Origin of the sequence: Pseudoalteromonas sp. T1lg21 (genome assembly GCF_002964625.1) — a bacterium.
Lineage (GTDB): Bacteria > Pseudomonadota > Gammaproteobacteria > Enterobacterales > Alteromonadaceae > Pseudoalteromonas > Pseudoalteromonas gelatinilytica.
In genome coordinates this window covers 57,672-173,014 of the sequence record NZ_PQBX01000041.1, presented here as the reverse complement: position 1 = coordinate 173,014, position 115,343 = coordinate 57,672, and the positions used below count along the sequence as shown (strand labels likewise).

Genomic DNA, 115,343 nt, shown 5'->3' with positions numbered 1-115,343 from the left:
ATTATTATATTGGTTAGATGAATGGATCAACCTGCCCCGCGATGCACAACAAAGCCAAGTCCCCTTTACCGGCGGTGATTTACTTGGTGATGTGTATGTGAAATACCATATCATCGATGCCAATAAGCCTCTGCTATTTACCTTCTCACCTGCCGGAACCAACTACCAAGAACATGATCTCACAGATGATTTTTCGCCTTGGGCTTATAAGCTCGCGAAAAAACAAGATGTGAATGTGATTGCCTTTCAGCATTTAGGTATTAGTAACTGGTTTAGACACCGCAACTTATTATTTTTTATTGAGCAATTAGCGCCGCTGATTGGTGGATTTAAAGAGCGCTTAGGATATGGTTTGAGCCGCGGTGGCTTTGCTGTAGGAGCCTTTGCCAATTTGTTGAAGCTTGATAAGGTCTTATTATTTCACCCTGTCAGCACAAAAAATAAAGACAAAGCGCCGTGGGATGACCGTTCTAGCACAGATATCGCGCAAAAGTTCGATTGGAATGGCGACTATCACGATTTAGATTTAGGCCAAGCAAAGGGTTATATTATTTACGACCCGACCAATCGCATTGACCGAGCTCATGCAAAACGCTACCCACAACTCACCCATTTACGGGTGTTTGGTATGGGCCACAGTGTTCATGCAACATATCTCAATAAGTTTGGTTTTTATAAAGATGTGGCCGTTGATTTTATTCGCCACCAGCAAGTCGATATTGCACAATTCCGCCAACAAACAAAAACGCTACGATTTAAAGAAGACTATTATCGTCGGCTCAATAAGGCCAACAAAACATCGCCACATCGCTTAGCGCTACTGAGCACCGCCCACACTATTTTAACTGAAGAAAAAGCGGAGCATCTGCAAGAGCAAAAAGATGCGATCGATGTGCAGCCACTGATTGATGTGGCCATCAAACATCAAGCTGCGCACCCCAAAGATGCGATTAAAATTTTAGAAGTCGCGCAGCAGCTATCGCCAGATGATCCCTTGATTGAGCATAAACTAAAGCAATTGAAGTAATTAGCAGCTTAAAGCTGTAAGGCTGCAATGAGTAAAAGATGCTAACTCTTAGGTTTCACTTTACGGTGTTTTTTAACCCGCCCGTGTTTGGGGATAATAGTTAAGTACATCACTAAAGCTAACCACGAAAAGAAGATGATCCCGATTAACCAAGCATTCTTTTCGTGGCCCTGAGTGCGTTTACTATTGAGCACAATGACCACAGGTAAAATGTAGGCACTCAAAACAATAATTAAAAACGCAACTTCATTCATAGATCATCATACCAACGCAGACCAATCAACTTCATCGCTCAAAACTCGTTCTGCAGCAATATAATGCAAAATATCGCCTTCACTTACTACATAATCCAGCGGCGGGTTTAGGTCCATATTTTTTGCACTCAAATTATGTGCTACACCGAGTAATATCGCATCGTGGCTGTATTTAAAGTGATGAAACAGCTTGCCAAATTCCATTGCTTGCACGCCTTTTGGAATAGGTAAACTAAACTGAGTATCACCATGAAGTGTTGATAACAACTCTTCTTGCACCCGGCTTGAACCTGGATCTTGCATCGAACGCACTAAGATTTCGGCTGATTTAGCACTGCTACATTCAACATTGTGACAGTGCTCATGCAGCATTTCGATTTTAGTTTCGTCAGTAAAGTGCGCACTAATGTGACAATGCTTATTTACTAACTTGCTGATACGCAATGCTGTTGTGAACGTTTGATCATCATCTTGACCATCAATAATAATTTTATCAGCGCGTTCAATCGCGATTCTTTTCAACTCATCGAGGTCAGTAAAGCTACTAAGACGAGCAAAATCAACCATTGGATTTGTTAAAAATGGGTGCTCCATTTGTTCAGTAACCGCCAATAGAATTCGACGATCTAAGCGTTTCTGATCAGCAAGAATATAGTCAACCATCTTCTTAGTTCGAGTATCGTGCCAACCAAAAATAATAATGTGATTGTTTATATGTGCGAAGCTTTTATCACCCGTCATAGCGCGCCTGATTAAGTAAGTTACTGTTTGCCCTGTTTTTCCCAACAGAACGCCAAATAGTGCTAAACCAAAAGGTATTTGCAGTAATGCAACAATCCAGCGGCCAAGCTCGGTGCTGGCACTAAAGTCGCCATAGCCAACCGTTGATGTTGTCACAACATAATAATATACGTAGGTACTTAGTGGTGTTAAAGCTTGCTCTCCTGCAAGCATAAGCAGCCACCATATAAGTAGCATATGCAAAAGCGTGGTAACGACCACAGCCTGCCAACTTACTTGATCAATATGACTGCGGATAAGTACCACTATACGATTTAATAAATAGTGCATGATCCTTGCGAATTATCGTGGAAGAAATTAACGATACGGTACTGGAATGCCAGCTCTTTGGCAACTGATGGAAAATTCCTAATGCATGTCGATGAAAAATAATAGTAGACTATACTATCTCTGTATTAGGTGTTTAGGGTGAAATATGTCAGGTGTTCTTGCTTCTGTTGATAAGCGTACGCAACTGGTCGGTGAAAACCGCTTAGAGCTTTTGCTATTTTACCTACACAGTCGTCACTTATTTGCACTCAATGTGTTTAAAGTTAAAGAAGTGGTAAAGCTGCCACATATTAGCAAAATTCCTCACGCGCATCCTAAAGTGTCGGGTGTGGTTGATATTCGCGGTGAATCAATTCCGGTGATTGATTTGCGCAAAGCGATTAACATGCCTGAAGCGAAGCACATCGAAGATACAAACCTCGTCATCACTGAATACAATCGCACCGTACAAGGCTTTTTAATTGGCAAGGTTGATCAGATCATTAATATGACTTGGTCAGACATTATGCCGCCGCCAACCGCAATTGGTAAAAATCACTACCTCACAGCCTTAACAAAAGTAAAACGCGATGGCCAAGAGCATTTGGTTGAAATAATCGATGTAGAAAAAGTACTTGCCGAAATCGTCGAGTACGAGGTTCACATTTCTGAAGATATTCTTGATAAAAGTATCGTAAACGAATTTGCAGGCCGCAAAATTCTTCATGCTGATGATTCACCAACGGCTCGTAAACAAGTAAGCGATACTTTATCGCAGCTTGGCATCGAGATTATTCCTGCTCGTAACGGACTTGAAGCACTCGAAATGCTAAAAAGCTGGGCTGATCAAGGCAGAGATGTTGAAAAAGAATTACTTATGGTGATCACCGATGCAGAAATGCCCGCAATGGATGGTTATCGTTTAACACACGAAATTCGCAACGACAGCCGCATGAAGAACCTACATATCGTGCTCAACACATCCTTGAGTGGTAGCTTTAACCAAGCTTTGGTCGAGAAGGTTGGCTGTAATGCGTTCTTATCTAAATTCCAGCCAATACTGTTAGTCGAAGAAGTTCAAGCCCGTTTAAAAGCCGTGCTTGAGCAAGATTCACAGTAAGCGTTTTTAGCATCCAGTTTTAAAACATACGCTAAAGCAACGGCGTCGCAATTTGCCAATCATCGTTATTCATGATTTATTGGCATTATCGATTCGACGACAACAATAAAAACTATGCTAAATCGCGTTGCTAAACCATTCACTAAACTAGTTGAGCGTTACCTACCCGACCCGTTTATATTTGTTATTTTGCTCACCTTACTGAGCTTCATCGTTGCAAGCCTCTTTACCCCATCAACACCCACACAAGTACTTGCCGCTTGGGGTGGAGGGTTTTGGAACCTATTACAATTTGCCATGCAAATGCTGCTGGTTCTGCTAACGGGCTATATGCTAGCAAGTACTCCCGTTATGCGCAGTATACTCAACAAATTGGCAACTCTCGCCAACAGCCCTGCTAAAGCAATCATTCTCGTGACCCTCGTATCTTTGCTAGCTAGCTGGCTAAATTGGGGTTTCGGTTTAGTGATTGGCGCTTTGTTCGCCAAAGCAATTGCGAAACAAACCCGCGTTGATTACCGTTTGTTAGTAGCCAGTGCCTATTCAGGCTTTATTGTTTGGCATGGTGGCTTAGCCGGTTCAGTGCCGCTGACCATCGCAACCGATGGCCATTTTGCACAGCAAAGCATTGGTATTATAGGCACCGAGGAGACAATTTTTTCTGCATTTAATATCGCCATTGTTGTGGGCTTATTTATTATTATGCCGCTTGTAAATCGCTATATGTTGCCAAGCGAGACAGACAGCGTTTATGTTGACCCCGCAAAGCTTGATGATGAAACTAAGCAAACAGCAACACCTACCCGCCCTGCCGAAATAATAGAGCATAGTCGTTTGCTAGGTATGGGAATAGGTGCCGTTGGCCTTGGCTATTTATTCTATTATTTTGTGCTCACCGGAGGTGGCCTAAATTTAAATAGCGTGATCGCGATTTTCTTATTTAGCGCAATTTTACTGCATCAAACACCGCATAATTTACTCAGTAGCTTACAGCAAGCAATTCCCAGTGGAGCTGGCATAGTGATTCAATTTCCGTTTTATGCAGGGATCATGGCTATCATGGTAAAAACGGGACTTGCTCAACAGATCTCTGAAGGATTTATTGCCATTGCAACAGCCGAAACGCTGCCTTTTTGGAGCTTTTTAAGTGCAGGGTTTGTGAATATCTTTGTGCCATCAGGCGGCGGTCAGTGGGCAGTGCAAGCGCCAATTGTCATTCCCGCAGCACAATCACTTGGTGCTGATATGCCACGTGTTGCTATGGCTGTCGCATGGGGTGATGCTTGGACCAACCTAATTCAGCCGTTCTGGGCACTCCCTGTTCTCGCCATTGCAGGCTTAAAAGCAAAAGACATCATGGGCTTTTGCTTAGTGCAACTAGTGATCACTGGCGTGTTTATATCTGTGATGCTGAGCTTTTATCCTTAATAGCCATATTAAGGTAAGTATTGAGTAGAGCTCATGATTAGTTTTGTAAATAGGCTAATCATGAGCTTAAAGTTATGCAATGCAATTACAGTAATTGAAATTGGTCAGCATCTAAGTGAGCAGGAAAAGCCTTTCTAAAGTCATCTAACGGTGATTTTTCTAAGCGCTTAATAATGATACCCGATTGGTTATCGTCAAGCGCAGCCAAAGTATCACCTTTAAAATCATAAACCGCGGTGCCACCACTGTGAGCAATATCATTACCATCTGCACCAATACGATTGACGCCCACGACATAACACACGTTTTCCATTGCGCGTGCTTTTAACAGGGTATCCCATACATGGCGACGTGCCGCCGGCCAATTGGCTACGTTGATCATCACATCGTAGTCATTGCAGTTTCGTTGGAATACAGGAAAGCGCAGGTCGTAACACACTTGCGGTAAAATGCGAAAATCATTGATTGTGAATATCTCGCGTTGCGTACCTGCTGCAACAAAATTACCTTCGTTACCTAAGCAGAATAAATGGCGTTTATCGTAATACTTTACTTCACCATTTGGCCAAACCCAATAAAATCGATTGGCCTTTTTGTCACCTTTTGCAACTAAAACAGAACCAGCAATCACGGCATTCTTTTGCTTCGCAGTGGCTTGTAACCAGCTAAGTACGTCGCCTTGTTCAGGCTCACTGCAATCTAGATTAATCGCAAAACCCGTGGCAAACGTTTCTGGCAAGACAATTAAATCGACCTGCTCGTTTAAGTTATTAAGCTGCTCAGAAAAATGCGTAAGATTAGCGTTTTTATCAAGCCAATGCAGTGATGACTGCACTAAAGCCAAGGTTAAAGTTGACATAAAATCTCCGCAGCACGTTTTAATGTGTCATCATTTTTTGCAAAACATAAACGAATCACTTTATCGCTGCTTGCACTGTTGTAAAACACACTGAGTGGCACAGCTGCAACCCCCGCTTGCTCGACCAACCAATGACAAAACTCAACATCATCAAGATCAGACACATCACTATAATCGAGTAGTAAGAAGTAAGTGCCTTCACTTGGTAATATTTTAAAACGGCTTTGCGCTAACGCTTCGCTGAGTAAATCACGTTTTTGTTGATAAAAATGACTTAGCTCATCAACATGATCAGGCTCTAACTCAAGCATATCGGCTAATGCATGCTGAGCAGGCGTAAAGCTTGAAAAAGTCACATATTGGTGAATTTTACGAAACTCCACCATGAGCTGAGCGGGTGCTACACAGTAACCCATCTTCCAACCAGTGCTGTGAAAGGTTTTACCAAAACTTGAAATCACAAAACTACGTGCAAATAATTCAGAGTCGGTCAGCGCACTTAAATGCAAAGCGCCATCAAAGGTAATGTGCTCATACACTTCATCACTGATCACATATAAATCATGCTCAGCAACAAGCGCTTTAAGGGCGTTAATATCTTCTGTTTTAAAGATTTTACCGCTTGGGTTATGTGGCGTGTTGATGATGATGACACGTGTTTTGTCTGTGATGACATCAGCTACGGCTTGCCAATCGATTTTATAATCTGGCGCATGCAAAGCGACATGAACTGAACGACCGCCAGCAAGCTCAATTGCCGGTTGGTAAGAGTCATACGCGGGGTCAAACACCACCACTTCGTCACCCTCTTTGACAAGTGCTTGAATCGCTACAAATAATGCCTCTGTTGCCCCTGACGTAACAGTAACTTGTTGCTCGTAATTTATGTTGTTATGGTATTTTCTCGCTATCAGAGCCGCTATTTGCTGTTGTAGCTTTGCAATACCACTTGAAGGCGCATATTGATTTACCCCCTCAAGTACATAATGATTGAGTTGTTTTTTTAGCAATTCAGGTGCATCAAACTCAGGAAAACCCTGAGATAAGTTAATAGCTTGATACTGATTTGCCAGAGCTGTCATTTGACTAAAAATGCTGGTGCCTAAATTCGGCAATTTACTTTCAAACACAGAGGTTCCTTAAAGATGGTTTTGCGCCCGAAGCGATGCTATCATTGCTTAAAACAGATGTATAGCCGTCTAAATAACTTTTAGAATGTCGAGGAATATATGCATAACAATACCGCTATTTCAGAACTAATTGAAGCTGGTAAATGGGTAAGCCAACGTGGCTGGGTCCCTGCTACTGGTGGTAACTTTTCAGCCCGCACTGCAAGCGGTTATGTCGTCACAGCAAGTGGCTTCGATAAAGGCCAACTCGGCACTCATGCGTTTATTGAGTTTGACCATGAAGGTAATCGCACTAAAGGCTCTGGTAATCCATCAGCTGAAACTGAGCTACATTTAAATATGTATAAGCTTATCCCATCAGCTAAATTTGTTTTGCATACCCATTCTGTTGCAGCAACTGTGTTATCGCGTGTGATCAAAGGTCACGCTATCAATTTACATGGCTACGAAATGCAAAAATCTTTAAGTGGTGTTAAATCGCATTTAGATACGCTAAGTATTCCTATTTTTGATAATGACCAAGACATTGACCGTTTAAGTTTATTGGTCAGTGATCATCACCTTCACACCCCTATCGAACATGCCGTATTAATTCGTGGTCATGGTTTATACGTGGTTGGTCGCGATATCAAAGAAGTACAGCGTCATTTAGAAGGCTTAGAGTTTTTGTTTAGCTGTGAACTTGAACGCTTAAAACTAGAAGGCATTCAAGCTGGAGTTCAAGCATGATCAAAGCAATTTTAACCGATATTGAAGGCACAATTACCCGCATTTCTTTTGTTAAAGACGTATTATTTCCTTACGCGGCAGGGCAATTACCTGAGTTTGTGAAGTCACATCAAAGTGACCCAGAAGTAGCAGCCCAAATAGAGGCTGTTAAGGCACATATAGAGCAACCAGAAGCCGATATCGACACGGTTATTAGCCATTTAATTCATTGGATTGAAACGGATCAAAAAATTACCCCACTTAAGCAGTTACAAGGGTTAATTTGGCAAACAGGCTACGAAAATGGTGATTTTACTGGCCACCTTTACCCTGATGCTTATGACTTTTTACAAGCCCAAAAACAAGCTGGTAAAAGTTTATATGTCTACTCTTCGGGCTCTGTGAAAGCGCAGCACCTGATTTTTGAGTTTTCTGATTATGGTGATGTTAGACCTTTATTTAGTGATTACTTCGACACCAAAGTTGGCGCAAAACAACAGCAGAGCTCTTATGAGAATATTATTGCAGCCTTGCCTTTTGAAGCTGCGGAAGTGCTGTTCTTAAGTGATGTGAAAGCAGAGCTTGATGCTGCCAAAGCTGCTGGTCTTGGCACTTTACACCTTGTTCGCGATGGCCAAGCAGTCAGCGACGCTCACCCATACATTAACGATTTCACAGCATTTAGTGCGGAGCTTTTAGCATGAGCCAATTAACTATTTTTAATGATAACAACGCAGACAACATACTGTTTCACAGTGAAGACTTAAGCGCGATTGCGAGTGAGCTGAATGCGGTTGGCGTTCGCTTTGAGCAGTGGCAAGCAACGGCACAGATTGACCAAGATACCAGCCATGACGCTATTTTAACTGCCTATACTAACGATATAGAGCGCCTTAAGGCTGAAGGGGGTTATCAAACAGTGGACGTTATTTCGCTTGCTAAAGGTAATCCAAATGCTAGCGAATTACGCAGCAAGTTCTTATTTGAGCATACACATAGCGAAGATGAAGTACGTTTTTTTGTGAAAGGCCAAGGTTTATTTTGCTTACACTTAGGCGATAAAGTGTATCAAGTGCTGTGCCAGCAAGGTGACCTTATTTCTGTTCCTGAGCTCACACCGCATTGGTTTGATATGGGCAGCGACCCTGAATTCACAGCAATTCGCTTATTTAATAATACCGAAGGTTGGGTGGCTAAAAGTACTGAGTCAACCATTGCAAACACCTTCCCACTGCTGGACTAACATGGAAAAGCTATTTTCTTACGGTACCTTACAGTATCCGCAGGTTCAGCTAGATACCTTCGGGCGCTTGCTCGAAGGTCAACCAGCTACATTAACCGGTTATGTTATTGGTGAAGTCGAGATCACCGACGAAGCTGTCCTTAAAAGTAGCGGCCAGCGTTTTCACCCAGCGTTAATCAAAACGGGCAAACAAAGTGATACGGTTAATGGCACAATTTATTTAATCACCGAACAAGAGCTTGCTCAGGCAGACGCTTACGAAGTGGATGATTATCAAAGAATTGCAGAAACATTTCAGTGTAGCAGCCAAGCTTGGCTATATGTTGCAAAAAACAGCCTTTAATTTACAAATACACAACAAAAAAACCCAAATCAAGAACAAAAGCTGTTATTATCTTCCCATCAAGATTATTACATTTTAGTTAAAGGACTAAACATGGGGTCGGCATTTTCACCCTTCCGCGATACCGTTATTTATGTGGGTGAGTGGCAATTTAACACTCAGCAGCAAACCATCAGCGATGGCACGCATACGCGCGAACTAGAACCTTTACTTTATAAACTCTTGTGCTTTTTCATTACCCATAATGATCGCATTATCACTCGCCAAGAATTGGTTGAAAACATTTGGCAACAAAGCTTCGTTGATGACAATGCCATCAACCGCGCCATCTCAGAATTAAGAAAAGTACTCAAGTCAGAAAAGCAGCCTGGGCAAACCATTAAAACCCATTACCGCAAAGGCTACAGTTTATTTATTGAAGTTAAGTTTCTTGATCACGCGGTGAGTACAGAGCCGCTAAAAACAGAAAATGTAATAACAGCAGATAAAGACGCTGAGACTCAAGTTAATACAGCCAACATTAGTCCAAAAAAAGATCATACTTCTCGCTGGCCGTGGCCTTTTGCAGCCTTAGTATTGAGTTTACTGCTTGCTGCTATTTGGTTGTTCTTACAACAACCTAAAGCCACTACTGAAGACCAAAGCGAAGCACCACTTTTAGACCTGCAAGTAGAAACGATTTCCTGGCATAAAGGCACACACTACCGCTTAATGCTCAATCAAGACAAAACAAAATTAGCCTACATACTGCAAAATGATATTGATGATAAGTACCTTTATGTTGTCGACTTAACAACTAAAAAAGAGTACCAAATTGCATCAGGGGATCTCTTTTTACAAGGCTGGTCTGACGATGGCGAGCGTCTATTCTATGGTTCATGTGAAGGAAGTGATTTCAACGATTGTATTGCTTGGCAAGCAAGCAACCTGTTATCGAATGAAGCTTTAATTAAGCCTAGAACCAATCAATTTATACGTAGCTTATCTCCAACCCAGTACATGGAGGTCGGCAATGTGGCAATTACAAGACGAAATAACTACCGTGGTTTAACTCACTTAAACGCCCTTTATGCTCAAGATTTAAAAACAGGTGAAGAAATTCGCATTACTTCACCAAATATCACAGGGACTGGCGACTACATTTTAACCACCATCAAAAACCCTAGTCGGATTATTTTCGAGCGCCATAATGTGGGTCAAGCAGAGATTTACATGGCAAATTTAGACGGCAGCTCACTTAAACTCTTAACGACGAACAACTACCGCTCTTGGGCTGCGACTTATGATGGGCAAACTAACTCGCTGGTTTGGTATAACCGCGGTAAATTGACGATCGAATCATTTTCGTTTGATACCATGAGCCGAGGACAACCTGTTAAAGCACCAGTAAAGCGAGCTAATTTCGCCTACCCCCTTAATAAACAAAGTGTTTTGATCAGCACTGATTTACACGACAATGATGGGGCCATATTTGACTTAAAATCAAAACAAATGAGCTATATTGCTACGGCAAATAAGCATGAGGATGATGTTGTCGCACTACCGAATAATGATGTCTACTTCGCTGATTTTGAATTCTATAAGCGCCAACATTGGCTGAGAAAAGATAACCAATATATAGATATAACCGACAAGCTTGGCGAAGATACGACCGTTATTACTGCAAATAGCGACAGCAGTCAGCTCGTAAGTTTTAATAAAACCACTCAGCAACTAAGCTTATTAAGTGCCAATGATTTTTCAGAAATTAAACACTGGACGCTACCAGGAAACAGCAAATTGGCAGCAATCAGAGGCAATAAAATTGCAGTGATTTATACAGAGCTTAGCAGCCAGCAAAACCAAATAATGATTTTGCACACCAATAGCGATCACGTTGTTAAAAGCACCATCGACACCCCTTTAGAAATTGCTTGGTATGATGATGATCAGCTAATCGTGCATTCTAAGTACGCAAAATACCTGCTACTAGACAGTGACAATAATACCTATAGTGAACTGGTGACCCCAGACAAACTTATCGAGCTAAAACCTTCGATTATCTCGATGGCAAGTAACCAGCACAGCTTGTACATCGCCACCGAAGCAGAAGTGTATAGCATCAACTTAGCAAAAATGAAGGATGTTGAACTTGCAGTTCAACTGCAGCATTTGCACTTTATTAGCCATCTCAATGCCAATAATGACAAGCTCGCTATTTCATTCTTAACAGCAAATACTCAAAACAGCATTGAGCTTTACACTAAAAAAAGTGCTGAGTAATTTCTACTTTAACTGCTTTAGGATACCTTGCTCGATATCGGATTGGTTATAAACGCCGCTATCGAGCACCCAGCCTGTGACTAGGCTCGCCGGTGTAACATCAAATGCCGGGTTATAAACCTTTGCGTTAGTCGGTGCCCACATCGCTTCACCAAAACTACCACTAACACCGCGCACTTCGTTGGGACTGCGTTGCTCAATTTCGATATCGACACCACACACCGTTTGTGTATCAAGCGTCGTAAGTGGCGCAACGACATAAAATGGAATGTTATGGAAATGCGCTAACACAGCGAGGTTATAAGTGCCGACTTTATTTGCAAAGTCACCGTTTGCAGCAATACGGTCTGCACCTACAAAGATTTTATCTACTTTGCCCGCAGCCATTAAACTGGCTGCCATGTTATCGCAAATCAAAGTATAAGGGATTTGCCAACGCTCAAGCTCAAAAGCTGTTAAGCGGCCGCCTTGCAGTAACGGTCGTGTCTCATCAACCCAAACATGAATATCGCCATGGCGTTGCTGCGCTTTATAAATCACACCTAATGCAGTGCCTACACCAGCCGTTGCCAACGCACCTGTATTACAGTGCGTTAAAATGTTATCGCCTTTATCAACCAAGGCAGCACCACGTTCTGCCATGCTATCGCAAAGGGCAATATCTTCTTTAAATAACTGTTCAGCAGTCGCGACAACAGCAGCAACATAATCAGTCTCTGTCAGTGCTGTACGTAACTTGGCCATACAGTGCATTAGGTTAACGGCGGTTGGGCGGGTTGCTTCTAGTTCATCTATAGCAACCGCAAGTGCTGACTGACTCATGCCCTGCTCTGCTAAATGTGCAACCAATAAACTCGCTCCTAAGCCAATTAAAGGTGCGCCTCTAATTTTTAAGGTCAAGATCAGGTCTTTCATCGTTTCAACATCATTGCACACATGCCAATGCTGTTGATGTGGCAACAAATACTGGTCAAGCACAGTTAACGTACCTTGCTGATATTTAATACTGCTGGCGATGAGATCTTGCATACTGAATCCGAATTACTAATGAAAAACTAATTTAAGTGAATAGTTATTTTACATCAGTTTTGACAACTAACAAGCTAGATGTATGGACATCTAAACGGTTACAGGTATAGAATGCTTAAAGTTAATTGTATTACGAGATAAAGCTATGGCTAACTATACTGCCTTCACTGCAGAGCATGCTGTTGATTACATTAAAAAACTTATCGAAAATGAGTTAAGCTCAGTATTCGCTGCTGATGCAACACTGACTGCATACGAATTTGGTGATGGAAACTTAAACTTAGTTTTTCGGGTTGCTGATCAGCACAACAACAGTGTAATTTTAAAGCAGGCACTTCCTTACGCCCGTTGTGTAGGTGAGTCATGGCCGTTATCGTTAGACCGCGCACGCATTGAAGCCGAAGTATTGATTAATCATGGTCAGTTATGCCCTGAACATACTGTGGCAATACTGCATCACAATGTCGAGTTGGCGTTAACCGTATTAGAAGATTTAGGCGACCTACAAATTTTACGTGGCGCACAAATCAAGGCCGAGCAATTCCCATTACTGGCCAATCATGTTGCACTGTATTTAAGCCGTACAGGCTTTTATAACTCAGACTTTTATTTATCTGCTGAAGATAAAAAAGCCAAAGTCAGTCAATTTATTAACCCTGATTTATGTAAGATCACGGAAGACTTATTCTTTACCGATCCGTACATTGAGCATGAGCGCAATAATTTCCCTGCAGAGCTTACTGAGCACGTCGAAAGTATTCGTAATAATGATGCTTTAAAACTAGCCGCAGCGAAATTAAAAGCTAAATTCTTATCATGCCCGCAAACTTTATTGCATGGCGATATGCATAGTGGCAGCATTTTTGTTGATAGCAAAACCACTAAAATGATCGACCCAGAGTTCGGCTTTTTTGGCCCTGTTGGCTTCGATATCGGCTCATTTATGGGTAATTTGTTACTAAATTACTGTGCCCAAAATGGACGTATTGCCGAACAAGCAAAGCGCCGTCAGTATCAAACTCATTTATTAACCTGCTTACAAGACTGTTACAGCCAATTTGAACAACATTGGTTAAACCTAGCAAGCAGCGAAGCAACTGATATTAGCTTTGCAAACCGCGCCTTTATCGAAGATTACTTACAACACGTATTGCGTGATGCAATTGGTTACTGTGGCGCTGAACTTATTCGCCGTACTATTGGTTTAGCCCATGTTGCTGATATCGATGGAATTGAAGATGAACAAGCGCGTTTAGCAGTACAACAACAAACACTCGTACTTGGCGAACAACTGATGCTCAATGCCACAAGCTGTAACAATAAAGACGAGTTCTTTTCTTTATTAATCAGTTTATTAAATTAACTAGCAAAAAGTAAAAAGGCGCTCAATGCGCCTTTTAATTATTCAACTCAACTAGATTATTTATTGTAGTGTTCATACATTTTATCGAGCGGCTCTGATAAACCATTCTCCTGTACTACACGCACATGCTGGCGAGCTAACTCACGGGCACTTGATACACCACACGAGTGAGCAATCAGCCCTGCACCATAGTGAATAAACTTATTATAATTAGCGACACGCTGTGCCTTATCGGTCACATCTAAGCCTCGTTGTAAGCGTTCATTGTGAGTCGTAATACCGGTCGGACAGGTATCTTTATTACACTGCAGAGCCTGAATACAACCTAGCGAAAACATATGACCGCGCGCCGAAACAATAAAATCAGCCCCAAGTGCCAATGCCCAAGCCACTTTTGACGGTACGATTAGCTTACCCGATGCAATCACTTTCACTCGCTCTCTGAGACCATGTTTTTTTAGCAGATCGACAACCAAAGGCAAGCTCTCTCGAAGCGGTAAACCAACTGAATCCATCAAGGGTTGAGGAGCTGCGCCCGTACCGCCGTCGGCACTATCAATAGTGATGAAATCAGGCGCTGATTCAATGCCTCGGTTATTAATTTCACTGAACAAGGTTTCGAGCCAAGTGTATTCACCAATCACCGCTTTAAAACCGGTTGGTTTACCTGTGGTACTGCGTACCGTTTCAATCATATCGAGTAAATCTGCTGGGCATTTAATCTCTGGGTGACCATTTGGACTAATCGAGTCATGCCCTTCAGGAATGCCCCGGATCTTTGCAATTTCAGCAGTCACTTTACGCCCTGGTAACATCCCCCCTTTACCGGGTTTGGCACCTTGACTCATTTTAATTTCGAACATTTTAACTTGTTCATGCTCAGCAATTGCTTTGAGTTTTTCGATGCTTAATTTGCCGTGCTCATCTCGTACACCATATTTTGCCGTGCCAATCTGAAACACAATATCTGCACCACCTTCAAGGTGATAAGGACTGAGCCCACCTTCGCCTGTATTCATCCAACAGCCTGCTAACTTTGCACCTCGCGATAACGCACGAACAGCAGGCTTAGATAAGGCACCAAAGCTCATACCAGAAATATTAAATAACGAGTTTGTTGTATAAGGAGTTTGGCAATAAGGCCCTAACGTGACTTCACTAGGGTCAAGTGCATCTTCATCTAAGGTTGGAAACGCACAGTTCATAAACATCACAGTGCCCGTTGCCTCAAGACTTTGTGTTGAGCCAAAGGCCGTAGTACGGTCAACATTTTTCGCAGCACGATAAACCCAGCTTCGATCAGCACGGTTAAATGGCAACTCTTCTCTATCCATTGCAAAGAAGTATTGACGGAAGAATTCACCTTGGCGCTCAAAGAAATAACGAAATCGGCCGATCACCGGGTAATTACGGCGAATCGCCTGTTTAGACTGCGTCACATCACTAATGTAAAAGCACACAATCACCAGCAAACCTATGCCGAGTGCAAAAATAAATAAGCTGGCAAAAACATCGATACTAAAAATTATAAAATCACTCATCCAAGGCCCCTTTGTGAAATGACATCCTTCAAAGCATATAAGGTGTTTATATTACGTGCAATAAACAAAAAAGGCGTGATGTAAATCACGCCTTTCTCATCTGCTATGCTGCTCGTTTTGCTAGCTCAGCTTTAATATAAAGTTGAATTTGCTCTTCAAGCACCGACATTGGCACTGAGCCATGACGTAATATTTGGTGGTGGAATTCGCGAATATCAAAGTCTTGGCCAAGCGCTTGCTCAGCTTCATGGCGTAAACGTTTAATCGTTAGCTCACCAATTTTGTATGACAACGCTTGTGCAGGCCATGAAATATAACGGTCGGTTTCAGTCTTCACGTTATGTAATGAAAGCGCGGTGTTTTCGCTCATAAATTTCATTGCGCGTTCGCGACTCCAGCCATACATATGCATACCTGTATCAACCACTAAACGCGCGGCACGCCACATTTCATAAGTTAATCGTCCAAAATCACTGTATGGGTCTTGGTAAAAGCCCGCTTCGATACCTAAAAATTCCGAATATAAGCCCCAACCTTCGCCAAATGCCGACAAATATGCATTGCGGCGATAGCTTGGTAATGACTCAAGTTCAGCATTAAGTGAAATTTGTAAATGATGACCAGGTACAGCTTCGTGTAGCGTTAATGCTTCAAGAACATATAACGGACGCTTATCGAGCGCATAGGTATTAACCCAGTAATAACCCGCTTGATCATCACGACGAGACCCTGAGTAACGACCGGTTGTATATTTAGGGGCAATACTCTCAGGCACTGGCGCAACACCGTACGGCATTCTCGGTAAGGTATGGAATAATTTAGGTAACTGCGCATCCATTTTTTTGGCGATGTAAGACGCTTCTTTTAGCAAATCTTTCGGTGTTTTTGCGTAAAATTGCGGATCAGTACGTAAAAAGTGGACAAAATCAGCAAACGAGCCTTCAAAACCTACTTTCTCAATAATTTTTTCCATTTCTGCACGAATACGCGCGACTTCTTGTAAACCCAGCTCATGGATTTCTTTCGGCGTCATATCAGTAGTGGTGTAATACTTGGCGCGATTTTCATAAAACGCCTTACCATTTGGTGTACTTGAAATGCCAATGTCAGTACGTGCACCCGGTTGATATTCGTTATTAAAGAAAGTTAAGTAACCTTGATAAGCCGGAATAACCTGTTCTTTAATAATGGTTTGTGCTTGCTTTTGTAATGCAGCAAATTCGCTATCACTCAAACCTGCCGTGTTATTTAAGAATGGTTTGTAAAATTCAGACTGGGTAGCATCATCAACAATATAAGCCGTAATAGAGTCTTGATAGCCTTCTAACACAGCCTTTGGTTGGGTTAAACCCACTTCAAGACCTTTGCGCATCCAGCCGATATTTTGCGAGAAATAGCGGGGAATTTGCTGCAATTTAGCAAGGTATAACTGGTAGTCTTGCGGTTTTGTGTAATCAGAGCTAGAAACCATAAACGACAAGCTAGAATGAAACCCATACTCAGATGTCAGTGGCATATAGTGCGTATTGAAGACATATTCATCGACACTATTTTGCACTTGGCCACGCAAAATAGTCAGGTTAATGCGGTTTTCTTCAGATAACTTATCACGGTCTATAGCATCTAGCTCAGCAAGTAATTCAGTATTCTTCTTGTATTTTTGCTCTAAAAATTCAGCCGATAGATTTTCTAATAAATACCCATCTACGCCATTTTCTTTGCCATATGGGCTGATGCTTTGGCGATAATTAACAATATTTTCGGCTACTTGAGTAAATTGCTGATCAGCATCAATATTTGTTACCTGACAAGCGCTTAAAGTACACGCTAAAGCAACCGCAATAACAGAGCGGTTTAAAGTTCGCGACAGTGTTTGTTTCATAGCATTCTTTTTAGTTTTAATCAGTATCGCTAAAGTAGCGCAGCACTGGCTAAAACCCAAGCAAATGCGACCAAGCTCAGGTTAAATGCGCTTAAATTAGCAGCGCTGTGTAAACAACAGTGAGCAAGCTTTAAACAATTTTTAATTACACTTGTTAAAGTTGTTGAGAAAATCAGCTAATAGACACAAACGAAACAAATTTAAGTTCCAAAGTTAGCGATTTTGCTTTTAAATAGGTTGATTACAGATTACTGTAGACTCAGTATTTATGCTTGGAAGCAAATACACCTTACGGAAGAGATTATTAATTGGTTGATATGCGTATTTAGTGGTATTGAAAAATGATGTTCCATGATTCCATGGCTATTGCTCAAGAAAAAATGACAAAGGTATGTATCTTTTTAGAACATCACGCATTACCGCCGTCACCACTAAACTATCAGGTTGTTTATACCTACGTCAGCCAATCTAATCCAAAACTTAACGCCGCTATTGACCGTGCAGTCGCACAAAGAAAAACCATCGATTGTGTTTATGTAGAACAGTTGTATTTCGATTTTATGGAACAAGGCCATAAAATGAAAACGGCGATTGTTCGCAATGTTGACTCGGTTATAAATACCCTTTCGCGTAATGCCAGCAATAACGAACAAAACATTGTGCGCTTTGCCGAACAAATTACCGATTGTGTGCATTCAATTGATGAAAACAACATTGAGCAAACGCGCCACGCATTAAAAATGCTCAGTAAACAGTCTGAAGTGCTGCTCAATCAACATCGTCAATTTAAGCAAGAAATAGCAAAGGCAAAAGCACTTCAAGAAAAAACCCAAAAACAACTCACCCAATTACGTAAGCAACATATCACCGACCAGCAAACTGGCTTATACAAACGCCATTACTTAAATCAACAAACCCAACTCTGGGTTGGTCAAAATAAAGCGGTTTGTGCGATTTCTATTCATATTGAGAACTTAAACCATTTTATTGAAAACTATGGCGATGTGATTGGTGAGGTGATTTTAAATAAAGTCGCGAAGCAAGTGCAAAAGTACGTGCGTGAAAGCGGTTTACCTGGGCGTACAAGTAAAGATGAGTTTACCATTTTACTTGCTGATATAGAGCCTGAAACGGCGAACTTAATTGCCGAAAAAGTACGAAATGGTGTCGAAAAGCTACGTTTTGTCAGCTCCAAAAATGGCACTAAACTCCCCGCGATTACCCTAGCTCTAGGGATCGCGAAACATGAAGGTGATGGCGACTTTAACAGTTTAGCCCGAAAAGCATCTTTAGCAGCAGCAAAAGCAAAGTCACTAGGGCAAAGTAGTTTTATTGCCGGCCAATAAAGTTTAAAACTGCGCTAAGTCATGAAAAGCCACGCTAATCTGATGATTTAGTTATAATCAAATTGCACCCCACAGCTACAATCAAGTACACTAGTCTTTATTGCCACGATAGAGATTAATCATGAACGAGAATCAAGAAAAGACCACGCATTTTGGCTATAAAACCGTTGCTGAAAACGACAAAGCATCAATGGTTGCAGATGTATTCCACTCAGTCGCTGCAAAGTATGACGTAATGAATGATCTAATGTCGTTCGGTATTCATCGTTTATGGAAACGCCAAACTATTGCAAGTTCTGGTGTTCGTAAAGGTCACTATGTATTAGACCTTGCTGGCGGTACAGGTGATTTGACCGCTAAATTTAGTCAGTTAGTTGGTGAAACGGGTCAAGTTATCTTAGGCGATATCAACTCTTCAATGCTGAAAGTTGGCCGCGAGAAACTGCGTAATCTTGGTCGTGTTGGCAATATTGAATATGTACAAATGAATGCTGAAGCATTGCCATTTCCTGACAACAGCTTTGATTTAATTACGATTGCCTTTGGTCTTCGTAACGTGACCGATAAAGATAAAGCACTTCGCTCAATGTATCGTATTCTTAAGCCGGGCGGCCGCTTACTGGTGCTTGAGTTCTCGAAACCAGAACACGAAGCGCTAAGCAAAGCCTACGACTTCTATTCATTCAATATCTTACCTAAGATGGGTCAGTTAGTGGCAAATGACAGCGAGTCTTACCAATACCTTGCTGAATCAATCCGTATGCATCCAGACCAAGAAACATTGAAAGGGATGATGGAAGATGCCGGTTTTGAACAAACGAGCTATCAAAATCTAACTGGCGGTATTGTTGCCCTTCACCGTGGTTTTAAATACTAGAAATTCTGTAAAGTAAGTAGGTAACGCGATGTTAGCAAACGCTCTGTTATCACTCGTCGAACGAATCATTAATCAATTGCTGCCGCTAGACCCCCAGTTAAAGGGCAAGCTTGCAGCAATTGCTGATAAACAGCTGCTGATTGAAGTTCGTGATTGGCAACAATCCATTTTGTGCGTTTACAGCGACGAGCAAATTCACTTATACAGCACGCAAGAGCGCAGGTTTGACTGCATGATCAGCGCCGATATTAACACCTTGTTGGCCCTTAAAGATCCATCAATGCTGACGCAACTCATTCGCCAAGATAAGCTTGACCTACAAGGCGATTTAAATCTTGCGCAAGGTTTTAGCAATGCGTTTGCAGAGCTTGATATTGATTGGCCTGAACATTTTTCGCGTTATATTGGTGATGCGCCAGCCCAGCAGTTATGGCTTTCTTTCCAAGCTCTAAAACGTCGTGGTTCACAAACAAAAAGTAAGTTAGAAAATACCCTAACAACACTTTGCCAAGATGAGCTATCAGTGACTATTCACCCACTAGAACTTGCTGAATTTAAACAGCAAAATCGCCAATTAAAAAGCCAAGTATCTCAGTTAGAGATGCGAATTAACGCGCTGTTACAGTCTCGCTAATGCGCTAAGGAACTTGTGTGTCGTCTGCTCGCCTTTATTACATCACTAAAACACTCCTGAGCTATGGCTTAGACGAATTAATTCCACGTAAGCGAGTGCCTTGGTTTGCAAAGCTTGCCCGTGGCAGCTTATTTTGGTTACGTAATCAACATAAAGATAAACCTGCAGGTATGCGCTTGCGACTTGCTTTGCAAGAGCTTGGCCCGGTGTGGATCAAGTTTGGCCAAATGCTATCGACACGCCGTGATTTACTGCCGCATGATGTCGCATTAGAACTTGCCTTATTGCAAGATCAGGTTGAGCCTTTTGAAGGTGAACTTGCTCAGCAGCTTATTGAAAAAGCGCTTGGCATTAATGATATCAGTGAGTTGTTTAGTGATTTTTCGCAAACACCTTTGGCATCAGCATCGATTGCACAAGTTCACACGGCAACCTTAATTGATGAACATGGCACACCTCAAGATGTGGTGATTAAAGTCATTCGCCCTAACATTAAAGAGCAAATTGATGCCGACTTAATGCTAATGCAAAAAGTCGCACGCTTAGTGGCTAAGTTGTTAAAAGAAGCAAAACGTTTACGCCCAATTGAGGTAGTAAACGAGTACAAAAAAACCTTGCTGGATGAGCTCGACTTAATGCGTGAAGGGGCGAATGCGATTCAGCTACGCCGTAACTTTGAAGATTCAGACTCTCTCTACATTCCTTTTGTTTACAGTGATTATAGCCGCAGTAATGTATTAGTAATGGAGCGTATTTACGGTATTCCAGTATCTGATACCGACGCATTGCTGGCACAAAATACCAATATGCAGCTGCTGGCTGAACGCGGGGTCGAAGTGTTTTTCACACAAGTTTTCCGTGATAGTTTTTTCCATGCAGATATGCACCCGGGTAATATCTTCGTGTCTCGCGAAAACCCGCATAATCCAAAATACATCGGCATCGATTGCGGCATTGTCGGCACCCTTAATCGTGAAGACAAACGCTATTTAGCAGAGAACTTTATTGCCTTCTTCAACCGTGATTACCGCCAAGTCGCACAACTACACGTAGATTCTGGCTGGGTGCCAGCCGATACCAGTATTGAAGAGTTTGAGTTTGCGATTCGTACTGTGTGCGAACCCATTTTCAATAAACCGCTTGCCGAAATCTCGTTTGGCCATGTGTTAGTAAACCTGTTTAATACGGCTCGTCGCTTTAATATGCAAGTTCAACCGCAATTAGTGTTACTGCAAAAGACGCTGTTGTATGTTGAAGGCCTTGGCAGACAACTGTATCCGCAGCTTGATTTATGGAAAACCGCTAAACCTTTTCTAGAAGATTGGGTCAAAGAACAAGTTGGTCCGCTTGCAGTAATGAAAAAAATGTATGCGAACTTGCCATTTTGGGCAGAAAAAATGCCTGAATTACCTGATTTAATTTATCAAAACTTAAAACGTCAGCAACAACCTGTACAATTGCCAGCGCCGCAATCAGCTAAACCTTTGTTACTTAGCATCTTTGCTGGTAGCTGTTTGATTGTTTCAGGCTTATGTTATTTACAGCATGACTTAGTCGCCAGTGCAATTACGGCAGGCTTTGCTGTCGTGGGCTTTATCGCAGCATGGCGCAGCGCATAAACTAAGTGCTATTTATGTTTTGGTGAGTATAATCGAGACAAGTCTATTCAATAAATTTGATAAAAAACGGAGTAACCCATGGGTTTTGGTGGTATCAGTATTTGGCAATTAATCATTATTTTGGCAATCATCGTTTTGTTATTTGGCACAAAAAAACTTCGTGGCATCGGCGGTGATTTAGGTAGCGCGGTAAAAGGCTTTAAAAAAGCCGTGTCTGACGATGACCAAACTAGCGCTAAAAGCGAGCAAATAGAACAAGCTTCTAACACGCAAAGCAAAGAAACCGTAGAGAAAAGCAAAGACGACCATAAGGCTTAATCAACATGGGGATGTGGGAACTTGTTGTCGTACTGATCGTGGGTCTGATTGTATTAGGCCCGGAGCGCTTGCCTGTGGCAATTCGCACAGTGAGCCGCTGGGTAAAAACATTAAAGTCAGTCGCCAACTCAGTGAAAGCTGAAGTGAACGAAGAACTCCGTATCCATGAGCTTCATGAAAATTTAAAAAAAGCAGAGCAACAAAACTTGCAAGAACTCTCGCCTGAGTTGCAAGACTCTGTAAACGAACTTCATAAGGCTGCTCAGTCAGTCACCCACAGTTACAAGAAAGACACGCCTGAAAAAGCAGAAATTAATAATAATGACGAAAAAAAGTGAATTTAAACTCTGCTTTTGTGGTCAATAACAACGATGATGAATAGTAAATTATGACCGAGCAAGCTCACACAGGCTTTGTTGGCCACTTAATTGAGTTACGAAACAGACTCATGAAAGCTTTGTTAAGCATTTTGCTAATATTTATCAGCTTGGTGTATTTTGCCAACGATATTTATAGCTTTGTTGCAGCTCCACTTATTGCAAACTTGCCTAGCACAGCCACCATGATCGCAACGGATGTCACAGCACCCTTTTTTGCGCCGTTTAAACTCACCTTATTTGTGGCGTTATTTGCTGCTATTCCTATGATACTGCATCAAGTTTGGAGCTTTATTGCACCTGGCTTGTATCAACATGAAAAGCGTATGCTGATGCCTATTTTGGCCTCTAGTATCTTGCTATTTTATAGTGGTATCGCATTTTGCTACTTTGTGGTGTTACCGATTATTTTAGGGTTTTTCACCAACACTGGCCCTGATATGATGACATTAGCACCAGATATTAGTAGCTACTTAAGTTTTGCTTTAAAACTGTTTTTTGCTTTTGGTATTGCGTTTGAAATACCTGTTGCCATCATGCTGTTATGCTGGAGTGGCGCAACAACAACGAAAAGTTTAAAAGAAAAACGACCTTATATCGTGGTAGGTGTATTCGTGGTTGCCATGTTCTTAACACCTCCTGATGTACTGTCACAAACATTACTAGCATTACCCATGCTGTTATTATTTGAATTAGGCTTAATTTTGGCTGCATTTTATACCGCCAAACCTCAACAGGAATCAGAGGAATAAATGAAAAAACAACTCATTCCATTCGTTGCACTGTTAACGATTACTGGCACTGCGCAAGCAAACGAAGTTAACTTACAAGCACTACAAGCCTGTACTTTTGTTGAAAATGATTTTAACCGTTTACTTTGTTACGACAACGTCATGGCGGGTAAATCACTTTCTAAACCGGCTACAAAACAACAAATTGAACAACCTGCGGCAAGCTCTGAAGCGCCAGTTGCAGTTGCAGCAGCACCTGTTACGGCAGCAGCAAGCACACAAATTGTAAAAACAAAAAATGAAGACTTTGGTTTAGAGCACAAAGAAGTTGCGAAAGTAAATGATGACCAGATTAGCGCTATCGTTAAAAGCGTTGAAAAAGCGCCATACGGAGAACTTATTATCGAGCTTGAAAATGGCCAGCAATGGCGTCAAGTTGGTTCTGATAGACTTAAGCTAAAAGTTAATGACACTGTTATTATTGAACGTGGAATCTTCAATTCTTTCTTGCTAAAAATTGAAGGCCAAAATCGTATGATTCGCGTTAAGCGTACTAACTAATGAGCATTTCGCTGGTTGATGCTGGCGTCAACTTAAGCAATCATCAATTTGATGATATTCATGGAGCTGTGTTACAACGTGCCGCTGAGGCAAATGTAACACAGATGCTTCTTATTGGCTGCGATCTGCAAACTAGCCAAGCCTCTCTTAAGCTCGCCAAACAGTTTAAGCAATTTTGCACTGCGGGGGTTCACCCTCATGATGCAAAAACCGCAGATGACCACCTTGAAGAACACTTAACAGCACTAAGCCAAAATCATGAAGTAGTTGCTATTGGTGAATGTGGCCTCGATTACAACCGTGATTTTTCTCCTCGTGATGTACAGCGCAGTATTTTCAGACGCCAACTGCAGCTTGCTGAGCAGCTTAATATGCCAGTGTACTTGCATGAACGAGATGCTAGTGAAGACATGTTGGCCATCTTGAGTGACTTCAAAGTACGAGGTGTATTGCACTGTTTTACGGGGGATGAAAAAGCGCTGCAAAGCTACCTCGCAATGGGGCTTTATATCGGTGTTACTGGCTGGGTATGCGATGAACGCCGCGGTGAGCAACTGCAAGCCTTGGTGCCAGCAATCCCTTTGAATCGCTTGTTAATTGAGACCGATGCGCCCTTTTTAATGCCAAGAAATATTCGACCAAGACCGAAGTCTCGTCGCAACGAACCTCAGAACCTTCCTTATGTATGTCAGCAAATTGCTGATTTAAAAGGCTGTGAATTTACTGAAGTGGCAAAACAAACTACACTAAACTTTCAGCAATTATTTTCCATAAAGGGTTAAGATGAAGCGCCTATGGTCACTATGTGGCGTACTCTTCGTTGTTTTATTTACTCCTTACTTACTCGCTAACCCTGTTGTTGTTAGCTCACAATTTAAGTCTCAACATACGTTACATGTTGAGTACACGCTTGATCCTATTACTCAACAACAAGCCTTTAGCAATACAAATGTAGTTTGGCAGGCAAGCAAAGGTGAAACCCTAAACCTAGGTATGACTTTAAAGCCTCTGTGGCTCAAGCTATCGATAAAAAACACCTCTTTAGATGATGTACCGCTGATATTATCGATAGATAACCCTTTGCTCGATGAAGTGAGTGTCTTTCATCTACAAGGTGGGCATGTGTTATTTAACACAAAAATAGGTGATGCAGTCCCATTAGCCAATCGACAAATTAAAAATGAATCGCTGTTAGTTTCATTAAGCATTCCAAAAGCTAGCCATTCAGAGGTTTATCTCAAAGTTAAAAACAACGGCGGCTTAAGAGTGCCTCTCAGTCTTTGGAAACCCTCAGAATACCTAAAACATAAAAGTAAATTTAACTTATTGTACGGTTTATTAGTCGGCTTTATTTTATCGCTGGCACTCACTAACTTAGTGCTTTATGGTTTTTCTAGACGCCGCTATTTCGCCTACACAGGGTTATTACTTACCTTGCTTTGGCTGTCGTTAGCGTATCTTTATGGCTTTGGTTATCGCTACCTGCAACCGAGCGGCTCATCCTTTCAACAGTTGACTATTCCGACTCTATTCTTTATCTGTGGTGCGTTATTTGTGCCATTGCAAGGGTATATATTCGGCTTTGCCAAATCTCGCTTAAATCGTTTTCAGTATTGGTTAGCCTGGGTCGTGGTGCTTGTCACCGTAATAATGTGGTTCTTACCAATTCATATTGCAATTACACTGTGCTTGTTAAGTTTACCTGTGGTGCTCATCATTTTTGCAGGCATTGCTATCAAACAGTTTAATCGTGAATACAAACAACCTTGTAGCGCTTTTCTAATCGCCCTATTCGCATTTTTCTGCGCCATTATTTACAGTGCACTTGGGGTGTTTAACCCGTTTAATTTAAATATCGGCGTGCTTTCACTCACCTTCATTTGCTTTTTGGTTTGTAGCTTAAGTTTAAGCTATGCCGTTATAAAACTATTTTTGATGCAGCGCGATGCCGAAGTTGCAGCGCAACAAAATGCATTAGCGGAAAGCAAAGCAAAAGATACCTTAATGCGCGAGCGGCTTGAACTGCAAGAACAGGCGCGCCAAGACCTTGAAGCGAATATCGAGGAGCGTACCTTTGAGTTACAAGTGACATTACGCGAGCTTGAAGAGAAAAACCGTGAGCTTGAACAACTCAATATGGAAGACGCGCTGACAAAAACCAAGAACCGCCGTTACTTCGATAAAAAACTCCTGATGGATATTCGTCGCTCGCGACGTGAACAAACACCTTTAGCCATCATCATGTTAGATATTGACCATTTCAAAGCAATTAATGACACCTATGGTCATTTAACCGGTGATCAAACCATTCAATCTGCCGCCGATGTCATTAAACAACACCTGAAACGCCCGCTCGATGAAGTGGCGCGCTATGGCGGCGAAGAGTTTGTGGTGCTGTTGCCAAATACACCACTGGCAGGTGCATTAGAAATTGCCGAACAAATACGCAAAGCCGCAGAAAATACTGATATAATAGTTGCCGGAACAACGATTAAATTTACTTTGAGTGCAGGTGTTTACAGCGCAATTGCTGAAGACATTAATAACCCAAGTTTATTCACTGACTATGCCGACAAAGCCTTATATCATGCCAAGCAAACGGGTCGAAATCGCGTAGTGAGTTATCCTCTACCAGACTAGGAGTATACAAAGCATGGCCCAATCAGGACTCGACCTTTTCCCTTATACACGTATGCGCCGCATGCGTCGTGATGACTTCTCTCGTCGCCTAATGGCTGAAAACCAACTAACCGTTAATGACCTTATTTTTCCTGTATTTGTGTTAGAAGGTAAAAACCGCCGCGAAGCCATTGAGTCTATGCCAGGCATTGACCGTCTTTCTATTGATTTACTACTTGAAGAAGCAAAAGAACTCGTTGAATTAGGTGTGCCAGCAGTGGCGATTTTCCCAGTAACACCGAGCGATAAAAAATCGTTGCTGGCTGAAGAAGCCTATAACCCAGATGCATTAGCACAACGCACTGTTCGTGCACTTAAAGAAGCTTTTCCAACCCTTGGTGTGATCACTGATGTGGCACTTGACCCGTTCACCGTGCATGGTCAAGACGGTATCATTGATGAAGATGGCTATGTGATTAATGATGTCACAACTGAAATCTTAGTAAAACAAGCACTGTCGCATGCCGAAGCGGGTGCTGATGTAGTTGCACCTTCAGACATGATGGATGGACGCATTGGTGCTATTCGTGAAGCACTTGAAGCCGAAGGTCATATCCACACTCGTATTATGGCTTACTCTGCAAAATACGCTTCAAGCTACTATGGCCCATTCCGTGATGCGGTAGGCTCTGCAGGTAACTTAAAAGGTGCCGATAAAAAGACCTATCAAATGGATCCAGCCAACTCAGATGAAGCTATTCGTGAAGTTGCCCTTGATCTGCAAGAAGGCGCAGACATGGTTATGGTAAAACCTGGTATGCCATATTTAGATGTTGTACGTCGCGTAAAAGATGAGTTTGGTGTACCAACATTTGCATACCAAGTGAGCGGTGAATATGCCATGCATAAAGCGGCCATTGATAACGGTTGGCTTGCAGAAGAAGCAATAATCATGGAGTCATTATTGGCATTTAAGCGTGCTGGCGCCGATGGCATCCTGACATATTTTGCAAAACAAGCAGCAATTTGGTTAAAAAATAACTAATCTAAAGCAAATGTTCTAAAAATTGGTAATTATTCCGATTTTATTAACATTTTGTATTTAATTTGTCATAGATTTTTCTTAAAGTACTGTGTCCCATATTGGGACTTTTATAATACATACACGGGAAAAATAATGATAAATACAAAATTAACGCCGCTCGCGCTTGTGATTGCAAGCTTGAGCGCGCCTGCTTCTGCCAACCTAATCATCTCTGAATACGTTGAAGGAAGCTCTAACAATAAAGCGGTAGAGCTTTATAACACGTCTGGTGCTGATCTATCGCTTGACGGTTACACCATCTCTTTATACTCAAATGGTAATGGCGACCTTGCTGCGCCAAACAACACCTTAGCGCTAACCGGTACACTTGCTGCAAATGCAACTTACGTTATTGTTAACGCAGGATCTGCAGATGAACTAAAAGCAAAAGGCAACACCGAATCAACTATCACTTATTTCAACGGTGATGACGCATTAGTACTAACTAAAGACGGTGCAATCGTTGATAGCTTTGGTCAACTTGGTGTTGATCCGGGTTCAGCATGGGATGAAGGCGGTGTTTCTACACAAAATAAAACGCTTCGCCGTAAAGCAACTGTGACTGCAGGTCGTACAGATGCAACATCAGCATTCAACCCAAGCGATGAGTGGGAACAATTCGACCAAGACGATTTCAGCAATATTGGTTTATACGGTGATAGCACAGAGCCAACACCTGAACCAGATCCAGTGACACCGCTTGAGTGTGGCGCAACAAAAACGTTAATTAGCGCAATTCAAGGTGAAGGCGGTGACAGCCCGCTCATTAACACTGAAGTTGAAGTTGAAGGTATTGTTACAGCTGACTTCCAAGGTGATGATCAACTAAAAGGCTTCTTCATTAGCTCACTTGCTGCTGATGTTGATACAAACCCACTTACTTCTGAAGGTGTATTCGTTTATTTCGCAGATACTGATGTTGCTGTAGGTGACCACGTACGTATTAAAGGTAGCGTGGCAGAATACTACAGCGCAACACAACTAGGCGATGTTAGCCAAGTTGAGATCTGTGCAACCGGCTTATCGACAGATGCAACCGCTATCACTTTACCAGTTACTGACGTTGCAGACCTTGAAGCCTATGAAGGTATGTTAGTAACCATCGCGCAACCTTTAGTAGTTAATAATAACTACGGTCTTGGCCGCTATGGTGAAGTTGACTTAGGTACTGAGCGTTTATACCAAGGTACTCAAGTGGCACTACCAGGTGATGCAGCGAATGCGATTGAAACTGAAAACCTTAAAAAACAAATCTTAATCGACGATGGTTCAACAAAACAAAACCTTGATCCAATTGCCTACCCAGGAACGGGGCTTGATGCCTATAACACATTACGTTTAGGCGACACTGTAAATACGATTACTGGTGTAATGGGTTACAGCTTTGACCGTTACCGCATTCACCCAACAGTGAAGCCTGAATTCACAGCAACTAACCCTCGTACAGATGCTCCAGAGCTTAACGAAGAAGCTGATCTACGTGTAGCGAGCTTTAACGTATTAAACTACTTTAATGGCGACGGCCAAGGTGCAGGCTTCCCAACTAGCCGTGGTGCAGACAGCGAAGAAGAGTTTATCCGTCAGCAAGCTAAAATTGTCAGCGCAATTACAGCTATCAATGCAGATGTTATTGGCTTAATGGAAATCGAAAACGATGGTTTCGGTGAAAATAGCGCCATTGCAAGCCTAGTAAAAGCACTGAATGACGAAGATGCAGAAAACACCTACGCATTTGTTGATTTTGGTGTTGATAAGATTGGTACTGATGAAATTACAACAGCACTTATTTATCGCTCAAATAAAGTATCTGAAGTGGGTAAAGCAGCTCATACAACTGTAGAACCTTTTGATTACAGCAATCGTCCACCTATTGCGCAAAGCTTCCAATCTCTTGAGAGCGAAGAAATCTTCACAGTTGCAGTTGCACACTTAAAATCAAAAGGCGGCTGTGGCAGCGCTGAAGGCAACAATGCTGACTTAGGCGATGGCCAAGCATGTTGGAATGAAATCCGTGTTGCGGGTGCAAATGCATACGCAGATTGGTTAGCAACTTACCCAACTGAAGTTGAAGATGAAGATATCATCCTAGTGGGTGATATGAACTCTTATGCAATGGAAGATCCTATCCGTGCATTTGCAGATAAAGGTCTTAAAAGTGCAGTAGCTGAACTAGACGGCGACACACAAGGTTACTCTTATAGCTTCTCTGGTCGCATTGGTAGCCTTGACCACGCACTAGTATCAGAATCTATGCTAGGAAAAGTTGTTGCTGCAACAGATTGGCACATCAATGCTGACGAACCAATCAGCTTAGATTACAACCTAGAGTTTAAGTCTGATACACAGCAAGCTAGCCTGTATGCAGACAACGCATACCGCGCATCTGATCACGACCCTGTGATTGTTGATATTCAATCTGCAGAGCCTATTCCTGCAGAGCAAGCGCCAGTAATTGAAGCAAGTCAATCATTCGAAATCGTAGAAAACAGTGAAATTGGCGCAGTGATTGGTCAACTTGTATTCTCTGATGGCGACGCTGATTACACGCCAGTAGTAAGCTTTAGCATTGAAGGTGAGCATGCTGATGTTATTGCAATCAGTGCAGCAGGTGAAATCACAGTAGCTAAAGCACTCGACTTTGAAGAAGAAGACAAGCTTACGCTGATGATCCGTGCAGAAGATAGCGCAGGCAACTTATCAGAAGCACAACTGCTATACATCAACATCACTAACGATGAAGCTGATGATGTAACTGAAGAAGTTGAAGAAGATGAAACAGAAGAAGAGTCAAAAGATGATGATTCTGGTTCATTTGCTTGGTTAAGCTTACTTGCTTTACCATTTGCACTACGTCGTCGTATGAAAAAATAAACGACGCTGTATATAAATAAGGCCGCTTTCGCGGCCTTTTTTATTTCTGTTCACATAATTTAGCATTATTGAGGCTTGCTAGTATTAGGCTTTACATTGCAGATTAGGCTTTATGGCACAACCTGCTTTTGACTTATAGAGCTTAGCAATGTCACTCTGTTGCTGCTCATCTACCTGCCAGTTCATAAACTGATATGACTTGCCATTCTGCAAGTTGATTTTAAATACGGTGATGAATGCCACTTGGTTAAACTCAACAGCCAGGATGTCTTCAGCATTGATATAACGCTTACCAAATCCGCGCGAATAACAAATACCCGCTTTATAGCAGTGTAAAAAGCGTACTTGTAAGAAGTTTAATACGGTAATAAATAAAAGGGCTGGCAGCATCAACATCAAGAGCGGAGCGCCCAGCAAAGTAACGCTTAATGCAACAAGAATAGCCAATGCTATCTTGCTTCCCTGTAGAGTCCAATTGGGACTTAACTTAATCGTTTTCATGAAAATGTTTCTTTAGTTGTAATATTTAATAAGCAGACGTTTAATACAAAATGATTAAAAATCATTTAATCTGCGATTCTACACAGGGTAAAAAAGGTACACAAGGTACAAAAAAGCACTTTTTTACTAGAACAAAAGAATTAATACACAACTAATTAATAGTAATGTACTTTTTCTTAAAATGAATTTTGTATTAAAATCGTACAATTTTCACTCAGCAATACCAATGCATTACACACCACTCTTCAACAACAACAAAAGTGTGAGATTGCTTTAGGTACATTAATAATAAAAGGCTGAATGGCAGGTTAATTTATAAAGATATGAAATGATTAATTTGTAACCGAAAATACTTAGCATGAAATTTAGATAATAAAAAACCCGCAACAAGTGCGGGTTTTTTTAAAGAAGTTAAAAGGCTAATTACTTAGCAGCTTTTTTCTCTTTTTCTGCAGCGATTACAGTTTCAGCTACGTTCTGTGGACATGGTGCGTAGTGTGAGAACTCCATAGAGAACTGACCACGACCAGACGTGATAGTACGTAAGTGACCGATGTAACCGAACATTTCTGAAAGTGGTACTTCACCCTTGATGCGAACGCCCATTGCGCCTGCTTCTTGGTCTTTGATCATACCACGACGACGGTTAAGGTCACCGATTACGTCACCCACGTTGTCTTCTGGAGTGAACACGTCAACTTTCATGATTGGCTCAAGAAGTTGTGCGCCCGCTTTAGGGATAGACTGACGGAAAGCGCCTTTAGCAGCGATTTCGAACGCGATTGCTGATGAGTCAACTGCGTGGAATGCACCGTCAACTAATTCAACTTCAACGTCTAACACTGGGAAGCCAGCTAGAACACCTTCTTGCATCATTGATGCGAAGCCTTTCTCAACTGCAGGCCAGAATTCCTTAGGAACGTTACCACCAACAACTGAAGACGTGAATGTGAAACCTGAGTTAGGCTCACCTGGCTTGATGCGGTAATCGATCTTACCGAATTGACCAGAACCACCAGATTGTTTCTTGTGCGTGTAGCTATCTTCGATTTCTTTCGTGATAGTTTCACGGTAAGCAACCTGAGGTTGACCAACGATTAGGTCTACGCCGTAAGTACGCTTAAGGATATCTACTTTGATATCTAAGTGTAGCTCACCCATACCTTTAAGGATGGTTTCGCCTGAATCTTCGTCAGTTTCAACTTGGAATGAAGGATCTTCTGCAACCATCTTACCGATCGCGATACCCATCTTCTCGTTACCGCCTTTGTCTTTAGGAGCAACAGCGATTGAGATAACTGGATCAGGGAAGATCATCGCTTCAAGTGTACATTCGTGCTTAGGATCACATAGAGTGTGACCAGTTTGAACGTTCTTCATACCAACAACAGCGATAATGTCACCCGCTTGCGCTTCAGAGATCTCGTTACGGTCGTTAGCTTGCATCTCAACCATACGGCCGATACGCTCTGTTTTACCAGTTGCAGAGTTAAGTACTGTGTCACCTTTCTTCATACGACCTGAGTAGATACGGATGAACGTAAGTGCACCGAAACGGTCGTCCATGATTTTGAACGCTAACGCTTTAAGTGGCGCATCTGCATCAACAGTTGCAACTTCACCAGTCGCTTCACCTGTTTCAGGATCAGTTAGAGGTTGTGGATCAACTTCTGTAGGCGCAGGTAGGTAATCTACAACCGCGTCTAGTACTAATTGCATACCTTTGTTTTTGAATGCAGAACCACAGAAAGTTGGGAAGAAAGCAAGGTCACGAGTACCTTTACGGATACACGCTTTGATTTGCTCTAGTGAAGGAACTTCACCTTCCATGTACGCTTCCATTAGGTCGTCGTCTTGCTCAACAGCAGACTCAACTAGCATCTCATGGTATTCTTCAACTTTGTCAACCATGTCAGCTGGAACGTCTTGTACTGTGTAGTTTTCAGGAAGACCAGTCTCATCCCAAACGTATGCTTTTTTCTCAAGTACGTCTACAACACCACAGAATTGATCTTCGATACCGATTGGTAGAGTCATAACTAGTGGGTTAGCACCAAGTACTTTTTCAACTTGACCAACTACGCGGTAGAAGTCAGCACCCATACGGTCTAGTTTGTTTACGAAGATTACACGTGCAACTTCTGATTCGTTAGCGTAACGCCAGTTAGTTTCTGATTGTGGCTCAACACCACCAGAACCACAGAATACACCGATACCACCGTCTAGTACTTTAAGTGAACGGTATACTTCTACTGTGAAGTCAACGTGTCCCGGAGTATCGATAACGTTTAAGCGGTGGCCTTTCCACTCACAAGTTACAGCTGCTGATTGGATTGTAATACCGCGCTCAGCTTCTTGTTCCATGAAGTCAGTAGTAGACTCACCGTCGTGTACCTCACCAGTCTTATGAATTTTACCCGTAAGCTTAAGGATACGCTCAGTGGTGGTAGTTTTACCCGCGTCAACGTGGGCGAAAATACCAATATTTCTGTACTTCGATAAATCTGCCATTATTTTACTCTTAATAAAGTCGAAAAATTATTCGGCGGGAGTATAGCATTACTTAAAGCGAACATCACCATCGAAGTCGCTTAAAATGCAATCAATTTTATAAAATTTTTCTATGCTAAGGATAAGCGGCACTTTTTATGGTGCCGATTAATGAATTTATGTGACTAAAATCGTTAATTTAACGGTAATTTACCCGATAAATGATGCGATTAGCTGCTTGTCATTTTGTAACAGCGTTCAGGTCGGCCGATACTTCCGTAGCTTTGATCCGCACTGACTTGCTCTGCTTCAAGCAGATATTCAAGGTAACGACGGGCTGTTGAACGACTTACCCCCACCAAATCGCCCATTTGCTGAGCTGTAAAATTTGCACCTAAATTTGCTTTAAACGCTTTTAAGATCTTTTGCAAAGTCAGTTGATCCACCCCTTTTGGCAACCTGACCGGCGCTTTTAACTGCTCTTGCGATCCAAATAAGGTATCAACCATTGATTGGGTCACTTCATCGGCATCTGACAAGCATTGCTGCCTTGCTTCGAATCGCGCCAGCGCTTGATCCAACCGATTGAGCATTAACGGTTTCACTAAGAAATCACAGGCACCAAGCTGCATCGCTTTTTCCAGTGTTTCGACTTCTTTTGCTGCGGTTAACAGCATTACTTCGCTTTTCATTTCTTCGCGGCGTAATTCATTGAGTAAATCAAGGCCATTACCATCGGGTAAATGAATATCCAGCAAAATTAAATCAGCATTAATCGCCGATAACAGCGCTTTCGCGGTGGCAAGATTGCCAGCAATACCTACAACCTGATATTGCCCCTGACGCAGTGTTTGCCGTGCCCCTTGTTGGCCAGCAACGCCATGTGGAAGTAATAAGTATTGCGCCAACAACTGGGCTACTTCTACTTCGTCTTCAACAATGACAACCGAGTAAGTCATGTTCTTTACCTTTTATTTATAGGCTGATCGTTTTTATTATTTTGGAATGTAGACACTTAAACGTGCCCCCATCAGATCAGACTCACCTATTTCTAAACTACCACGACACGAATCTAAATTGGTTTTAACCAAATAAAGGCCGATACCATGCTCAGCCCCTGACTTAGAGCTGTATTGTGGTGTAAATACCACATCCTTGTCATCGCCTAAACCAAAACCGCTGTCTTCAACATCAAACAATAATGTTTTACTGGTTTCATCAACCGTAACACGAACCTTAGGGGTACGTGTATCGCTAGCTCGAATGGCAGCTTCAATTGCGTTATCAATCAAGTTGCCAAGTATCGAAACAACCCGTTCTAGCATATCTTTACGGGTGATCGATCCTAGTAAGCTGTCTGGATTAAGCTCAAGGATTACATTAAGTTCACGGGCTTTGTGATATTTACCAACCAATAAACCTGCTAGTACCGGATCTTGGATCCTTTCGAGTAAATGATGGATCTGCGCTTGCGAGCCTTTACTTTCTTGGCCAATTAACTCAATTGCCTGATCCGTTTGCCCCATTTGAATTAACGCACCAATTAAGTTTAGCTTGTTTGAGTAATCATGGGTTTGCACCCGCAATAGCTCAGCAAAAGCTTGTACTTTAGTTAATTGTTGCGATAAATATTCAAGCTCATCCGCAGGGCGCATACTCAGCAAAATACCATCAGCCTGACCTTGCACCTGCAATGCATACCGCGACAATACAATGCGTTTATCGGCGGCAAATAATTCAAAACCAACAATCGGACGCTGTTGGTTATGCATTAAAAATTCAGCATGTTCAGGAAGTAAATCTTCAAGTTTAAGTGGTTGATGGATACAGCTGATCGGTTTACCAAGGATTTCGCAAGCACGCTGGTTTAAGTTACGCACGTTACCCTCAGGGTCGAGGGCGATAATGCCGCTACGAACGGTATTCAAAATAGCATCTTGCTCAGAGAACAACCGTGCTATTTCGTCAGGCTGTAAACCAAAAATAGCATTACGTACCCGTTGACCGATATACACCGCAGCCAAAATACTTAAACCAACTAACAACAAGCCCCAAAGCATAATTTCAGCACTGCGAGCACGAATGAGCGGCTCAATTGATTGCACTAAAAAGCCAACCGAAACCAAGCCGATAACTTCGCCCTGCTCTGAAAGCACGGGGACTTTGCCACGGATAGATTCGCCCAAACTCCCTTTTGCAATCGATACATACCGCTCACCACGTAGCGCCGCTTTACTATCACCACCCACCATCGGCTTACCGAGCTTGTCAGAGTCGGGGTGAACAATGCGGCGAGTATTTCTATCGCCAATAACGATAAAGCTAGCTGCAGTGAGTTCACGAATATGCTCTATTTGCGTATTTAACTCATCAAGTCCTTGCTTGGTTTGCAATGCATATTGTACGTCATCCCGTGAGGCAATGCTGGTTGCGAGCGCAAGGGCTTTATCACCCATGTGGTTATGTAAGCTTTCTGCAGTGATCTGATACACCAAAGCGCCAAACAACACAGCTTGCAAAACACATAGACCGGTAACCCAAATGATGAGTCGCGTTTCTAAGCGCTTTGGTTTTTTAACCATATGCTGAAATGGGTTTAGCTTATTGGTGTATCTCATATCAGTGCCTTGTTCTACGCATGTTGCTCTGCTTGCGTAGCTGCTTTGTCTTTACGACGTTGGACAATATAGTCTTTCAGTGGGAACAACAACACTAAGATCGAAATCACAAAAATACTCAGTGTTAATGGGCGGTCCCATAAAAAGCTCAGCGAGCCATCTGAAATCATCATGGCACGGCGGAAATTTCGCTCAATCATATCACCGAGGATAAAGCCAAGTAATAAAGGCGCCATCGGGAACGCTAACAATCGAAGTACCAAGGCCACCAGCGCAAAGCCCACCATCATAAATAAATCAAAGGTGTTAAATGACACTAAATACACGCCAATTAAGCTGAAGAATAAAATCATCACTGTCAGCACAGATTTAGGCATTGCCAGCACTTTAGCGAAATACGGGATCAGCGGCAGATTCAAAATAAGCAGTACAATATTGCCAAAGTACATACTGACAATAACTGCCCAAAACACGCTTGGGTTTTCTTGCATTAACATAGGACCCGGCTGAATACCGTAGGCAATTAATGCACCTAACATAATCGCTGTCGTACCAGAGCCCGGAATACCTAAAGTCAGCAATGGTACAAATGAGCCAGTACAGGCTGCATTATTAGCCGACTCAGGTGCAGCTAAGCCACGCATTGAACCCTTACCAAATTTATCTTTCAGTCCTTTTGGAGCAAGATTACGCTCAGTAGCATAGGCCATAAAGCTGGCAATCGTTGCCCCTGCACCCGGTAAAACACCGACAATAAAACCAAGTAAAGATGAGCGGCCAACCACTGGAGCCATGTCTTTGACTTCTTCTTTAGTCAGTTTTGTTGAACCAATTTTTGGCGTATCAGGATCGTCCAGTTTTTTATCTGGCTCAGCTTCTGGGCGCGCCACATTAATCAGTGCCTCAGCCAACGCAAACGTTGCCATTGCCACTAATAAAAAGCTAATCCCATCTAATAAATCGGCTTGGCCAAAGGTAAAGCGCTCGGTACCTGAAGAGGGATCAATACCAACCGTTGCCAGCATTAAACCAAATACCGTCATCATCATGGCTTTTAAAAATTGCCCTTTATTAGAGAATGCAGCAATGGCCGTTAAGCCTAAAAACATCAGTACAACATAATCAGGCGATTGGAAACTTAATGACACTTTCGCTAATAATGGCGCCGCCACCATCAGTAAAATGGCGCCAATCGTCCCGCCTATAAAAGATGAATAAGCTGCAATCGCAAGGGCTTTACCTGCCTTACCCTGCTTTGCTAGCGGGTAACCATCAAACGATGACGCTACCGTACCCGCTACACCCGGCGCATTAATCAAAATAGAAGAAGTAGAGCCACCGAATATAGCTCCGTAGTAAACACCTGCCATTAAAATCATGCCCGAATCAGCACCGATGCTGTAAGTGATCGGGATCATCAACGCAATCGCAGTAATTGGCCCAAGGCCAGGTAGCATACCGATGAACGTGCCAACAAAGCAGCCAACAATCACATATAACAAGTTGTTCCAGTCGAGTACGGTCGACAAACCTAACATAATTCCATCAAGCATAACTTAACTCCACAGATTGCCAGGTACTAAGTAAATGCCCAGTACTTGTGTCATTAAAAACCAAAAAACCACGGCCACAGGTACAGAGGCAAACAACAACACCTTCTTACGGCGCTCACCCATAATAAAAAAGCCAGCAATTAAAAAGGCACTAGTGGCAATTAAAAAGCCGAACGGTTCAAGCATGGCGCTATAAGCAACCATCAACACCAACAGTGCAAAGGTACGTAGTAAGTTGCCCTTACTGAGTAGCTCTGCTTTTTCTGCTGGTGCTTGCTTTAATAAGTTGGCACCAATCGAGAGTACACACACCACAATACCGAATACCGCATACACTTTTGGTAAGGTTGCTGAAGTAACGCTTTCGTACTCTTCAAATGGCATAAGTGGAATTTGCCAAGCCACAAGGGCGTAGAGGGTAAAGAGGACCAAGAATAAACTTGGTCCAATTAGTTCACGGTTTAACATCGTCTAACCTTAGCCTCGGATAAAACCAAGTTCTTTCATTACAACGCGTAATTGCGCTTCTTGCTGCTCAAGCGATTTAATAAACGCTTCTTTTTCTTGAAATAGATTTAGCCAACCATTACGGGCACGAACCGCTTCCCACTCTGGGGTTTGCTGCAGCTTTCGTAGCTTTTCTGTGTACTCGGCAAGTTTGTCTGCTGGTAAATCTGGAGTTGCAAAAAAGCCGCGCCAGTTTACGAACTCCATGTCGTAACCTAGCGACTTTAAGGTTGGAATTGCTGGGTAATCTGGCAATGTCTCTGCTGAAGTCACCGCTAAAATTCGCGCTTGACCGCCATTCGCGACTTCGAGTGCTTCACTTAAGCCTGTTGAAAGTAAGTTGACCTCACCCGACAGTAAACCTGCTTTCGCTTTACCACCGGCATCATAAGGAATGTAACGTAAACGACGACCATCAAGCCCCGCCGCTTTCACTGCTTGTGCTGCTACTAAGTGATCCATGCTGCCACGCGCAGAACCACCCGCGACTTTTACAGAGCCTGGGTCTTTTTTCATGGCATCAATAACGTCTTGCCATGTTTTAAATGGCGAGTCATTACGCACAACAAACGCACCATAATCAGCAATCATGCTGGCAACTGGCGTTAAATCGCGATAGCTGTAAGGAATTTTGCCTGATAATGCGCGCAGAACGATAGGCGTTGAGTTAACCATCAACATATCGCCTTTTTTAGTGCCCGACTCAATCAAGTAAGCAATTGCACGGCCACCGCCACCACCCGACATATTCTGAAACGATGCATTGTCTTCAATGCCCGCTTTTACCATTGCTTCGCCGACACCACGTGCTGTGGTATCCCAACCGCCGCCTGGGCCACCCGGTACCAAAAAGTGTAAGTTTGCCAATGCCAGTGGGCTGGCTACTAATAATGAAGCTGCTAAAACAGATCTTTTTAATGATTTAAACATAGTCATAATGCACGACTCCTAAAATAAGTACTGCATACGAGCACTGATGCCCATACCTGAATCTTCATCACCAATCAGCGTAGAAGCACCGGCACCATCAACATCGCTGTAAATCAGGTTGCCCATAAATTTGATATCGCTGCTTAGGTAGTAAGATGTGCCTAATGTATAAGTGGTTACGTCGGTACCTTGCTGTTTGCTGCTGGCATTCATTTGTGACACACGGGCAACAAGCTCCCATGCATCTTTAATCCCTTTTGGTTGCACAAATAACGCTGAACCTGCTTTATAACGGCGCTGCTCACCGCCTAAGAAATAACTTGCCGAAACATGAAAGCCATCAAAACGTTCACCATCAAGTTCATTGCTACTATCTACCGTATCAAGGTAACGGCTAGCATATTCAGCCTCTAGAGTGAATGCATTCACTTGGTAGGCAAATTCAAGACCGCTTTGCGACATGCTATCAAGCGCTGAAGTTTCACCACCGACTGCGTAATCCACTAAGCGAACATTGGTTTCACGCACTTCACCACGGGCAAAACGAGCACTTAAATCATTGCCGCCCATATCACGATAAGAATGCCAAGCACCTAAATGGATCACATCACCCGGCGCTGCACTTGACCAGGTTAAGCGACCTGTTACAGCCAATGTTAGTTTGTCATTTTCGTCATGGCCTGAAGCACCAAACGCATCGTTTTTGTAAACACCCACCGCGTAACGTAAGCCTGAGTCTTTAAAGTATTGATAAGCCGAGATACCCCAGCGGAAGAAAGGCGAGAAGGTGTTAGCAAGGGTGCTACGCTCAATGGTATTAATGTGTTTAGAACTAGTTAGCGCATTGAGCGACATATCTTCACGGATTTTACCGGCTTTTACTTTTAAGCCGTTGTCGAATGCATAACGTACCCGCGCTAACACAATTTCAGCCGTGCCTTCAGCAAATTCGAGTAGTAGTTTGTGATCCCAGTTGCCATGTTCACTTTCAACATAAGTACGGATACGACGTGGGAAGAAGTCGCTGCCTCCTGCGCCATCATTGTCGGCATTGTAAGCACCGTCGAAATAGTTGTAATCAAGTTGCACGCGACCACCAAATTCTAGGTTAAAGCCGCTAGATGATTTTAATGAGTCCACTTCTTTTTGAAGTGCATCGAGTTGTTGCTGTAGTTGTTCAGTGTCGCTTTGTGCGAATACTGAGGTACTTGCTAGCGCCGCTGCAACGGCTAAAGCGAGCTGTGTGTTACTTGCTTTCATGAATTACTCCACACCAGATTATAATTATTTGTTGTCGTTGATCGGCCTACTGCAATCGGCGATCTGGTTTGGAGCATAGTGTTAACGATAGATTAACGAAATGTTTAGGGGGTAAGTTGCATTGATGGTGATAAATGGCTTTTTGTTCATAAAACTCATGAGCAAAAAGCACATTATTGGGGTTTAGTATAAAATCTAGGCAAATTAGCTGCTTAAAAGTCGCAAAACTAGCTAAAAGTCATCTCAGGAATGTCACCAGAGACAATCAGCTTGCCCTGCGTCTTAGCAATAATCTCATCAACCGAAACACCCGGGGCACGCTCTAATAAATGAAATGCACCGTCTTTAATTTCTAAAAGAGCCAAATCGGTGATCACTTTATTGATACAACCAACACCTGTTAACGGCAAACTACATTCGGTCAGCAGCTTTGATTCGCCATGCTTATTTGCATGGGTCATAGTACAAATAATGTTTTTAGCACCGGCTACTAAATCCATCGCACCACCCATGCCTTTAACCAACTTTTTCGGGATCATCCAACTGGCAATGTTGCCGTTTTGGTCCACTTCAAACGCACCCAGCACGGTTAAGTCAACGTGCCCACCGCGGATCATGGCAAAGCTTTCTGCGGAGCTAAATATAGCCGCCCCTTTTGCTGCGGTGACCGTTTCTTTACCGGCGTTGATCATATCAGCATCAACTTGGTCTGCACTTGGGTATGGCCCCATACCAAGTAAACCATTTTCTGATTGCAGCATCACTTCGATGCCATCAGGGACATAATTAGCGACCAAGGTTGGGATACCTATACCTAAGTTAACGTAGTAACCATCCTGTAGTTCCATCGCCACGCGTTTAGCGATTTGTTCTCGTGATAATGCCATCAGCGTGCTCCTTATTGATTCTCTTGCTTAGTGGTAACTTTCTCGATGCGTTTTTCAAATTCACCTTTAATCACCCGGTCAATATAGATACCCGGCGTGTGAATTTGGCTTGGCTCTAGCTCCCCTGGCTCAACAATTTCTTCAACTTCAAGAACCGTAATTTTGCCAGCGGTTGCTGCCATCGGGTTAAAGTTCATCGCCGTATGACGATAAATGCAGTTACCATAACGATCTGCTTTCCACGCTTTAACTATCGCAAAGTCGCCAGTAATGCTTGGCTCCAATAAATAGTCACGACCATTAATATTGCGGGTTTCTTTACCGTCAGCCACCGGAGTACCCACGCCAGTTGCGGTATAAAATGCAGGAATGCCCGCGCCGCCAGCTCGCATTTTTTCAGCTAAGGTGCCTTGTGGTGTGAGCTCTACTTCCAGTTCACCATTTAATAGTTGCTGCTCAAATAGCGCGTTTTCACCAACGTAAGAGGCAACCATCTTGCTGATTTGCTTATCTTCAAGTAGCACACCTAAACCAAAACCATCCACACCACAGTTATTCGATACCACGGTTAAATCTCGGGTGCCTTGACGTTTAATTTGCGCAATTAAGCCTTCAGGAATACCGCATAAACCAAAACCACCGGCTATCACTGTCATGCCATCTTCAAGGCCAGCCATCGCTTCGCTATAACTTGTAACTACTTTATCAAAACCTGCCATTGGCTCCTCCTATTGTGCAGTCCAACCGCCATCAATGGCGATTGCTTGGGCGGTAATATTGCGTGCTGCATCGGCCATTAAAAAACTAACGGTATGCAGGATCTCATCTAAGCCGATAAATGCTTTTTTCGGCATCGGTGCTAGCATAATCGTGTCGATCACTTGTTGCTCAGAAATGCCATGTTCTTTGGCTTGCGAGGCAATTTGTTGCTCAACAAGCGGCGTTTTTACATACGCGGGCACACGGTATTAATCGTGATATTGGCATCGCCAGTTTCAAGTGCCATGGTTTTAGCAAAGCCGATTAAGCCATGTTTTGCAGCGATATAAGCCGACTTATATTTAGATGCCACCATGGCATGGATTGAACCAATATTAATGATACGACCAAAATCTTGCTCACGCATGCGAGGGAGTACCGCCTTGGTCATCATCGCCGGGCCAACGAGCATAACTTGCTGTAAGAATTGCCATTTATCAGCAGGAAAATCTTCAAGCTTCGCAACGTGCTGAATACCCGCATTATTAATAAGTACATCAATTGGCTGATTAAGCTCAGTAAAAAATTGCTCTATTGCATCACTATCTGCCACATTAAGTGCATACCCTTCAGCGCTGCCGCCTTCTTCAACAATGCCTGCTGCCGCTTGTTGTGCTGCTTGCTGATTTAAATCAGTCACAATAATAGTGTGACCTTGCATCGCCAGTTGCTGGGCAACATAGAGACCAATACCACTGGCTGCACCGGTAATTAAAACTGTTTTGCTCATCGGGTTACTCCTCTAAAAACTCACTGATAAGCTGCGCTTTCGGGGCGATTGAGAAAAGACCATCAAGGTGTCCCCAGCCCCCTTCAATTTCTGAAATCTCAACGTCTTTACCTGCCGCTTTCATGGTGTCAAACACAGTACGCATGTTTTCAGGACGAAGCAGTAAGTCGTTCGTTGCAGGTAGCAATAATGTTTTGGCAGAGACATTTTTAAGTGCCGTTGTTAAATCGCTCTGCATACCAGCGGTAAATAATTGTGATGCCCGGACCAAATAAAGTACATGGTTTGCATCTTGCGTTTTCGCTCGTGCCATTGCGCGCTGAGCGAGTACTTGGTTTAACTTAGGCAAGGTGCGAATGTCTTTTAACGCACCTTCATCCAAAACGTTAAAGTCTGGGAAGCTCGCGTTGTAAATAATTGGATGCATCGCATCTTGCGTAATATTAAGCATGGTTGCCGCTAAACCATCTAATGGGCGCTCTTTGCCGTAGTAATTACCTTGCTGCCAGTTTTTATCTAGACGAATTGGTAGCGCCCATTTTTCAAGTGCAGCGACTGTCCATGCATCCATCGTTGCAGCGCCAATCACATGAATTAAGCGCTCAACTTTATCTGGGTAACGTGTTGCCCACTCAAGTGCTTGAAACGACCCCATTGATGCGCCCATCACAGCATGTAACTTTGTGATACCTAGGCTGTCGAGTAAACGCTTTTGCACATTCACAAAGTCAGTAATCGTAACCACAGGGAAATCCAAACCATAAGGTTTACCTGTTTTTGGATTAGTTGACGCAGGGCCTGTGGTGATGACATTCGGATCATGCCAGTTGGCATTCACTAAGGTATCTGAGCTAATCACATAATATTTATTCGTATCGATAGCTTTACCTGGGCCGATAATCGCATCCCAATAACCCGGTAGGGCATCATCTGCTTTATATTTACCTGCGGCATGAGAAGTACCAGAGAAGTAATGAGTGATTAAAATCACGTTATCTTTATTGGCGTTTAGTTTTCCGTAGCTTTCCCAGCCAATATCCACTTGCTCTAACGTCACACCAGACACGGTGGTAAAATCTTTTGTCGTAAAATGCTGCTTTTCCACCAGCATGGTGTCGGCTTTGTTTGCAGCGCCAAACGCGGTGCTACTAAATACAACCAGCCATAGCAAAATTATTAATTTGGTTTTCATTGCTGTTCCTTAAAAGAAAATAAAGAGTCCGAGTGCCAATGCGACACCGATAAGCGGAATGACCGCAGTCAGCGCTGCCATTGACCAATACGCTCGTTGATGCGTTTCTTTACAGATAGCGCGTATTGTTGTGACCACATAACCATTATGCGGCAAGGTATCGAGGGCTCCAGAGCTAATTGCCACTACACGGTGCAGTTGTTCAGGGTTTACTCCCATGTCTAAATAACCCGGTGCGACAAGCGGTAATGCAATGGCTTGCCCGCCAGAAGCAGAGCCTGTTAAGCCGGCAATCACACTAACCGCAACCGCAGCACCAAGTAGTTCATTACCCGGCATATGGGTCATCACATCGACAGCGGCGGTAAATGCTGGTGATACTTTCGCCACAGCGCCAAAACCAACCACGGCAGCGGTATTACCGATTGCCACTAAAGCGCCGGTCGTACCAACATTAATAGCGTTACCCATATCGTGAAAATGCTTGAAGTTAATAATCACAATACTCAATACGCCACCAAGCAAGGCAACAATCAGAGCCGTCTGCTGTAAAATATCGTGCAATGCAAATGACAGAACTAATACCACAATCAGTGGGATCACACCCGTGATTGGATGCGGACGTCGACGCTCAATAATCACAGGATCATCATCACGTGCTTCAAACGTTTCGCCGTTAGCAACGGCTTTTTTGATCATCTTGTTTAGCCAAAAATAACCTGCTGTCGCCATGAAAATAGCGACCACTAAGCTCACTTCCCATGCTGCATAAGGCGATGTGCCAAGGTGCTTAACCGGGATCCAGTTTTGAATTTCTGGCGAACCTGCCGAAGTCATGGTAAAGGTCACCGAACCAAATGCCAGCGTTGCTGGAATAAAGCGGCGCGGTAAGTTTGCATCTTTAAACAGACTTAATGCCATTGGATAAACAGAAAACGCAACGATAAAGACGCTCACGCCACCGTAGGTTAAAACTGCACAGGCAATCACAACCGCAAGAACGGCGTGCTTCATACCTAGTTTACCCACAATGTAGCTTGCAACACTGTCAGCAGCACCGGTGTCTTCCATAAACTTACCGAATAACGACCCCAGTAAGAACATAAAGAACCACGCACTTAAGAAGCCTGCAAAGCCATCCATATAGGCGTTAATAAAGTTTGTATCTGCCGATACAGGGAAAATGGCCATGCCACTACTAAGTGCAACTAATAGTGCACAGATTGGCGCAGCGATAAATAAATTTACCCCACGCAGCGTTAAAATGATCAGCAGTATTAAACCGCCTAACAGTCCTATCATGCTCAGCATAGACATTCCTATAATTATTGTTATTACACAGATGAGGTGACATCGGAATAATGCTTTCAGTCTTACCCTAAGCGTTCAAAAAATACATAACACTAAGGTACTATCTGCTTTAAAAATAGCTTAATTGCTTGATAAATAAAGGGCTGTGGCGGGTATAGCACTATGGTACTAATTCAATTTCTGCAACTATCTTCTACATTAACTGACAGGTGACACGGGCAAATCTTATTCAGTCTTCGGCAACATCAATGTGAGTGGCCATAAGACTAATGACAACAATAACAAGGAATACAACATGATAAAGCTTAACCCAAAAGTCGCGCCACTTACTCTGGCTGTATCACTTGCTTTGGCAGGTGTCAGTGCTCAAGCGGCAGAACAAGCCGAACCTGCAGCAAAAAAAGGTGAACTTGAACGTATTCAGGTAACAGCACGTAAAACTGTTGAAAACCTGCAAGAAGTGCCAGTCGCAGTCACTTCAATTGGTGCTGAAGAGTTGGCTGAAAATGGCATCGTCGTCATGACCGAAGTTCAACAGTTCTCGCCAAATACCACCTTGCAAGCAAGTCGTGGTACTAACTCTACAATTACTGCGTTTATTCGTGGTGTAGGTCAGCAAGATCCACTTTGGGGCTATGAGCCGGGTGTCGGTATCTATATTGATGATGTTTATCTTGCTCGCCCACAAGGTGCCGTGCTTGATCTGCTTGATGTGCAACAAATCGAAGTATTACGCGGCCCACAAGGGACGCTTTACGGTAAAAATACCATCGGTGGTGCCATTAAATACGTCACCAAAGAAATGAGCGGTGATGCCACGTTAAATATACAAGGCACTGTAGGTAGCTATAACCAAAAAGATTTAAAAATTACTGGCCAATTACCGATTGTTGACGAAAAACTTTACGTTGGGTTTGGTTTTGCAACGCTTAACCGTGATGGCTTTGGCGAGTTTTTAACGTCTTCTCTTGATAACCAAGACCGCGAAAACTACAACAAAGATGTAACCGCAGCACGCGTTACTCTCGAATACACACCGACTGATGACCTTTTCTTCCGCTTAGCGTGGGATAAAACAGAAGACAAATCAAACGCAAAAGGTGGTTACCGTTTACTACCAAGTATTCTTACTGATGCACCTGTTCCAGACAGCGTGTATGACTCATACACCAGCTTACCAACATGGAACAAAGTTGAACTTGAAGGTTACAGCCTAACTGCTCGCTGGGATATGACTGACAGCACTAGCATTAAATATGTCGGTTCAAGCCGTGAGAGCTACTCACCAACCAATATCGACTTTGATAACACGTCACTGCAAATTTTCGATGTACCTGCTATTTACGATGATGAGCAAACCACTCACGAATTACAGCTAAATCATCAAGGCGATAACTACAAACTGGTTTCGGGTCTTTACTACTATGATGGTGAATCTTGCGGTCAATTTGAGGCTATTCTAGGTATCTTAGGTCAAAGCCTAGGTGCACCAGGCCTAACTCGTGAAGTAAGCGGCTGTAGTAACTCAAACAGTAAAGCAGCGTATATCCAAAGCTCAATTGATTTAACCGATAAATGGTCAATGACACTCGGCGCGCGTTACACCAAAGACAAAAAAGAAGCACAGGTTAACAACGGCCTAATCTTTGACATTGTTTACCCTGAGTCAGGTTGGGTGCCAGGTTACACTCGCCCAGAAGGTCAGCTTGTACCAACGGTACTCGATGATGAAGAAGAATGGTCACGCTTCACACCACGTGCAGGTGTTGAATATCAGTATTCAAACGACATCATGTTCTTTGCAAGTTATGCGCAAGGCTTTAAGTCAGGTACTTTCAACCCACGTGCAACTACTGCAGAGCCAGCTGCAAAACCAGAAATCGTTGATTCATTCGAAATCGGTATGAAGAGTGAGTGGAACAATAACTTACGTGCAAACGTCACTTTATTCACCCTTGACCATAAAGACCGTCAATACATTTCAGTATTACCGGGCGACAGCGCAGCAGATCTAAACCAACGCTTAGGTAACATTGGTGAGTCAACATCAGATGGTATCGAGCTTGAACTAAACTATGTAGCATCAGAATCACTCAGCTTTGATGCGTCAGTGGGTTACATCGATAGTAGCTTTGATAACGTGATTGATTACGACCCAGTGACTGGTGAGCAATTTGATAAATCAGATCGCTTTAGTGTATCAAACACACCTGATTTAACCTTTAATCTGGGTGCAACGTACCGCATGTACACAGAAATGGGTGACTTTGTTGTCAATGGTAACTACTACTACCGTGGTGACTACGCGCTATTCGAAGAAGATAGTCTACTAACGCAAGATGCTTACGGTATCTTCAATATGGGTATTACTTGGTACAGCACAGATGGTCACTGGACTGCAGGTCTTTACGGTAAAAACTTAACGGACGAAGAGTACATGATTGGTGGTTACCAGTTCGTGGCACCTGATCCAACAGACCCAACAGATACCAGCAAATACACCCCAGGTTTAGGTGGTGATAATACGCTAATTGGTTACTACGGCGACCCTCGCACTGTAGCCTTCACTGTTGGTTACCGTTTCTAAAATAGAATCTAAATCCTTGTGTGAGAAAAGGTTTGTCTGAAACTTCCCCTCAGGCAAACCTTGTTTCAAAAGGCAAAATCACTTATAACATAACGCATTGGAGAATCGAGGGAATGTCTTTAGCTGTGAACACCATAATCGCCGATGATCACCCGTTATTTAGAAGTGCGCTGCGTCAAGCTGCCGCGACATCAGTGCCAGAAGAACATATTAAAGAAACCAGTGACATTGATGGTTTGTTTACACTGTTAAGCGCTCACCCTGAGATTGAACTGATATTTTTAGACCTCACCATCCCAGGTGCAAATGGCCTACAAGCCCTTTCGCAACTGCGTAACCACTACCCTGATATCTTAGTGATTATGGTCTCTGCCAATGAGACACCAGCCATAATCAAACAAGCTATGAGCCTTGGCGCTGCAGGCTACATTCCGAAGTCATCTTCTTTAGATGTCATCAGTGAAGCAATTAGTCATGTACTCAATGGCGACACTTGGTTACCACCTGAAGTAGATTTAACTGATGTGGTGATCAACGACGAACAAAGCGAATTTGCTCGTAACCTTGAAAAACTAACTCCGCAGCAATACCGTGTACTTGCAATGATTGCCGACGGCTTATTGAATAAACAAATCGCCTTCGAAATGTCGATTCAAGAAACCACAATCAAACAACATGTGTCAGCGATTTTACGTAAACTCAATGTCTATAACCGCACCCAAGCAGGCATTTTATTTAATCAACTTTCACAGGTTGGCAAAATCGAAGAAAGCTAATTTAAGCATTCACTCCCAGGTTTAAATTGAAATTCCCATAAATGGGAATTCTTACATCACGGAAAATCACAAAAGACTTAAAATTCATAAAGTTAAACTTTGGCATACTCCTCGCTTTAGTGCTCATCATTAAAAACAATCTAAGTAAAAAATAATAGATTCAAATGAACACTAAGGACAACATCGTGTACACAGCTTGCAAAAAACTTGGCAAAAAGTTAATCCTTCCAACGATTGCTCTTCTATCCACTTTGAGTACCTTTTCTGCACATGCAGATGAGCTCGACCAATGCCTGGTTGAGTTAATGCAAAGAAGGCATATTCCAGGACTACAACTCGCTGTTGTGCAAAATAATAAAATAACGAAAGTTGCCAGCTACGGAGTTGCAAATATAGAAGATAATATCGCCGTTGATGCCGACACTTTATTTGTGATTAATTCCGCAACTAAAGCCTTCGTTGGTGTCGCACTGATGCAACTTGTTGAGCAAAAGAAGTTAGACCTTAATGCACCTATTGGCACTTACCTACCAGAACTGCCAGCTCAGTGGCATGCTATAACAACAAGAGAATTAATGAGCCATACATCAGGTTTACCTGACATCATAAAAGATGAAATTGCTAATCTAATCTCAGATCAAGGGCCTGATGATGCATGGCAACAAGTACAAACTAAACCATTAGAATTCGAAACCGGCACCCGTTTTAAATATAACCAAACAAACTACGTCATTATCGGTCAGTTAATTAATAAGTTATCTGGGATGCCATTTCAGCAATTCATAGCAAAAAAACAATTACAACAAACTGAAATGAACAGAACACTTGAAGCGGGCTTTGGTAATCTCAATAACGTTGTCAAACATTCAGCTAGACGATACGAAAAGCATGGTAATGAGCTTATAAATTCAAGAGAAGCTATTTTCTCGCCAATGCTACAAACAGCCGCGGGCATGGCCTCAACAGCAACTGAGATAGCAAATTGGCTAGTGGCATTACAAACTAATCAGCTTATTAGTGCACAAAGTATTCAGCAAATGTGGACTCCGACTCGACTAAAAAATGGTCATACTCAAGGCTTTAATCAACGCGTAAATGGCTACAGTATTGGCTGGCCAGTTATGGGACGAGAAGAACACCCGGCATTAGCTGCAATAGGTGGTAACAGAGCCGGTATCTTTGTTTACCCAGAAGATAATATGTCGATAGTGATCTTAACCAACTTGATTGGCGCAATGCCATCGCAATTTGTAGATGAAATAGCAAGCTTTTATATTCCTGAAATGAAACAAGAAAATGGCTTTGGTTTAGCGAAAAATATTAAACCCTTATGGCAAGTTCTTGAAGTGCAAGGCTATGAAAATGCAATTACAGCTGCCGCTCAATTAACTAAAGATGAGCAAGTTCAATTTACTGAAAACGATATTAACTTATGGGGTTACTCGCTTATTAACCAAAATAAACTCAATGAAGCGTTAGCGATTTTTAAACTTAATACGCACCTTTACCCACATAGTTACAATACTTTTGATAGCTTAGCAGAGGCATACTGGTACCTCGGTGATCTAAAGCAAGCAACCGCCAATTATAACCATGTGTTAAAGCTTAAACCTGATAACGCACATGCTAAAAAGCAACTAGCTAAGCTTGCAAAGCTGATGGAGTAAACAACACATTATTGGTTATCCCACTTTTGATTGTATTAATCTCAGAAGTGGGAAAAACCATTTCCTCCACCAAATACAAAACCATTAAAATCAACGCCTTAACAATTGGCACAAAACTCGCCTTAGCTATTCCATGATTATTTAATTTTATCAGTATCATGGATTTAGACAGCACACTAAAACGCAAACCTCAGCAATCAAAAGCTAAAAAATGGCTTATGGCTGCAGCCATTGGCGTGTCGGCTCTTGGCGCTTTAATGGTGTATCAATGGGCTACACCCACCGTGGTTGCTGCAAGCCAACTGCAAATTGCAACCGTAGAACAAGCCGATTTTGTGGTGAAAATACGTGGCTTTGGCCGTTTAAAGCCAAAGTATCAACGTTATTTAACCAATACCGACACCGCAATGGTCGAAGCTATCCATGTATACCCCGGCACTATCGTTAAAAAAGACACGGTAATTTTAAGCCTCGTCAACCCACAGCAAGCGCAGCGTTTATCGGTCGCTCGGCTAGAACTTGCTCGCCAAAAAGCCAGTGTTAATGAGCAAAAAATTAATCAGCAAAGTGAGCTACTTGAGCGCCAAGCAAATCTCGCCATATTAAAAAGTGAGCTGCAAAGCGCAGAGCTTAGAGTCGATGCCGAAAGCAAACTGATCGAGCAAGGAATTGTTTCAAGCCTCGATTACAAACGAAGCATGCTAAACGTTGCACAGCTTACAGAGCGCGTAAGTATCGAGCAGCAACGCCTCGCTCAGCTCAAAGAAATGCACTTACAACGCAACAAAATACAGCAAGAACTATTAAGCCAATTTGAGCTTAATTATCAGGTTGAACAACAGGCTTTTGATCAGCTGCAAATAACAGCAGGCATCGATGGCATGCTGCAAGAATTGAATGTTGAACTTGGTCAAAACCTCGTGCCGGGTACCCGCCTTGCGGTGGTTGGCTCAAATAAAGCACTCAAAGCAGAGCTAAGCGTTAAGCAAGCTGATGCCGAAAAAGTGGCACTCAATATGGCAGCGAAAGTTAACACTTTTAGCCAAGCAGACCACGGTGAAGTTGATGCCAAAGTCACCCGAATTGACCCTATTGTTACCGATGGCCGAGTTATCATCGAACTTGATTTACAAGGCACACTGCCTGCCAATGCCCGCCCAGATTTGAGCATTGAAGGCTATGTAGTTTGCAACATTATTCCTGATGCGTTAACCATTAACGTGCCACAAAAAGCACAAGCTCACAGCGAAGCCACGCTGTTTAAACTTAATCCAAATACCCAGTTAGCAACGCCAACCAATATCGAATTTGGTACACTCAGTGACAATCAAATTCAACTTTTGAGCGGTGCCACCGTGGGCGAACAGCTGATCATTTCAGACCTTTCTAAATGGCAGCATTTGGCAACAATAAAAATCGAACAGGACAGTTTATGAAAACCAACACGCTTATCTCATTAAACAAAATCGCCAAAGTTTATCGCGGCCAAAATGTTGAAACCTATGCATTAAAAGACATCAGCCTGAATATTAACCAAGGTGACTATATCTGTATTAGCGGCCCATCTGGCTGTGGTAAATCGACGCTGCTGTCATTATTAGGCTTACTCGATAGCCCAACTGCTGGCGACTATTTCATTAAAGAAGTCGATACAAAAACTCTCGATATGGATCAGCAAGCTGAACTAAGAAACCTTCATATTGGTTTTATATTTCAGTCGTTTAACCTAATTGATGAATTATCTGTTTTTGACAACGTGGCACTTCCGCTCACTTATCGAGAGCCAGCCATGAGCCCACGCGAAATTGAGCTTGCTGTAAAGCAAGCCCTTGATGAGGTTGAGATGGGCCACCGTGCTCAGCATAAACCAAACCAATTATCCGGTGGTCAGCAACAGCGTATTGCTATTGCCCGCGCACTGGCTGGCAAGCCAAGCATTTTATTGGTGGATGAGCCAACTGGTAACTTAGATTCAAAAAATGGTGATGCCGTCATGGACTTGCTTGATGAGCTGAATAAAAAAGGCACCACGATTTGTATGGTAACCCATGATTTACGTTATGCCGGACGTGCAAAGACGCAACTTAAATTGCTAGATGGTGAAATTGTTTCCTACTCTGAAGCACGCCAAGCACCTAGCAGCGACACTGCTGAGAAAGTACTCGAAAGCGCCGAGGTGATGTAATGAAATTAACCAAAACACGCGCCCAACTGAGCTTAGCGTGGGCATCATTAATGAATGCACCGGGCTTTGTGACAGCGGTTATCGCAACGCTTGCTTTAACTCTTGCCACCTTATTTGTGGTGCTTAGCCTTGTTAACAGCTACTTTTTAAAGCCCCTTAATGTGTACGATGAAAGCCGCATGGTGGTGATTGAGCAATCACTTACTTATGATGACTACGATGCCACCGGCTTTCAAAGCTATCAATCGATGGTGCATTGGCTTAAGCATAATCAAAGCTTTGAACAAAGTATGATGATCAATGCGGGTGAGCAAATCTTTGCAAACCTTGATGGTGAGCCTAAAGAACCTGTGCTGTATGTTGGCGGCAACTACTTTGACTTATTAAACACGCCATTTTTAATGGGACAAGGTTTTGACCTTGGAGAAACGCTAGAAACACCTGATGACCGCGTTGTTATCTCAGCTAACTTCTGGCGCAAGCATTACAACAGCGACCCGAACATTATTGGTAAAACACTTTCAGTCATGGCGGGTGAAACCGATTACGTTCACCGTATCGTCGGTGTTGTTGATGACTCATTCAGCCCTCCTTACATGTTTAAAGCAAGCGATGTTGAAGTGTGGTTTCCATCAAGTGCTGACCGCCGTTTCTTTCACAATGATGATTGGCAAAGCCCGTGGACAAACACTTTTAAAAACCTAAAACTGATTGCCGTTTTAAAGCCTGGGGTCACCATAGATCAAGTTAAAGTCGATTTAAAACAGCAAATTGATACGGTTAAATCAGAGTGGCTAAACAACGGGGGGATCACCGATGTAAAACCTGAAGTAACCCCGTATCGCGACGTTGAGCTGGGTAATAACGATGACTTAAGCTTAATGATGTTAGCCGGTGCATTAGGGCTACTGATTATTGCAGTACTTAATGTAAGCACTTTATTCTTCTCGCGCGCTCTTGCTCAACATAAAACCCTCGCCTTGCAGGCGGTGTTAGGTGCTAAACGCAGCACGTTATTTAAAAGTATCTTTTTACAGTCACTAATTTTAATGACCTTATCGGTAAGCATTGCACTGTTTTTATCGGTATGGGGCATACGTTTATTTAAAGTATTGGCAGAAGGCCGATTACCACTGGTTAACAGCTTGGCAGTTGATAGCACGTTGGTCATTGTTGCCATCATACTGTGTATTGCTCTTGCTTATATTTTCTCTGTAATTACAGCGCGTTTGGTGAATTACAAAACCCTAAATACGCAAATGCAGAACAGTGGAAAAGGCGGGGTTTCGCAGGTATCTGGCCGTACAGTGCGTATTTTAATTGGCTCACAAATGTTTGTTGCCGCGCTGCTTGTGAGTTTTTCGGTGATGGTAGTCAGTAAAGCCATGGGCACGATTAACCGCCCACTCGGCAGTGATACCGAAAATCTGTATTTTGCCAACCTGTTCCAGCCAAATAATCAGATGTCATTGGCGGAGCGCTACGAACATATGCTGCAATACAAGCAGCTTTTGCTTGATAGCCAAGGCATTGATGATGTTGCCCTGGGTCACAGCCCAGTATCAGCAAGACAAAATGCCAACACCCTGACTGATGTAAACGGTAAAAGCTCAATTTTCTTCCCTAGTCAGTGGGTAGGGCCTGATTACTTTGCGTTAGTTAACACCAAAATTCTCGCTGGCCGCACCTTTAGCGAACAAGCTATACGTGGTGAAACCAACGAGATACTTGTCTCGGTCAGCGTTGCAGAGAACTTATTACCAGGCCAAGATTATCGAAATATCATCGGCAAGAGCTACCAAGGCTTAGAAGAAAAGATGTATGAAGTGGTGGGTGTAACCGAAGATTTTAATCACCCTAAATACTACGATGAGTCGTTTGGTCGTCATATTTGGTGGCCAGCAACACCGTATAGCTACATGTTTACTATCAAAGCTTCTGATGGGGTTAAGCTAACAAATAAACAAATACTTAATACGCTAAAAGAAAAGAACAGCGACCTAACCATGTGGCAGTTTAATGACCTGCAACAAGAGTACGACAATTTACTGTATATGAGCCGACTGACCGTGGTTCTGTGTAGTACCTTAGCGCTATTTACTCTATTATTAGCAGCAATCGGTATTTTTGGGGTACTGAGCTACAACCTTGGCCTGCGCCGTTATGAGTTTGGTATTCGTATGGCATTAGGTGCGAAAAAAGCGCGCTTATTCAAGCTGATGAGTGTTGAAGCTATTATCCCTGTGCTCATTGGCTTTGCGGTTGCTCTCGCTGTGGTAATGATAGGTTTTTACATGTTACAAGGCCAGCTAATGTCTTGGCTGATACTTGATGTAAGACTGCAATTACTCGCTTGGAGTATTACCTTATGTATTGCGCTATTCGCTTGCTTTAGACCTTTGGTTTTACTGCTTAAAGCAAAACCTATGGCCGCACTGCGTAACGATTAACAGCACAAAATGGCAGCTTTAGTTTTAGCTTAAGCTGCCTCAACAGGATAATAAAAAAACATCATGGACAAAATCTTAGTCATAGACGATCAAGCTGATGTACGTCTGGCTGCTACTGTTGCATTACAACAATTGGGCTTACATTGCCTTGAGGCCGAAGGCCCTGAACATGCCCTTGAGTTATTAAAATCAGAGCATATTAGCCTGATTTTGCTCGATATGAACTACAAGCTCGACACCACATCAGGTGACGAAGGGTTACGCTTTTTAAAGCAACTAAATCAATTAGGTTCGACCATACCTGTCATTGTCATGACCGCATGGGCCAGCATTGATGTTGCTGTTAAAGCCATGCAATTAGGGGCTGTCGACTTTGTTGAAAAGCCATGGAATAACTTACGCTTAACCGCCGTTGTGCAACAACAACTCAAGCTCAAGCAAAGTAATCACGACAATGCCTGTTTAAAGGCGCTTACCAGTGACACACAGGCCCACTACATAGCCCACTCAGAAATCATGCAACTGTTGCTTGCCAAAGCTGAGCGCGCAGCAAAAACCGATGCCAGTATTTTAATTACCGGCGAAAATGGCACTGGCAAAAGCTTATTGGCACATTATATTCATCAGCATTCACTCAGAGCTGATAAACGCTATGTAAGCGTGAATGTTGGCGCCATTGCGCCAACGCTATTCGAAAGTGAATTATTTGGCCATAAGAAAGGCGCTTTCACTGATGCCAAAGAAGACCGCTTAGGACGGTTTGAAATTGCCGAAGGCGGTACCTTATTTTTAGATGAAATTGCAACGTTAAGCCTTGAGCTACAAAGTAAAATGCTGCGTGTGCTAGAAAGCAAAGAATTCGAAGTGCTCGGCTCAAGCCAAACCAAAACCGCCGATGTTCGCATTATTTCTGCTACCAATAGTGAATTAGCTACGGCCATTGAGCAGGGTGAATTCCGCCGTGACTTATTATTTAGACTCAATACTATTGAACTGCACATTCCACCGCTTCGCGACAGAAAAGACGACATCACTCCCTTAGCTGAACACTTGTTGTTAGTGCATGGTAAAAAATACCAACGAGCGAATATGGCGCTCAGTGTTGATGCTCTACAGGCGCTAAAAAATTACAGCTGGCCTGGTAATATTCGTGAGCTAAGTCACTGCATTGAACGCGCGGTGATCATGAGCGATAACAACAATATTCAAGCCAATGACCTCATTTTAGATCAACCAAGTTGCGAGCAACCAAATAGCAATGCCGAACAAGCTTTGCCACTATTGCCCCTTGAAGAGCTTGAAAAACAGATGATTCAAAAAGCGCTGCTGCAATTTAATGGCAATGTTATCGCCGCAGGAGAGTTTTTAGGATTAAGCAAATCGGCGATTTATCGTCGCATTGATAAACATCAGCTCGATTTAAAAGAAGTAGAACGCTAAATGAGTAGCAAGTTGTCGTTAGAGCAGCGTATTCGACGCTATTTTTATATGGTTGTAGCGGTGCTATTAACGCTTGGTATTGCCCTTTCGCTCAGCTTAAAACTAGATTGGTTTGCCAGTATCAGCCTGTTATTGCCGTTTATTGGGATAAGCGCTTTTGCTTTAATTAAAAGCTACCGTGCGATCACCGATGTGGTTGAACGCTTTGGTCTGCAACTAGATGCACTGGCAAATGACGAAAGTAATAGTTGGCATTTAGCGTCTTACCAAAGTGGACGAGTTGCAGCGCTAAAGCAAGATTTTGCCAAGCTCAGCAATAAAATAGCCAAGAACAAACGCCATTATATGCAAACTGAAGAGTTTGTTTTTGAGTTTGCCAGCATGCTGGACTTACCCATCGTCATACTAGACCCCCATGGCTTGATTTACTTTAGTAATAAGGCATTTTTAAACAGTATTAGCCATCGCCAGATTGAAGGTAAATCGGCCAGCGACTTAGGCATTGTCCTGCATGATGGCGAATGGCAACAAAACAGTGACTCACAGTTTAAACAACGCTTTCAAATCTCATCGCAGACTTTTTGGCGGACCGGCAGAAACTTTGAATTACTAACCTTCTTTTCAATTGAGCAACAGCTTCGCGATAACGAACAACTTGTATGGCAACGTTTAATTCGAGTGTTGAATCATGAAGTACGTAACTCACTCACGCCGATTTATTCAATGAGTCAATCATTGCAAACCCTTAAGCGCCAAGGACAAATTAGCAGTCACGATGATCTCGCCCAAGATATGTTGCAAGTTATAGAAAAACGCGCTCAACACTTGCTTGATTTTGTAGCCAGTTACAGTGCGTTTGCCAAGCTACCACCCGCACAAAAACAAGCAATCAGTAGCGAGCAATTAAACACACGTTTAAGTGCTATATTTCCTGAACTAGTGATAAATAGCAGCGAAGAGTTACATATTAATGCCGACTTCGGCCAGCTAGAGCAAGCATTAATAAACCTGATAAAAAATGCCTTTGAAGCTGGTAGCAATTCTGCCCCTAGCCTCACTTGGTCAAGACAAGGTGATAACTTAAATATTGCAATTAGCGACCAAGGTTGTGGTATTCAAAACCCCGATAACTTGTTCGTACCATTTTACTCAACCAAGGCAAATGGCACAGGTATAGGACTTGTGATCACCCGAGAACTTGTGCGCAACCAAGGCTTTGAGTTATCAATAAACTCAAAACCCCAGCAAGGCACAGAAGCTACAATTACGGTGCCCAGCTAACTTATTTTACAAATGTGGCTTTCACACGCTTAGATAACAGCATGTAAGGTCCCCAGATCACAGCTTGAATAAGCCCTCTGAAAATCATCGTTTTCATTTCATCGTCGAACACGTCGACATCAGGCACAATTAAACTAACCGCATAGGCATCGAGAGCAATAAACGCTAATCCACCAAATAATATCGCTAAGTACCAACTTACAAATGCTTTCTTATGCTTAAAAAACAACACAATTAAATAAAGCGAAGCTAAAAATAGTGCTGCATTAAACACCATTTCAATGATCAGTAAAGGCTCCCAAAGTGGATGATACATATCACCAAATTGCGATGTTAAGCGTTGCCACATCTCGGTCGTGAAAATGGCTTTAAAGGTATTTATTGATTCGATAAATACTCTAAAAGGGCTGAGTACCACACCTATCGCCACAAGAATAAGCCAACCTTTTATGCCAACTAAGTCATCATTTTCGGGGCTTTTAGCTTCTGGTGTTTCGATTTGATTTTGTTGTTTTGCTTCTTCCATGAGTCGTCCTTATTATTTTTATTTCTTCTACTATACGCTTATTTTCACTTTTGGATAAACCTAAAGAAAAACAAAACTTCAGTGCCATTTCCTAGTTATTTATATTAACTAAATTAAAAAAGTCACTAAATAGTGAATATTATTTGGCTCAAGCCGCGAAATTCAGTAATTTGTCATATAAAACTAAACGTAATTAGAAAATAACAATGAAATGGATGCACTTACAACTTAAGCTACTGGCTGTTTTTTTATTCTTTGTGAGCTGCATTGCAGCCGCTGAAGAGTATCAGGTTGCGCCCGCAGCTAACTGGGTAAAACACCATGAGTTACTTACCCCTGAGATTCCTCGAGACCAAATACGAGACGGGACTTTCTACCTGATGCTCGACACTCAGCTTCAGGTATCTGAGCAAGCCCCACAGCAACGCTTTAATCGTACTGTAATGCAGGCGGTCAATCAGTCTGGGGTTGATTATATTAGCCAGCTGAATATTGATTTTGACCCAAATTATCAATCTCTTACGCTCAATAGTTTAGGCATCATTCGTGACGGCCAATATATAGATAAACTAAATAGTGCCGAGCTACAGGTGTTACAACGCGAGACTGACTTAGCAAGTCGTATATACAACGGCACCTTAAGCCTAAATGTCATTATTGATGATATGCGGGTAATGGATATTTTAGATTACAGCTATACGGTTTCGGGGAGTAATCCGGTTTATCAACACTTCAGCACCATGCGCACACTAAACTGGTCGGTGCCGATAGTGCAGCAATTTATGCGGGTAAAGTGGCAAAAGCCTACGCCCTTATATATCAACTTTATGAATGGCGAGTCACCAGTTACTAAAACCAAGCTCGATACAGGTTTTGACTACCAAATTAGCCAACACAATGAGCCGACCATTCGCTCCGCAAGCGAAGTACCGCATTGGTATTCACCTTACAAGGAAGTGTATTTCTCTGAAGTAAATAATTGGCAAGAGGTGATCAATTGGTCGTTACCTTTGTACCAATCTGCCATCGAAGTAAGCCCTGCTATTGAAACAATTGCCCGTCAAATTAAGTTTCAACATACCGATTTAGAGTCTCAAATTGTTGCAGCCCTGCGCTTTAGCCAAGACGAAGTACGTTATTTAGGCCTAGAAATGGGCACTAACTCGCACCAGCCTACTCCTGCATCAGAAACCTTGGCACTGCGCTATGGCGACTGTAAAGACAAAACCGTCTTGCTCATTTCTTTACTTAAAGCGCTCGGCGTAGAGGCTCATCCAGCTTTAGTTAACACCGAAGACAGAAAACGTACTGCCAGCTTACCGGTCTCTCCTAGCTTGTTTGACCATGTGATTGTCACCTTAGAGCACCAAGGTAAACGCTATTGGCTTGATCCGACCATTTCGTACCAGCGCGGCGATTTAGCACATTTAGCTCAACCGAACTACGATGTAGCGTTAATCATAAAGCAAGGTGAAACAGGCTTTACTGATATGTTCACAGAGCCTGCCCTAAAACGCATACAGGTTTTTGATAGTTATCAGATCCCAGAAGGTATTGATGAGCCAGTTAGTTTCTCAACTCAATATAAATATGGCGACTTTGAAGCAATTAGCCGCCGCAGTTCAATCGCTGAAAACAGCTTAAAAAGCATAGAAGATGATTACCGCGAATATTATCAAGATACCTACAAGGGCTTAAAGACAGTCAAACCTATGCTGGTTGAATCTCCAGAAGACACCGGTCAGCTAATTACCAATGAGCACTATACTATTGATAACTTTTGGCGACCTAAGGGTAATGATTTTCAAAACGACTTTTACGCCAGTGAAATTCAAAACTCAGTTTATAAGCCGGAACAGCGAGAACGTAACAATGCACCAATGTGGTTTCGTTACCCAAATAATATCGAAACAACCATAAAGGTTACGTTTACGGATACTAATTGGCAGTTTAATGATGAGCAGGTCACAGTCGACAACCCATTTTTTCATCTCGAAAAACGCGTGACATTTAAAGACTCGGTGTTGACCTTATACTTTGATTACAGTGCTAAGCAGGATCATATTCCAGCCGATCAAATAGACCTTTATCTAAGCGAGCGTAAAAAACTCAATAACGCGACCCATTACGGCATCATTAAATACGGCACAAATAGCGCCAAAACCACACCAGCGGATGACGAAACCAACTGGTATAGCGTTTTTATTTTAAGTTACTTGGCGGCAATCATCTTTTTCATCGCGGCTTGGCGTATAGAAGCAAGTAACCGCCCAGTTTTTGCTGAGCAACAGTTCTACCCTGTCAGTAACAGTAAGTTTGTTATTTATAGCTTATTAAGCTTAGGAATATTCATTAACTACTGGAGCTATCGCAACTGGAAAGCGATAAAAGAGCAACAACAAAGCCATATTATGCCGATTGCCCGAGGGATATTTGCACCACTGTTTTTTATTCCGTTGTTACTTGAGCTTTGCAAGCACAGCGAGCAAACCTTTGGTAAAAATAAGATCATGCCCGTTGCGGTTGGGTTCGTGTTATGGCTGGCGATTATCATTTCTGAAGTCGTAAGCTATAACTGGGAATATGGTACTTGGCTGTTTTTAGTTACACCTATTCTATGGTTGCCACTGGTTAATTACATTCAAAACCTCAAGCAACCCGAACAGGCTCTTGAGTACCACTCTCAGTGGCGAGCGAGGCAGGTTATCATTTCGATATTCATGCTGCCTTGGTTATTTTATGGCTTAATTTATGAGCTATATTTGTTGCCAAGTTCAGCCATAGTAACCGGTGACAAGCTTTGGTCTTATCAAGTTAACTTTTTAAAAAGAAAAGAAATTATTCCTGCCAACGAGAGTGTACATTATTTTTATAGTGACGCATTTATCGATTTTAAAACTGATGGAAACGGCATCACAGAAAACACTATTTTTAGTTACTGGAAAAATGAGCAAGGTGTGCTCGAAAAAGATCAGCGCCGCTTTAGTGACATTAAAGAGCTCAACGTTGATTATGCTAAAAGCGCCCTACTCACAACCACGCTCACGGTCATTGACCACAATGGTGATGAAATGATGTTATTTCTGAGCCATGAAGATGACTTAGATAAGAAGTTTGTCGCTGAGGTAGAGCGCTTAATTAAAGCCAATACCCCAGCAACTGAGCAAAACGCAGATTAAGTCAGTCGCTTAATCATGCGTTTTAAGGCGGGCGCTTTCAGAGGCTTATAAAGCAATGGATAGCCCGCATCGAGCACTAACTCGCGTATGCCTTCATCATGATTCGCAGTATTAACGATGGCTGGTAAGCGTGTTAGTGCCGCTTGCTCAATCACTTCAAGTCCCGTTACCCCATCATCAAGCTGATAATCAATAATCAACAATTGCGGCAGGGCTTGGCTTGCCTTTAACTCCTCAAGCTCCACTAAGTTTGTGGCTGTTGAGATTTCACAGCCCCAATTTTCGAGTAGCTGCTTTAGTGCCTCTAACACATTGCGGTCATTATCAAGCAACCAAATACGCAATTGCCCCAGCTCGGTTTCTTGTGATGCCTCAGCGCCTTTCGCTTGCGCTGGCGCAGTACTCACTCTACAAGGTAGAGTTAGGGTAAATTGCGTGCCTTTACCAAGCTCAGACCCCATCACTAGCGGAATTTTAAGTAAGTCACATATACGTTTAGTGATTGCCAACCCTAAGCCTAACCCCTCGGCGCTTGGCTTTGCACCAAGCTGTTTAAACTCTTGGAAAATAGTTTGTTGATCGCTCGATGCAATACCAATCCCTGTGTCTTCAACAATAAAGGATACATGGTCATCGTCGTACTGCATTTTTAAGCGCACTTCACCTTGCTCGGTATAACGAATCGCATTACTCAAAAGGTTACGCAGCACTCTTCGCAGCAGCGCTTTGTCGGTATGCAGGCGCACATCACAAGTTTCAATAATAAACTTTAAGCCTTTTTCACGGGCAAGGGCTTCGTAGTCATTACGCAGTGGCTCAACCAACGAGCTGGCAGCAAACTCGCTCATTTGTACTTTAAACGAGCCTGAATCGAGCTTGGTTAACTCTAAAATACTCGATAACAACTCTTCGGCGCTGCCTAATGAATTCTTTATATTCATCGCCAGCTCTTTAAGTTCGGTGTCTTGGGCTTTTTCATTCATTAAAGAACAAAACAAACTCGCAGCATTGAAAGGTTGCAGTAAATCATGGCTGGCAGCGGCAAAAAAGCGCGTTTTACTGACCGTTGCTTGTTCCGCCACTTGCTTTGCCATCGACAACTCTTGGTTTGCTTGAGTCAATGCCAAGGTGCGGGCTGCGACTTTTTCTTCAAGGCTAACATTTGCTTCGGTTAACGCTTTTTGTTGTTTTACGAACTCGGTGATGTCGGTATAGGTTGTTACAAAGCCACCACCGGGCAGTGGGTTACCTTGCATTTCAAACACCCGGCCATCATTGTGCGAGCGCTGGTATTTATAAGCGCTGCCTTGGCGTAAATAGGCTAAGCGTTTTTCAACTTCGCTGGTCATGCTCTCGCCGCTAAATAAGCCACGCTCGGCATTAAAACGAATAATGTCGGCAACCGGGCGGCCTATGTAAAGCGCATCATCTGGGTAGGCGAACATGTTTTTGTAGCCTTGGTTCCAAGCTACCAAGCGCAGCTCACTATCAACTACACTGATCCCTTGTTGAATGTTTTCGATTGTTGATTGCAGTAAATCACGATTAAATTTAAGTACTTGGCTTGCTTCATCAACAAACTCGGCAACCTGCTCTAGAGGCTGGCGCTGCTCATTTTTGGCCACATCTAAAATAAGCCGTGCCGATGCGCCGCCGATCACCGCAGACATCTCGCGCTCAACTAATAGTTCTAACTCAACATTGGCAGGACGTTTCCACTTACTTTTATCATCAGGAAAGTAATGATTTACCAACGACTGCGCCGCTTCTTTTTCGGCAAATCGTTGCATTAGTGCACCTAGGTCATGGTAACTCAAAGGCTGTAGATGATTACTCACTCGAGAATCACTAAGCTGCGACACAAACTTATTGCTCTGCAAGCGTTCAGCTAAGGTTGCTCGACTAAATAACGGTACTAAGAAATACACTAAACAGTTCGCACCTAGCGATAGCAATAAAGCTTGGCTAATGCTTTCCATGCCTAGTGAGAATAAGTCGGTTGGCGCTAACCAGCTTATTCCCCACGGTCCATTCACAAGCCATAAGCTATCGCTTCCTAAACCTCCGGCGATATTCGGTAGTAAAAGTGTGTATCCCCAAATAATAAAGCCGCTTAAAATCCCCAATTGCGCACCGCGACACGATGCTTGTCGCCACCATAAACCTATGATCATGGCAGGCGAAAATTGCGCGACTAAGGTAAACGACATCAACCCCACATTGGCAAGGGTTGTACTTTCGCCCAGCACTCGGTGAGTGAAGTAACTAAGCAATAGAATCAATACGATAACGATTTTACGCGCATGTAATAGGTTATTTTTATCAAGCCCGCGACTACTCGATGTAAGTTGCGAGCGGCGTAAAATAAATTGGTTAATAAAGTCATTAGTGATCATCACTGAAAGCACAATTGATGACACAATCACCATACTGGTTGCCGCTGAAAAGCCACCTAAAAAGGCTAATAACGCCACAAAAGCATCATCAGCCGCCATGGGTAAAGCCAATACAAAGGTGTCGTAGCCGACTTCTTGACCTTGAAAGTAAATTAATCCGGCGTATGCAATCGGTAGAATAAATAAGTTAATAAGTAAGAGGTAAATCGGAAATAGCCAACGCGCCGAGGCCAGCTCTTTATCGTTATTTTTTTCGATAAAGCTCATGTGGAATTGTCTTGGCAAACATAAGGTCGCCAAAATACCAAGCAAAGTATGAGCAACATACACATAGGTTGGACTTTGTGTGGCAGCCACTTGCTGATCAATATTTAGGTCATGCGCTTTTTCAAACAGAGCCACTGGGCTGTCGAATAGAGCAAAGCACACATACAAACCCACCGCTAAAAACGCCAATAATTTAACCACAGATTCAAAGGCAATACTGGCTATCAAACCTGGATTATGTTCGCTGGGCTTTAACCGCCTCGCGCCGAATAAAATAGCAAACAGTGCCAATACAATCGTGATGTAAAAAGTACTATCGGCCCATACTTCATGGCTTTGTGTGGCTGCGCGGTCGGTAAGTAAGTTGATACTTTGTGCAGTTGCACTTAGCTGTAAAGAGATATAGGGCACAATGGCAATCACTGAAATCAATGAAATGAGCCCAGACAAACTCGACGATTGACCATATCGGGTCGCAATAAAATCTGCCATTGAGGTTATTTTTTGCTGCCGACAAATATGCGCTATGCGGCAATAGACTTGCCAGCCAAAAATGAATAGCAAAATAGTGCCAGCATAGGTCGGAGCCAACCACCAGCCGTTGTACGCAGCTTGTGCTGTGGTACCAAAAAACGCCCAAGAGGTGCAATACACCCCAAGTGATAAACCATAGGTTAAGCCTTTAAAAGGCAATACTTTTCTTTTATCAGCCCAGCCTGCAACCGCAAATAAAATTGCCAGATATACAATTGCAAGAAGGCTTATTGACCAAATTGAGAACATCGCATGTGATTATTTTAATTGTTATAGCCCCAGCATAGTTTTTATTGCACGTAATTTACAGCCTAACTTTAGTGCTAATGCATTGTATTACGGAAGTTTAAAAAACAAACACAAAGAAATGAGAATTATTTTCAATTGAGTGTTGACAGACATGTAAATCTAATTGATAATCACTATCAACAAGACAATACAGTGTTATGACTTGTTCGGAATAAACTGATTTGTTTCTCGACCCTGAAACACGTGTGGCCCACGATAAAGCTAAGATCGCCTGTTGCTAATCGCAACGCCCCTTGATATTGGCAACAGGTGATCGCCCTACTATTTTACTTGCTACATTGCTCATATCGGTGACGGTAGATATGAAACTCAAAAAGCCCTTACAGGGCTTTTTTTATGTCTAAAATTCGCACCAAACCTGCAATCAAACTAAATGAGAATTATTTTCAAAAACATATTGACAGTACCGCAAACCTAATTGATAATTAATCTCAACAAGCCAAGCGAAGTATGATGACTTGTTCAGATTGAATTTGTTTCTCCCCAGAAACGCGTGTCGCCACGTTAAAGCTTTAGCTTATATGTTACTAATCGCAACGCCCCTTGATATTGGCGACATATAAGCGACCCTACTTATTTTACTTGCTACATTGCTCATATCGGTGACGGTAGATATGAAACTAAAAAAGCCCTTGCAGGGCTTTTTTTATGTCTAAAAATTAATACATTAACTTTATCGACGGTTCTTACGTGCACGTGCACGGCGTTGTTTTTTCTCTTCTTCTTTAGCGGCTTTTTTCGCCTCTGCAGCAGCGCGAAGTTCAGCAACCATTTGCTCTTCTTCTTCACGCATAGCCGGTGTTTCCATGGTAATACGACCAATAATGCCATCGCGTAATTCGTTGATAAGAATTTCAGACATTTTGTAAGTATCAATTTGATTACCACCGCGGATACAACCACGCTTTTTACCTGCCATTTCAACAAACTCCCAGTCAGACTCTGGTAGCTCATCAATTTTATAGCGGCTTTTTAAAAGTTCTGGGTATGCTTGCAATAAATATTCAGCGGTGTAACTTGCCACTTCTTCGTAGTCGATAGCGGTATCACGAATAGCGCCAGTTGCCCCTAAACGATAACCAGAGTTTTCGTTCTCTACTTTAGGCCATAACATACCCGGCGTGTCGTAAAGCATAATGCCATCGTCAAGCTTAATACGTTGCTGCGCTTTTGTTACCGCAGGTTCATTACCTGTTTTCGCTACGATACGGCCGGCTAAGGTATTAATAAGTGTTGATTTACCAACATTTGGAATACCCATGATCATGGCTTTAATTTGTTTATCAGCGCCTACTTTATGCGGTACTAATTTTTTACAAAGCTCATTAATACGGTGCACTTCACCTGCTTTATCATTACCAAAATCAATCGCTTTTACGCCACTTTGCTGCTCAAAGTAGTCTTTCCAAGCTTGCGTTAACTTAGGATCAGCCAAGTCCGCCTTGTTCATGATTTTGATCACCGGCTTGTCGCCACGCAACGCAGTAACCATTGGGTTTTCACTACTATAAGGAATACGGGCATCAAGTACCTCAATGATCACATCCATCTGTGGCATGATTTCTTTAATTTCGTTTCGGGCTTTGTTCATGTGACCCGGGAACCACTGGATGGCCATTTTTAACTCCTACAAGATAATTTCACGGTATTTTAACTGGCTCGGCAACGAATTGCGCTATAATGACGCAAATTTTTTCAAGTAAGCAGTTATGGCTCTTAAATCAACCATTATTAAAGCGCAATTATCGTTAAGCGATATGGACCGCCACATTTATCAAGATTTCAATTTAACACTGGCACAACACCCATCAGAAACCGAGCAACGTTTAATGATCCGCTTGTTGGCTTTTGCACTAAATGCTCGTGAAGGCTTAGAGTTTACAAAGGGTTTATGCGCAGATGATGAGCCTGAGCTTTGGCACATTAACTATAGCGAAGAAATTGAATTATGGGTTGAGCTTGGCCTACCAGACGAAAAACGTCTGAAAAAAGCCTGTAATAAGTCGAAGCAAGTTGTTTTATATACCTACGGCGAAAATAACCAAGCGATTTGGTGGCAAAAACATCAACCTAAGTTGTATGATTTTAAAAACTTGAGTATTTTTAGTCTCGATTATGCCGCGACTCAGGCTTTAGCCGACTTAGCTGATCGCAATATCAAACTCACGATTACCATTCAAGATGGTGAAGTATGGGTTAGCTCAGACACAGCAAATATCGAAATTAAACCGCAACAGTTAATGTAAGGAATGCGATGGCAATTAGGCAAGTTGTAGTATTACACGGACTTTATATGTCGGGCTTTGTGATGCGCCCGCTGTGTTCACGCCTTGAAAAGTCAGGTCTAAAAATACTCAATTTGACCTATAACACGCTCTCTCCCGATAGAGCGGCGATTTTCGATAAGATTGATCGCTTTATCGGTGGCAAACCTACCGCCTTAGTTTGCCACTCTATGGGCGGCTTAGTGGCTCGCGCTTACTTAGAGGCCAATTCTTTTCAAAGTCGCCATGTCGAAAAGGTGATCACCTTAGGCACCCCGCATAAAGGCAGTCATATTGCTAAGCAAATGCAGCAAAAAGGCTTTGATATGCTGTTAAAAAACAGCGTAGAGTTTTTATTGCCTGAGAATGGTGATTGGCCATTTAATGCCAAGCTGTATAGTATTGCTGGTGATTTACCAATTGGGCTAATGCCGCTGATTGCTAAAGGCAGTGTCTCTGATGGAACAGTTTTGATTGATGAAACCAAACTCAATGGCATGGCAGAACATAAGGTGTTTCATTTGAGTCACACCAGTATGATCTACTCACGCCAAGTGATGGATTACATTATTAAGCTTATAAATCAAAGTGAGTGATACTTTAATCTTCAGCACTTGCAGCCACTTTATATGAGATTAAAACAATGATCCCTAGAATAAGTGGTACGGGTGCAGCAATATAGCCAAAGGTGTCAAAGTTTGCGAAGCTAGCACCTGCTAAATGCCCAACTAAACCAATAACAAATGTAAGTAACGCAATCACTACAACAACTAATTCTGCTTTATTTTCTTTAACTGTTTTACCGTCCATTTTTCTTCTCCTGGTTAAATGCGGTAAAGTCATTATGCGCTTCTAGTTCGTTGCTTTTTTGACCTAAATCAAGTTCTAAATCGGCGTCGTTAGCAGCGAGTGCAAACCTTGTTTTAGATCATACTTTCTGCCTAATTTTAAAATATTCGTAAAATAAGGTAGATTTTTTGCTCAGTTGCCCCAAGTCTATATAAAAGTAATTTAATGTTATGTTGATAGTGCACAAATGGACAAAACCAACCTTTGATAGCTAAAACCTATCACAGCGTTCGAATTAAACCATTTTACAGATTAACCAAGATGGCTAATACTTAACACCAAGCACTAGCAAGTAAACAAATAACGGTTTTTTTAAGGAGCAAATCTATGTCACAGGTAAATGCAATTGGTTTAAACAGCGCAAAAAGTGAAGATATCGTAAAATCACTTAACTCTTTATTAAGCTGCTACCAAATTCAATACATGAACGCACGCGGCTTTCATTGGAACATCAAAGGTCGTAACTTTTTTGAATTACACCTTAAATTTGAAGAAATTTATAACCTACTACTTGAGAAAGTAGATGAGATTGCAGAGCGTATTTTAACGTTAGGTGGTACACCTGTGCATGCATTCTCTGAGTACATTGAAGCAAGCAAAATTAGTGAAGCTAAAAATATCACTGAAGGCACAGCGGCAGTAGAAAACCTATTAGCAGGTTACAGCACGCTTATTCAGATGCAGCGTGAAATCCTCGCACAAGCAGGTGATGCAGATGACGAAGGTACAGCATCACTTATGGGTGACTACATCAAAGAACAAGAGAAACTTGTTTGGATGCTAAAAGCCTACCTTGGTTAATATTTACAACAGATACGAAAAAGCCCTCATATGAGGGCTTTTTTATATTCTACTTTAACCACTTTCTTAAATTATCGTACTCAGGTCTTGCTTGAAAAAAGCTTTCAGCATCTGGGTGAAAGTTAATATCCATTTCGACGCCCGACCAAACTGTTTCTAATAAATTGCGAGCAATGATATTCGCTTTAATATAGTCAACGCGTTTGTAGCCCCGCGCTTTAACGGCCTGAAAGTAAACCTTTGCAATCTCAATACTATCGGCAGTTGCTAATTCAAATTGCTCTAAATTAACCACAGCATACTGAATAGAATGCTCTGGATACTTCATAATTTCTTGAGCGATTTCAATACTAAATGAAGCAACGGCTTCTTTATTAAAGCTGCCACTAATTTCCACATAAATCACTGGCGGCTCTACAAAATAGCGCCAATCACCATGGGCTTTAAACATGCTTACCCCTTTGAAATACAACTTAAGTTTACGCTTATAAAATTTATTTACTTATTTATCTAAGCCTTAATTTGGTAATAAAGCAATAAAAAAGGCCATTTCTAATGCCTTTTCCTCAAGGCTTTTAAAGCGACCCGATGCGCCACCATGGCCTGCATCCATGTCGGTTTTAAATACCAAAATGTTGTCATCGGTTTTAAACTCTCGCAGCTTTGCAACCCACTTCATTGGTTCCCAGTATTGCACTTGAGAATCATGGAATCCGGTAGTAACGAGAATATTAGGGTAAGACTGCGGCTTAATATTATCGTACGGCGAGTAAGCCTGAATCACATCATAAAATGCAGGATCATTTGGGTTACCCCATTCGTCATATTCATTTGTCGTCAGGGGGATACTCTCATCGAGCATCGTGGTTAGCACATCTAAAAATGGCACATGGCAACCAATACCTAAATAAAGCTCAGGGGCTTGGTTAACCACGGCGCCCATTAATAAACCACCAGCACTGCCACCAGACGCAAATACTTTTTCTGGGTGTGCATAGCCTTGCTCAGTAAGCGCATGCGTAACATCAATAAAATCGCTAAAGCTATTTTGCTTATATTGCTTTTTACCTTGCTCATACCAGTGACGTCCTAGCATTTCGCCACCGCGAATATGTGCAATCGCATAAACAAAACCGCGGTCTAGCAAACTTAATGAACTGCTTGAAAAGCTAGGATCGATGGTAATGCCGTACGCGCCATAGCCGTATTGCAGTACTGGGTTAGTGCCATCTTTAGTAAATTTATCAATACGATAAACCAAAGAAACGGGTACTTTCTCGCCATCTCTTGCAGTAACCATTAAACGCTCTGAGCGATAATGTTCTGGGTTAAAATCCCCTAGCACTTGCTGTTGTTTTAATAAGGTTTTGTTACCTGTTTTTAAATCAACATCATACAAAGAACCTGGCGTCGTTAAGCTTGAATAGTAAACACGCGCAGTGCTCACATTCGGCTCGGGGTTCATGGCAATTGCAGCATAATAACAAGGATCATCAAACTCTAAAGTAAGACGCTCAGCTTGCTGATTAACCACAACAAAACGTGTTTGGCCAAGTTCTCGCTCTGTGAGGATAAGGTAGTCATCAAAAATCTCGACTCCTTCTAACAATACGTTTTCGCGATGCGGTGTATGCTCCTGCCAAAGACTTTTATCAGCAATGGTGCTTTGCGTCGCCGTCATTAAGCGAAAGTTTTTTGCTTGCCAGTTAGTCACAATGTAAAAGGTATCACCTAGCTTATCGACATCGAACTCATGGCCTTCTTCGCGCGGCATTAAGGCGCTAAACTCACCTTCTGGGTTATTCGCATCCAGCACCCAAGTATCGTTTGTTTCTGTGGTCGCAAGGTCAATAATGATAAGGCTTTCATCGCGGCTTTTGCCAAGGCCCATAAAAAAGCTTTTATCTTGCTCTTCATAAACCAGTACATCATCAGCTTGCGAGGTGCCTAAAACATGGCGGTAAACCTGAAAACCCAATAAGGTTTGTAGGTCTTTTTTCACATAAAAAACGGTTTTACTGTCATTAGCCCACACCACTTGGCCTTCGGTGTTTTCTAGCACATCGCTAAACATCTCACCGCTCGCAATATTTTTAAAACGCACAGTGTAAATACGGCGCCCTTCGGTATCTTCAGAGTAAGCAAGTAGCTGCTCGTCAGGGCTAATTGCAACTTCGCCTAATTCATAAAATTCGTAGTCGCCAGCTAATTGGTTTACATCTAACAACAGGTGCTTGTCGTGCGCTTCTATTGAGCTGCTGCGATAATGGCGTGCATATTCATCGTCGCCACGTACTTCTGAGTGATACCAATACTGGCCATCTTTTACTGGTACCGTGTTGTCGTCTTTAACAATACGGTCTTTTAGCTCATTAAATAGTTGTTCGCGCAGTGGTTTTATATCGGCTAGTTGCTTATCACAATAATCGTTTTCGGCATTTAAGTGCGCTAATACATCCTCATTTTCACGCTCATCATCACGCATCCAATAATAGTGATCGGTGCGAGTCTGTTGGTGAGTCGTTAATGGATGAGGGTGTTTTTTGGCAACAGGAGGATGCGCGAGTAAAGACAAAGAATACGATTTTGATGACACAGGGAAAAACCAAAATAAAAAACGAATTGCTGGCAGTTTATCACAGAATTATACCAATCAGCTTAATTAAGTAGTCTATTTTGAGGCAATGAAACCTCGTTGATAACAAGGCAAAAATTTCGTTATTTAGTTGTTCTAAATGAGAAATTTTTAACGCAGTTAGCGACAGGTTTAATCCCTCAAAATGATTAAGTATTATTGCGGGTTGGTATTAAAAAAGCCCACTCAAATTGAGTGGGCTAAGCAATGCTAAAATAGCATTTAGGGGGAAACTGTTAATGCGATACTTGCTGCCAAGCCATAGCCCAGCTTTTTCCTACACCTGGCTCAAACAGCGGGTTGTGTGAATCTTTAACACGACAAAACTCGCTAAATGGCCACGGTTTACACATATAAATATGACCCGTTTTTGGCTGTAGTACTTTAACACCCGCACTGTAATCGCTGCATGCTTGTGGGTAGACATAGTCATAATCTTGCAGACTATCTTGCACTCGCTCTTTACATTTTGCGATGCAATTAAACGCCACTTTTACCTGCGTAATGCCCGACCCTTCAAGGGCATAAATTTGGTTTGAACGGTACGCAACTACTAAACCTTGTTCGGTCATTTTGCCCGCTTTAACCAGCGGAATATGCACGTTAATATGCTCGGCAACAGAACGTGGCCAATTATGAGGCTCACCCTGATCGGAACTGCTGATCGGGTATTCGAATGATAAATCGACTAGCTCTCCTTGCATGTCATAAAAGGTCACAATCACCCTATCACCAACAAACAGTTGGGTATGATGATTTAAGCAACCAATCGGCAACCACTTCCCAGAGGCCATTGACGTATGCATAAACAAAATATCACCCTAAGAACAACTAATAGGCATTATCTAACAACCGAACAAAATAAATACTTTTAGTTTGAGGCAAGAGATCCAAAGCACTAGATTATGTGCTTATCAGCGGCCCCGCTATCATAGTTTAAAACCTTAGACCGGAAACTTTGCGTCCTAACCTTTCAGTTAGTTTGCCAAAAACAAGACTGAGTATAATCGTGACCGAATCACAAATCAAACAAAAGAATGTAACCAAACGTCTTATATAGCAAATAGTTACTAGCAAAAACGAATGATACAAAAAAGCCAACCTTTAGGTTGGCTTTTAAACTGATGGGGTATTAATCCCTTGCTAGTTTTCTTCTGGTCGTTACTCGGTGCCCCGCACGGAATACTTTCAAGAAGATATTACCCACATCACTCATGATGATGTACAAACAAGGTACAAGTACTAGCGTGATTAGGGTTGCAAACATAACCGCAAAACCAAGTGCAACTGCCATTGGAATGACAAATTTAGCTTGTAAGCTGGTTTCGAACATAATCGGTAGTACACCAGCAAAGGTTGTAATTGAAGTCAGGGTAATTGCTCTAAAGCGTGCACAACCTGCTTCGATAACGGCTTCGCGAGTTGAAATACCTTCACGGCGCGCTTGGTTTACAAAGTCAGTCATAACTAACGAGTCGTTAATTACCACACCCGCTGCCGCAATCAAACCAAAGCCCGACATCAAGCTAATATCTAAACCAAACCAGAAGTGACCCCAAATTGCACCGGTTAAGCTAAATGGAATAACCGACATAACAATAAGAGGCTGTGAATAGCTCTTAAGCGGTACTGCAAGCAAGATATACACTAAAATCATACCGCCGATGAAGAACATGATTTGCTCATTAGCTTGCGCTTGTTGCTCTTCAATAGAACCACCTAACTCAGTTTTAACTGATGGGTATTCTTCTTTAAGTTGCGGTAACAGAGTCTCTTTAACTTGCTTAACAACTTCGCCCGGTTCAATCGCTTCTTCATCGATACTGCCGTAGATATACACAGTACGATAGCCACCTTCACGGCGAATATAACTAATACCTGGCGTTTCATTCAGCTCGACAACATCACCTAGCATGACCTCTTTACCAGCAGGTGTTGTAATAACGGCATGCTTTAATGAGGCAAACGCTTCACGTGTTAGTTTCGGATAACGAACCATGACGCGCACTTCTTCACCACGGCGAATAACACGCTGAGCTTCACCACCGTAGAAACTTGCACCTACTTGATTAGCAATATTGGCAAGGTCTAAACCTAAATCATATGCCACAGGTTTTAAGCTTAATTGCACTTCTTTGCTCGCCGGATCGATGGTCGAACTAATATCAAACAAGCCTTTTTGCTGTTGTAATAGTTGGATGAAACGACGACCTGCATCATTTAAGGTATCGATATCTGGGCCGTAAAGTAAGTAACCAAACTCACCATCCATACCACCGCCATTCACGTCATCGTAAATTTGCAGTGATTTCACACCCGGGATACTTGGCATTTGTTCACGCCAACGACGAGATAATTCAAATGCGTTATACGGACGTAACTCTTCATCGACCAGCGGTGCCAGTAGTTGTGCTTCAGTACGACCTTGGTTAAACACTAAGATATCGCGGATCAGTTTTTGGCCAAACTCACGCTCTGTCTCTTGATCGACTTTGTGTACCATGGCTTCGATTTCACGGATCGCATTAATTGTTTGCATATCCGAGGCATTTTCATTCATCTCTAAACGAATTTGCGGAAAATCATGAGGTACTTTAGGTGTTGGTACAACACGCACTTGGTTTGAAGTAATCAGACCAAAGGTCATAATTAACAAGCCAACAAACGCAAACAACACAAACCAGCGCCATTCAACACAACGCACAATAAAGCGTTTATACGGACCATTTACAAAGTTAAAGAAACGCTTGTTAAAGCGCGCTCGCCAGCTATTAGGATTAATCGGCGGGAACTTAGTATGGGCAATGTGCGCTGGCAAAATAAGTTTCGATTCAATCAAACTGAATACCAAACACAGAATTACCACCACAGCGATACCAAAGAAAAATGCGCTCTCTGGTCCACTTGATAACGTAAACGGTGCAAATACAGCAATCGTAGTTAAAACACCAAATGTTGCCGGGGTAGCAACGCGTTTTGCGCCATTCACTACGTTAACAACACCACCGCCTTTTTTCTCAATTTCGGTGTAGGCGCTCTCCCCTATGACTATGGCATCGTCGACCACGATCCCTAGTACCATAATAAAGGCAAATAACGACACAATATTAATACTGATACCAAATAATGGCATCATCATCATTGCACCTAAGAAACACACAGGTAAACCAATCATTACCCAAAGTGCTAGCTTAAAGCGCAAGAAGATAGACAACATAATGGCAACCAAGATAGCCCCTTGAAATAGGTTGGTTTTCATCATGTCTAAACGGGCATTGAGGTAGTAAGTCATGTCCATCAGTGGCACAAGACGAATACCGGCAGGTAACTCTTTATTCTTTAGTTCAATAAACGCTTTAACTGAGTCTGCAACCGGGATCATGTTTTGCTCTTTAGTTGCTTTTACAGATAAATAAACGGCATTTTCACCATTAAATTTAAAGTAGCGTTCACCTTCTGTGAATTGGTCTTTGATCACCGCGATATCGTTTAGCAGCACTTTCGCGCCATTAGCACCAATTTTTACAGGGATCTGGCGGAACTCATCACCGTTGTAATACTGGTTTTCAACACGTACGAGATAATACCTGCGTCAGTACGTAATTGGCCTGCTGAAATATTCGCAGAGTAACGACGTACCGCACTGGCCACATCACTCAAAGTCAGATTATATTGACGCAGTGAATCTGGATCGATTTCAATCGCAATCTCATCAAGTGGTACATCGTTTTGCACCAATGACACATTAGATAGTTGCAGTAACTCATTTTCGATTTGGTTCGCAACTGGCTTTAGCTCAGTCAGTGGAATATCACCGACTAAGCTCATGCCAATCACGTCTTGGCGAAACTCAACCTGACTAATCGTCACAGGCTCCATGCCTGCTGGGAACGTCGCAATACTGTCTACACGTAGCTTCACTTTATCAAGCACATCCGTGAGCTCTGCGTCTGTATTGATCTCTAAGCTTGCACGACCATTATTTCGAAACGCACGATATACACCACGTTTAATTTCAGTGACATCTTTGAGCGATTCTTCAATTTTGATCAGAATACTTTCTTCAATTTCCTGTGGCGAGGCACCCGGGTAATTGGCTTGTATCTCGATGTAATTAATTTCAATATTCGGGAACATTTGGCGTTGAATAGTGAAATAACTAATAATCCCCATGATGATGATAAACACCATCATTAAGTTAGCAGCGACCGAGTTATTGGCAAAATAGGCAATAAGGCCAGACTGTTTTTCTGTATTTGCGTCTGTCATAAGGTTACCTTACAGCTTATCAACCGCTGCAGTTTCTGCATCGCTTGTCATTTCTTTCATACCAGCAATCTTTACTTCCATGCCCTCTTGCGGATACTCAGGTAAAGTAAGTACTAGCTGGTCATTCACTTCAAGGCCATCACTTACATAGAAGAATTCGCCTTCTTCACGCACAACAGTTACTTTACGTGGCTCAAGTTTATTTTCGCCGTTCACAATCCATACTGTTTGGTTATTCACTAAAGACTGCGGTAAACGATAGATGTTTTGTAATGTCGCACCTGCAAAGTTCACTTGTACATAAGCACCAAATTTAATTGGTTGTACGTCGTGCTTTAAGCCGTATGGGTCATCAACACGAACCACTAAGTTGCTCATACGCGTTGCGTTATCAACAACGCCTAGGTCACGGTCAATTTCAGCTTCACGAGTAAAACTGTTTAAGCCTTTATTGATAATGGTTGCTTTAACGCCTTTTAAGCGTTTTGGTAAAAATACACTGTCAAAGCCAGCGATTGGCACGATGATCTCAGCACTTTCAATATTGTTAATTTCAGCAACTTGGCTACCCACATTGATGTATTGACCGACACCAATTTCACGGCTGATCACCAGTGCATCATAAGGCGCTCTGACTTCACAACGAGCAAGGTCACGCTCGGCACGTTTTAATGCAGCCTGCGCTGATTTAACAGCCGCTTGCGCGCTTAAAACTTGAGGTTTACGTAGGAATAAGTCAGTGCGTTCACGCTCTGGGTAGCGTCTTGCTTCATCCTGTGCCACTTTAGCTTGGGCTTGCTCTTCAATCAGTGCCGCTTGTGCACTTGCAAGCGACGCTTCAGCTTGTAGTACAGCCGCTTCGTAGTTATCTTTTTCGATGGTAAATAACACTTCGCCACGGGCTACGATGCCACCCGCAACAAAGTTTGGATGCCAGCTAGTTACTTCACCAGCCACTTGTGAGGCAATCAAAGTACTTTCTAGCGGTTTAACTTCACCGTAACTGTTAATAATCACTTGATGATCATCGCTTGCTACCGGCTCAACCTGTACCAAAGGACGCACATCAACTACATCCTTGTCTTTAGGCTCTTGAGCAATAGCGTTGATTGCCTTAAAACCAGCAATACCAACGATTAATGCAACAAATGGTAAGATCCATTTTAATAAACTTGTGCGCATAACTTACACCTATAATATTTTCACTGGCCCTATCATACCAAAGCTGACAGAAACATTAATGTGACATTTGTAAGGAACTGTTACAAAAACAGTTAAATTGGTAATACAAAGCAAAAATTCCACCTAAGAACAATTTGTTACAAACAAAAAACACCTAATATCAAAAGCTTACACTCTCCCTTTCACACTTGTTAACAAACACTCTTTTATCAAAGGGTTAATTCATTAAACTTGATTGAGAAATAATTAAAGGAACGAGTTAACAATGAAAATAACAAACATTGCGCTGGCACTAAGCCTAGCGTTTGCCATGAATGGCCACGCCGCCGAAGCGAAAAAAGAAGAAAAGAAGCCAAAAACACTGGCTGAAATGATCAAAGATAAAAGCGAGTTTGCCGGTGTTTTCAGTATTTACCAAGATGCGAAAACGGGCGACAACTTAATGGTGATCGACCAATCTCAACTCGATACGCCGTTTGTGTATTTTGCTCACACCGTTGATGGTGTTACTGATGCAGGTCACTTCAGAGGGGCATACCGCGAGACAAAGCTAATTGAATTCCGTAAATATTTTGACCGCATTGATATTATTAGCAAAACGCCGCGCTATAAATTTGATGAAAACTCAGCCTTAGCACGCTCTGCCGATGCCAACATTAGCGAAGCTGTCCTTGCGAGTATCAAAATCGAAAAAGAAGAAGACGGCAAAATTGCCTTTAATGTTGATAAGCTATTTTTGAGTGAAGCACTGCATAAAGTCTCACCTTGGGCGAACCCAAAAGATAAAGATGCCAGCAAACGCTTTAAACTTGGTAAATTAGACGACAAAAAGTCGCGTATCATTAAACAGCGCCCTTACCCAAATAACCTAGATGTTGTGGTTGATTATGTATTCAATAATGCCAACCCAACTGTACGAGGCTCTGGTGCCGTAAGCGACCCGCGTAATGTTTCAATTAAAGTCCAACATTCATTCGTTGCGTTACCAAAAAATGATTATCAAGCTCGTCAAGATGACGCGCGTATTGGCTATTTTACTAACGAATTCGACAATATGACATCAGCAGACTGGGCACCTTATGAAGATGTCATCAAACGCTGGGACTTGCAAAAGAAAGACCCATCAGCTGCACTTTCGGAGCCTGTTAAACCGATCACTTGGTGGATTGAAAATACCACGCCTGTTGAGTGGCGAGACACCATTCGTGATGCCGTGCTGGCATGGAATAGCTCATTTGAAAAAGCGGGCTTTAAAAATGCCATCGAAGTAAAAGTACAACCTGATGACGCAAATTGGGATGCGGGCGATATTAACTACAACGTATTACGTTGGACTGCATCACCACGCCCACCATTTGGTGGTTACGGCCCAGCCCTTGCTAACCCGTTGACTGGTGAGATCTTAGGCTCTGACATCATGTTAGAGTATGTTTTCATGAAAAACCGTTGGATGTACGACACCTTATACACGCAAGGTGCAGCAACACTTCAAAGCAGCCCAAGCACCTCAGAACTGCATTGTTCACTGGGTCACAGTATTCAAGAAAACATGTTACTTGCTAAAGGCTTAGGCACAGGTGCGAGCATTGAAGACAAAGAGATTTTACGCCAAGGTTTAACTCAGCTGGTGTTACACGAAGTAGGTCATACCCTTGGTCTTAACCACAATATGAAGTCGTCTATTTTGTGGGATGAAAAAGAAGTTCACGATAAGAGTAAAACACAAGGTATCGTAACGGGTTCTGTTATGGATTATGCACCAGCAAACATTGCCCCTATTGGCATGCAGCAAGGTGATATTTTCCAAACCAAACCTGGCCCTTACGATGATTGGGCGATTGAATACGGCTACAGCCAAGCATTAGCTGATAAAGCGGCTGAGCAACAACGCCTTGAGAAAATTCTCGCTCGCTCATCAGAGCACGGTTTAGCGTTTGGTAATGATGCTGATGACATGCGTGCCCCTGGTCGTCATATCGACCCTCGCGTGATGATTGGCGATATGTCATCGAATCCTGCCGCATATGCTGATGATCGTATGGCACTTATCAATAAGTTATTTACTGAACTTAAAGACAAAGCCACTGTGAATGGCGAGTCATACCAACAACTTGTTACCTCAGCGAACATTCTATTTGGTAGCTACAGAACACAAGCCAGCGTAGTATCTCGTCAAATTGGCGGTGTTTATGTAGAGCGTAATGCTGTAGGCGATGATAAAAATGGCATGCCATTTACGCCAGTGCCACTTGAACGCCAGCAACATGCAATGCAAATTTTAGCCGACAAAGTATTCTCGCCAAATGTACTTTCGAGCATGCAGCCACTTTATAACTACCTGCTACAGCAACGTCGTGGTTTTAATCATTACGGTAAGAACGAAGACCCTAAACCACATGGCATGATTTTAGGCATGCAAAAGCTAGTACTTGCTCAATTATTACACCCGGCTGTCATGCTGCGTATTTCAGACAGCGCAATGTATGGTAATGAGTATTCACTTAACCAATTTATGAATGACTTAACAGCAAGCATTTTTGTAGACAGCAAAAAGGCAAATACCTTAAGTCACAACCTACAAATTGAATATGTGAATCAGCTAATCGCGATTGCTGGTTTAGGCAAAGCGAGTAAGCACGACAACCTAGCCAAAGCAGCTGCGCTTTATCAGTTAAATCAAATTGCTGATATGAGCGTGCCTTGGGGTGCAGACACCGCAGCTAAAGCGCATAAGCAATATATCGATCGCTTAATTAGTAAAGCCCTCGAAGCTTAAGCTTAGCAACACAAAAAAGGCTGCCACTTAGCAGCCTTTTGTTTTTAAAGTTAACGTCTATCAATACACGACGAAGGTAATATGTCTTTTGGCACAGTCGTTTTATTCTCACCAACCGCTTGCATACCCGTTACAGGTTTATCAAACCCACAAAGCCAAGCGATAGGGCTTGTAGGGCTTCCGACAACAACCGCAGGGCGAAAAGTTAATACTGTATTTTGCAAAGGCATCGATACCTTATTACCCAAACTAATATGAATCGCTCCGTCTTCAACAGTGATCCCCGTAACCCGATTACCAATTAAAAACTTACTTGCAGGGACACCTGCTTGCTCATTGTTTTTTGGAAAGCGGCCGTGCTCCAAATAAAAGGTTGTAACGTCTTCTCGAATGGTTGACGCCATAGCTAAGGGATCCGCTAGTTCACTGCGCTGAATATATTGACTGTATTGTGGTAATGCAACAGAAGCTAAAATGCCGATGATGGCGACTACAACCATTAACTCAATCAGCGTAAATCCTTTATTTTTCACACTATCTCTCCCATTAAGAATAGAGGCTCATATGCTCCCATTAAGAAATGGGCAATTAATATCACCAATAAAATACTAAATATAGTGATGAGTCTGTTGGTATGCGCGGTGATATCGCCGCGTAAGCTTTCAAGCTTATTGACTACAAGGAGCTCTAGCTCTTCGGCAATATCCAAGCCATTACTTTGACATGTTTTTAAATGAGATAACTCACGAGTATCGTTCTGTAGTGTTCCATACAATGGAAACTCAATTAGAGCGACTAAAGCGTCATAATTGTGCCTAATTTGTTTGGGGATTATTAGCCCTAATTGGGCTGATGAAGCATTCAGTAAAGTCAGATTTGCAAACTGTCGAAGTGCATTTACAGTAAATATAATAACCATCAAGAACAAGCCGAGCGCAATACTTGCTACCAGCCAGAACCTAGCTAAATTAGCCATGTGCTCTGTAACTTGCACATCAAATTGGCTAAACACATTTGAGAATGAAGGAATAACAAATTGCTGATAAATAAAGTTAACGAGGATGAAAACTGAGAAAAGTACACCCAGATAAAGCAACTTGGTTTTATAGTCGAAAGAGTGCTCTTTTAGTGTTGATGATAACGCTGCATAACTTAACGCTAACCTTTGCTGCTGTTCACCTTCAGCTTCTTTAAGGTCATTTGCAAGCTTAGTGGCTAATGGACTATTTTTTTGTCCATCATTATAAATTTCTAAGTGTTGCGGGGCACTAAGCGCTTCTTGCTGTGCTTTATTTAGGCCACTTATTGGCGATAATAATCGACATAAATAGCCTAATTGATTCCAATTCATATCTTATCCTTTCGATAGCGATAAGATAATGTGCCATAAAGCAACGAGTTAATAAACGGAATATTACTTAGGCATTTAAGCCATTGCTGGGCGTGATTTATAATACTGAATACATCCTAGTTGCGCGGCATTGGTCAGTAATATCATCACAAAGGTTAGTATGTGAGACACACTCGGTGTCGCCATAGCAAGCTCGGCAGCGAGGCCGCAGCTTCCAGCAACAAACTGTAGGCTAAAGTAGCGCGCACTTAAATTACTAATATCACCACTTTTAATGGTTTTATAAGTCTGCGGCATAACACGAATAGAGCTCATGACTAACCCCACATAGGTTAACCAATTAAGCACTGTTGCCGTTTCATAATAAGGGTTCAGCAACAAACTAAAAGGCACGAATGACATGGCTAATAACCCGGCTAGTTGCATACGTTGCTTTCGCTCAGCATTGTAACGAACAAAGTAATAAAGGATCACACCACTTAGCATGCCAGTAACAACGAACGGCAAAACCATGTAAAAGCGCTGAAAGAACAAGTTATAGGTGATGAAATACACACTTTGCGCGACCCCAAAGCTCATCATTAACAGCGACACGCCCGACACACTGCGATTTTTACGGATCTTATTTAAAAGCGGATAAAAGCTAAACGCTAAAATAAAGCATGAAATAATCGGCAAAAAGTGCGCCAAAACAGACCTCTCTCGTTACAATTTAGTTAATAAGTTAGCAGTTTATAAACCACCTATAAAACTAGAGTAAACCCATGTTTTTTAAGAAATTTAAAAGAGCGCGGCATTGTAATGAGAGCGTTTTAGAATGCAATAAAGAATAAAAAACAAACAACAGTCTATTGGCAAGATAACCATACAGGGTGTTTACAATCCATGACACTCATTAGCTGCTTGAATAGTCTCTGCGATCTGGGTACATTGAGTAATTAGTGTTCAGGAGGGTAATGCTATGAAGTCGATTTTATATGCGCTTGTTTTGAGTGCTTTTTTAGTTGGATGTAAAAGTACAAAACAACAACCAACGCCACCACCGAGTGTAGCCAGCTTACTCAACACCACACATTTTAAACACGTTGAACTTAGCGACCCTGAACTCTTTACACTCCCTGCAGATGAGCAACAGCGTTTTCTTGATTATTTTACCGCGCGTCAAGGCGCTGATTTAAGAGACGACCAAATCCTGTATAGCTACTTAGAAAGTAAACTCACTAACTTTAATTACTTTAGCGCTACGCTCAATGCCCAGCAGACTCTTCAAGGTCATCAGGGTAACTGTATCAGTTTAGCAATCTTAACCCATGCCTATGCCCAACTAGCAGGACTTAAAACCAGCTTTCAAGCAGTGTCGAGTGAACCGGTTTACAGTAAACAAAGTAACATCGTGTATGTGTCAGGCCATTTTCGCACCAAAGTCTACGCGCCTTTAAATGAGGACGGTAATTACTTGGTTCCACCAGGTACAGTCATCGATTACTTTCCAGCACGTGGCAGTTTTTACTCTGGTCGAGCTGAACTAAAAGACTTGATCAGCCGTTATTATAGTAACTTGGCCGCAAAAGCGCTGGCCTTGAAAGAATTCGATTTAAGCTACAGCTATATCTTAAAAGCCAATGAATACACCCCAAATGCGGCATCACTTTATAATTTAGCCGCCGTATTACATCGCCAAGCGGGTGATTTAGCAGGGGCAAAACATATTTATCAAACAGCAATGCAGCATGGCTTTAAAGATACTAATTTACTACATAATTACGCAGTATTGGCCGAGCAACTGAATGATCAGGTTTTGGCAGAGCAGCTCAATTCAGAATTGGCGATGCTTGAGCAAGATCCGTTCGAGTTACTGGCAACGGCAATTAACGCCCGTAACAATGGCCAACTTTACAAGGCGAAACAACAGCTCGAAGATGCCATTGCATTAGCCCCTTATTTATCTGAACCCTATATCGAATTAGCGATTATTAGTTATCAGCAAGGAAATGAAAAAAGCACTAAGGAGTGGCTAGAAAAAGCCATTGAGATAGAAAATAAAGACGAAAAACTGGCGCTATATCACGCCAAGCTTTTCGCCTTAACTGATCAACACTAGGCTATAACGAGTAATAGAAGCTTAGCCAAGCCCGTAAATCATTTTCGAAGTCGTCGCCTTCTACCCGGGCGACGCCAAAATCAATATTTACATCGTTCAAACCAGCGGGCCCCATACCAAAGCTAAAGTCACCTTGCCACTTGAGACCATAACTTTGTGCATAGACTCGGTTATCAACTTGATGTTGCTGGTAATAAAGCCAAGGTAATGAATCTTTGTAACTAATGCCCCCGCCATACCCTTTATAGCGGTTACCTGCTTGACTAATAAACGGCAGCTCAGGAGCAACAACAAAGCCACTTTGCGTGTCATTATTAATTAAGTTTGACTCATAACCGCCAAGCGCAAGGGTACTGTCATCGCGATATTGCTGTGAAAAATTAACATAAACAGGAATATCAAAAGCATAACCGCTCAATACGGTGGCAAAGTTATAGCCCTGCCAATTATTCGAGTTGGCATCACCGGATAGCCACTGGGCACTCACAGACTGAGCAAAACCGTATCGCTGTCTATCATGTTGCCATTTTTGTTCAAGTCCAAGGGTTAACCATTGATCATCCCCCTTACTAAAATCACTGTAGTTATAGCTCAAACTCGGTGTAATACTAAGCTGCTGAAACTGCAACGGGTAGCTCATGGCTAGATGCGCCCCAGTGTTACTTATTTTCACCGGTATTTGTGAATGGTACTGTTTTGCCGATTCAAAGTCGTAATCAAATAACAGCGCTTTAAATTTTAAATCAAACGCTGAGTACTTAGCGGCCGCGAACACCCCTTCCAATGCTTTGTCATGTAAATCAGCACTGTAGCCTGCTTGTAAATCGAGCTGCTTTAAAAAGTCGTTACTTTTTACTCCAAGGGTAAGCAGCGAAGATGATGCCGAATAATACTGAGATGCCAGCGAAAAGGTGGGTTTTTGCTGCCAAATATCATAATCGGCTGGCTCAGTTGGGCTTTGCGGGTAGATTTTTGCCTCAGGTAATACTTCGCTCGTTACTTGCCCTCGTGGTGGCGCTGCACTTTTAGCAAATTCAACAACCTCTAACCCTTGTGGTTGCTCAGCAAAATGCTTGATATTCGGCCCTTCAGCAGTGATCGATAAATACAAAAGTTCACCATTATTCATTGCCATTGGGTGTGCAATAGCTTCTTGGCCTTGCGTTAATTGGCGTAGTGAACTGCTTTGTAGATCATAATGATATAAAGCGAGAGCTTTATTTTTACCCGCGACAAAATATAGCCCTTTGCCATCTGCTTGCCAATTAGGTTGTGACACATACTGATAGCCCTCAGGCATAGGCACAGCTATTGATTGCTGAGAATTCACATCTTGTATATACAACTGCCAATTGGCATTCAATGTCGCTTTTAAATAAGCAAGTTGAGCTTTATTAGGGCTTAGTAATGGATAGTCATAAACCGTTTCTAGGCTTTTCTCAAACAAAGACGTAGCGACACCCGTATTGAGGTCAAGACGTACCAACTCAGAGAAGCCATGCTTAGTTTGCTCAGCATAAACAGTTTGCCCGTTATCAGTGATACTAAAGCGGCGCAGCCCTGCATGATGCGTCAAAGCACTCACTTCACCTGTATCAATATCATAGCGATATAGATCTGAAATACCTTGAATGGAGCCTTTAGCAACGGTTGTGGTGGCGGTGAAAAACAGTGTATTTTCGTCTAACCACTGCGGGTTTTTTATACCTTGCCTATTAATTTGCTGAAGCACATGTTTTTGTTTACGTTTAAAAACACTGGGGGCTTTATCAACTATATCGACGGGATCATCATCAAGTAACGCTTGTTGCTGCTTTGCAAAATCATCGGCAGCCTGTTGATTATCATCCGTGCTATAAATGACTAAACGGGTTTCGTCATCTTTGTTGCGCTCAACAATAGCAAGTTTACTGTTATCTAAACTTAAAACAGGGTTCGAGGCGTATAAATCAAGTTCTAACCAAAGCTTACTTGTGAGTGCTTGCTCACTTACCTCTTTAGCCATTGCTTTGTAGGTATATTCGGCAATAAAACGACGATAGAGTCGCTCAGGTGAGTCGCCAAATACCCCGCTAAAGGCCTCATCAAAATCACGTGCTTTAACCGCTTGCATACGTGTCCAAACTGCATCTAGAGTTTGCGCGGAATAGTTCTCTTCTAGCCATGCTAGAAAGCGAGAACCCATTAAGTACGCCATTGAGCCAGCTAAAAAGCCCCCTTCTGTACTACTCAATTGGCTATACCGTGGCAATGCACCTTGCTGTGCAAATTCAACCAATATTGCCTCTGAAAGGTTATCGTATAAACGGCCTCGGCCTGTCATTTTCGACTCAAGCAGCGTTGCATATCCTTCGGCAGCCCAGCGCGGCATCTCGCCATCAACTAAATCATAGATATCCCAACTATTGCGAATAGCCTGACGCACGTCGCTTCGAGTAGGCTGAGCAAGATGCACCAAATGAATATATTCGTGCAAAATTAATAACTGCTGCCAACCATCGGTGTTAGAAATCACCGTGTCGGATTGTGGAGGCGTGGTAAACAAACCCATTAGAGGCTTGTTAGTCACCGGCAAAGCAAAGCCATTAGAGGCGTTAAACGGGTCGAAAACCAGAACATCGACCACTTCATCAAGAGCACGGTTTTGCTGTTTTAGTACCTTATCGCGAACAATTTCAAGCTCTGTCGCCGCTGAGCGGGCCCATTGCTGATTCTCAGTGCTAAAATGCACATTAAAGTGTTCGGTATGAATAGTTTGCCAAGTCTCTTGGCTTGAAGCGTGGCCAGCGGCAAGAAGTGCCGCAGTTAACAGGGCTTTTTTCATCACAATCCTTGATTAGCATGTTGCTTAATTTAAGAATTAGTATGCGATGCTTTTTTAAAAGCCTGAAGTTAAAAAGTGTAAGAAATTACTCCAGTCTGATCGGTCGTACTAAACCGAGTAATTGATAAATAATAAAAATAGTCACAGCAAACATTAGGCTGCTTCTTAATGCACCGAGTCCCGCGATGACTAAAGCTGCGGTTACGAGTAACGCGATTGCAGTCACAGCGACACTCACACACAAGCCCTTACACTCCTGCTGCGAACGTGCATAACACAATAAGGCAACAACACCCGAAATAGCTAAAATAGGTAGTAAATAAATCATTGCGCACCCGTGGTTATTGACGTTGCGCTAGTATACCTCAATATTAAAACGAATCAATGATATTGAGAATTATTTCCATTTAAAACCAATTCCGCTCAACGCCTTCTATTTCATATAGGGCGAAATCAGCAAGCTGCTCAGCCAGTTCCGCTTTTAAGTAAGGCATTGATACAGAGCCAGAAGCTAGTTGTATATACAAGCTTTTGAGCTGTGAACGACGCATTAAATAAGTGCTTATTGTGGTGACACTTTGCGCTTTATAGATTTCAAAAACACGATACTGCACACCCAGCATGCCAGTCTTAAATACGGCAAAAAAACGGCCGTCATGTTGATACAAAGCTACACCCGTTTTTTGATAATTCAAAAACACACCGATCATCAAAACTAAGCCCACGACAATGCTCCACAGCATCGTAGCTGCATCAAATAAGGCATTGAAAATTAAAGCAGAAAATACAGTAGGTAGGATTACATATAAAAACGTATTTTTATAAAGTAAAGCTCGCTCAGGCTTAATAAAGTTAAGCTCTGTTAAATCAACAAACCATGGAAATAACCAGCCACACACGGCTTGTACTTGCTCTTTAGTGATTACTGGCATCACTAACGTTTGTTTATTTTTATGAGCCGCAACCCCAGCAGCCACACCGCCACTGCTCACTTGCGGGCAAATTAAGGTATAGCGATTAAGGAGCCGAGCAATAATATTTTGTTTGATTTGCACACTTTGAATTTTCGACACACTTATCGATAATTGCTGGCGCTCAAATAAACCTGCCACACGCTTAAACTTATCGTCTTGAAAATACAGTTGAAAGTTAAAAAAGCGCACCAAAGCCATAACAACTGAAAGTAAAATGGCACATAAAACAATAGCAACAACCATGATTAAAACAGCGATTGCAGCGGCACTACCAACGAACGCGGCTTGCTCAATCAGCATTGCCTCTAGGCGGTTTATGATGGTTTTTTCGAGGTACTCAAAAATCATATTCATAAATGGGGCAAGCGCGGCCAATGCCAATATTGCCATGTTCGACATCAAGCCAAATTTAGCAATTTCAGCATTGCTGATCGTTAAGGTTTGCAGCGTGTCTGTTGCTTCGCTTTGCTCAATAGACGGCTGCTCTTGCTGTTGTAACTGAGCCTTAAACGCCATAACTTGTTCGCGCACTTGCTCGGCATAACTAAGCTTTACACCTGGGATCACCGCTTCTTGAGCACTACTACCGGCGGCATCGAAAATACAATTAACCAAATTAACCGGCTGAAAATAAAAAGGTTCGGCTATGTTGACGTTCTGTACTCGAGCAAATTTAAGGGTTAGCCGCTCTTTTTTGAATACCCCTTTATTGAGCAGTATTTCGTGACCATCTGTTATGCAGTATTTAAAATTACGATAATAAGCAAAGGCGTACAGCACTAAAACTAACGAGGCTACAGCAGCGGCTATTTGCCCCCAAAACAGCTTTTGCTCCACTTGCGTGACGAATAACACCAAAATTGGCAGTAAATTAAGCAGCCCATCTTTTATAAAGCGCAGTGCAAAGTGCACAATAAAATACAGTAGCGCCCATGGCGATACCCGTTGCCATTGTTGATCACTCATCGGCAAGCTCATTTTCTGGAATGAGTGCATTATCACCATAACTTTGCACGAACAGGCGGACATCATTGCATTGCTCGTCAGTTAAGCCGCTGATATGTAGATCTGCACTCATGCCACCCGCACTGTAAAGTCTGAGTGTCGCAAGTCCTAACTTTCGCTCAATTGGACCGCGATGAATTTCGGTGTGTTGCACGCGAGAAATAGGCAATAAGGTGGTTTGTTGCCAAATTAAACCCCGCTTAAACGCAATATCATGCTCTCTCACTGCAACGCCTTTGGCACGTACACTGTAGAGGTTGTAGATCATCGACAGTATTACCAACAACGGCAAAACCAGCAGCCAAGGTGTGGCAATAGCTTGGCTAACGGCAGGATTAAAGTGCCGAACAGCAATAATCACGGCCATTAGAGGTACATAAAACAACAACCAATTTAGTTGTACATGCCATATCACATTATCTGCAAGTGGTTGGAATTGAATCGTTTGATGCTTTGGAAGGGTTTCTATTTGTTGATTACTAAACACGGTAATTCCTTGTAAAGGCCAGCGGTGCCGGCCTTACGTGCTAACACTAAGTCGTTATAAATTATACCCAGCGTAACTTTGTTGCAAGTGTATGGCTTGCTCCAGGTGCAAGTTCAACACTATCATCAAGGACATTAGCCGCTTCTAAACACAGCATGACGTGGTATTCGTCATCAGCAAAATTAGAAAGGCGTTTTGACTTATCAATCCATGGATTCCAAAGAACACACGAAGTTGAATTTTCACGGCCTACTTCAATAATGCCATCAGGTGTAATGATACGTTGAGTGTCTTTTGCTTCGGTGTAAACCATGTCTGTTTCACGTGCGAACGACACTAACTCATTTTGCTCAAAAGGACCTTCAGCAAATTCAATGTATTTCGCGCCTTGCAGACCATCTACTTTTGTTTCTTCAATGGCTGGCGTTGGGAAATAGGTGTGCAGTGCTTGAGTGAACTGTACAGTTTGGTTATCTAAGTTTGTGGTTGTTAAACGTAGTTCTAAACCAGAGGTTAAAATGAATTCTGCTAACAGCTTAGTTTTATAAGGCCAATATTTTTCATCAACTTGCGTCATCGGCAATGACAAGCTGATATAAATCGAATCGTCTTGTTCTTTCACTTCTTCTGCGCGCCATAAACTTGTGCGAGCAACACCATGAGCTGGCCAGCCTTCATGTTGACTTACCCCGAACCATGGCCAACAAATCGGAATACCACCTCGCACACCTTTGCCTTCTTGGTAATCTTCTAATTCTGAGACCCATAATAATGGCTTTTTATCGGTTGGCGTGAACTCAGTGATCTGCGCACCTTGCAGAAAAATAGTTGCGCTACAAAACTCACTGGCAACTTTAATAAATTCAAGCCCGGTTTCACTTTGCTCAATCGTAACAGATGGCGATAACTTCATAATTCGTCCCATTTAATGAAAGAAAAATCCACCTTACCCAATGCAGTGGCTTTTAGTAAATAATATTTAGTTATTTGTATTAATTGTTTTACTACAAAGTGATGGTGTCACCTCGTAGTAGCATTTTAAGTGTTAACAACAATTACTCCATCTAATTTTTAAATTTTAGCTTTTAATTTCTACTCTAACTAACTTAAGAACAGAACAACACCCACTATGGCCGGAAATTATAAGCCACATAGTTATTATTTATTTGAACTCAATTTATTAGATGTGTAATATTTTGCGATTGCGGTTGTTCCACACCGCCTTTTTTAAGAGACATCAACATGCAAAAGTATGACGAGCTATTAGTATCGCTGCGCAAAGTGATCAGAGCTATCGACCTTCATTCAAAACAGCTCAACAAAACCTCGGGCTTAACAGGTCCACAACTGCTCATTATGAATGAAGTTGCACAAACCGATGGCATTACCGCCAGTCGCATTGCACAAAATGTAAACTTAAGTCCTGCGACGGTGACCAATATCTTAGATCGAATCGAAAGCCGCGAACTTGTGACTAGAGTGCGTAGCCAGCTTGATAAGCGTCGCGTTAGTTTGCACCTCACTGAGCGGGGTAAACAATTACTCGAACAGGCACCTCAACCGCTACAAGAGCACTTCATTGAAAAGTTCTCTGCACTTGAAGAATGGGAGCAAAGTTTACTGCTGTCCTCTATGCAACGAATTGCTGCCATGATGGACGCAGATCAACTTGATGCGTCACCGTTACTTGAAGTCGGTGCAATCACCAAGACCTTTGAACCATAGAAAAAATTAAAACTGATTGATTAATATTAAATTTCTTTGACTACCCTTGGGTTCACCATGAATATCATCTATGCTAGTTAGTACCCATTCCAAACTAGCGATAATTCATGCTTAAACTATCAAAGTTAGCCCTCGCAATAGCCTTGGGCACAACTTCAAGTCTTAGTCAGGCATCTGAAATTGATGACCTTCAAAAGCAGCTGCAATTACTGAAACAGCAAATGCAGCAACTGCAAACCAAACTTGATGCTGCAGAGAAAAAATCTCAGCAACAAGCCGAGAAACAAGCGCAAATTGATGCCCAAGTTGCTAAGCAACAAAAGCAACTTGAGCAACAAACTGCAGCTGTTGAAGCACCCAAGAAAGAGTCCGGAATTAAAATCGGAGGTGCTGTCCGTACTAATTACAGTTATACATCCTATGACGATGGTAATAAAAATCGCGGTGGTGACTTCGATTTTGACATCTTTAGGTTAAATTTTGCGGGCGATGTTGGTGATGTGCAGCTCAACGCTGAAATTCGTTTTTTCGATTACATGACTGCAGTTAAATATGCTTATGCCGCCTATGATTTTGCCGAATACTGGCAAGTACAGGCAGGTATTACCAAAGTGCCTTTTGGTAACTGGCCATATAATTCGCACAACTACTTCTTTGGCACCACTTACTATGTTGGCCTTGAAGATGATCATGATCTAGGTGTGCTATTTAAACGAAAAATTGCCGATAACTGGCAACTTGACCTTGGCTTTTTCAAAAACGATGAGCTCGGTGGCGTAGATGGTTATGTGGATGACAGAAGCGACCGCTATTCTTATGACGTTGTAGGTTTCCGCTCAGCTGATGAGGGCATTTATGCCGAACCAACTAATGCCATTGGAGAATACAACACCTTCTCTGGTCGTTATGGCTATCACTTTGAACATGACGGCGGTACCACCGAACTCGGTGTATCTGCGTTATCAGGTGGCTTGCATGATGGCGAAGATAAAGCTGGCGATTACTACGCCTGGGCTGTGCACTTAAATAGCACAATAGGTGCATGGAATTTCCAACTACAGCACGGCGAGTATAACTACGATATCGACAACGTTGATCGTATGGCTGTAGGTGCTTATGCGTTTTACGACAGTATTGCCGCAGAAGCGACCATGACTAATGCCAATATTGCTTACAGCCTCCCTGTAGAGTGGGGCCCGGTAACTAACCTGCAATTTTACAATGACTACGGCATTATTTATGACAAGTCAGATGATAGTGCTGATACTTGGATGAATGTAACCGGTGTATCGGTTGCTGCAGGCGGTTTATTCACTTACTTTGATTTTGTACAAGCGAAAAACCAACCATTTGTTGGGGGTTCAGTTGCTGGCGACAGTGACGACACCGAGACCCGCTTCAATATCAACATAGGGTATTATTTCTAATACACTTATTTTTAAAGCAAGGAGTTGCCTCCTTGCTTTTCTTTACTCGAAAACTCACAACAATCTCACGCCTTACTTTATTCTTGTTGATTTCATTCATCACTCCCTAATAGCCCTCAATACTAACGAGCAGGTCCAACCTGTACCCTTAGTGAAAACATTTTCTAGCAATAGAAATGAAAATCATTATTATACACTCCCATTCTGAGCCGAGTTTGTTGATAAAAACTGCATAGCAGCTTTATCAAACTATCACTTAGGAAGTATGGGTATTCACCCTATGACAACATCAACTACCCCGTGCATTTACTTTATAGACGTTGCTGAGGACCCTATTCATGCCAATACTCGAGCTACTTTCTCGAGCTGAAAAGCTAAAACAAGCGATAGTAAACATCTCAAAAGAGATTGATCATCATTTATTAGCGCTATCACCCACTACTGATTTAGATAACTATAAAAAATTTCTAACCTTACAGTACAGTTATCAAGTCGAGGTAGAGAACCTTTATCAACACGTTGATTTACATAAATATGTTGATAATTTATTTGATCGTACACGACTCCCCCTCATCGAGCAGGACTTAAACGATTTAAAACACCCTCTGCCAAATCGCACGCTGCAACCACGCTGTTTTCAACACACCGACTTTGCCTATGCACTTGGCTGGCTATATGTTATTGAAGGGTCGCAATTTTCAGCGACAACATTAGGCAAACAAGTTGAAGCTGAGCTAAAGTTAAATAACCAACGTGGTGCTCGTTATCTAGCTAAAGCCAGTGAATGTAATAAGGGCTGTCAACTAAGCCATCTTATTGATAACCTTGAACTCAGTGATGAGCAACAGGCCACCTTGATAGAGGGTGCTGAGCAAGCACGACAACGATTTAAGTTTTATCAGGCTCAATTTTATTGATGAATGTAAGAGCGGTATTTACCGCCTATAAAAATGGCTGCTATCAATTACTCGGGTTATTGATGGTGGGTTTAGGTATCATAGGTATTGCACTGCCTGTGATGCCGACGACTATCTTTTTTATCTTGGCATTGGCCTGTTTCACCCGCTCATCGCCCAAGCTGTCTGCGTGGTTGCTCAACCATCCTAGATACGGCCAGCCTCTGAGGTTCTGGCAAGAGCATAAGGTTGTACCTACCCGAGCCAAGTTCTTAGCGGGTTTTGGGATGGCAATCGGGTATGTTTTTTTACTGCAAAGTGCCGCGCCAATTTGGGTGATGTATCTTGTGGCAGTGATTGAGTTAAGCGTGTTAGCGTATTTAATTAATCGCCCTTCTGCACCAAATAAACCAACCCTTATTCAAGTTAATTTAACCACGCAGATGCGCTTAATGTTGCTTGCTTGTTTAGTCAGTTCACAACTCGCAGTAATGGCGTATCTCGCTTTTCATTTCTAGCACAAAGAAATGTAAAGAACGTAAACTCGCTTGTTATCGTTAATACAAATCATTATCATATTTGTATCTTTAACGGAATAAACCGCATTATGTTCTCATTTAACAAGCGCAACTTTTACAGCGTTAGCCGTGCATTACACATTTATTTTTCAACGGCCCTGTTCTTTTTACTTATTTTATTTTGTGTCAGCGGCATCATTCTTAACCACGTTAGTTGGCTCGAAAATGATAAACATAATGGTCAAAACCAACAGCTTGTTTCTGCTGCGCTATTCGAAAAAGCACAAGCAAACCTCGACACGTTACCAAACCTTTATCCTGAAATAGAGCAGTACATGCAGCAGCAATTTTCACTCAGTAATGTGAAAAGTATTGAGTGGGAAAAAGAAGATGCCTTGGTAATGCTCGACTACCCACTTCCGGCAGGCTTTGCCTATGCAGAAATCGATTTTCAAACCGGTGAACTGAATATTGATTATCAAACAGGGGGCTTTATGAGTCTGATTGGCGACTTGCACAAAGGCCGCCATACAGGAGAAGCATGGAGCTGGGTCATTGATATTTCAGCTTTTTTGATGATTCTGTTTGCCATCACCGGATTAATTATTCTCTTTCAAAACCGTAAAAAACGTGCCGCAGGTCTTTGGTTAACCCTCCTCGGAGTTGCCACGCCTTTGGTCATTTATCTAGTTTGGGTGCCTCAACTTAAAGGAGTATCTTAATGAAACAAGCCCACTTACTCGTTGCTCTACTAATTAGCTGTTTATTCAGCCCTCTGAGCTTTGCAAAAGACGCCAACCTCACTGTTGAGTTCACTTTACCTGAACTAGATGTTTCCCCATATCATCGCCCTTATGTGGCGCTATGGCTAGAAACACCTGAGCGTAAACACGTTACTACGATTGCACTTTGGGTTGAGAAAGCAGAGTGGTTTAAAGACTTACGTCAGTGGTGGCGAAAAGCCGGTCGTAGCAACGACAACTTTGATGGTGTTACAGGTGCAACAAAACGCCCTGGTACTTACACCATTGAGTGGCAAGGTAAAGATTTAAAGGGCAACCCAGTTAAACCTGGCAGCTACCTACTTAATGTTGAAGTTGTACGTGAAGAAGGTGGTCGAGATTACACCCGCGTTGAAATCGACTTAACGAAAGACGGCAAAGTCACTATTAAAGGCGAAAAAGAGTTCGCGACTAGCTTTGTTACCATTACCAGTCATTAAGGACAAACAATGAAATTAAAATTATTAAAAACAGCGCTGATTGGCGCTGTGACCTTCACCGCGCTTGCATCTGGCTATGCACAAGCACATGCTCGTTGGTTAATGCCATCTCACACTTCTTTATCAGGTGAGAAAACTCACTATGTGATGATCGATGCCAGTATTTCAAATGAGTTGTTTAGCCCAGATAAAGCATACCGCCCGAAAGAAAAAGGCGCTGAGTATGACGACAACCTATTAATTGCTCTTGCTCCAGATGGTAAACCGGTTGAAGAAACAATTCGTGCATACTACTTAAAACGCAAAAATTCTGCGGCAGTAAGTTTAACGCAAGACGGTACTTACCATATTGCTATGCAGCAAAAGCCAATGCTAATGACTTTCTATAAAGATAAAGACGGCAATCGCGGTCGTGTGTTCGCAGGTAAAAAAGAAGCAGACCTACCAGCAGGTGCAACTGAGGTACGTACTGTAAAATCAATCGCAACAGTTGATACTTTTGTCAGCCGTAATGGCACTTCTAAGCCAACATTACTTGGTCAAGGCCTAGAAATTTCTGGCCCTACTCACCCGAACGATCTATTTGCTGGTGAAGAAGCTAAGTTCCAATTATTAATGGATGGCAAACCAGCCGCTGACGTTGAGCTTGCTATTGTTCGTGGTAGTGCTCGCTACCGTAATGAACGCGACGAAGTGAAAGTAACAACCGACAAAAAAGGCTTCTTTACGGTGACTTTCGCTCACGCCGATATGTATCTAATTGAAGCATCTGTTGATCAAAAACCAACAGAAGCCGATATCGATAACGTACGCTACTCATTATTCACAACGCTTGAAGTAGCGCCTGAATAATACAGCTGATTAGGCCTCAATAAAGGCCTAATTCGACTTTCGAGGAAGGCTGTAGTCAACCGTATGATCGCAGCTACCGTCTTTCTCGCAATCATTAATCCCATCACCATCGACATCCCAGCTTGGGTGCATGCCTTTTAATGTACTTTTTACGACGCTGATATCGGCAGTAAATTCACTTTGCTCCTCACGGCGCGCGGCATTGCGCATCAAAAATACCCGAATCACATAATCGCCATTATCAGGAATTGTAAGCTCAGCATGATCACCTTTTGCTGGGCCAACAAACAAAGCGGTTGGGTTGCCTTTCGGTAAAATATTAAAGAAGTTGCTAGAGTTTGAAGGTGTAAAATCAACCGATAAGATAGCGCCTTTATTAAGGTTAATTTGATATTCCAGCATCTCATAACCTTTAATTGTGTCTTTAACTTGCCAGCTTTGCTGCACCGCAATATCTGATGCTAACAACGCATAATGACGACTATTTGGTAAATTTTGTTCGGCAAACACCAAGCTACTCGTAACCACCGAAAAACAAAACCCTATTAATAACAACAGCTTCATATTCAACCTCCTTTTAAATTCTTTTTTAAAGAATGATAAACGCTAATTTTACAATTTTTAATTCTTTTAAAGTGAATTTATAGTTACTCCATCGCAGACACACTGCTTAACTAAACAGGATACCTACTATGAAACTTTTTACTTTAATCTCAGCTCAACCACACTTACAAAATATTAGCACTTTATTGGCACGTATTGGTTTATCGGCCATCTTTTTACTAACCGGCTTTAGCAAAATAGAATTCTTTGATGCAACTGCTCAATACATGAGCAGTGTCGGTTTACCAGAGTTCTTACTGCCGTTTGTGATTGCCTTTGAAATTGTTGGCGGATTATTTATTTTACTGGGCTTTTTAACACAACTAACCGCTGTCGCCTTTGCTGGTTTCAGCCTAGTGAGTGCTTTGTTATTCCACTTTCAACTTGATGATCAAATGCAGTTTTTAATGTTCTACAAAAACATTGCAATGGCAGGCGGCTTTTTAGCATTGGCCAGTGTCGGTGCAGGCAAAATCAGCCTAGATCAACTAGTGTTAAAACGTAGTCAGGCATAACATTTATCCCAGCCAATAACCTAGGTTGTTGGCTGAATTTGTTTTTAAGGGGCGCAAATATGGCAACGTTATTAACAGCAACCAGCCACGATATTGGTGGGCTCGATGTAAAGCGCATCTTGCCGCATTTTGACAAAAAAATGGTTGGCCCATTTATCTTTTTTGACCACATGGGGCCGAATCACTTTCCTCGCGGTGAAGGCATAAATGTGAGGCCCCACCCTCATATTGGCCTGTCAACGCTCACTTATTTATTTACTGGCAGTATTTACCATCGCGATTCGCTAGGTAATAGCCTGCAAATAGAGCCCGGCGATGTAAACTGGATGACCGCAGGTCGCGGGATAGTGCACTCAGAAAGAGAAAGCCTTGAAGTACGGGCGAGCGAGCACGACATTAATGGTCTGCAATGCTGGGTTGCTTTACCTGAGAGCATGACCGAAATAGCACCACGCTTTGAGCATATCAAAAAACATCAGCTACCTGAGAAAATCGAAAAGGGCGTGCTGATGCGACTCATTGTCGGTGATGCCTATGGTTTAAGCTCCCCGGTGAAAAACTACTCACCGATGTTTTATGTAGATACGGTAGCCGAGCAAGGTAGCCATATTACTAAACCGCATCCTCATCATGAAACCGCCGTGTATGTTATTTATGGTGAAATTAGTGTGGGTGATACTCGCTATACCCAAGGCGACTTTGTGCTACTTGATGATAGCGAACACGAAATAACAACACTGGTGCACAGCCGCTTTATTTTACTTGGTGGCAGTAAATTTAATAAAGTCCCGTATTTACACTGGAATTTTGTTGCTTATAGCAAAGAGCGCATCGAGCAAGCAAAACAAGATTGGCAAGCACAGCGCTTTGCAAGCATTCCTGGTGATGAGCTTGAGTATATTGAGTTGCCCGCAGCTAAAAAGTAAACTTTTTCAGCATTTACAGGTACTATTAGGCAGTTAAGTAAGCAAAGGAACATCATGCTAAGAATTACGCTAGAACAGTGGCGCATGTTTCGTGCTGTTGTTGAATTTGGAGGCTTTAACCAGGCCTCACAAGGCATTCATAAAAGCCAATCGAGTATTCATAATGCGGTTGGTAAAATTGAATCTGCACTCAATGTAAAATTATTCAGCATTCAAGGCCGCAAAACCGTGCTCACTGAAGCCGGCGAAATGATGCTACGCCGTGCCAATTACTTACTCGATGAAGCCGCTAAGGTTGAGGCCATTGGGCAAACCTTGGGTGAAGGTATCGAAAGTAAGTTACGCATTGCCGTTGATGCTATTTTCCCACAACAATTGCTTTATAAAGTACTTAACGACACGTCATCGCAATACCCGCAACTGCGTATTGAGTTGCATGAGTCTGTACTAATGGGGGGCAATGAACTGCTTGAAAACGATCAGGTTGATATTGCCATTACCGGCTTTCCAATTGCAGCAAACTTTCATGAAGAGTTATGTGATATCGAGTTTATTGCCGTCGCCCATCCAGATCACCCTTTGCATGCGATAGAGCGTGAAATTACCCTCGAAGATTTAAAATCACATCGCCAAATTGTTGTTCGCGATTCAGCGAATAAGCACAAACAAGATGGTGGCTGGTTAGGCGCCGATCAGCGCTGGACCGTCACTCATATGCGCACGTCGATTGATATGATCAGTAATGGACTGGGCTTTGCGTGGTTACCAAAAGTCGCGATAGAAAAACAACTTGCGACTGGGCAAATGAAAGCACTTAATTTAACCCATAACAGCAGTCGCAGCGCTAAATTACATTTGCTCTTTAAAGATGGTGACAAACTGGGTCCTGCAGCACGCGCATTTCTTGGCGAGTTGCGTTATCAAGTGATGGAAAACCTATAGCTTCAAGGGCGTTTCAGCAATACCTTTAACGCCCGGCTCAAGAATAAACACGCCACCACTGTGCGGGTAATCAGCGAGTACTGAGTCTTCGAGCCCTACTGCCGCAGTTGTCACCGCGAGATGCGTGAGCTCTTCACCGACAAATGCGACACTCGTAACGCGTGGGGCGGGCAAACGAATAAACTGCACCTGCTCACCGCTTGGAGCAAAACGATACACGCCATAACCATTCCATGCAGCAACCCACAGATGATCTTCGCTATCAACAGTCATGCCATCAGGAAAACCCATATTATCAGTAAAGCGAATAAACTCATGCTTATCAGCAAGCTCGCCATGTTCATTCAGAGTAAAGCGGTAGATTGTTTGTTTATCTGAGTCTGTAGAATATAGAAACTGGCCATTTTTACTTACCGCGGGGCCATTGCTAATCGTGTAGTCATGATCAACTGCTGTTGGAGCCTGACCATGACCAAAACGGTATAACTTGCCACTATTGGTTTGCTCTTGAGAGTCCATTGAGCCGAAAAAGCCAAAGCCTTGGCGAGACGTTTTGCCATCGTTTAAGCGGTTTTGTGAGGGTTCGTGATCAATTGCATAAAGTAGTTCGCGACTAAAGTCTTCGCTATTTAGCTTATAAACGCCTTTGGCAAAACCTGCGACTAACTCTGCTTGCTCGGTTTCCATCACCCAACAAATTGGTTCTGGCATGGTAAACTGGCTAACGCGCATTGATTGGCAATGCAAACGAAACAAACGCTGCCCTAAAATATCGACCCAAAATAAACAGTTATGCGCCTTTGCAAAATAGGCACCTTCACCTAATTGGCATTGACTAGAAATGATTACTTTAATGGTGTCATCGAGCATAGGCTTCATTACACAAACAGCTGAACTATCCTCATTCTATCTGTGTATGAAAATAAGTGCTAGGCCAGATAAACCAGCAACCAGTAAGATGATGCCGCGAATGGCCTTTTCGTTGAGGTTATTGTTGATCACAAACGACAAGCCCCAGCCAATTAAAATTGCGGGTAAGCAGAAAAAGAACAACTTCACATCAGCCATATCGGCAGAGCCTGTCAGCATCAATACAATAATGCCAAACAGGTTTATAAATACAAAAAAGGCACTCAGGTTTGCTTTAATTTTGTCTTTATTTTCAGCTTGATAGAGTAGCCCCATTGGCGCACCACCAGCAGAAGTAGTGGTGCCTAAAAAACCCGACGACATTGACGCGAGTAAGCTAGTAATGGTGGAGATTTTCGGTTTCATACCTATGATGGATAATGCCACCACTACCAAAATACTCACACCTAGCAAGAGTTGATACTGCTTAGCATTGACATACCACATCACCATAGCGGCAAGGATAACCCCTACGGCCCCACCAATAATGGAAATGCCAGTCTGTTTCATGTCTATCGCGCCACGGTGTTTAATCATTAACACCGACGTTAAAAACAGCGCATTCAAAATCATTGGCCCAGGCACCAGCTCTGGCATTAGCCAGTAAAGTACAGGCACGCATAACATACCTAAACCAAAGCCAATAACACTTTGCAGGCAAGCGCCAATAATCAGAATTAAATAAACAAGTACAAAGTCGGTCAAACTTTCTTACCACCTTCCTAAGTATGGGATCTGTTGATGATATAACCCATATTTTATTATTATAGTATCATTTGAATTATGTAAAAAATTTTATCGCAAGTTAGTCATTTTGCAATCGTTTCGCAAAATTATGTCCAACCGGCATCCACGATCAGTGATTGTGCAGTCATCATGCAGCTATCATCTGCGGCCAAAAACAATGCCGCGTTTACCACATGGTCAGGTTGAATTGTTTCGTTAATACACTGACTTAAACGCACATCTTCAATCATTTCTGGGGTTAGCCAATGAGTAATTTGGCGCTCTGTCATCACCCACCCCGGAACCAGTGAATTTACACGAATATTGTCTTTACCATATGAAGCAGCTAATGAACGGGTTAAACCTTCAATCCCCGCTTTCGCTGTTGTGTAGGCTGGCATGCCTGTTTGCTTAATACGCCAGCTTACCGACCCCATATTGATAATGCTACCACCGCCTAAACGCTGCATGTGTTCAACCACAGCTTGCGATGAGAAAAAACACGGGCGCAAGTTAACTGCAAACTTGTCTTCCCAATATTTCACATCCATATTTTCAGCGGCATGGCGAGTGTCATCGGCTGCATTATTAATTAACACACCAATGTCACCCTGTTGCTGACGCGTTTGCTCTATGGCCGCTTTTAAGGCTTCAACATCACGAATATCACAATGGATAAATTGTGGGTCAAACTCATATTTACCCGCTAATTTTGCGCATAACGCATCGCTTTGCTCGGTTGCAATATCAACAAAGGTGACTTTCGCGCCCTGCTCGCAGAACCGCGTTACCATTACTTCACCAATTCCCGATGCACCGCCAGTAATAAACACACTCTTACCAGCAAGGCTTGGGTAAACTGTTTTTAGCTCGTTTGAATTTGGCATGATAACCTTTTGTTTTAAAGTAATTACAACGTCAAGAAGCGATACTTATTGAGCCGCTTCTTTATCAGCGATTTCTTTTTCAATAAACGCCATTGCTTCATCAATCATGTACGTCATCATGTTTTTAGCACGTTCAGGATCGCCGCTCGCAATCGCGTTATACACTTTAAAGTGCTCTTCAGCGATAGCCTTTTTATTACCCTTAGCAGGTGTAGTATGTTGAATACTTACGTGTAATGCGGTGCGAATAAAATCACGTAATTGATAGAAAAAACGGTTACCACTGGCATGTAAAATTGCCGTGTGGAAGGCAAGGTCTGGCTCATGCATTACGCCTTCTGGCTCTTCTGCTGCCGCTTGCATTTTATCGAGTGCCATTTTAATTTCTGCAATGGCTGCTTGGTCGCCTTTTCTTGCTGCAAGTGCTGCTGCTTGCGGCTCAATCGCCAAGCGCACTTGTAAGAATTCTTTAAGTACGTAAAGCGATGGGCTGCTTTCTAACAACCATTTTAATACGCTTGTATCGTATAAATTCCAGTTATCCGCCGACTCAACACGAATACCTTGTCGTGGACGAGAAGAAATCAGTCCTTTTGCAGCAAGCATTTTCACTGCTTCACGAACAGCTGTGCGGCTAATACCATACACTTCACAAAGTTGTGCTTCGGTTGGTAGCCCCGTTTCAGTGTTATAATCACCAACAATAATTGCTTTACCAAGCTCATTGGTAACTTGTTGTGATAGGTTTAAATTTTCTAAACGCGCCATGTGTGTTCCTCAAAAGATCTGAGTAATATGATACATCTATAAAGCTATTCCGTCATCCTGGAAATAATTGATTAAAATCAACAACAAGCAAAAAACAGCCTAATACAAGTGTCTATATTTCAAACAATACAGTCACCACTTTACCTACAGACTGTCACCTTATTTTAACAAATCTCTTTCACTTACCTTATTTATAATATAATATTTTTATTCAACAACTAAAAAAGCAAAATTCTCTTTCAAAATTAGGTGGAACACACGATGGTCGAACTAAGTACCTTAGACTGGGCAGTGCTAGCAGGATTTTTTGTCCTGTTACTAGGCGTTGTCGTGATGTCTATGCGACAAAAAGAAGAAGACACCGCTGATTACTTTTTAGCGGGTCGTAATGCAAGTTGGTTAGTGATTGGTGCCTCTATTTTCGCATCAAACATTGGCTCGGAACATTTGGTGGGCCTTTCAGGTTCAGGTGCACAATCGGGTATGGCACTGGCTCACTGGGAAATGCAATCGTGGATCATTCTACTACTCGGTTGGATTTTCGTACCTTTCTATTGGAGTAGTAAAGTCTACACCATGCCAGAATTCTTAGAGCGCCGCTTTAACTCTAAATCACGTACCTTCTTGTCTGTTATCTCATTGATTAGTTATGTATTAACCAAGGTTGCGGTAACGGTTTATGCCGGCGGTATCGCATTTAAAACAATCTTAGGTATTGAGAGTATTTGGGGTATCGATTTCTTTTGGATTTCAGCCATTGGCCTTGTGGTGATCACTGGTATTTATACGGTACTTGGCGGTATGAAAGCCATCATGTGGACCTCGGTGTTGCAGACCCCTGTGCTCATTATTGGTTCCTTAGTCATATTAGTTGTTGGTTTAGATAAAGTAGGTGGCTGGGCAGAAGTTGAGCGTATCAACGATGCTAATATGCACCTTATTCGTAGTGCTTCAGATGCTGAATTCCCATGGCCTGGCATTGTGTTTGGTTCATTCATTATTGGTTTTTGGTATTGGTGTACAGACCAATACATCGTACAACGTGTTTTATCCGCAAAAGGCATTAAAGAAGCGCGTCGCGGTACCATGTTTGCTGGTTACTTAAAATTACTTCCTGTATTTATCTTCTTAGTACCAGGCATGATTGCATACGCATTGAATGTTAAAGGTATTATTAGCTATGAAAGTGCTGACCAAGCCTTCCCAACTTTAGTTGCTGAGCTATTGCCAGCAGGCGTTAAGGGGATTGTAATCGGTGGTTTAGTTGCAGCACTAATGAGTTCTTTAGCATCATTATTTAACTCATCAGCAACCTTATTCACTATTGATTTTTATAAGAAATTCAAACCTGAATCATCTGAGAAACACCTTCTTAAGGTAGGTCGAATTGCCACTATCGTGATTGTTGTATTAGGCCTTTTATGGATACCCGTCATGAGCTTAATTGCCGATGTGCTTTATGAATATCTGCAAAGTGTGCAGTCTCTTATTGCACCGGGTATTGCTGCGGTATTCTTACTCGGTTTATGTAGTAAACGCATCACTCCAACAGCGGGTTTTGTGGGCTTAGTATCTGGTTTTGTACTGGGTATGATCCGCTTAGTCTTGCTGCCATTTAAAGATGATTTAACAGGTTCATCATTTGCGTGGATCACCACTATGAACTGGTTGTATTACTGTATTCTGCTATTTGTCATCGTGGTCGCCATTATGATTGTGGTGAGTATTTTCACCAAGCAAGCAGACGAAGAACAATTGAAAGGTCTTACTTTCTCAAGTCTAGATAAAGCAACCATGAAAGAAGTGGCTGCCGGCTTAGATAAGTGGGACTACATTCATACTGCGGGTATTATTGGTATTACTGCCTTTATTTACTACCGCTTCTGGTAATCGTTCGTTCCCAAGTTGTAGGGCGCCAATTGGCGCCCTTTTTTAGTCTGCTCGTTCAGGTGAGAACACTGGAAAGCCGTTTTTATCCCACGTAATAATGCGTGCTCGCGCATGGCGATTTGGATCTGTCAGTGGTGTTCCTTTCAGCTCTTTATAATCACGGCTGTGATAAATCATTAAATCGGTTACCCCATCTTCAGCTTTCACAAAACTGTTGTGTCCAGGTCCAAAACGACCCAACTCAGCATTGGTAGTAAACACCGGCTCTGCCTTTTTATGCCAGCTAGCAGGATTAAGTAAATCAGCATTCACATCTGCCCATAGCAAGCCCATTGCATATCGATGATCGGTGGCACTGGCTGAATAGGTGACAAATATTTTATCGCCATGAGTGATAACAGCAGCACCTTCGTTTACCTTGTAACCTTGCACTTCCCAATCAAGAGTTGGCTCAGTAATCGCGATAATGGGTTCTTTAATTGATGTTGGTGAGTCCATTTCAGCTAACCATAAAGCTGAGTTATAAGTTGCAGGCTGGTTCTGCTGCGCCCAAATCATGTAACGCTTACCCTTATGCGTAAAACTTGTGGCATCAAGCGAAAAACTATCAAGGTGGCTAGTTACTTGACCCATTTCTTGCCACTCACCTTGCATCGGATCAGCACTGTCGTTTTTAAGCGCATACATACGAATACTGAACGGTTTTTCGATATCACCTGCGGCAAAGTAGATATACCAACTGCCATCAATCTGATGCAGCTCTGGAGCCCAAATATTGACACTCATTGGGCCTTTATCTCGCTTTTGCCAAATAACCTTTGGCTCAGCTAATTTTAAATCGTTTAAGCGACAAGCTTGGCGCAGCTCAATTTCATCAAATTTCGGCGAACTACCAATGAACGTGTAACAGCCACTTTTTTCATCACGAACTAACCAAGGATCGGCACGTTTAAGTACGATCGGATTATCAATAGGTGCAAGAGTCTTGCTACTATTAGCATCAGCAAGGGCTGACAATGACGAGGCGCTTAACGCACTAAGAAGCGTTAGCCGAGATAATTTTTTGAGCATAATGTGTCCTGTAATTCGTCTCGATTTTATTGTTAATATTGTATTACATATTATATAGTAGCTGAATGAACACAAGAGTTAAAACAACAAAAGGTATTCAAGCATGAGACCCGTAAGTAACGTGACACACGCAATGAAGTGGCTTTCAACAGGGCTACTTTTTTCTGCCGCAGCCGTATCTGCAAAACAAGTTGAAGTACACGATCCGGTAATGACCAAAGAAGGCGACACGTACTATGTCTTTAGCACAGGCCCGGGCATTACCTATTATGAATCGAAAGATTTAACCAACTGGAAACTTACCGGGCGCGTTTTTAAAGATGAGCCAAGTTGGGCAAAGCGTATTTCACCAAGTTTTGATGGCCACTTATGGGCACCCGATGTGTACGAGAAAAATGGTAAGTTTTACCTTTATTACTCAGTCTCTGCATTTGGCAAAAACACCTCAGCAATTGGTGTAACGGTTAACGAAACCCTTGACCCATCATCACCTGATTACAAGTGGATTGATTACGGCATTGTGGTTGAATCTGTGCCTGAGCGTGACGATTGGAACGCTATCGACCCAGCCATTATCGAAGATGACAATGGTACACCGTGGATGAGCTTTGGTTCGTTCTGGGGTGGTCTTAAACTAGTACAACTTGATGATGACATGGTGCGCTTAGCAAAACCTGAAAAATGGCATCACATTGCGAGTCGTCCAAATACGGAACATGGCCCGATTGAAGCACCTTATATCTTTAAAAAGAACGGCTATTACTACTTGTTTGTTTCGTTTGATAAATGCTGCCGTGGCGTTGAGAGTACTTACAACGTGCGCGTAGGCCGCAGTAAAAACATCGAAGGCCCATACTCAGATCAGCAAGGTCGCTCTATGCTTGATGGCGGTGGTAGTTTAGTTATTGAAGGTAACAAAGATTGGGCAGCCCTTGGCCATAATGCTGCATACACCTTTGATGGCAAAGACTATTTAGTATTACACGCCTACGAAACAGCCGATAACGGCGTGCAAAAGCTACGTATTTTACCTATGAGTTGGAAAAACGATTGGCCGGTTGTTAACCCCGCCGACCTAAATAAGCTCAAAACCAAGCTTAAGAAGTAATCATCCAAACCAAAAAAACCTGCAAAATTGCAGGTTTTTTATTTACTTAAGTGATCTATTTTGAGATAGCAAGTTGGTATTATTAACGAAAATCAACCAAGGTAATATCAACGAGCATGGGGCTTTGGCAGCCTTGTTGATGCTTTTCTTCAATAAATACGCTGTACACATCGCGTGCCAAATGCGCAGGTATTAGCACCTCAAAGCGACTGCCTTTATTCATTAATTGCAATGCTTCTTGCAAGCCCACTATCGCCTCTGCAATTTCGTACTCTACAGCAGCGCCTTGCTTGCGAGTGTCGAACAACACCCGACCATTTTTAAGGGTAACCCGTTGATGTACAGTCACTGTAGCATCCCAACTAGGTTTATCCCCCTGACCTTGCTCAATCACTCTATAACCAAGCCCTGTCGGCGTTTGGTAAAAACTGTGTTGCTCAGCGCTATTATCTAAAAGCGACGGTAAAACATGCTCTTTAGTCGTCGCAAATACATTGTTGCTTAACATAGCCAACTCTTTATTGTGCGTTGATTAAACGAATACCATAGATACCACCGGCAACAGAATCTTTGTCGGCAGCAAAACGTAAGGTCAGCGTTGTCGACTTTTTCATTGCTTCTGTTAATGGGTAATCAATGGTGTAGAACTCATCCATTGGTTTGCCTACAGGCAAACTAACTGCAGCTAATTGCTCACCATTTAAATTAATTGAGAAGTGACGGTTCACATCGCCAATAAAATAGCGAACACGCAAAGCAACCGCTTTTTGTTCTGGGTTGCTAAGCTGATACTCAAACCAACCTGTCGCATCGCGCCAATGATGACCATTATTAACACCCGCACGAGTTCCTTCACCTTTAAAGCCATGCTCAACTTCTGGTTGTTGCTCACCCGGCGTAATTTGATCCACGGTTAATAAACGAAGCTGCTCTTTCGCTTGCTCAGCCGCTTTTGCATCGGCAACAAATTGCGTGAACTCGGCTTCGCTTTGCTGCGGCCAATACACTTGGTAGCGACTATCGTGTAAGCGGAAGAACGGAATTAGCTCTGTGCTCTTAGTGTTATCGATACCTTGCTTGGCAATTGCCACATTTTTATCGGCGATAAATGCGAGCTCTTGGCCCGGTTTACGAGTGAGATCGGCAATAAATTTTTCTGGTTCACTCAGCATTATTGGCAGAGCTTCTGGCGGACAAGTCGGCCCTGCTGCGATGTGGCCCATGCGGCTATTATCAGCAACAAAGTTAAGCTTTTCATTTGCAAATGCTTGTACTTTAGTGGCCATTACAACAGGCCCATACATCACAGAGTAATAATGCTGACCATCAGGTAGCTGCTCAGTATAAAGCTTAGGACTAAGCTCAAAGGCAAGTTTATCTCCGCTTTGCCATGCATGGCTGATGCTGTAGTAACCGTCTTTTTCGGTTGCGTTTACAGCTTGTCCATTTAGAGTAAAGCTCAGCTCACCTTGTTGCCAAGACGGTTTACGAATATGAATTACCGACTCAGCACTTTGCCCCTCAGACAAACGATTTACGGTCAGTGAGACCTTGTTATCATCTGGGAATTGGCTTTCTTGCGTGATCTGTAAGCCCTGCTGTTGCCAGTTTAACGTGCTTGGAATAAACAAGTTTACCCATAGCTCTTTACCGGTATTACTATAAATCAGCTCACCATATTTACTGTGATTTTCAATACCTGAGCCTACGCAACACCACATTGAATCTTGCACTGACGAATACATACGGTAATGACCTGGACGCATTGAGGTAAAGTAAACAAGGCCACCATGCTCTGGGTGTTGTGACGATAAAATATGGTTATATGTGGCGCGCTCATAATAGTCTAAATAGCGCGTATCACCGGTTTTTAAGAACAATAACTTACTCAGTTTCATCATGTTGTAAGTGTTGCAGGTTTCTGGGCCTTCAACATCTTCAACCATAGGCGTGAAGTCACTTTTATCATGAAAATGCTCACGTACTGAGTTACCGCCAATTGATACTGAGCGCTCTTGGCTGACGGTTTTCCAGAAAAAGTCAGCACCTTGCTGCCATGCTTTGTCATCGCTGGCATTTGCAACTTTCAACATGCCAATAATTTTTGGAATTTGCGTATTGGCATGCAGGCCAGTTAACTTATCTTCTTTGTGTAATAAAGGTTCAATAATGATGTTATGGGAAAACTGACGCGCTAGTTTTAAGTAGCGCTCATCATCACTTATAAAGTACATGTCAGCAAACACATCATTTAAGCCACCATGCTCTGAATACAGCATTTGTTGAACTTGTTCATCAGTTAGCTTGGCAGTGGTCGCTAAGAACCATTCTCCTAGCTTAAATAGCATTTGTTTGGCTTTATCACTACCAGCTACGTCGTATCATCACGCAAGCCATGGAAGATTTTATCTATGTTATACAGCGGCACCCAGCGGTCGTTTAAGCTGAATAAATCGGCTTTGATTTCACCCTTTTCAATCTGCTGCCACATTTCATCGCTATTTGGGATACCGCCTAAGTAACCACCTGTGGCTTGTTGAGCGCGATCCAGCTCACTCAGCATATAATCTAAACGCTGCTTTAATTCTTCGTCACCCGTAGCTGCCCACGCAAGACTCAAGGCAGAAAGATAATGACCACCAATATGGCCATCAAGTCCTGTGCTTTCCCAGTTGCCATAATTAGGCGCTTTTGGTTCAAGGCCAGCTTCACGCAGGTAAGGAGCAAGCAGCTGATCAGGGTGAAGAGCTAATAAATAACGCACATTCGTTTGCTGTGCATGTAAAAACGGGCTGGCGCTTAAACTTACTTGATTGAGGGCAAATAAATGTTGTTCGCTGGTATGTTCAGCATGCTCCACAGAAGCGGCTTGTTTACTGTCTGTTGGCAGCTCACTGCAACCGGTCACAGTTAATATTGCAGCGCAAACGCTTGCCAAATAGCTAACTTTGAATGTGTTCATACTGTTGTCTCCCAGCGAATTGTTATTTTAAAGAGCAAAGCGCACACACTGTTTAGTGTGTGCGTAAAGAGTGATTATTTTGGTAGGCGTTTATGAATAACCATATCCGTATAGTATTCATCGGTAATTTTGTATTTTTTCAAGATCAGACCTAGCAAGGCGTGGAATACACCAGGAATGATAGTTAGCATCAGTGCTAAGCCCATTAGGGTAAATTCGGTTTGCTCAACGTTAGGCTTGTACTCAAAAAATGCCAGTAATAAACCACCTGCTAAGCCAGCTAAGCCACCCCCTGCTTTTTGGCAGAATGAAATACCACCAAACGATAGACCCGAGGCACGAACGCCGTCTTTAATTTCACCGTAATCTACGGCTTCAGCAATGGCAGACCAGAATACTGGTGCATGTAAATCAACCACAAATGACAAGATGATATAAAGCACAAACGCCATCATTACATCACCCGGTTGCACCACAAAGTACATTAGCAATGAGATGAATAGCACGGCGATTTGTGATTGACGGAATAGCTTCATTTTACAGTAACGCTGGGTGATCCACGTACTTGCCACCATAGAGACAATAGATGCTGCAATACCCGCACTGGTAAAGGCCCCCGCTAAATCTGGCACACCTAAATAATAGGTTGCGTAATACATAGCAACACTGCCACGAATCGCATAGCCAAGCGTACCAAGTACACATGCTGCACAAAGTAGTAACCATTGGTCGTTTTTAATAAGCACTTTTAATTGCGTAATAACACTTTCTTTTTGCGGCTCGTGAGTAATACGCTCTCGAGTCGTTAAGAAGCAAAATAAGAACAACGCAACGGCACAGGCTGATACCAGCGCCATCGCCAGTTTATAACCGTAAGATAAACTATCGCCACCCCAGTAAGATGCTAATAACGGCACCGAGAATACAATCACCACATTGGCAATTTTAGCGAAGAACATACGGTAGCCATTAGCTGACAAACGCTCTTTAGGATCGGCAGTTAATACGCCGATATAAGAAATATAAGGAATAGCAACACCAGTAAACATCAAGGTCGCGAATAGGTAAGTCGCATAAGCCCAAGCTAACTTCATGTTGTAGTCGAAATCTGGCGTGGTAAAGAGCAGAACGACCGACAAACCATACGGTACAGATAAAAATAAGAACCAGTGACGGAACTGACCCCAACGGGTTTTCACTTTATCGGTGATCACCCCCATTAAAGGGTCGGTAAAGGCATCAACAAAACGCGCCACTAAGAACAACACACCCATATCAACCGGATCAAGTCCGTAGATATCGGTGTAAAAGAAAGACATAAAATAGAATAACGCTGCAACCATGACATTCACTGCCATGTCACCGGCACCAAAGCCGACCTTTTCTACAACGGATAACTTTTGAGATTCCATACAACAACACCCTAATTGGTCAATAATGAGCCGCCGCTCACTATTTCAAGCAATGTCGAAAAGCCTTCAACACTGCGTATCAAATAAATTTACAGCCCTAGATATTACACAGCTTGGCCATTGCGTTCGTTATTTTTGTAAATTTAATGCTAATCTAATTAATAGTATTATCATACTTATTAAATCGCAACTCTTTTCGACCGATGGCAAAGTATCGCGCCAGCAATAAAAAACCCCAGCAAAGCCGGGGTTTTTGGGTCTATTCAAGAAATTTAGAAAGAATAACGTGCACCAAGTGCGAATGTGCGTGAGTAGATACCGTTACCAAAGTTAAACAGGTTGTCGTTACCTTCACCATAGTAGTTTTGATATACGTCATCTAGGATGTTCGTTGCATCAAAAGTAACCACTAAATCATCATTCACATTGTAGCTAAATTGGAAATCTAAGCTTTGCTCAGGACGACTCCAGAATTGAATCGGGTTAGCAAAGATTGCCGCTTCGTTACCTGTGTAGAACTCAGAACGCCATACATAAGATAAACGCATGTCGAATGAATCACGCTCGTAGATACCTACGATACTGTATGATTCATCAGAAACACCTGACATTCGAGAATCAACATAGTTTGTTATTTCGCCTAATGTATTAAAATCAGGTGTTTGTTGCGATGAATCTAACGCTGTATAACTTGCTTGCACACCTAAGCCATTCAAGTACTCAGGAATTTCTTCAGGGAAATAAACTAAACCAACTTCTAAACCAGACAGCTCACCGTTTGCAGCATTGACTGCCGTACTCAGAACGTAAGGACGAGTTTCACCATCTTCACCTTCACGAACAACTGTTTTACGACCAGGAACAACTAAGCCTTCAATTTCTCGCTTAAAGTAAGCTGCGTAAAGTGAGCTTGTATCTGCGAAATACCATTCAAGTGATACGTCATAGTTCTTTGACTCTGTTGGTTTAAGATCTGGGTTACCCCCCGTTCCTGTACCATATACAGCACCTTCCGTTAGTGGGTCATACCAAATTTGAACTGCATTAAGGTCTGCAAAGTTAGGCATTCGTAATGTTTCAGTGTATGCAACACGACCAACTAGCTCATCAGTAATATTCCAGTTAAGTACTAAGCTTGGTAGCACTTTACTAACATCAGCATTCGCTTTCGCATTTTCTCCGAAGTCCATATCTTGTTCATATGAAACATAACGAACACCAAGCTCACCGCTGAGATCTTCCGTTAAGAAGAAGTTAGATGTCGCATATAAAGCGTATGATGTTTCATCAATTCGGAAAATTCGGCCTAATTGCAACTCTTCTAAGCCATAAACACTTCGAACGGCATCAGCATTATTAAGCATATAACTGCCATTTGCGGTTATAAAGCTGTCAAATACATCTGCTCTGCCATCAAAATAGTCTTCAACTTGATATATAAGGCCAGAACCATCTCCTGCAGCACCTGCTGCCACAAGTTGCTCCATAAGACTAGAAACGGAAGTATTACCCAAGCCCTCATTATTTAGACGATTAAACTCCTCAGCAGTTCTTTCCTCATAGCGGCCACCAAACTTAATCTTATCTATATACGCGCCACCTACTAAGTATTCTGCATCGAAGTTAAATGTAAGAGAATCACCACTGTTGCTTCCACCATTGTCATAAACAGTACCAGCATTCCAATTTGCAACAGCGGCCATATCAGCTTCGTTTACCGCTGTATTTGGGTCATCCCAAAATGCAATACCTGGCACACCGTCTTTATCGTTAAAATCTACATCTAAACCATATGCTGTGCGGTCAAAACGCATAGCGAAGAAGTCTGATTTAAACTCACTTTCTTGGTAAACTACTTCTGCATTAATAGTAAGGTAATCGCTTGCTTGCCACTCGGCACCTAGCGCATATAAGTAGCTATCAGTTCTACTACTTTCGAAATCACCACTTTGGAAGCCGCCAGCGCCAATCGCTTGCTTTTCTTTAATAACGTTAGTGCCATCAAACACCGTTGGTGTTTCAATGAAACCGTTACCGTTTTCAAATGTATTTGAGAACCACATCGCGTTTTGCGATTCATTTCGATAACCTGTGTAGAAACCTTCAGCTGTGATTTCTAGAGTTTCATCTGGTGCCCACTGTAAAGATATAGATGCTGCTGGACGCTTACGTAAACCAGTATATGAAGTACCGAAAATAGCATCTCGAGCCAACAAGTACTCTGTAGCTTCCCCTTCAACATCTAATGTTGAACCAGCAGTAGTAGGTAGTCCCCCTTCAAGACCAGCTTGCCATACTAAATTACCTTGTGAATCATAATTAGGAACTCGTGAGTATGGAGAGTAAAGTGCTTGTGGTTTATCAGTAAAGAATGGGAACGCTGCACCCGCTGTAATGGTGTCATCGCGGTAATGTGTTTCAGCATAAGAAATATTGAAAAGTGCACCAAACTCACCAGCACCGTCGATTTCCCAACGGTTAGAAAGTAACGCACTGATATTTGGATCAACTTCATCTGGTTGATCTGAGTAAATCGCACGTGCTGCTAAAACAACTTTTTCACCTTCGAAGTTGAAAGGACGGTGGGTTTTAATATCAATCGCACCTGCGATACCACGTTCAATTTGATCCGCCGAACGGGTTTTATAAACTGTTACGCCTGAAAGTAAACTTGCAGGAATGTCTTGCAGCGCCACATCACGACCCGCACCTGTAAAGATAGCGCGGCCATTAACTGTGGTATTAACATCAGTAAGACCACGGATTGAAACCGCACTTACTTCACCAGCACCACGGCCTGTTGTTTGTACACCTGTCACACGTTGTAGTGCTTCAACTACGTTGTTATCAGGGAATTTACCAATATCTTCAGCAACAATTGCATCCACGATTTGAACGCTTGCACGTTTTTCATCTAGCGCTTTGTTTAAACTGCCGCGAATACCTGATACTTGAATAACCTCCATCTCATCGACGTTATTCTCAGGAGTTTTTGGTGCTTCCTCCTGTGCAAAAGCAAATTGACAGGTAAATGCCATAACTACAGCACTGGCTATGTGTGTTCTTTTAAACATAAGCGGTGTTCTCCAAATTATAGTTTTATCGGTCCGCTGAACTTTCCCCATTCAGTTACCGAAGAGTGACCACTGCATTGTGCATCGTGTGTTGTCAAAACGGTGCGCGAGTGAATCTACATTTTATTATGTTAATACATTGCTGCCTGAACTTTAATCATATTGTATGATTATTTAACAGTCAACTCAAAAAGCCAAATTAAAATTAGTGCCATTATGTTTACAAAAAACGTTGTAATTATAACACGTTACAAACTCAAAAAGGGCTGCGTTTTTATTTTGGGAATTTATGTATCCCCATTATTATCAGTCACTTAGCGTTTGTTTGTTTGCTTGTTTAATTTGTCTTTAGTTCATCCAGAGCGACAAAAAAGGGCTAACAAGTTATTTACCCGGCGTATTTTGATGCTACTATGATAAAAATACAATAATACAATATAGAGTTATTTTTTGCTGCACTTTTACTGGTTTGTTTCGATGTAAACAATCAGTTACTCAGTATAATCAGGCATACACTGTGTATTATCTGGTCATTTAGAGCGAGCTCTAAATACAAAAGCTGCAGTTCGAACAACAATTATTAGTCACAGAGGACACTCATGAAGAAATTAAAAGCGTTAGCGCTGCCATTGCTTTTTTCGAGCAGCTTAGCCGTTGCACAAAACCCATTATTCACCGATGTATTTACTGCAGACCCAGCAGCACTTGTTCACAATGACACCGTATACCTTTATACAGGTCATGATGAAGCACCTAATAATGATGTGTTTTTTGAAATGCACGACTGGTTAGTCTTTTCATCAACAGACATGGTGAACTGGAAAAAACACGGCCCAATCATGAAAGCAACCGACTTTAAATGGGCTAAAGGCGAAGCATGGGCTTCACACATGATTGAGCGTGATGGCACTTTCTATTTCTTTACAACCGTTCGTCACAACGACACTAAACCAGGTTTTGCAATTGGTGTTGCGACGTCTAAATCACCAACAGGTCCATTTAAAGACGCGATTGGCCATGCATTGGTTACCGATGATATGACCAAGCACACGCCAAATGATTGGGACGACATCGACCCTGCAATTTTTACTGAAGAAAACGGCGATACTTACATGTTCTTTGGTAACTTAATGCCAAAATACGTAAAGCTAAGCGACGACTTACTGTCTCTTGATGGTGAAATTAAAACGCTAGACTTGCCTAACTTTACCGAAGCGTTATGGGTTCATAAGAAAAACGACAACTACTATGTTTCGTACGCATGTGAGTTCCCTGAGAAGATCTGTTATGCCATGAGTAAAAGTATTCACGGACCGTGGGAATATAAAGGTATCTTGAATGAGATCGCAGGTAACAGCGAAACCAACCACCAATCAATCATCGAATACAAAGGTAAAGACTACTTTATTTACCATACTGGTGCTGTACCACCGATTGATGGCAAACCAAGTGGCGGGCGCTTTCGTCGTTCAGTGGCGATTGAGCCACTTTACTACAACGAAGATGGCACACTTAAACGTATTATCATGACCACTGAAGGTCTAAGTAAACAAGACAAGTAATATCAAAAAGGGCTCTTTAAGAGCCCTTTTTAATGCTCAAATGTAATACAAATAAACAAATTTAACGGAAAATCCTCACTTTCCGATAAGCAAAAAACTTCCCTAATAGCGCAAAAACAGCGAAAAAAGCGCCAAAAATGGCAACTTGAAAAAATTAAAATCACGCTGTACATATTGTAAACACTGATACTTCATGTTTACATATCAATTACCTTTGCAAAAGTATTTGCACATTTTAAATCGTACTATAAAATTACAATACTACGTTCTTATTAGTTTGATATAGGCACGCGGCAATTTTATTGACAACAATCGAATAAAAAAATGAATCCCAGTTTCAAGAGGACACATAAAATGAAATTAAATAAATTAGCCATGGTCATAGCCTGCTCTTTGGCTGTTACAGGTTGTGGCAAAGAAGATGGTACTAAGCTTGACACAGCACCAGCGGTTGCCGACCCGCAAAGTGCAAAACCGACAGTAAGCAGCAGTGTTGAATACACTGAATCTGGTAGCGTAATGGTTACCAATGTAAGCGTGCACGATCCTTCTGTCGTTAAAGTTGACGACACTTATTATATTTTTGGTTCACACCTTGCTGCCGCTAAATCAACTGATCTCTTGAACTGGGAAATGATTTCGAGCCTTTCAGCTAACGCAGCCGTTAATGAAAGCCCATTATTCGATTACAACTACACAGGTGAAATTGCCGAAGGTATTGAATGGACAGATGGTTTTACAGGAAACTGGGCGGCCGATGTAATCAAAGCGCCAAATGGCAAATTTTGGTTTTACTATAACCACTGTGCACAAGATAACCCAGATACCGCAGATGTGGTTGATGAAGTGTGTTGGAACCGCTCTTACCTTGGTTTAGCTGAAGCTGACAATATTGAAGGCCCATATAAAAACAAAGGTATTTTCTTACGCAGTGGTTATCGCTCAGAAGCTGAATTTACAGCTTACCCACTTGATAACGGCCAAACGACATGGAATGGTGCCGTTGATCCTAACGTAATCGATCCAGCGGCATTCTATGATGCTGACGGCAAACTTTGGATGGTTTACGGTTCATACTCTGGCGGTATTTTCGTACTAGCAATGGACGAAGAAACGGGTATGCCTGAAGCTGGTCAAGGCTATGGTAAAAAGCTAGTAGGCGGCGACTTCCGTGCAATGGAAGGTGCATTTGTTATGTACAGCCCAGAAAGTGAATACT

The 115,343-nt window shown here is 42.4% G+C and carries 94 protein-coding genes, 3 pseudogenes and 1 riboswitch (2 of these 98 cut by a window edge); of the genes and pseudogenes, 49 read left to right on the top strand and 48 right to left on the bottom strand.

What is annotated here, in order from left to right; genetic code table 11:
• Positions 1-1,027: the 3' portion of a cytosolic protein gene (locus tag C2M25_RS09975; protein ID WP_105181031.1), read on the top strand. The gene continues 5 nt to the left of window position 1, outside the view; 1,027 of the gene's 1,032 nt are visible here — the last part of the coding sequence; its start codon lies off the left edge, out of view; it ends in the stop codon at positions 1,025-1,027.
• 41 nt (positions 1,028-1,068) lie between these two features.
• Here C2M25_RS09975 and C2M25_RS09970 read toward each other — a convergent pair whose 3' ends face one another.
• Both C2M25_RS09970 and C2M25_RS09965 read right to left on the bottom strand, forming a co-directional pair.
• The gene (locus C2M25_RS09970) at positions 1,069-1,281 is read right to left on the bottom strand and encodes a hypothetical protein (RefSeq protein WP_063701030.1); all 213 of its coding nucleotides are present in this window, start codon (positions 1,279-1,281) and stop codon (positions 1,069-1,071) included.
• 6 nt (positions 1,282-1,287) lie between these two features.
• Positions 1,288-2,352: a potassium channel family protein gene (locus C2M25_RS09965; RefSeq protein ID WP_063701029.1), complete on the bottom strand. Its 1,065-nt coding sequence runs from the start codon at positions 2,350-2,352 to the stop codon at positions 1,288-1,290.
• Between the two features lie 145 nt (positions 2,353-2,497).
• Here C2M25_RS09965 and C2M25_RS09960 point away from each other — a divergent pair, with 145 nt between their 5' ends.
• A complete protein-coding gene (locus C2M25_RS09960) occupies positions 2,498-3,451 on the top strand; it encodes a chemotaxis protein CheV (RefSeq protein WP_063701026.1) in 954 nt (317 codons plus the stop codon).
• Positions 3,452-3,565: 114 nt separating this feature from the next.
• Positions 3,566-4,879, top strand: coding sequence for a short-chain fatty acid transporter (locus C2M25_RS09955; RefSeq protein WP_063701021.1), 1,314 nt, complete (start codon positions 3,566-3,568; stop codon positions 4,877-4,879).
• A gap of 85 nt (positions 4,880-4,964) precedes the next feature.
• On the opposite strand, the gene C2M25_RS09950 is transcribed toward C2M25_RS09955, so the two are convergent.
• Positions 4,965-5,738 carry an amidohydrolase gene (locus C2M25_RS09950; RefSeq protein WP_105181030.1) on the bottom strand — a complete coding sequence of 258 codons (774 nt, stop codon included), beginning with the start codon at positions 5,736-5,738 and terminating at the stop codon, positions 4,965-4,967.
• Positions 5,726-6,868: a methionine aminotransferase gene (locus C2M25_RS09945; protein WP_105181029.1), complete on the bottom strand. Its 1,143-nt coding sequence runs from the start codon at positions 6,866-6,868 to the stop codon at positions 5,726-5,728. The genes C2M25_RS09950 and C2M25_RS09945 overlap by 13 nt, the downstream gene beginning before the upstream one ends.
• A 99-nt stretch (positions 6,869-6,967) precedes the next feature.
• On the opposite strand from C2M25_RS09945, the gene C2M25_RS09940 reads away from it, so the two are divergent.
• From C2M25_RS09940 to C2M25_RS09920, 5 genes are all read left to right on the top strand, one after another.
• Positions 6,968-7,597, top strand: a complete 630-nt coding sequence (locus C2M25_RS09940) for a methylthioribulose 1-phosphate dehydratase (protein WP_063701015.1) — start codon at positions 6,968-6,970, stop codon at positions 7,595-7,597.
• Complete coding sequence (gene mtnC / locus C2M25_RS09935) at positions 7,594-8,280, top strand: acireductone synthase (RefSeq protein WP_105181028.1); 687 nt, start codon at positions 7,594-7,596, stop codon at positions 8,278-8,280. The genes C2M25_RS09940 and mtnC overlap by 4 nt, the downstream gene beginning before the upstream one ends.
• A complete protein-coding gene (locus C2M25_RS09930) occupies positions 8,277-8,819 on the top strand; it encodes a 1,2-dihydroxy-3-keto-5-methylthiopentene dioxygenase (RefSeq protein WP_063701010.1) in 543 nt (180 codons plus the stop codon). Before mtnC ends, C2M25_RS09930 begins: the two co-directional genes overlap by 4 nt.
• 1 nt (position 8,820) lies before the next feature.
• The gene (locus tag C2M25_RS09925; protein WP_063701007.1) at positions 8,821-9,162 is read left to right on the top strand and encodes a gamma-glutamylcyclotransferase family protein; all 342 of its coding nucleotides are present in this window, start codon (positions 8,821-8,823) and stop codon (positions 9,160-9,162) included.
• 93 nt (positions 9,163-9,255) lie between these two features.
• Complete coding sequence (locus C2M25_RS09920; RefSeq protein WP_105181027.1) at positions 9,256-11,424, top strand: winged helix-turn-helix domain-containing protein; 2,169 nt, start codon at positions 9,256-9,258, stop codon at positions 11,422-11,424.
• A gap of 3 nt (positions 11,425-11,427) precedes the next feature.
• Here the strand turns inward: C2M25_RS09920 and mtnA are convergent, their stop codons facing one another.
• The gene (gene mtnA, locus C2M25_RS09915) at positions 11,428-12,453 is read right to left on the bottom strand and encodes an S-methyl-5-thioribose-1-phosphate isomerase (protein WP_105181026.1); all 1,026 of its coding nucleotides are present in this window, start codon (positions 12,451-12,453) and stop codon (positions 11,428-11,430) included.
• A 145-nt stretch (positions 12,454-12,598) separates the two neighbouring features.
• On the opposite strand from mtnA, the gene mtnK reads away from it, so the two are divergent.
• Positions 12,599-13,816 (top strand): S-methyl-5-thioribose kinase, encoded by a 1,218-nt coding sequence (gene mtnK / locus C2M25_RS09910; protein WP_105173905.1) that lies wholly within the window; start codon positions 12,599-12,601, stop codon positions 13,814-13,816.
• A 56-nt stretch (positions 13,817-13,872) separates the two neighbouring features.
• Here the strand turns inward: mtnK and C2M25_RS09905 are convergent, their stop codons facing one another.
• Entirely contained in the window at positions 13,873-15,357 is a 1,485-nt protein-coding gene (locus tag C2M25_RS09905; protein ID WP_063700999.1) for an FMN-binding glutamate synthase family protein, read from the bottom strand.
• Positions 15,358-15,460: 103 nt separating this feature from the next.
• Positions 15,461-17,239, bottom strand: coding sequence for a DUF885 domain-containing protein (locus tag C2M25_RS09900; protein ID WP_063700997.1), 1,779 nt, complete (start codon positions 17,237-17,239; stop codon positions 15,461-15,463).
• Positions 17,240-17,598: 359 nt separating this feature from the next.
• Here C2M25_RS09900 and C2M25_RS09895 point away from each other — a divergent pair, with 359 nt between their 5' ends.
• The 12 genes from C2M25_RS09895 to C2M25_RS09840 all read left to right on the top strand — a co-directional run bounded on the left by C2M25_RS09895 (position 17,599) and on the right by C2M25_RS09840 (position 30,276).
• Positions 17,599-18,585, top strand: coding sequence for a GGDEF domain-containing protein (locus C2M25_RS09895; RefSeq protein ID WP_063700996.1), 987 nt, complete (start codon positions 17,599-17,601; stop codon positions 18,583-18,585).
• A gap of 121 nt (positions 18,586-18,706) precedes the next feature.
• Positions 18,707-19,462: a bifunctional demethylmenaquinone methyltransferase/2-methoxy-6-polyprenyl-1,4-benzoquinol methylase UbiE gene (gene ubiE, locus C2M25_RS09890; protein ID WP_063700994.1), complete on the top strand. Its 756-nt coding sequence runs from the start codon at positions 18,707-18,709 to the stop codon at positions 19,460-19,462.
• 28 nt (positions 19,463-19,490) lie between these two features.
• Positions 19,491-20,096, top strand: coding sequence for a ubiquinone biosynthesis accessory factor UbiJ (locus C2M25_RS09885; RefSeq protein ID WP_105173904.1), 606 nt, complete (start codon positions 19,491-19,493; stop codon positions 20,094-20,096).
• Between the two features lie 17 nt (positions 20,097-20,113).
• Positions 20,114-21,715 (top strand): ubiquinone biosynthesis regulatory protein kinase UbiB, encoded by a 1,602-nt coding sequence (ubiB, locus tag C2M25_RS09880; protein ID WP_105173903.1) that lies wholly within the window; start codon positions 20,114-20,116, stop codon positions 21,713-21,715.
• Positions 21,716-21,793: 78 nt separating this feature from the next.
• Complete coding sequence (gene tatA, locus C2M25_RS09875) at positions 21,794-22,033, top strand: Sec-independent protein translocase subunit TatA (protein WP_063700991.1); 240 nt, start codon at positions 21,794-21,796, stop codon at positions 22,031-22,033.
• 5 nt (positions 22,034-22,038) lie between these two features.
• Positions 22,039-22,371 (top strand): Sec-independent protein translocase protein TatB, encoded by a 333-nt coding sequence (gene tatB / locus C2M25_RS09870; RefSeq protein ID WP_105181025.1) that lies wholly within the window; start codon positions 22,039-22,041, stop codon positions 22,369-22,371.
• 50 nt (positions 22,372-22,421) lie between these two features.
• Positions 22,422-23,162 carry a twin-arginine translocase subunit TatC gene (tatC, locus tag C2M25_RS09865; RefSeq protein ID WP_063700986.1) on the top strand — a complete coding sequence of 247 codons (741 nt, stop codon included), beginning with the start codon at positions 22,422-22,424 and terminating at the stop codon, positions 23,160-23,162.
• Positions 23,163-23,702, top strand: a complete 540-nt coding sequence (locus tag C2M25_RS09860) for a hypothetical protein (RefSeq protein ID WP_105181024.1) — start codon at positions 23,163-23,165, stop codon at positions 23,700-23,702.
• A complete protein-coding gene (locus C2M25_RS09855; RefSeq protein WP_105181023.1) occupies positions 23,702-24,484 on the top strand; it encodes a TatD family hydrolase in 783 nt (260 codons plus the stop codon). Before C2M25_RS09860 ends, C2M25_RS09855 begins: the two co-directional genes overlap by 1 nt.
• Before the next feature lies 1 nt (position 24,485).
• Positions 24,486-26,342 carry a sensor domain-containing diguanylate cyclase gene (locus tag C2M25_RS09850; protein ID WP_105181022.1) on the top strand — a complete coding sequence of 619 codons (1,857 nt, stop codon included), beginning with the start codon at positions 24,486-24,488 and terminating at the stop codon, positions 26,340-26,342.
• 13 nt (positions 26,343-26,355) lie between these two features.
• Entirely contained in the window at positions 26,356-27,366 is a 1,011-nt protein-coding gene (hemB, locus tag C2M25_RS09845; RefSeq protein WP_063700976.1) for a porphobilinogen synthase, read from the top strand.
• Positions 27,367-27,498: 132 nt separating this feature from the next.
• Positions 27,499-30,276: an ExeM/NucH family extracellular endonuclease gene (locus tag C2M25_RS09840; protein ID WP_105181021.1), complete on the top strand. Its 2,778-nt coding sequence runs from the start codon at positions 27,499-27,501 to the stop codon at positions 30,274-30,276.
• Positions 30,277-30,360: 84 nt separating this feature from the next.
• On the opposite strand, the gene C2M25_RS09835 is transcribed toward C2M25_RS09840, so the two are convergent.
• The 13 genes and pseudogenes from C2M25_RS09835 to C2M25_RS09775 all read right to left on the bottom strand — a co-directional run bounded on the left by C2M25_RS09835 (position 30,361) and on the right by C2M25_RS09775 (position 45,014).
• On the bottom strand, positions 30,361-30,777 hold the full coding sequence (locus C2M25_RS09835; RefSeq protein WP_158679699.1) for a hypothetical protein: 417 nt from the start codon (positions 30,775-30,777) through the stop codon (positions 30,361-30,363).
• Between the two features lie 423 nt (positions 30,778-31,200).
• Positions 31,201-33,288, bottom strand: a complete 2,088-nt coding sequence (gene fusA / locus C2M25_RS09830; RefSeq protein WP_063700970.1) for an elongation factor G — start codon at positions 33,286-33,288, stop codon at positions 31,201-31,203.
• Between the two features lie 209 nt (positions 33,289-33,497).
• Complete coding sequence (locus C2M25_RS09825; protein ID WP_063700968.1) at positions 33,498-34,226, bottom strand: response regulator; 729 nt, start codon at positions 34,224-34,226, stop codon at positions 33,498-33,500.
• Between the two features lie 36 nt (positions 34,227-34,262).
• On the bottom strand, positions 34,263-35,885 hold the full coding sequence (locus C2M25_RS09820; RefSeq protein WP_063700966.1) for an ATP-binding protein: 1,623 nt from the start codon (positions 35,883-35,885) through the stop codon (positions 34,263-34,265).
• 14 nt (positions 35,886-35,899) lie between these two features.
• On the bottom strand, positions 35,900-37,438 hold the full coding sequence (locus C2M25_RS09815) for a tripartite tricarboxylate transporter permease (RefSeq protein ID WP_105181019.1): 1,539 nt from the start codon (positions 37,436-37,438) through the stop codon (positions 35,900-35,902).
• A gap of 3 nt (positions 37,439-37,441) precedes the next feature.
• Positions 37,442-37,906 carry a tripartite tricarboxylate transporter TctB family protein gene (locus C2M25_RS09810; RefSeq protein ID WP_063700962.1) on the bottom strand — a complete coding sequence of 155 codons (465 nt, stop codon included), beginning with the start codon at positions 37,904-37,906 and terminating at the stop codon, positions 37,442-37,444.
• 9 nt (positions 37,907-37,915) lie between these two features.
• Positions 37,916-38,881: a Bug family tripartite tricarboxylate transporter substrate binding protein gene (locus C2M25_RS09805; RefSeq protein WP_370625277.1), complete on the bottom strand. Its 966-nt coding sequence runs from the start codon at positions 38,879-38,881 to the stop codon at positions 37,916-37,918.
• A 12-nt stretch (positions 38,882-38,893) separates the two neighbouring features.
• Positions 38,894-40,135 (bottom strand): OprO/OprP family phosphate-selective porin, encoded by a 1,242-nt coding sequence (locus C2M25_RS09800; RefSeq protein ID WP_105181018.1) that lies wholly within the window; start codon positions 40,133-40,135, stop codon positions 38,894-38,896.
• A 227-nt stretch (positions 40,136-40,362) separates the two neighbouring features.
• Complete coding sequence (locus C2M25_RS09795) at positions 40,363-41,022, bottom strand: 3-oxoacid CoA-transferase subunit B (protein WP_063700958.1); 660 nt, start codon at positions 41,020-41,022, stop codon at positions 40,363-40,365.
• A gap of 11 nt (positions 41,023-41,033) precedes the next feature.
• A complete protein-coding gene (locus C2M25_RS09790) occupies positions 41,034-41,741 on the bottom strand; it encodes a CoA transferase subunit A (RefSeq protein WP_063527828.1) in 708 nt (235 codons plus the stop codon).
• Between the two features lie 9 nt (positions 41,742-41,750).
• Positions 41,751-42,511, bottom strand: a pseudogene (locus C2M25_RS09785) (3-hydroxybutyrate dehydrogenase).
• A gap of 4 nt (positions 42,512-42,515) precedes the next feature.
• Positions 42,516-43,703 (bottom strand): E22 family MetX-like putative esterase, encoded by a 1,188-nt coding sequence (locus tag C2M25_RS09780; RefSeq protein WP_105173895.1) that lies wholly within the window; start codon positions 43,701-43,703, stop codon positions 42,516-42,518.
• A gap of 9 nt (positions 43,704-43,712) precedes the next feature.
• On the bottom strand, positions 43,713-45,014 hold the full coding sequence (locus C2M25_RS09775) for a GntP family permease (RefSeq protein ID WP_105173894.1): 1,302 nt from the start codon (positions 45,012-45,014) through the stop codon (positions 43,713-43,715).
• Positions 45,015-45,309: 295 nt separating this feature from the next.
• Here C2M25_RS09775 and C2M25_RS09770 point away from each other — a divergent pair, with 295 nt between their 5' ends.
• The 8 genes from C2M25_RS09770 to C2M25_RS09730 all read left to right on the top strand — a co-directional run bounded on the left by C2M25_RS09770 (position 45,310) and on the right by C2M25_RS09730 (position 57,400).
• Positions 45,310-47,601, top strand: coding sequence for a TonB-dependent receptor (locus C2M25_RS09770; protein ID WP_063700951.1), 2,292 nt, complete (start codon positions 45,310-45,312; stop codon positions 47,599-47,601).
• 113 nt (positions 47,602-47,714) lie between these two features.
• Positions 47,715-48,377, top strand: coding sequence for a response regulator transcription factor (locus tag C2M25_RS09765; RefSeq protein ID WP_054562939.1), 663 nt, complete (start codon positions 47,715-47,717; stop codon positions 48,375-48,377).
• A 164-nt stretch (positions 48,378-48,541) separates the two neighbouring features.
• On the top strand, positions 48,542-50,044 hold the full coding sequence (locus C2M25_RS09760) for a serine hydrolase (protein ID WP_105181017.1): 1,503 nt from the start codon (positions 48,542-48,544) through the stop codon (positions 50,042-50,044).
• A gap of 158 nt (positions 50,045-50,202) precedes the next feature.
• Positions 50,203-51,480 carry an HlyD family secretion protein gene (locus C2M25_RS09750; protein WP_105181015.1) on the top strand — a complete coding sequence of 426 codons (1,278 nt, stop codon included), beginning with the start codon at positions 50,203-50,205 and terminating at the stop codon, positions 51,478-51,480.
• Positions 51,477-52,229, top strand: coding sequence for an ABC transporter ATP-binding protein (locus C2M25_RS09745; RefSeq protein WP_105181014.1), 753 nt, complete (start codon positions 51,477-51,479; stop codon positions 52,227-52,229). Before C2M25_RS09750 ends, C2M25_RS09745 begins: the two co-directional genes overlap by 4 nt.
• Positions 52,229-54,679 carry an ABC transporter permease gene (locus C2M25_RS09740; RefSeq protein ID WP_105181013.1) on the top strand — a complete coding sequence of 817 codons (2,451 nt, stop codon included), beginning with the start codon at positions 52,229-52,231 and terminating at the stop codon, positions 54,677-54,679. Before C2M25_RS09745 ends, C2M25_RS09740 begins: the two co-directional genes overlap by 1 nt.
• A 63-nt stretch (positions 54,680-54,742) precedes the next feature.
• A complete protein-coding gene (locus C2M25_RS09735; RefSeq protein WP_105181012.1) occupies positions 54,743-56,119 on the top strand; it encodes a sigma-54-dependent transcriptional regulator in 1,377 nt (458 codons plus the stop codon).
• Positions 56,120-57,400, top strand: coding sequence for a sensor histidine kinase (locus tag C2M25_RS09730; protein WP_105181011.1), 1,281 nt, complete (start codon positions 56,120-56,122; stop codon positions 57,398-57,400). It abuts the gene before it with no gap.
• A 1-nt stretch (position 57,401) separates the two neighbouring features.
• On the opposite strand, the gene C2M25_RS09725 is transcribed toward C2M25_RS09730, so the two are convergent.
• Positions 57,402-57,926: a DUF2569 domain-containing protein gene (locus C2M25_RS09725; protein WP_105181010.1), complete on the bottom strand. Its 525-nt coding sequence runs from the start codon at positions 57,924-57,926 to the stop codon at positions 57,402-57,404.
• A gap of 206 nt (positions 57,927-58,132) precedes the next feature.
• Between C2M25_RS09725 and C2M25_RS09720 the strand changes: the two genes are divergently transcribed.
• Entirely contained in the window at positions 58,133-61,105 is a 2,973-nt protein-coding gene (locus tag C2M25_RS09720) for a DUF3857 domain-containing transglutaminase family protein (RefSeq protein WP_105181009.1), read from the top strand.
• Here C2M25_RS09720 and C2M25_RS09715 read toward each other — a convergent pair.
• Together C2M25_RS09715 and ylqF are read right to left on the bottom strand one after the other, a co-directional pair.
• Positions 61,102-64,551: a PAS domain-containing hybrid sensor histidine kinase/response regulator gene (locus tag C2M25_RS09715; RefSeq protein WP_105181008.1), complete on the bottom strand. Its 3,450-nt coding sequence runs from the start codon at positions 64,549-64,551 to the stop codon at positions 61,102-61,104. The two genes, C2M25_RS09720 and C2M25_RS09715, sit on opposite strands and share 4 nt — an antisense overlap.
• 733 nt (positions 64,552-65,284) lie before the next feature.
• Positions 65,285-66,229 carry a ribosome biogenesis GTPase YlqF gene (gene ylqF / locus C2M25_RS09710; RefSeq protein ID WP_054562949.1) on the bottom strand — a complete coding sequence of 315 codons (945 nt, stop codon included), beginning with the start codon at positions 66,227-66,229 and terminating at the stop codon, positions 65,285-65,287.
• Between the two features lie 91 nt (positions 66,230-66,320).
• On the opposite strand from ylqF, the gene C2M25_RS09705 reads away from it, so the two are divergent.
• Together C2M25_RS09705 and C2M25_RS09700 are read left to right on the top strand one after the other, a co-directional pair.
• Positions 66,321-66,857 (top strand): YaeQ family protein, encoded by a 537-nt coding sequence (locus C2M25_RS09705; protein WP_054552313.1) that lies wholly within the window; start codon positions 66,321-66,323, stop codon positions 66,855-66,857.
• An 8-nt stretch (positions 66,858-66,865) separates the two neighbouring features.
• Positions 66,866-67,471 (top strand): PGAP1-like alpha/beta domain-containing protein, encoded by a 606-nt coding sequence (locus C2M25_RS09700; RefSeq protein ID WP_105181007.1) that lies wholly within the window; start codon positions 66,866-66,868, stop codon positions 67,469-67,471.
• Positions 67,472-67,475: 4 nt separating this feature from the next.
• Here the strand turns inward: C2M25_RS09700 and C2M25_RS09695 are convergent, their stop codons facing one another.
• Complete coding sequence (locus C2M25_RS09695; RefSeq protein WP_063700926.1) at positions 67,476-67,685, bottom strand: hypothetical protein; 210 nt, start codon at positions 67,683-67,685, stop codon at positions 67,476-67,478.
• Between the two features lie 366 nt (positions 67,686-68,051).
• On the opposite strand from C2M25_RS09695, the gene C2M25_RS09690 reads away from it, so the two are divergent.
• Positions 68,052-68,525: a Dps family protein gene (locus tag C2M25_RS09690; protein WP_063700924.1), complete on the top strand. Its 474-nt coding sequence runs from the start codon at positions 68,052-68,054 to the stop codon at positions 68,523-68,525.
• A 49-nt stretch (positions 68,526-68,574) separates the two neighbouring features.
• Here the strand turns inward: C2M25_RS09690 and C2M25_RS09685 are convergent, their stop codons facing one another.
• From C2M25_RS09685 to C2M25_RS09665, 5 genes and pseudogenes are all read right to left on the bottom strand, one after another.
• Positions 68,575-68,976 carry a hypothetical protein gene (locus tag C2M25_RS09685; protein ID WP_063700922.1) on the bottom strand — a complete coding sequence of 134 codons (402 nt, stop codon included), beginning with the start codon at positions 68,974-68,976 and terminating at the stop codon, positions 68,575-68,577.
• 66 nt (positions 68,977-69,042) lie between these two features.
• The gene (locus C2M25_RS09680) at positions 69,043-71,121 is read right to left on the bottom strand and encodes a S9 family peptidase (RefSeq protein ID WP_105181006.1); all 2,079 of its coding nucleotides are present in this window, start codon (positions 71,119-71,121) and stop codon (positions 69,043-69,045) included.
• A gap of 275 nt (positions 71,122-71,396) precedes the next feature.
• A complete protein-coding gene (locus C2M25_RS09675) occupies positions 71,397-71,966 on the bottom strand; it encodes a chitin-binding protein (RefSeq protein WP_105173883.1) in 570 nt (189 codons plus the stop codon).
• Positions 71,967-72,073: 107 nt separating this feature from the next.
• A riboswitch (cyclic di-GMP riboswitch) is annotated at positions 72,074-72,157 on the bottom strand.
• A 135-nt stretch (positions 72,158-72,292) separates the two neighbouring features.
• Positions 72,293-75,429: pseudogene (locus C2M25_RS09670) on the bottom strand (efflux RND transporter permease subunit).
• Positions 75,430-75,438: 9 nt separating this feature from the next.
• Positions 75,439-76,611, bottom strand: a complete 1,173-nt coding sequence (locus C2M25_RS09665) for an efflux RND transporter periplasmic adaptor subunit (RefSeq protein WP_105181005.1) — start codon at positions 76,609-76,611, stop codon at positions 75,439-75,441.
• Positions 76,612-76,876: 265 nt separating this feature from the next.
• Between C2M25_RS09665 and C2M25_RS09660 the strand changes: the two genes are divergently transcribed.
• Positions 76,877-79,387, top strand: coding sequence for a zinc-dependent metalloprotease (locus C2M25_RS09660; protein ID WP_105181004.1), 2,511 nt, complete (start codon positions 76,877-76,879; stop codon positions 79,385-79,387).
• A 50-nt stretch (positions 79,388-79,437) separates the two neighbouring features.
• On the opposite strand, the gene C2M25_RS09655 is transcribed toward C2M25_RS09660, so the two are convergent.
• From C2M25_RS09655 to C2M25_RS09645, 3 genes are all read right to left on the bottom strand, one after another.
• Positions 79,438-79,920, bottom strand: coding sequence for a pilin (locus tag C2M25_RS09655; RefSeq protein WP_063700909.1), 483 nt, complete (start codon positions 79,918-79,920; stop codon positions 79,438-79,440).
• On the bottom strand, positions 79,917-80,738 hold the full coding sequence (locus C2M25_RS09650; RefSeq protein ID WP_063700907.1) for a hypothetical protein: 822 nt from the start codon (positions 80,736-80,738) through the stop codon (positions 79,917-79,919). The genes C2M25_RS09655 and C2M25_RS09650 overlap by 4 nt, the downstream gene beginning before the upstream one ends.
• Positions 80,739-80,813: 75 nt before the next feature.
• Complete coding sequence (locus tag C2M25_RS09645) at positions 80,814-81,428, bottom strand: PQ-loop domain-containing transporter (RefSeq protein ID WP_105173880.1); 615 nt, start codon at positions 81,426-81,428, stop codon at positions 80,814-80,816.
• 271 nt (positions 81,429-81,699) lie between these two features.
• Here C2M25_RS09645 and C2M25_RS09640 point away from each other — a divergent pair, with 271 nt between their 5' ends.
• A complete protein-coding gene (locus C2M25_RS09640; RefSeq protein ID WP_105181003.1) occupies positions 81,700-82,839 on the top strand; it encodes a tetratricopeptide repeat protein in 1,140 nt (379 codons plus the stop codon).
• Between the two features lies 1 nt (position 82,840).
• Here the strand turns inward: C2M25_RS09640 and C2M25_RS09635 are convergent, their stop codons facing one another.
• The 5 genes from C2M25_RS09635 to C2M25_RS09615 form a co-directional block, all read right to left on the bottom strand.
• Positions 82,841-85,663 carry a TolB family protein gene (locus C2M25_RS09635; RefSeq protein WP_105181002.1) on the bottom strand — a complete coding sequence of 941 codons (2,823 nt, stop codon included), beginning with the start codon at positions 85,661-85,663 and terminating at the stop codon, positions 82,841-82,843.
• Between the two features lie 85 nt (positions 85,664-85,748).
• Positions 85,749-85,991 carry a hypothetical protein gene (locus tag C2M25_RS09630; RefSeq protein ID WP_105181001.1) on the bottom strand — a complete coding sequence of 81 codons (243 nt, stop codon included), beginning with the start codon at positions 85,989-85,991 and terminating at the stop codon, positions 85,749-85,751.
• 79 nt (positions 85,992-86,070) lie between these two features.
• Positions 86,071-87,603, bottom strand: coding sequence for a PH domain-containing protein (locus C2M25_RS09625; protein WP_234003557.1), 1,533 nt, complete (start codon positions 87,601-87,603; stop codon positions 86,071-86,073).
• On the bottom strand, positions 87,596-88,129 hold the full coding sequence (locus tag C2M25_RS09620; RefSeq protein ID WP_105181000.1) for a PH domain-containing protein: 534 nt from the start codon (positions 88,127-88,129) through the stop codon (positions 87,596-87,598). The genes C2M25_RS09625 and C2M25_RS09620 overlap by 8 nt, the downstream gene beginning before the upstream one ends.
• Positions 88,130-88,190: 61 nt before the next feature.
• Entirely contained in the window at positions 88,191-89,042 is an 852-nt protein-coding gene (locus tag C2M25_RS09615) for a D-hexose-6-phosphate mutarotase (protein WP_105173877.1), read from the bottom strand.
• Between the two features lie 329 nt (positions 89,043-89,371).
• Here C2M25_RS09615 and C2M25_RS09610 point away from each other — a divergent pair, with 329 nt between their 5' ends.
• From C2M25_RS09610 to C2M25_RS09580, 7 genes and pseudogenes are all read left to right on the top strand, one after another.
• Positions 89,372-89,854, top strand: coding sequence for a MarR family winged helix-turn-helix transcriptional regulator (locus C2M25_RS09610; RefSeq protein WP_063700897.1), 483 nt, complete (start codon positions 89,372-89,374; stop codon positions 89,852-89,854).
• A 107-nt stretch (positions 89,855-89,961) separates the two neighbouring features.
• Positions 89,962-91,281, top strand: a complete 1,320-nt coding sequence (locus tag C2M25_RS09605; RefSeq protein WP_105180999.1) for a porin — start codon at positions 89,962-89,964, stop codon at positions 91,279-91,281.
• A gap of 338 nt (positions 91,282-91,619) precedes the next feature.
• Positions 91,620-92,198, top strand: a complete 579-nt coding sequence (locus C2M25_RS09600) for a biliverdin-producing heme oxygenase (RefSeq protein ID WP_105180998.1) — start codon at positions 91,620-91,622, stop codon at positions 92,196-92,198.
• A pseudogene (locus C2M25_RS09595) lies at positions 92,198-92,587 on the top strand (YbaN family protein); the annotation flags it as partial. The gene C2M25_RS09600 and the pseudogene C2M25_RS09595, both read left to right, overlap by 1 nt.
• Positions 92,588-92,784: 197 nt before the next feature.
• Positions 92,785-93,417, top strand: coding sequence for a PepSY-associated TM helix domain-containing protein (locus tag C2M25_RS09590; RefSeq protein ID WP_105180996.1), 633 nt, complete (start codon positions 92,785-92,787; stop codon positions 93,415-93,417).
• Positions 93,417-93,917, top strand: coding sequence for a DUF2271 domain-containing protein (locus C2M25_RS09585; protein ID WP_105173870.1), 501 nt, complete (start codon positions 93,417-93,419; stop codon positions 93,915-93,917). The genes C2M25_RS09590 and C2M25_RS09585 overlap by 1 nt, the downstream gene beginning before the upstream one ends.
• 9 nt (positions 93,918-93,926) lie before the next feature.
• Entirely contained in the window at positions 93,927-94,769 is an 843-nt protein-coding gene (locus tag C2M25_RS09580; RefSeq protein WP_063700888.1) for a DUF4198 domain-containing protein, read from the top strand.
• A 27-nt stretch (positions 94,770-94,796) separates the two neighbouring features.
• On the opposite strand, the gene C2M25_RS09575 is transcribed toward C2M25_RS09580, so the two are convergent.
• A complete protein-coding gene (locus C2M25_RS09575) occupies positions 94,797-95,333 on the bottom strand; it encodes a hypothetical protein (RefSeq protein ID WP_105180995.1) in 537 nt (178 codons plus the stop codon).
• A 128-nt stretch (positions 95,334-95,461) separates the two neighbouring features.
• Here C2M25_RS09575 and C2M25_RS09570 point away from each other — a divergent pair, with 128 nt between their 5' ends.
• From C2M25_RS09570 to C2M25_RS09560, 3 genes are read left to right on the top strand one after another with little or no spacing between them, the layout of a single operon-like run.
• A complete protein-coding gene (locus C2M25_RS09570) occupies positions 95,462-95,887 on the top strand; it encodes a DoxX family protein (protein WP_105173868.1) in 426 nt (141 codons plus the stop codon).
• Positions 95,888-95,946: 59 nt separating this feature from the next.
• Positions 95,947-96,813, top strand: a complete 867-nt coding sequence (locus C2M25_RS09565; RefSeq protein WP_105180994.1) for a pirin family protein — start codon at positions 95,947-95,949, stop codon at positions 96,811-96,813.
• 54 nt (positions 96,814-96,867) lie between these two features.
• Positions 96,868-97,755 (top strand): LysR family transcriptional regulator, encoded by an 888-nt coding sequence (locus C2M25_RS09560; RefSeq protein ID WP_063700873.1) that lies wholly within the window; start codon positions 96,868-96,870, stop codon positions 97,753-97,755.
• Here the strand turns inward: C2M25_RS09560 and C2M25_RS09555 are convergent.
• From C2M25_RS09555 to C2M25_RS09540, 4 genes are all read right to left on the bottom strand, one after another.
• Positions 97,750-98,634, bottom strand: a complete 885-nt coding sequence (locus C2M25_RS09555; RefSeq protein WP_234003556.1) for an SMP-30/gluconolactonase/LRE family protein — start codon at positions 98,632-98,634, stop codon at positions 97,750-97,752. The two genes, C2M25_RS09560 and C2M25_RS09555, sit on opposite strands and share 6 nt — an antisense overlap.
• 27 nt (positions 98,635-98,661) lie before the next feature.
• Positions 98,662-99,369, bottom strand: coding sequence for a sulfite exporter TauE/SafE family protein (locus tag C2M25_RS09550; RefSeq protein WP_063700871.1), 708 nt, complete (start codon positions 99,367-99,369; stop codon positions 98,662-98,664).
• A gap of 128 nt (positions 99,370-99,497) precedes the next feature.
• Positions 99,498-100,277 carry an SDR family NAD(P)-dependent oxidoreductase gene (locus C2M25_RS09545; RefSeq protein WP_105173867.1) on the bottom strand — a complete coding sequence of 260 codons (780 nt, stop codon included), beginning with the start codon at positions 100,275-100,277 and terminating at the stop codon, positions 99,498-99,500.
• 45 nt (positions 100,278-100,322) lie between these two features.
• Positions 100,323-101,045, bottom strand: coding sequence for a FadR/GntR family transcriptional regulator (locus tag C2M25_RS09540; RefSeq protein ID WP_063700866.1), 723 nt, complete (start codon positions 101,043-101,045; stop codon positions 100,323-100,325).
• A gap of 261 nt (positions 101,046-101,306) precedes the next feature.
• On the opposite strand from C2M25_RS09540, the gene C2M25_RS09535 reads away from it, so the two are divergent.
• Positions 101,307-102,935, top strand: coding sequence for a sodium:solute symporter (locus tag C2M25_RS09535; RefSeq protein WP_105180993.1), 1,629 nt, complete (start codon positions 101,307-101,309; stop codon positions 102,933-102,935).
• A gap of 42 nt (positions 102,936-102,977) precedes the next feature.
• On the opposite strand, the gene C2M25_RS09530 is transcribed toward C2M25_RS09535, so the two are convergent.
• Complete coding sequence (locus tag C2M25_RS09530; protein ID WP_063700862.1) at positions 102,978-104,006, bottom strand: glycoside hydrolase family 43 protein; 1,029 nt, start codon at positions 104,004-104,006, stop codon at positions 102,978-102,980.
• Between the two features lie 133 nt (positions 104,007-104,139).
• Here C2M25_RS09530 and C2M25_RS09525 point away from each other — a divergent pair, with 133 nt between their 5' ends.
• Positions 104,140-105,114 (top strand): arabinan endo-1,5-alpha-L-arabinosidase, encoded by a 975-nt coding sequence (locus tag C2M25_RS09525; protein WP_442792974.1) that lies wholly within the window; start codon positions 104,140-104,142, stop codon positions 105,112-105,114.
• Between the two features lie 82 nt (positions 105,115-105,196).
• Here the strand turns inward: C2M25_RS09525 and C2M25_RS09520 are convergent, their stop codons facing one another.
• From C2M25_RS09520 to C2M25_RS09500, 5 genes are all read right to left on the bottom strand, one after another.
• Entirely contained in the window at positions 105,197-105,622 is a 426-nt protein-coding gene (locus C2M25_RS09520) for an FKBP-type peptidyl-prolyl cis-trans isomerase (RefSeq protein ID WP_063700859.1), read from the bottom strand.
• 10 nt (positions 105,623-105,632) lie between these two features.
• Complete coding sequence (locus C2M25_RS22190) at positions 105,633-107,462, bottom strand: beta-L-arabinofuranosidase domain-containing protein (RefSeq protein ID WP_267894689.1); 1,830 nt, start codon at positions 107,460-107,462, stop codon at positions 105,633-105,635.
• A 23-nt stretch (positions 107,463-107,485) separates the two neighbouring features.
• Complete coding sequence (locus tag C2M25_RS22185) at positions 107,486-108,076, bottom strand: beta-L-arabinofuranosidase domain-containing protein (protein WP_267894688.1); 591 nt, start codon at positions 108,074-108,076, stop codon at positions 107,486-107,488.
• A 74-nt stretch (positions 108,077-108,150) separates the two neighbouring features.
• Positions 108,151-109,488 (bottom strand): MFS transporter, encoded by a 1,338-nt coding sequence (locus C2M25_RS09510; protein WP_063700855.1) that lies wholly within the window; start codon positions 109,486-109,488, stop codon positions 108,151-108,153.
• A gap of 272 nt (positions 109,489-109,760) precedes the next feature.
• Positions 109,761-112,562 carry a TonB-dependent receptor gene (locus C2M25_RS09500; RefSeq protein WP_105180991.1) on the bottom strand — a complete coding sequence of 934 codons (2,802 nt, stop codon included), beginning with the start codon at positions 112,560-112,562 and terminating at the stop codon, positions 109,761-109,763.
• 599 nt (positions 112,563-113,161) lie between these two features.
• Between C2M25_RS09500 and C2M25_RS09495 the strand changes: the two genes are divergently transcribed.
• On the top strand, positions 113,162-114,124 hold the full coding sequence (locus C2M25_RS09495; RefSeq protein WP_054552276.1) for a glycoside hydrolase family 43 protein: 963 nt from the start codon (positions 113,162-113,164) through the stop codon (positions 114,122-114,124).
• A 354-nt stretch (positions 114,125-114,478) separates the two neighbouring features.
• Positions 114,479-115,343 carry the beginning of a LamG-like jellyroll fold domain-containing protein gene (locus C2M25_RS09490; protein ID WP_105180990.1) on the top strand. It continues 2,555 nt past the right edge of the window, so the window shows 865 of its 3,420 coding nt (coding positions 1-865); its start codon is at positions 114,479-114,481; its stop codon lies beyond the right edge, outside the window.

Bases quoted from the DNA above. Each gene is read 5' to 3' on its own strand.
- C2M25_RS09705 (WP_054552313.1), top strand. From the start codon at position 66,321: ATGGCTCTTAAATCAACCATTATTAAAGCGCAATTATCGTTAAGCGAT.
- mtnK (WP_105173905.1), top strand. From the start codon at position 12,599: ATGGCTAACTATACTGCCTTCACTGCAGAGCATGCTGTTGATTACATT.
- C2M25_RS09565 (WP_105180994.1), top strand. From the start codon at position 95,947: ATGGCAACGTTATTAACAGCAACCAGCCACGATATTGGTGGGCTCGAT.
- C2M25_RS09770 (WP_063700951.1), top strand. From the start codon at position 45,310: ATGATAAAGCTTAACCCAAAAGTCGCGCCACTTACTCTGGCTGTATCA.
- C2M25_RS09590 (WP_105180996.1), top strand. From the start codon at position 92,785: ATGTTCTCATTTAACAAGCGCAACTTTTACAGCGTTAGCCGTGCATTA.
- C2M25_RS09780 (WP_105173895.1), bottom strand. From the start codon at position 43,703: ATGAAAACCAAATTAATAATTTTGCTATGGCTGGTTGTATTTAGTAGC.
- C2M25_RS09495 (WP_054552276.1), top strand. From the start codon at position 113,162: ATGAAGAAATTAAAAGCGTTAGCGCTGCCATTGCTTTTTTCGAGCAGC.
- C2M25_RS09540 (WP_063700866.1), bottom strand. From the start codon at position 101,045: ATGGCGCGTTTAGAAAATTTAAACCTATCACAACAAGTTACCAATGAG.
- C2M25_RS09530 (WP_063700862.1), bottom strand. From the start codon at position 104,006: ATGCTCAAAAAATTATCTCGGCTAACGCTTCTTAGTGCGTTAAGCGCC.
- C2M25_RS09690 (WP_063700924.1), top strand. From the start codon at position 68,052: ATGTCACAGGTAAATGCAATTGGTTTAAACAGCGCAAAAAGTGAAGAT.
- C2M25_RS09885 (WP_105173904.1), top strand. From the start codon at position 19,491: ATGTTAGCAAACGCTCTGTTATCACTCGTCGAACGAATCATTAATCAA.
- C2M25_RS09900 (WP_063700997.1), bottom strand. From the start codon at position 17,239: ATGAAACAAACACTGTCGCGAACTTTAAACCGCTCTGTTATTGCGGTT.
- C2M25_RS09720 (WP_105181009.1), top strand. From the start codon at position 58,133: ATGAAATGGATGCACTTACAACTTAAGCTACTGGCTGTTTTTTTATTC.
- C2M25_RS09520 (WP_063700859.1), bottom strand. From the start codon at position 105,622: ATGTTAAGCAACAATGTATTTGCGACGACTAAAGAGCATGTTTTACCG.
- C2M25_RS09625 (WP_234003557.1), bottom strand. From the start codon at position 87,603: ATGAGTGATCAACAATGGCAACGGGTATCGCCATGGGCGCTACTGTAT.
- C2M25_RS09730 (WP_105181011.1), top strand. From the start codon at position 56,120: ATGAGTAGCAAGTTGTCGTTAGAGCAGCGTATTCGACGCTATTTTTAT.
- C2M25_RS09500 (WP_105180991.1), bottom strand. From the start codon at position 112,562: ATGTTTAAAAGAACACACATAGCCAGTGCTGTAGTTATGGCATTTACC.
- C2M25_RS09835 (WP_158679699.1), bottom strand. From the start codon at position 30,777: ATGAAAACGATTAAGTTAAGTCCCAATTGGACTCTACAGGGAAGCAAG.
- mtnA (WP_105181026.1), bottom strand. From the start codon at position 12,453: ATGCAAGATCTCATCGCCAGCAGTATTAAATATCAGCAAGGTACGTTA.
- C2M25_RS09630 (WP_105181001.1), bottom strand. From the start codon at position 85,991: ATGATTTATTTACTACCTATTTTAGCTATTTCGGGTGTTGTTGCCTTA.
- C2M25_RS09570 (WP_105173868.1), top strand. From the start codon at position 95,462: ATGAAACTTTTTACTTTAATCTCAGCTCAACCACACTTACAAAATATT.
- C2M25_RS09555 (WP_234003556.1), bottom strand. From the start codon at position 98,634: ATGAAGCCTATGCTCGATGACACCATTAAAGTAATCATTTCTAGTCAA.
- C2M25_RS09795 (WP_063700958.1), bottom strand. From the start codon at position 41,022: ATGGCATTATCACGAGAACAAATCGCTAAACGCGTGGCGATGGAACTA.
- C2M25_RS09695 (WP_063700926.1), bottom strand. From the start codon at position 67,685: ATGGACGGTAAAACAGTTAAAGAAAATAAAGCAGAATTAGTTGTTGTA.
- C2M25_RS09665 (WP_105181005.1), bottom strand. From the start codon at position 76,611: ATGCGCACAAGTTTATTAAAATGGATCTTACCATTTGTTGCATTAATC.
- C2M25_RS09855 (WP_105181023.1), top strand. From the start codon at position 23,702: ATGAGCATTTCGCTGGTTGATGCTGGCGTCAACTTAAGCAATCATCAA.
- C2M25_RS09660 (WP_105181004.1), top strand. From the start codon at position 76,877: ATGAAAATAACAAACATTGCGCTGGCACTAAGCCTAGCGTTTGCCATG.
- C2M25_RS09825 (WP_063700968.1), bottom strand. From the start codon at position 34,226: ATGACTTACTCGGTTGTCATTGTTGAAGACGAAGTAGAAGTAGCCCAG.
- C2M25_RS09525 (WP_442792974.1), top strand. From the start codon at position 104,140: ATGAAGTGGCTTTCAACAGGGCTACTTTTTTCTGCCGCAGCCGTATCT.
- C2M25_RS09600 (WP_105180998.1), top strand. From the start codon at position 91,620: ATGCCAATACTCGAGCTACTTTCTCGAGCTGAAAAGCTAAAACAAGCG.
- C2M25_RS09715 (WP_105181008.1), bottom strand. From the start codon at position 64,551: ATGTTCTCAATTTGGTCAATAAGCCTTCTTGCAATTGTATATCTGGCA.
- C2M25_RS09750 (WP_105181015.1), top strand. From the start codon at position 50,203: ATGGATTTAGACAGCACACTAAAACGCAAACCTCAGCAATCAAAAGCT.
- C2M25_RS09580 (WP_063700888.1), top strand. From the start codon at position 93,927: ATGAAATTAAAATTATTAAAAACAGCGCTGATTGGCGCTGTGACCTTC.
- C2M25_RS09675 (WP_105173883.1), bottom strand. From the start codon at position 71,966: ATGCATACGTCAATGGCCTCTGGGAAGTGGTTGCCGATTGGTTGCTTA.
- C2M25_RS09745 (WP_105181014.1), top strand. From the start codon at position 51,477: ATGAAAACCAACACGCTTATCTCATTAAACAAAATCGCCAAAGTTTAT.
- C2M25_RS09820 (WP_063700966.1), bottom strand. From the start codon at position 35,885: ATGAGATACACCAATAAGCTAAACCCATTTCAGCATATGGTTAAAAAA.
- C2M25_RS09860 (WP_105181024.1), top strand. From the start codon at position 23,163: ATGAAAAAACAACTCATTCCATTCGTTGCACTGTTAACGATTACTGGC.
- C2M25_RS09535 (WP_105180993.1), top strand. From the start codon at position 101,307: ATGGTCGAACTAAGTACCTTAGACTGGGCAGTGCTAGCAGGATTTTTT.
- C2M25_RS09615 (WP_105173877.1), bottom strand. From the start codon at position 89,042: ATGAAGTTATCGCCATCTGTTACGATTGAGCAAAGTGAAACCGGGCTT.
- C2M25_RS09740 (WP_105181013.1), top strand. From the start codon at position 52,229: ATGAAATTAACCAAAACACGCGCCCAACTGAGCTTAGCGTGGGCATCA.
- C2M25_RS09765 (WP_054562939.1), top strand. From the start codon at position 47,715: ATGTCTTTAGCTGTGAACACCATAATCGCCGATGATCACCCGTTATTT.
- C2M25_RS09815 (WP_105181019.1), bottom strand. From the start codon at position 37,438: ATGCTTGATGGAATTATGTTAGGTTTGTCGACCGTACTCGACTGGAAC.
- C2M25_RS09965 (WP_063701029.1), bottom strand. From the start codon at position 2,352: ATGCACTATTTATTAAATCGTATAGTGGTACTTATCCGCAGTCATATT.
- C2M25_RS09585 (WP_105173870.1), top strand. From the start codon at position 93,417: ATGAAACAAGCCCACTTACTCGTTGCTCTACTAATTAGCTGTTTATTC.
- C2M25_RS09685 (WP_063700922.1), bottom strand. From the start codon at position 68,976: ATGTTTAAAGCCCATGGTGATTGGCGCTATTTTGTAGAGCCGCCAGTG.
- C2M25_RS09940 (WP_063701015.1), top strand. From the start codon at position 6,968: ATGCATAACAATACCGCTATTTCAGAACTAATTGAAGCTGGTAAATGG.
- C2M25_RS09635 (WP_105181002.1), bottom strand. From the start codon at position 85,663: ATGAAAAAAGCCCTGTTAACTGCGGCACTTCTTGCCGCTGGCCACGCT.
- C2M25_RS09510 (WP_063700855.1), bottom strand. From the start codon at position 109,488: ATGGAATCTCAAAAGTTATCCGTTGTAGAAAAGGTCGGCTTTGGTGCC.
- C2M25_RS09925 (WP_063701007.1), top strand. From the start codon at position 8,821: ATGGAAAAGCTATTTTCTTACGGTACCTTACAGTATCCGCAGGTTCAG.
- C2M25_RS09930 (WP_063701010.1), top strand. From the start codon at position 8,277: ATGAGCCAATTAACTATTTTTAATGATAACAACGCAGACAACATACTG.
- C2M25_RS09850 (WP_105181022.1), top strand. From the start codon at position 24,486: ATGAAGCGCCTATGGTCACTATGTGGCGTACTCTTCGTTGTTTTATTT.
- C2M25_RS09640 (WP_105181003.1), top strand. From the start codon at position 81,700: ATGAAGTCGATTTTATATGCGCTTGTTTTGAGTGCTTTTTTAGTTGGA.
- ylqF (WP_054562949.1), bottom strand. From the start codon at position 66,229: ATGGCCATCCAGTGGTTCCCGGGTCACATGAACAAAGCCCGAAACGAA.
- hemB (WP_063700976.1), top strand. From the start codon at position 26,356: ATGGCCCAATCAGGACTCGACCTTTTCCCTTATACACGTATGCGCCGC.
- tatC (WP_063700986.1), top strand. From the start codon at position 22,422: ATGACCGAGCAAGCTCACACAGGCTTTGTTGGCCACTTAATTGAGTTA.
- C2M25_RS09545 (WP_105173867.1), bottom strand. From the start codon at position 100,277: ATGCCAAATTCAAACGAGCTAAAAACAGTTTACCCAAGCCTTGCTGGT.
- fusA (WP_063700970.1), bottom strand. From the start codon at position 33,288: ATGGCAGATTTATCGAAGTACAGAAATATTGGTATTTTCGCCCACGTT.
- C2M25_RS09955 (WP_063701021.1), top strand. From the start codon at position 3,566: ATGCTAAATCGCGTTGCTAAACCATTCACTAAACTAGTTGAGCGTTAC.
- C2M25_RS09610 (WP_063700897.1), top strand. From the start codon at position 89,372: ATGCAAAAGTATGACGAGCTATTAGTATCGCTGCGCAAAGTGATCAGA.
- C2M25_RS09575 (WP_105180995.1), bottom strand. From the start codon at position 95,333: ATGAAGCTGTTGTTATTAATAGGGTTTTGTTTTTCGGTGGTTACGAGT.
- tatA (WP_063700991.1), top strand. From the start codon at position 21,794: ATGGGTTTTGGTGGTATCAGTATTTGGCAATTAATCATTATTTTGGCA.
- C2M25_RS09650 (WP_063700907.1), bottom strand. From the start codon at position 80,738: ATGAATTGGAATCAATTAGGCTATTTATGTCGATTATTATCGCCAATA.
- C2M25_RS09905 (WP_063700999.1), bottom strand. From the start codon at position 15,357: ATGAGTGATTTTATAATTTTTAGTATCGATGTTTTTGCCAGCTTATTT.
- C2M25_RS09920 (WP_105181027.1), top strand. From the start codon at position 9,256: ATGGGGTCGGCATTTTCACCCTTCCGCGATACCGTTATTTATGTGGGT.
- C2M25_RS09840 (WP_105181021.1), top strand. From the start codon at position 27,499: ATGATAAATACAAAATTAACGCCGCTCGCGCTTGTGATTGCAAGCTTG.
- C2M25_RS09810 (WP_063700962.1), bottom strand. From the start codon at position 37,906: ATGTTAAACCGTGAACTAATTGGACCAAGTTTATTCTTGGTCCTCTTT.
- C2M25_RS22190 (WP_267894689.1), bottom strand. From the start codon at position 107,462: ATGCTATTTAAGCTAGGAGAATGGTTCTTAGCGACCACTGCCAAGCTA.
- C2M25_RS09725 (WP_105181010.1), bottom strand. From the start codon at position 57,926: ATGGAAGAAGCAAAACAACAAAATCAAATCGAAACACCAGAAGCTAAA.
- C2M25_RS09950 (WP_105181030.1), bottom strand. From the start codon at position 5,738: ATGTCAACTTTAACCTTGGCTTTAGTGCAGTCATCACTGCATTGGCTT.
- C2M25_RS09775 (WP_105173894.1), bottom strand. From the start codon at position 45,014: ATGCTGAGCATGATAGGACTGTTAGGCGGTTTAATACTGCTGATCATT.
- C2M25_RS09970 (WP_063701030.1), bottom strand. From the start codon at position 1,281: ATGAATGAAGTTGCGTTTTTAATTATTGTTTTGAGTGCCTACATTTTA.
- mtnC (WP_105181028.1), top strand. From the start codon at position 7,594: ATGATCAAAGCAATTTTAACCGATATTGAAGGCACAATTACCCGCATT.
- ubiE (WP_063700994.1), top strand. From the start codon at position 18,707: ATGAACGAGAATCAAGAAAAGACCACGCATTTTGGCTATAAAACCGTT.
- C2M25_RS09790 (WP_063527828.1), bottom strand. From the start codon at position 41,741: ATGGCAGGTTTTGATAAAGTAGTTACAAGTTATAGCGAAGCGATGGCT.
- C2M25_RS09805 (WP_370625277.1), bottom strand. From the start codon at position 38,881: ATGACTATGTTTAAATCATTAAAAAGATCTGTTTTAGCAGCTTCATTA.
- C2M25_RS22185 (WP_267894688.1), bottom strand. From the start codon at position 108,076: ATGAACACATTCAAAGTTAGCTATTTGGCAAGCGTTTGCGCTGCAATA.
- C2M25_RS09605 (WP_105180999.1), top strand. From the start codon at position 89,962: ATGCTTAAACTATCAAAGTTAGCCCTCGCAATAGCCTTGGGCACAACT.
- C2M25_RS09700 (WP_105181007.1), top strand. From the start codon at position 66,866: ATGGCAATTAGGCAAGTTGTAGTATTACACGGACTTTATATGTCGGGC.
- C2M25_RS09760 (WP_105181017.1), top strand. From the start codon at position 48,542: ATGAACACTAAGGACAACATCGTGTACACAGCTTGCAAAAAACTTGGC.
- C2M25_RS09735 (WP_105181012.1), top strand. From the start codon at position 54,743: ATGGACAAAATCTTAGTCATAGACGATCAAGCTGATGTACGTCTGGCT.
- C2M25_RS09800 (WP_105181018.1), bottom strand. From the start codon at position 40,135: ATGAAAGCAAGTAACACACAGCTCGCTTTAGCCGTTGCAGCGGCGCTA.
- tatB (WP_105181025.1), top strand. From the start codon at position 22,039: ATGGGGATGTGGGAACTTGTTGTCGTACTGATCGTGGGTCTGATTGTA.
- C2M25_RS09960 (WP_063701026.1), top strand. From the start codon at position 2,498: ATGTCAGGTGTTCTTGCTTCTGTTGATAAGCGTACGCAACTGGTCGGT.
- C2M25_RS09560 (WP_063700873.1), top strand. From the start codon at position 96,868: ATGCTAAGAATTACGCTAGAACAGTGGCGCATGTTTCGTGCTGTTGTT.
- C2M25_RS09895 (WP_063700996.1), top strand. From the start codon at position 17,599: ATGGCTATTGCTCAAGAAAAAATGACAAAGGTATGTATCTTTTTAGAA.